This window comes from Bradyrhizobium niftali, assembly GCF_004571025.1.
Lineage (GTDB): Bacteria > Pseudomonadota > Alphaproteobacteria > Rhizobiales > Xanthobacteraceae > Bradyrhizobium > Bradyrhizobium niftali.
Genome location: NZ_SPQT01000023.1, coordinates 56072 through 159221 on the forward strand (window position 1 = coordinate 56072; position 103150 = coordinate 159221).

General features: G+C 65.2%; 98 protein-coding genes and 1 tRNA gene (1 of these 99 only partly in view). 44 read left to right on the forward strand and 55 right to left on the reverse strand.

Annotated elements, in window-relative coordinates; genetic code table 11:
• The 3 genes in view from E4K65_RS32020 to E4K65_RS32030 are tightly spaced (at most 17 nt apart) and all read left to right on the forward strand, a layout consistent with a single transcriptional unit that may run on beyond the window.
• Nucleotides 1-737, forward strand: partial view of an enoyl-CoA hydratase gene (locus E4K65_RS32020; protein ID WP_135177524.1) — the 3' portion only. Its footprint begins 118 nt before the window's first position; the window shows 737 of its 855 coding nt (coding positions 119-855); the start codon falls outside the window, past its left edge; the stop codon is at nt 735-737.
• Nucleotides 738-741: 4 nt separating this feature from the next.
• A complete protein-coding gene (locus E4K65_RS32025) occupies nt 742-1890 on the forward strand; it encodes an acyl-CoA dehydrogenase family protein (RefSeq protein ID WP_135177525.1) in 1149 nt (382 codons plus the stop codon).
• Between the two features lie 17 nt (nt 1891-1907).
• Nucleotides 1908-3104, forward strand: coding sequence for an acyl-CoA dehydrogenase family protein (locus E4K65_RS32030; RefSeq protein ID WP_135177526.1), 1197 nt, complete (start codon nt 1908-1910; stop codon nt 3102-3104).
• 244 nt (nt 3105-3348) lie between these two features.
• On the opposite strand, the gene E4K65_RS32035 is transcribed toward E4K65_RS32030, so the two are convergent.
• From E4K65_RS32035 to E4K65_RS32050, 3 genes are all read right to left on the reverse strand, one after another.
• Nucleotides 3349-5670, reverse strand: a complete 2322-nt coding sequence (locus tag E4K65_RS32035) for a xanthine dehydrogenase family protein molybdopterin-binding subunit (protein WP_135177527.1) — start codon at nt 5668-5670, stop codon at nt 3349-3351.
• Between the two features lie 223 nt (nt 5671-5893).
• The gene (locus tag E4K65_RS32045; protein ID WP_135177529.1) at nt 5894-6772 is read right to left on the reverse strand and encodes a dihydrodipicolinate synthase family protein; all 879 of its coding nucleotides are present in this window, start codon (nt 6770-6772) and stop codon (nt 5894-5896) included.
• Nucleotides 6773-6834: 62 nt separating this feature from the next.
• Complete coding sequence (locus E4K65_RS32050; protein ID WP_135177530.1) at nt 6835-7800, reverse strand: VOC family protein; 966 nt, start codon at nt 7798-7800, stop codon at nt 6835-6837.
• Between the two features lie 183 nt (nt 7801-7983).
• Between E4K65_RS32050 and E4K65_RS32055 the strand changes: the two genes are divergently transcribed.
• Together E4K65_RS32055 and E4K65_RS32060 are read left to right on the forward strand one after the other, a co-directional pair.
• Nucleotides 7984-8850, forward strand: a complete 867-nt coding sequence (locus tag E4K65_RS32055) for a S1C family serine protease (RefSeq protein WP_135177531.1) — start codon at nt 7984-7986, stop codon at nt 8848-8850.
• The gene (locus tag E4K65_RS32060; RefSeq protein WP_135177532.1) at nt 8847-9218 is read left to right on the forward strand and encodes a response regulator transcription factor; all 372 of its coding nucleotides are present in this window, start codon (nt 8847-8849) and stop codon (nt 9216-9218) included. The genes E4K65_RS32055 and E4K65_RS32060 overlap by 4 nt, the downstream gene beginning before the upstream one ends.
• Nucleotides 9219-9231: 13 nt before the next feature.
• Here the strand turns inward: E4K65_RS32060 and E4K65_RS32065 are convergent, their stop codons facing one another.
• The 5 genes from E4K65_RS32065 to E4K65_RS32085 form a co-directional block, all read right to left on the reverse strand.
• Entirely contained in the window at nt 9232-10473 is a 1242-nt protein-coding gene (locus E4K65_RS32065) for an amidohydrolase family protein (protein ID WP_235885802.1), read from the reverse strand.
• A 29-nt stretch (nt 10474-10502) separates the two neighbouring features.
• Nucleotides 10503-11594: a sensor histidine kinase gene (locus E4K65_RS32070; protein ID WP_135177534.1), complete on the reverse strand. Its 1092-nt coding sequence runs from the start codon at nt 11592-11594 to the stop codon at nt 10503-10505.
• Entirely contained in the window at nt 11581-12273 is a 693-nt protein-coding gene (locus tag E4K65_RS32075; RefSeq protein WP_135177535.1) for a response regulator transcription factor, read from the reverse strand. Before E4K65_RS32075 ends, E4K65_RS32070 begins: the two co-directional genes overlap by 14 nt.
• 100 nt (nt 12274-12373) lie before the next feature.
• Nucleotides 12374-12889 carry a hypothetical protein gene (locus tag E4K65_RS32080; protein ID WP_135177536.1) on the reverse strand — a complete coding sequence of 172 codons (516 nt, stop codon included), beginning with the start codon at nt 12887-12889 and terminating at the stop codon, nt 12374-12376.
• A 315-nt stretch (nt 12890-13204) separates the two neighbouring features.
• Nucleotides 13205-15541 carry a Tex family protein gene (locus tag E4K65_RS32085; protein WP_167771310.1) on the reverse strand — a complete coding sequence of 779 codons (2337 nt, stop codon included), beginning with the start codon at nt 15539-15541 and terminating at the stop codon, nt 13205-13207.
• A 440-nt stretch (nt 15542-15981) separates the two neighbouring features.
• Between E4K65_RS32085 and atzD the strand changes: the two genes are divergently transcribed.
• Together atzD and E4K65_RS32095 are read left to right on the forward strand one after the other, a co-directional pair.
• Nucleotides 15982-17094: a cyanuric acid amidohydrolase gene (atzD, locus tag E4K65_RS32090; RefSeq protein ID WP_135177537.1), complete on the forward strand. Its 1113-nt coding sequence runs from the start codon at nt 15982-15984 to the stop codon at nt 17092-17094.
• 126 nt (nt 17095-17220) lie between these two features.
• The gene (locus E4K65_RS32095) at nt 17221-18690 is read left to right on the forward strand and encodes an amidase (RefSeq protein WP_167771311.1); all 1470 of its coding nucleotides are present in this window, start codon (nt 17221-17223) and stop codon (nt 18688-18690) included.
• Nucleotides 18691-18729: 39 nt separating this feature from the next.
• Here E4K65_RS32095 and E4K65_RS47705 read toward each other — a convergent pair whose 3' ends face one another.
• Nucleotides 18730-19047, reverse strand: a complete 318-nt coding sequence (locus tag E4K65_RS47705; protein ID WP_027547125.1) for a hypothetical protein — start codon at nt 19045-19047, stop codon at nt 18730-18732.
• Between the two features lie 147 nt (nt 19048-19194).
• Here E4K65_RS47705 and E4K65_RS32105 point away from each other — a divergent pair, with 147 nt between their 5' ends.
• Both E4K65_RS32105 and E4K65_RS32110 read left to right on the forward strand, forming a co-directional pair.
• On the forward strand, nt 19195-20118 hold the full coding sequence (locus E4K65_RS32105; protein WP_135177538.1) for a PaaI family thioesterase: 924 nt from the start codon (nt 19195-19197) through the stop codon (nt 20116-20118).
• A gap of 68 nt (nt 20119-20186) precedes the next feature.
• A complete protein-coding gene (locus E4K65_RS32110; RefSeq protein WP_167771312.1) occupies nt 20187-20552 on the forward strand; it encodes a hypothetical protein in 366 nt (121 codons plus the stop codon).
• Here the strand turns inward: E4K65_RS32110 and poxB are convergent.
• From poxB to E4K65_RS32125, 3 genes are all read right to left on the reverse strand, one after another.
• Nucleotides 20549-22285 (reverse strand): ubiquinone-dependent pyruvate dehydrogenase, encoded by a 1737-nt coding sequence (gene poxB, locus E4K65_RS32115; RefSeq protein ID WP_135177539.1) that lies wholly within the window; start codon nt 22283-22285, stop codon nt 20549-20551. The two genes, E4K65_RS32110 and poxB, sit on opposite strands and share 4 nt — an antisense overlap.
• An 80-nt stretch (nt 22286-22365) precedes the next feature.
• On the reverse strand, nt 22366-22998 hold the full coding sequence (locus E4K65_RS32120) for a 2-dehydro-3-deoxy-6-phosphogalactonate aldolase (RefSeq protein WP_135177540.1): 633 nt from the start codon (nt 22996-22998) through the stop codon (nt 22366-22368).
• Nucleotides 22999-23012: 14 nt separating this feature from the next.
• Complete coding sequence (locus E4K65_RS32125) at nt 23013-23927, reverse strand: 2-dehydro-3-deoxygalactonokinase (protein WP_135177541.1); 915 nt, start codon at nt 23925-23927, stop codon at nt 23013-23015.
• Between the two features lie 216 nt (nt 23928-24143).
• On the opposite strand from E4K65_RS32125, the gene E4K65_RS32130 reads away from it, so the two are divergent.
• Together E4K65_RS32130 and E4K65_RS32135 are read left to right on the forward strand one after the other, a co-directional pair.
• Nucleotides 24144-25241 carry an LLM class flavin-dependent oxidoreductase gene (locus tag E4K65_RS32130; RefSeq protein ID WP_167771313.1) on the forward strand — a complete coding sequence of 366 codons (1098 nt, stop codon included), beginning with the start codon at nt 24144-24146 and terminating at the stop codon, nt 25239-25241.
• A 57-nt stretch (nt 25242-25298) separates the two neighbouring features.
• On the forward strand, nt 25299-25853 hold the full coding sequence (locus E4K65_RS32135) for a flavin reductase family protein (protein WP_135177543.1): 555 nt from the start codon (nt 25299-25301) through the stop codon (nt 25851-25853).
• 181 nt (nt 25854-26034) lie between these two features.
• Here the strand turns inward: E4K65_RS32135 and E4K65_RS32140 are convergent, their stop codons facing one another.
• From E4K65_RS32140 to E4K65_RS32160, 5 genes are all read right to left on the reverse strand, one after another.
• On the reverse strand, nt 26035-27891 hold the full coding sequence (locus tag E4K65_RS32140) for a sigma-54-dependent Fis family transcriptional regulator (protein WP_167771314.1): 1857 nt from the start codon (nt 27889-27891) through the stop codon (nt 26035-26037).
• Nucleotides 27892-27998: 107 nt separating this feature from the next.
• A complete protein-coding gene (locus E4K65_RS32145; protein WP_167771315.1) occupies nt 27999-31304 on the reverse strand; it encodes an acetyl-CoA carboxylase family protein in 3306 nt (1101 codons plus the stop codon).
• 12 nt (nt 31305-31316) lie between these two features.
• Nucleotides 31317-33038 (reverse strand): AMP-binding protein, encoded by a 1722-nt coding sequence (locus E4K65_RS32150; protein WP_135177546.1) that lies wholly within the window; start codon nt 33036-33038, stop codon nt 31317-31319.
• A gap of 147 nt (nt 33039-33185) precedes the next feature.
• Complete coding sequence (locus E4K65_RS32155; RefSeq protein WP_135177547.1) at nt 33186-33857, reverse strand: aspartate/glutamate racemase family protein; 672 nt, start codon at nt 33855-33857, stop codon at nt 33186-33188.
• Nucleotides 33858-33869: 12 nt separating this feature from the next.
• Nucleotides 33870-35552: a methyl-accepting chemotaxis protein gene (locus tag E4K65_RS32160; protein ID WP_135177548.1), complete on the reverse strand. Its 1683-nt coding sequence runs from the start codon at nt 35550-35552 to the stop codon at nt 33870-33872.
• A gap of 296 nt (nt 35553-35848) precedes the next feature.
• On the opposite strand from E4K65_RS32160, the gene E4K65_RS32165 reads away from it, so the two are divergent.
• Nucleotides 35849-36349, forward strand: a complete 501-nt coding sequence (locus E4K65_RS32165; RefSeq protein WP_167771316.1) for a hypothetical protein — start codon at nt 35849-35851, stop codon at nt 36347-36349.
• An 11-nt stretch (nt 36350-36360) separates the two neighbouring features.
• Nucleotides 36361-36831, forward strand: a complete 471-nt coding sequence (locus tag E4K65_RS32170) for a hypothetical protein (RefSeq protein ID WP_135177549.1) — start codon at nt 36361-36363, stop codon at nt 36829-36831.
• A gap of 3 nt (nt 36832-36834) precedes the next feature.
• Here E4K65_RS32170 and E4K65_RS32175 read toward each other — a convergent pair whose 3' ends face one another.
• The 6 genes from E4K65_RS32175 to E4K65_RS32200 all read right to left on the reverse strand — a co-directional run bounded on the left by E4K65_RS32175 (nt 36835) and on the right by E4K65_RS32200 (nt 44793).
• On the reverse strand, nt 36835-37035 hold the full coding sequence (locus E4K65_RS32175; RefSeq protein ID WP_235885803.1) for a hypothetical protein: 201 nt from the start codon (nt 37033-37035) through the stop codon (nt 36835-36837).
• Nucleotides 37032-37895, reverse strand: a complete 864-nt coding sequence (locus E4K65_RS32180) for an urea carboxylase-associated family protein (protein ID WP_167771317.1) — start codon at nt 37893-37895, stop codon at nt 37032-37034. Before E4K65_RS32180 ends, E4K65_RS32175 begins: the two co-directional genes overlap by 4 nt.
• Nucleotides 37896-37939: 44 nt before the next feature.
• Nucleotides 37940-38869 (reverse strand): CobW family GTP-binding protein, encoded by a 930-nt coding sequence (locus E4K65_RS32185; protein WP_135177551.1) that lies wholly within the window; start codon nt 38867-38869, stop codon nt 37940-37942.
• A 3-nt stretch (nt 38870-38872) separates the two neighbouring features.
• Nucleotides 38873-40465, reverse strand: a complete 1593-nt coding sequence (locus tag E4K65_RS32190) for an amidohydrolase family protein (RefSeq protein ID WP_135177552.1) — start codon at nt 40463-40465, stop codon at nt 38873-38875.
• 820 nt (nt 40466-41285) lie between these two features.
• Nucleotides 41286-41819: a 2'-5' RNA ligase family protein gene (locus E4K65_RS32195; RefSeq protein ID WP_135177553.1), complete on the reverse strand. Its 534-nt coding sequence runs from the start codon at nt 41817-41819 to the stop codon at nt 41286-41288.
• 190 nt (nt 41820-42009) lie between these two features.
• Complete coding sequence (locus tag E4K65_RS32200; RefSeq protein ID WP_135177554.1) at nt 42010-44793, reverse strand: UPF0182 family membrane protein; 2784 nt, start codon at nt 44791-44793, stop codon at nt 42010-42012.
• A gap of 276 nt (nt 44794-45069) precedes the next feature.
• Between E4K65_RS32200 and E4K65_RS32205 the strand changes: the two genes are divergently transcribed.
• Both E4K65_RS32205 and E4K65_RS32210 read left to right on the forward strand, forming a co-directional pair.
• The gene (locus tag E4K65_RS32205; RefSeq protein WP_135177555.1) at nt 45070-45540 is read left to right on the forward strand and encodes an aminoacyl-tRNA deacylase; all 471 of its coding nucleotides are present in this window, start codon (nt 45070-45072) and stop codon (nt 45538-45540) included.
• A 231-nt stretch (nt 45541-45771) separates the two neighbouring features.
• The gene (locus E4K65_RS32210) at nt 45772-46191 is read left to right on the forward strand and encodes a CBS domain-containing protein (RefSeq protein WP_135177556.1); all 420 of its coding nucleotides are present in this window, start codon (nt 45772-45774) and stop codon (nt 46189-46191) included.
• Nucleotides 46192-46387: 196 nt separating this feature from the next.
• Here E4K65_RS32210 and E4K65_RS32215 read toward each other — a convergent pair.
• Nucleotides 46388-46462 (reverse strand) — tRNA-Glu (locus E4K65_RS32215).
• Between the two features lie 57 nt (nt 46463-46519).
• Entirely contained in the window at nt 46520-46864 is a 345-nt protein-coding gene (locus E4K65_RS32220; protein WP_135177557.1) for a hypothetical protein, read from the reverse strand.
• Between E4K65_RS32220 and E4K65_RS32225 the strand changes: the two genes are divergently transcribed.
• The 3 genes from E4K65_RS32225 to E4K65_RS32240 all read left to right on the forward strand — a co-directional run bounded on the left by E4K65_RS32225 (nt 46863) and on the right by E4K65_RS32240 (nt 49757).
• A complete protein-coding gene (locus E4K65_RS32225) occupies nt 46863-47870 on the forward strand; it encodes an RluA family pseudouridine synthase (protein ID WP_135177558.1) in 1008 nt (335 codons plus the stop codon). The two genes, E4K65_RS32220 and E4K65_RS32225, sit on opposite strands and share 2 nt — an antisense overlap.
• 218 nt (nt 47871-48088) lie before the next feature.
• The gene (gene rpoH, locus E4K65_RS32230) at nt 48089-48988 is read left to right on the forward strand and encodes an RNA polymerase sigma factor RpoH (protein WP_027548376.1); all 900 of its coding nucleotides are present in this window, start codon (nt 48089-48091) and stop codon (nt 48986-48988) included.
• A 427-nt stretch (nt 48989-49415) separates the two neighbouring features.
• Entirely contained in the window at nt 49416-49757 is a 342-nt protein-coding gene (locus E4K65_RS32240) for a hypothetical protein (RefSeq protein WP_135177560.1), read from the forward strand.
• Nucleotides 49758-49876: 119 nt separating this feature from the next.
• Here the strand turns inward: E4K65_RS32240 and E4K65_RS32245 are convergent, their stop codons facing one another.
• The 4 genes from E4K65_RS32245 to E4K65_RS32260 form a co-directional block, all read right to left on the reverse strand.
• Nucleotides 49877-50500, reverse strand: coding sequence for a peptidoglycan recognition protein family protein (locus tag E4K65_RS32245; protein ID WP_135177561.1), 624 nt, complete (start codon nt 50498-50500; stop codon nt 49877-49879).
• 35 nt (nt 50501-50535) lie between these two features.
• Nucleotides 50536-51747, reverse strand: coding sequence for a GGDEF domain-containing protein (locus E4K65_RS32250; protein ID WP_167771318.1), 1212 nt, complete (start codon nt 51745-51747; stop codon nt 50536-50538).
• Between the two features lie 756 nt (nt 51748-52503).
• A complete protein-coding gene (locus E4K65_RS32255; protein ID WP_135177563.1) occupies nt 52504-53115 on the reverse strand; it encodes a LysE family translocator in 612 nt (203 codons plus the stop codon).
• Between the two features lie 118 nt (nt 53116-53233).
• Complete coding sequence (locus E4K65_RS32260; protein WP_135177564.1) at nt 53234-53608, reverse strand: response regulator; 375 nt, start codon at nt 53606-53608, stop codon at nt 53234-53236.
• A 128-nt stretch (nt 53609-53736) separates the two neighbouring features.
• Between E4K65_RS32260 and E4K65_RS32265 the strand changes: the two genes are divergently transcribed.
• Nucleotides 53737-54585 (forward strand): SDR family NAD(P)-dependent oxidoreductase, encoded by an 849-nt coding sequence (locus tag E4K65_RS32265; RefSeq protein ID WP_135177565.1) that lies wholly within the window; start codon nt 53737-53739, stop codon nt 54583-54585.
• 200 nt (nt 54586-54785) lie between these two features.
• Here E4K65_RS32265 and E4K65_RS32270 read toward each other — a convergent pair whose 3' ends face one another.
• Nucleotides 54786-55592, reverse strand: a complete 807-nt coding sequence (locus E4K65_RS32270) for a lytic murein transglycosylase (RefSeq protein WP_135177566.1) — start codon at nt 55590-55592, stop codon at nt 54786-54788.
• 158 nt (nt 55593-55750) lie between these two features.
• Here E4K65_RS32270 and E4K65_RS32275 point away from each other — a divergent pair, with 158 nt between their 5' ends.
• The 3 genes from E4K65_RS32275 to E4K65_RS32285 all read left to right on the forward strand — a co-directional run bounded on the left by E4K65_RS32275 (nt 55751) and on the right by E4K65_RS32285 (nt 57983).
• Entirely contained in the window at nt 55751-56686 is a 936-nt protein-coding gene (locus tag E4K65_RS32275) for an OmpA family protein (protein ID WP_430649044.1), read from the forward strand.
• Nucleotides 56687-56880: 194 nt separating this feature from the next.
• A complete protein-coding gene (locus tag E4K65_RS47710) occupies nt 56881-57228 on the forward strand; it encodes a hypothetical protein (RefSeq protein WP_167771319.1) in 348 nt (115 codons plus the stop codon).
• Nucleotides 57229-57746: 518 nt separating this feature from the next.
• Complete coding sequence (locus E4K65_RS32285; protein WP_027548366.1) at nt 57747-57983, forward strand: hypothetical protein; 237 nt, start codon at nt 57747-57749, stop codon at nt 57981-57983.
• 111 nt (nt 57984-58094) lie between these two features.
• Here E4K65_RS32285 and rpoD read toward each other — a convergent pair whose 3' ends face one another.
• On the reverse strand, nt 58095-60254 hold the full coding sequence (rpoD, locus tag E4K65_RS32290; protein ID WP_135177568.1) for an RNA polymerase sigma factor RpoD: 2160 nt from the start codon (nt 60252-60254) through the stop codon (nt 58095-58097).
• Nucleotides 60255-60628: 374 nt separating this feature from the next.
• Nucleotides 60629-62629: a DNA primase gene (dnaG, locus tag E4K65_RS32295; protein WP_135177569.1), complete on the reverse strand. Its 2001-nt coding sequence runs from the start codon at nt 62627-62629 to the stop codon at nt 60629-60631.
• A 245-nt stretch (nt 62630-62874) separates the two neighbouring features.
• Between dnaG and E4K65_RS32300 the strand changes: the two genes are divergently transcribed.
• Nucleotides 62875-63438 (forward strand): chlorite dismutase family protein, encoded by a 564-nt coding sequence (locus E4K65_RS32300; RefSeq protein ID WP_135177570.1) that lies wholly within the window; start codon nt 62875-62877, stop codon nt 63436-63438.
• Nucleotides 63439-63520: 82 nt separating this feature from the next.
• Here E4K65_RS32300 and E4K65_RS32305 read toward each other — a convergent pair whose 3' ends face one another.
• The 3 genes from E4K65_RS32305 to E4K65_RS32315 all read right to left on the reverse strand — a co-directional run bounded on the left by E4K65_RS32305 (nt 63521) and on the right by E4K65_RS32315 (nt 65808).
• Nucleotides 63521-63919, reverse strand: a complete 399-nt coding sequence (locus E4K65_RS32305; protein WP_135177571.1) for a gamma-glutamylcyclotransferase family protein — start codon at nt 63917-63919, stop codon at nt 63521-63523.
• Between the two features lie 150 nt (nt 63920-64069).
• Nucleotides 64070-64882: a transglutaminase-like domain-containing protein gene (locus tag E4K65_RS32310; RefSeq protein ID WP_135177572.1), complete on the reverse strand. Its 813-nt coding sequence runs from the start codon at nt 64880-64882 to the stop codon at nt 64070-64072.
• A gap of 14 nt (nt 64883-64896) precedes the next feature.
• A complete protein-coding gene (locus E4K65_RS32315) occupies nt 64897-65808 on the reverse strand; it encodes a transglutaminase family protein (RefSeq protein ID WP_135177573.1) in 912 nt (303 codons plus the stop codon).
• A 90-nt stretch (nt 65809-65898) separates the two neighbouring features.
• On the opposite strand from E4K65_RS32315, the gene E4K65_RS32320 reads away from it, so the two are divergent.
• The gene (locus E4K65_RS32320; RefSeq protein ID WP_135177574.1) at nt 65899-66705 is read left to right on the forward strand and encodes an N-formylglutamate amidohydrolase; all 807 of its coding nucleotides are present in this window, start codon (nt 65899-65901) and stop codon (nt 66703-66705) included.
• Here E4K65_RS32320 and E4K65_RS32325 read toward each other — a convergent pair.
• The 4 genes from E4K65_RS32325 to E4K65_RS32345 all read right to left on the reverse strand — a co-directional run bounded on the left by E4K65_RS32325 (nt 66702) and on the right by E4K65_RS32345 (nt 70594).
• Entirely contained in the window at nt 66702-67685 is a 984-nt protein-coding gene (locus E4K65_RS32325; RefSeq protein ID WP_135177575.1) for a DUF3592 domain-containing protein, read from the reverse strand. The two genes, E4K65_RS32320 and E4K65_RS32325, sit on opposite strands and share 4 nt — an antisense overlap.
• 80 nt (nt 67686-67765) lie before the next feature.
• The gene (locus tag E4K65_RS32330) at nt 67766-68386 is read right to left on the reverse strand and encodes a LysE family translocator (protein ID WP_209312106.1); all 621 of its coding nucleotides are present in this window, start codon (nt 68384-68386) and stop codon (nt 67766-67768) included.
• Between the two features lie 226 nt (nt 68387-68612).
• Complete coding sequence (locus E4K65_RS32340; protein WP_430649045.1) at nt 68613-69122, reverse strand: hypothetical protein; 510 nt, start codon at nt 69120-69122, stop codon at nt 68613-68615.
• A 26-nt stretch (nt 69123-69148) separates the two neighbouring features.
• Nucleotides 69149-70594, reverse strand: coding sequence for an LVIVD repeat-containing protein (locus E4K65_RS32345; RefSeq protein WP_135177577.1), 1446 nt, complete (start codon nt 70592-70594; stop codon nt 69149-69151).
• A 116-nt stretch (nt 70595-70710) separates the two neighbouring features.
• Between E4K65_RS32345 and E4K65_RS32350 the strand changes: the two genes are divergently transcribed.
• Genes E4K65_RS32350 through E4K65_RS32360 form a run of 3 tightly spaced genes read left to right on the forward strand, consistent with a single transcriptional unit; the run spans nt 70711 to nt 71997 of the window.
• Nucleotides 70711-71025, forward strand: a complete 315-nt coding sequence (locus tag E4K65_RS32350) for an ArsR/SmtB family transcription factor (RefSeq protein ID WP_092189981.1) — start codon at nt 70711-70713, stop codon at nt 71023-71025.
• Nucleotides 71018-71488: an SRPBCC family protein gene (locus E4K65_RS32355; RefSeq protein ID WP_135177578.1), complete on the forward strand. Its 471-nt coding sequence runs from the start codon at nt 71018-71020 to the stop codon at nt 71486-71488. The genes E4K65_RS32350 and E4K65_RS32355 overlap by 8 nt, the downstream gene beginning before the upstream one ends.
• Complete coding sequence (locus E4K65_RS32360; RefSeq protein ID WP_135177579.1) at nt 71485-71997, forward strand: SRPBCC family protein; 513 nt, start codon at nt 71485-71487, stop codon at nt 71995-71997. Before E4K65_RS32355 ends, E4K65_RS32360 begins: the two co-directional genes overlap by 4 nt.
• An 18-nt stretch (nt 71998-72015) precedes the next feature.
• Here the strand turns inward: E4K65_RS32360 and E4K65_RS32365 are convergent, their stop codons facing one another.
• On the reverse strand, nt 72016-72195 hold the full coding sequence (locus E4K65_RS32365) for a hypothetical protein (RefSeq protein ID WP_135177580.1): 180 nt from the start codon (nt 72193-72195) through the stop codon (nt 72016-72018).
• Nucleotides 72196-72498: 303 nt separating this feature from the next.
• The gene (locus E4K65_RS32370; protein WP_167771320.1) at nt 72499-73272 is read right to left on the reverse strand and encodes a DUF2189 domain-containing protein; all 774 of its coding nucleotides are present in this window, start codon (nt 73270-73272) and stop codon (nt 72499-72501) included.
• A 295-nt stretch (nt 73273-73567) separates the two neighbouring features.
• Between E4K65_RS32370 and E4K65_RS32375 the strand changes: the two genes are divergently transcribed.
• Nucleotides 73568-75799 carry an ATP-binding protein gene (locus E4K65_RS32375; protein WP_135177582.1) on the forward strand — a complete coding sequence of 744 codons (2232 nt, stop codon included), beginning with the start codon at nt 73568-73570 and terminating at the stop codon, nt 75797-75799.
• Nucleotides 75800-75801: 2 nt separating this feature from the next.
• Here the strand turns inward: E4K65_RS32375 and E4K65_RS32380 are convergent, their stop codons facing one another.
• From E4K65_RS32380 to E4K65_RS32405, 6 genes are all read right to left on the reverse strand, one after another.
• A complete protein-coding gene (locus E4K65_RS32380) occupies nt 75802-76245 on the reverse strand; it encodes a hypothetical protein (RefSeq protein ID WP_135177583.1) in 444 nt (147 codons plus the stop codon).
• A gap of 2 nt (nt 76246-76247) precedes the next feature.
• Nucleotides 76248-76601, reverse strand: a complete 354-nt coding sequence (locus E4K65_RS32385; RefSeq protein ID WP_235885807.1) for a nuclear transport factor 2 family protein — start codon at nt 76599-76601, stop codon at nt 76248-76250.
• 139 nt (nt 76602-76740) lie between these two features.
• On the reverse strand, nt 76741-77208 hold the full coding sequence (locus E4K65_RS32390) for a MarR family transcriptional regulator (protein WP_135177585.1): 468 nt from the start codon (nt 77206-77208) through the stop codon (nt 76741-76743).
• Between the two features lie 9 nt (nt 77209-77217).
• Complete coding sequence (locus tag E4K65_RS32395) at nt 77218-78828, reverse strand: acyl-CoA synthetase (RefSeq protein ID WP_135177586.1); 1611 nt, start codon at nt 78826-78828, stop codon at nt 77218-77220.
• A gap of 213 nt (nt 78829-79041) precedes the next feature.
• Nucleotides 79042-80178: an epoxide hydrolase family protein gene (locus E4K65_RS32400; protein WP_135177587.1), complete on the reverse strand. Its 1137-nt coding sequence runs from the start codon at nt 80176-80178 to the stop codon at nt 79042-79044.
• A 129-nt stretch (nt 80179-80307) separates the two neighbouring features.
• Complete coding sequence (locus E4K65_RS32405; protein WP_135177588.1) at nt 80308-80763, reverse strand: GatB/YqeY domain-containing protein; 456 nt, start codon at nt 80761-80763, stop codon at nt 80308-80310.
• A gap of 74 nt (nt 80764-80837) precedes the next feature.
• Here E4K65_RS32405 and E4K65_RS32410 point away from each other — a divergent pair, with 74 nt between their 5' ends.
• Complete coding sequence (locus E4K65_RS32410; RefSeq protein ID WP_135177589.1) at nt 80838-81206, forward strand: hypothetical protein; 369 nt, start codon at nt 80838-80840, stop codon at nt 81204-81206.
• Nucleotides 81207-81210: 4 nt separating this feature from the next.
• Here E4K65_RS32410 and E4K65_RS32415 read toward each other — a convergent pair whose 3' ends face one another.
• On the reverse strand, nt 81211-81912 hold the full coding sequence (locus E4K65_RS32415) for an alpha/beta fold hydrolase (RefSeq protein WP_135177590.1): 702 nt from the start codon (nt 81910-81912) through the stop codon (nt 81211-81213).
• 145 nt (nt 81913-82057) lie between these two features.
• Here E4K65_RS32415 and carA point away from each other — a divergent pair, with 145 nt between their 5' ends.
• Both carA and E4K65_RS32425 read left to right on the forward strand, forming a co-directional pair.
• On the forward strand, nt 82058-83248 hold the full coding sequence (carA, locus tag E4K65_RS32420; protein ID WP_135177591.1) for a glutamine-hydrolyzing carbamoyl-phosphate synthase small subunit: 1191 nt from the start codon (nt 82058-82060) through the stop codon (nt 83246-83248).
• A gap of 196 nt (nt 83249-83444) precedes the next feature.
• Nucleotides 83445-83969: a cupin domain-containing protein gene (locus tag E4K65_RS32425; protein ID WP_135177592.1), complete on the forward strand. Its 525-nt coding sequence runs from the start codon at nt 83445-83447 to the stop codon at nt 83967-83969.
• Nucleotides 83970-84160: 191 nt separating this feature from the next.
• Here the strand turns inward: E4K65_RS32425 and E4K65_RS32430 are convergent, their stop codons facing one another.
• Entirely contained in the window at nt 84161-84685 is a 525-nt protein-coding gene (locus E4K65_RS32430; protein WP_092189953.1) for a Dps family protein, read from the reverse strand.
• Between the two features lie 112 nt (nt 84686-84797).
• On the opposite strand from E4K65_RS32430, the gene E4K65_RS32435 reads away from it, so the two are divergent.
• Entirely contained in the window at nt 84798-85499 is a 702-nt protein-coding gene (locus E4K65_RS32435) for a class I SAM-dependent methyltransferase (protein WP_135177611.1), read from the forward strand.
• A gap of 208 nt (nt 85500-85707) precedes the next feature.
• Here the strand turns inward: E4K65_RS32435 and E4K65_RS32440 are convergent, their stop codons facing one another.
• Complete coding sequence (locus E4K65_RS32440; protein ID WP_167771321.1) at nt 85708-86079, reverse strand: ArsR/SmtB family transcription factor; 372 nt, start codon at nt 86077-86079, stop codon at nt 85708-85710.
• Between the two features lie 110 nt (nt 86080-86189).
• On the opposite strand from E4K65_RS32440, the gene E4K65_RS32445 reads away from it, so the two are divergent.
• From E4K65_RS32445 to greA, 3 genes are all read left to right on the forward strand, one after another.
• On the forward strand, nt 86190-87359 hold the full coding sequence (locus E4K65_RS32445; protein ID WP_135177594.1) for an MFS transporter: 1170 nt from the start codon (nt 86190-86192) through the stop codon (nt 87357-87359).
• A gap of 142 nt (nt 87360-87501) precedes the next feature.
• Nucleotides 87502-90966: a carbamoyl-phosphate synthase large subunit gene (carB, locus tag E4K65_RS32450; protein ID WP_135177595.1), complete on the forward strand. Its 3465-nt coding sequence runs from the start codon at nt 87502-87504 to the stop codon at nt 90964-90966.
• A 229-nt stretch (nt 90967-91195) separates the two neighbouring features.
• Nucleotides 91196-91669 carry a transcription elongation factor GreA gene (gene greA, locus E4K65_RS32455; RefSeq protein ID WP_027547666.1) on the forward strand — a complete coding sequence of 158 codons (474 nt, stop codon included), beginning with the start codon at nt 91196-91198 and terminating at the stop codon, nt 91667-91669.
• A 363-nt stretch (nt 91670-92032) separates the two neighbouring features.
• Here greA and E4K65_RS32460 read toward each other — a convergent pair whose 3' ends face one another.
• Entirely contained in the window at nt 92033-92512 is a 480-nt protein-coding gene (locus E4K65_RS32460; RefSeq protein ID WP_027547667.1) for an Lrp/AsnC family transcriptional regulator, read from the reverse strand.
• Nucleotides 92513-92779: 267 nt separating this feature from the next.
• Here E4K65_RS32460 and trxB point away from each other — a divergent pair, with 267 nt between their 5' ends.
• From trxB to E4K65_RS32485, 6 genes are all read left to right on the forward strand, one after another.
• Nucleotides 92780-93745: a thioredoxin-disulfide reductase gene (gene trxB, locus E4K65_RS32465; RefSeq protein ID WP_135177596.1), complete on the forward strand. Its 966-nt coding sequence runs from the start codon at nt 92780-92782 to the stop codon at nt 93743-93745.
• Nucleotides 93746-93750: 5 nt separating this feature from the next.
• On the forward strand, nt 93751-94674 hold the full coding sequence (locus E4K65_RS32470; protein ID WP_167771322.1) for a LysR family transcriptional regulator: 924 nt from the start codon (nt 93751-93753) through the stop codon (nt 94672-94674).
• Between the two features lie 449 nt (nt 94675-95123).
• Nucleotides 95124-96032, forward strand: coding sequence for a 4-hydroxy-tetrahydrodipicolinate synthase family protein (locus E4K65_RS32475; RefSeq protein WP_135177597.1), 909 nt, complete (start codon nt 95124-95126; stop codon nt 96030-96032).
• 107 nt (nt 96033-96139) lie between these two features.
• Nucleotides 96140-96334 carry a hypothetical protein gene (locus tag E4K65_RS32480; protein ID WP_167771323.1) on the forward strand — a complete coding sequence of 65 codons (195 nt, stop codon included), beginning with the start codon at nt 96140-96142 and terminating at the stop codon, nt 96332-96334.
• 364 nt (nt 96335-96698) lie between these two features.
• Nucleotides 96699-96848: a hypothetical protein gene (locus E4K65_RS47715; protein WP_167771324.1), complete on the forward strand. Its 150-nt coding sequence runs from the start codon at nt 96699-96701 to the stop codon at nt 96846-96848.
• 129 nt (nt 96849-96977) lie between these two features.
• Entirely contained in the window at nt 96978-97142 is a 165-nt protein-coding gene (locus tag E4K65_RS32485; RefSeq protein ID WP_167771304.1) for a hypothetical protein, read from the forward strand.
• Nucleotides 97143-97223: 81 nt separating this feature from the next.
• Here E4K65_RS32485 and E4K65_RS32490 read toward each other — a convergent pair whose 3' ends face one another.
• Together E4K65_RS32490 and E4K65_RS32495 are read right to left on the reverse strand one after the other, a co-directional pair.
• A complete protein-coding gene (locus tag E4K65_RS32490; protein ID WP_027547672.1) occupies nt 97224-97901 on the reverse strand; it encodes a ParA family protein in 678 nt (225 codons plus the stop codon).
• Nucleotides 97902-98314: 413 nt separating this feature from the next.
• Complete coding sequence (locus tag E4K65_RS32495) at nt 98315-98665, reverse strand: hypothetical protein (RefSeq protein WP_135177599.1); 351 nt, start codon at nt 98663-98665, stop codon at nt 98315-98317.
• A gap of 501 nt (nt 98666-99166) precedes the next feature.
• On the opposite strand from E4K65_RS32495, the gene E4K65_RS32500 reads away from it, so the two are divergent.
• Nucleotides 99167-100111, forward strand: a complete 945-nt coding sequence (locus tag E4K65_RS32500; protein ID WP_135177600.1) for an AEC family transporter — start codon at nt 99167-99169, stop codon at nt 100109-100111.
• An 11-nt stretch (nt 100112-100122) separates the two neighbouring features.
• On the opposite strand, the gene E4K65_RS47720 is transcribed toward E4K65_RS32500, so the two are convergent.
• The gene (locus tag E4K65_RS47720; RefSeq protein ID WP_167771325.1) at nt 100123-100293 is read right to left on the reverse strand and encodes a hypothetical protein; all 171 of its coding nucleotides are present in this window, start codon (nt 100291-100293) and stop codon (nt 100123-100125) included.
• A 318-nt stretch (nt 100294-100611) separates the two neighbouring features.
• Here E4K65_RS47720 and E4K65_RS32505 point away from each other — a divergent pair, with 318 nt between their 5' ends.
• Nucleotides 100612-101364 carry a DUF5131 family protein gene (locus E4K65_RS32505; protein ID WP_135177601.1) on the forward strand — a complete coding sequence of 251 codons (753 nt, stop codon included), beginning with the start codon at nt 100612-100614 and terminating at the stop codon, nt 101362-101364.
• On the opposite strand, the gene E4K65_RS32510 is transcribed toward E4K65_RS32505, so the two are convergent.
• Nucleotides 101334-102215 (reverse strand): three-Cys-motif partner protein TcmP, encoded by an 882-nt coding sequence (locus tag E4K65_RS32510; RefSeq protein WP_135177602.1) that lies wholly within the window; start codon nt 102213-102215, stop codon nt 101334-101336. The genes E4K65_RS32505 and E4K65_RS32510 overlap by 31 nt on opposite strands.
• 659 nt (nt 102216-102874) lie before the next feature.
• On the opposite strand from E4K65_RS32510, the gene E4K65_RS32515 reads away from it, so the two are divergent.
• Nucleotides 102875-103150, forward strand: a 276-nt coding sequence (locus E4K65_RS32515) for an Arm DNA-binding domain-containing protein (protein WP_135177603.1), incomplete at its 3' end; no start/stop codon positions are given.

Here is a 103150-nt window from a genome sequence, read left to right on the forward strand (position 1 = left end):
CCGCCTTCGATGCCGCGGTGCAGGACGACGCGGTCAAGGTGATCATCCTTGCCGGCAATGGGCCGCACTTCTCCTCGGGCCACGACCTGCGGCCGGGCAGCAAGAATGAAGCGGGCGTCGATTTTCCGCCGATCGGAAATTGGGGCGGCTTCGCCGAAGCCAATGCCCATGGCCGCTTCGCGCGCGAGCAGGAAATATATCTCCAGATCACGCGCCGTTGGCGCAATCTGGCAAAACCTGTAATCGCCGAGGTGCACGGCAAGTGCATCGCCGGCGGCTTGATGCTGGCCTGGGCCTGCGACCTCATCGTCGCCAGCGACGATGCGCAGTTCTGCGATCCCGTGGTCACCATGGGCGTCTGCGGCGTCGAATGGTTCGTGCATCCCTGGGAGCTCGGCCCGCGCAAAGCCAAGGAATTCCTGTTCACGGCCGACAGCTGGAGCGCGCAGGAGGCGCATCAGCTCGGCATGGTCAACCAGGTCGTGCCGCGCGCGGAGCTGTCATCCCGCGTGCTGGAGCTGGCGCGCCGGATCGCATCAAAACCGTCCTTCGCGCTGAAGCTGACCAAGGAGGCGGTGAACCGCTCCGTTGACGTGATGGGCCAGCCGGCTGCAATCGACCAGGCCTTTGCCCTGCATCAGCTCTGTCACGCCCATAACCTTCAGGAGTTCGGCATGATCGTCGATCCATCCGGCCTGCATCCCTTCGTGCGCCAGCCGCCGGCGGCCGCGGAGTAGCGACATGGATCTCAATCTCAGTGACGAGCAACGGCTGCTGCGCGAAAGCGCGGAACGCTTCGTGGCCGAGAGCTACGATGCCGATCATCGCCGCAAGATGGCGAACGACCCGCTCGGCTTCAGCCCTGATGTCTGGACGCAGTTTGCCGAGCTTGGCTGGCTGGCGTTGCCGATCCCGGAGGAGTTTGATGGGCTCGGCGGTGGTGCGGTCGAGATCGGCATCTTGATGGAAGCCTTCGGCCGCGGACTGGTGTCGGAGCCTTATGTCGCGACGGTCGTGCTTGGAGCTGCGCTGATCGAGCGATGCGGCAGCACCGCGCAGAAGCAGGCGAGCCTGCCGAAGATCGCGGACGGATCGTTGAAGCTGGCTCTTGCGCATTCCGAACGCGCAGCGCGGTTCGATCTCGCAAAGGTCGCGACCGCCGCCAACAAGACCGCGCGGGGCTGGCGCCTGGCCGGCAGCAAGATCGCCGTGCTCGACGGCCATGCCGCCGACGAGATCATCGTGTCCGCGCATATTCACGATCATCGCGGGCCGTCGGGGCGGATCGGCCTGTTCCTGGTGCCGGCAACGGCGCCGAGCCTCTCGATCACCGACTATCCGCGGCTCGGTGGCGGGCGCGCCTGCAATATCGAGCTGCCCGACGTGCATGTTCCGGAGGACGCCCTGCTCGGCGACGGCCGCGACGCGCTCCCGGCCATCGAATGGGCGATCGATCGCGCCATGGCCGCGCTCGGCGCGGAAGCCGTCGGCATCATGCAGACGCTGCTGGAGACGACGCTGGAATACACCAAGATCCGGAAACAGTTCGGCCGGCCGCTGTCCGCCAACCAGGTGATCCGCCACCGCCTCGCCGACATGGCGATGCAGGTGGACGAGGCGCGCTCGATGGCGCTGCGCGCAGCGCTGAAGGCAGACAGCACGCCGATCGAGCGCGCGCGGGCCGCATCGGGCGCGAAAGCGAAGATCGGCAAATGCGCGCGCTTTGTCGGCGAGCAGTCGATCCAGCTTCACGGCGGCATGGGCGTCACCGAGGAGCTCGAGGTCGGCGCCTATTTCAAGCGGCTGGTCGCCTTCGACACGCTGTTCGGCGGCAGCGCGCACCACTATGCCCGCCACGCCCGGCTCGGCCGCGCCAGTGTGCCGGCCTGAACCGAAAGGAGCGCATCATGGACCTGTCGTTCAATGCCGAGGAGCGCGCTTTCCAGGACGAGGTGCGCGGCTTCATCGCCAAAAATCTCACCGAGGAGATGAAGCGCGCGACCGCGCTGACGCCGTCGGTGTTCTCCGACCCTGACATCGGCATGGCCTGGCAGCGCGCATTGCACAAGCAGGGCTGGGGCGCGCCGGGCTGGCCGGTCGAATATGGCGGGCCGGACTGGACGCCGGCGCAGCGCTGGATCTTCGAGACTGAGTCCGCTCGGGCCGGGGTGCCGAACGTCAACGTGATGGGCGTCAAGATGGTCGGGCCCGTCATCATCGGCTTCGGCAGCCCTGAGCAGAAGAACTTTTACCTGCCGCGCATTCTCTCCGGCGAGGATTATTGGTGCCAGGGTTACTCCGAGCCGGGCTCCGGCTCCGACCTGTCCTCGCTGAAGACGCGCGCGGTGCGCGACGGCGACGACTACATCATCAACGGCACCAAGATCTGGACCACGCATGCCCACCACGCGAGCCGCATGTTCGCACTCGTGCGCACCAGCGACGGACCGCGGCAGCAGGACGGCATCAGCTTCATCCTGATCGACATGAAGACGCCGGGCATCACGACGCGCCCGATCCTCACCATCGGCGGCGACCACGAGGTCAACCAGGTGTTCTTCGACGACGTGCGCGTGCCCGTCGCCAACCGCGTCGGCGATGAAGACAAGGGCTGGACCTATGGCAAATATCTGCTCGAATTCGAGCGCGGCTCGGGCATCGCGTCGGCCAAGCTGCGCGAGGGGCTGAAGGCGATCGCGGACCTCGCCGAGTCGGACCTGACCGGACGCGCGATCGACAGTCCGGATATCGCCACCCGCATCTCCGAAGTCGAGGTCGACATCGACGCGTTGGAGATGACCGAGCTGCGCGTGCTCTCGGCGCTCCAGACCGGGCAGAATCCCGGCGCGGTGTCGTCGATCCTGAAGCTGCGCAACAGCGAGATCCGCCAGGCCGTGACGCGGCTGGGCGCCGACGTGATCGGCCACGACGCCCTCGCCGTCGAGCCGATGCGCCCGCTCTACAAGCTCAACCGCGAGCCGGCGACGCCTGAGGAGATGCTGACGGTGGTGCCGGAATATCTCAACGGCCGGGCCTACACGATCTTCGGCGGCACGTCCGAGATCCAGCGCGACATCATTGCCAAGATGATGCTGGGGATTTGACTCTTGTAGCCCGGTGTTTGGCGTGCACAAGCGCCGCACACGCCGCTGTCGTCCCGGACAAGCGTAAGCGCAGATCCGGGACCCATAACCACAGGCGGGTGTGGTTGCGGGGACTCGGAGTTACCGGCTTCGCGCCAAACCGCTCCCTGTGGTTATGGGTCCCGGATCGGCGCGCGCTTATTGCGCGCTTGTCCGGGACGACAGTTGAGTTTGTCGCGAAAGCCAGCGCAACAAAGCGTTGCGCTTAACCCGCCTTCGCGTCCCTGATCGCCTGCCAGATCTTCTGCGGCGTCAGGGGCGTGTTGAGCTGGGTGATGCCGAGCTCGGCGAGTGCGTCCATCACGCCGTTGGTGACGCAGGGCGGGCCGCCGATGGCGCCGGATTCGCCGCAACCCTTGGCGCCGAGCGGATTGGTGCGGCACGGCGCGGAATCGTCCAGCGTCACCACGATCGGCGGCACGTCGTCGGCGCGCGGGATGCAGTAGTCCTGGTAGCTCGCGGTGAGGAGCTGGCCGTCGGCATCGTAGGAGACGCCTTCATAGAGCGCCTGGCCGATTCCCTGCGCGACGCCGCCATGGATCTGCCCCGTCACCAGCATCGGGTTCACGGCGACGCCGACATCGTCGACGGTGGTGTAGCGCACGACGCGGGAGACGCCGGTCTCGGGGTCGATCTCGACCTCGCAGATATGCGTGCCGTTCGGCCAGCTCGGCCCGTCAACCTCGCCTTCCGAATCGACGCTGAGTTTTGCGCCGCTCTCCTTCTCGGCAAGGTCGAACAGGCTGATGCGGCGGTCGGTGCCGACCACGGTGAGCATGCCGCCCTGGTATTCGATGTCCTCGATCGAGGTCTCCAGCACGTTTGCCGCCTTCTCGCGCGCCTTCTGGATCAGGTCATTCGACGAGACGGCCACGGCCGTGCCGCCGACGAACAGCGAACGCGAGCCGACGCTGCCAAAACCCATCGCCAGATCGGTGTCGCCTTGCACGACATCGATCTTGTCCATGGCAATGCCCAGCGTGTCGGCGATCATCTGGGTGTAGGTGGTCTGCAGCCCCTGCCCCATCGCCATGGTGCCGGAATGCAGGACGACGCGGCCCTGCGAGGTCGCGTGCAGGCTGACCTTCTCGGTATGGGCGCGGCCGCCGGTCCATTCGATGTAGGAGGTGAGCCCGCGGCCGTAGAGCAGGCCCTTCTTCTTCGCAGCCTTCTTGCGCGCGGCGAAGCCGTCCCAGTCGGCAAGCTTCACGGCGCGATCGAGCATGTGGGCGAACGCGCCGGAATCGTACACCTGCCCCGCCGCGTTGGTGTAGGGCAGCTGCGCCGGCTTGATGTAGTTGGCTTTGCGGATCGCGCGCGGATCCATGCCGATCTTTCGCGCGGCGGCGTCGAACAGGCGCTCGACGATGAAGACCGCCTCGGGCCGGCCCGCACCGCGATAGGCGCCGACCGGCGCGGTATGCGTCATCACCGACTTCACCTCGAAATGCACCAGCGGCAGATCGTAGACGCCGGTCTGCACGAACGGCCCGAGCACCAGCGGGATGATGTTCGCCGCCCCCGAGGAATAGGCGCCGGTGCAGCCGATCGATTTGACGCGGTAGGCCAGCACCTTGCCTTTCTCATCCAGCGCGAAGGACGCGGTCGAGGTGAGGTCGCGCCCATGGGTGCCGCCGACGAACTCGTCGGTGCGGTCGCCGCGCCAGCGGATCTTCTTGTTCAGTTTGGTCGCGGCGTAGGCGACGATGCCGTCCTCGGGATAGAGGTTGGTCTTCTGGCCAAAGCCGCCGCCGATGTCGCCGACCAGCACGCGCACGCTGTCCTTGGGACGCTTGAGCACGGCCTCCGCCAGCACGTCGCGGGTCGAGGCCGGTGTCTGCGACTGCACGTGCAGCAGGAGACGTCCGGTCTTCTTGTCGATCTCGGCAATGGTGGAGCGCGGCTCCATCGCGGAGGGCACGAGGCGCTGGCTGACGATGTCGAGCTCGACCATGTGCGCGGCCTTGGCAAAGGCCTCGTCCACCTTGGCGGCATCGCCGTAAGCCATCGCGCCGACGATGTTGTCGGGCGCCTCCGGCCACACCACGGGCGCGCCGGGCTTCACCGCCTCGACCGGGTCGACCACCGCGGGCTGCACGTCGTATTCGACCACGATCGCCTCGGCCGCGCTCTGCGCTTCCGCGCGGGAGGCCGCCACCACCGCCGCCACCGCCTCGCCGGTGTAACGCACGATCTCATGGGCGAGCAGCCGGCGCGGCGGCACCGTCATCGGCTTGCCGTCGGGGCGCTTGAAGATGCTCAGCGTCGGGATGCTGCCGACGTCGTCCTTGACGAGATCCGCACCGGTGTAGATCGCGGTGACGCCGGGCATCGCGGCCGCCGCGCTGATGTCGATCGAAACGATCCTGGCGTGCGCATGCGGCGAGCGCAGCACGTGCAACCACAGCGCGCCGTCTTGCGGCTTGTCGTCGATGAATTGCCCCTTCCCGGTCAGCAGCCTCAGGTCTTCCAAACGCTTGACGGGCTGGCCCGCTCCGAAACGCAAATTGCCGGGAAGAATGTTCATTCCGTGGGGTCCTCGAGGTCTTTTCGAAACTGCGGGCAGCCTTTTAGCGGATCGACCGGGGGCATACCAGCCGCGGTTTTGGGCGGGATATGCACGGATTCGTCATGCCCGGGCTTGTCCCGGGCATCCACGTTCTTCGTGCAACGGGGCAAGGCGTGGATGGCCGGGCATAGGCGAGCGGAAGCGACGCCGTCCTTCGGACGGCTATGCCCGGCCATGACGACTACGGAGAGACCTCCCGCAGCGCCGCTTCCACCACCTTGCGCGCGTCGGCCGTCAGCGCGGCCTGCGGCGGGATGGGGTCGCCGACGTCGTAGCCCTGGATCGAAAGGCCGGCCTTGATGCAGGCGGCGAGGTTGAAGCGGGCGAAGGCCTCGTTGATGCGCCACAGCCTGCGCTGGAGTGCCATGGCCTCGTCCCAGCGGCCGGCCCGGCAGAGGTCGTAGAGCGCCACGCTCTGGCGCGGGATGATGCAGGCAGGTCCCGCCATCCAGCCGAGCCCGCCGATCAGCATCACCGCGGCCGGAATGTGGGCGGAGGCCGAGAACACACGCAAGGAATCGCCGCAGCGATTCATGATCGAGAGCAGCCGGCCGGTGTTGGTCGAGGCGTCCTTGATGTAGCCGATGCGCGGATGCTCAGCGAGGCGCGCGATGATATCGAGGGTGAGGTCGGAGCGCTGGAATTGCGGGTTGGTATAGATGACGACAGGAATATCGACGGCATCCGCGATGGCGCGGAAGTAGGATTCGACCTGGGCGTCGGCGAGCGGGAAGTACGCCTCCAGGATCGCGAGAATGCCGTCGGCGCCGAGCTTCTGATAGGCCCTCGCCTGTGCCACCGCATCGGCCGTCGAGGTAGAGGCCGCACCGGCCACCACGGGCACGCGGCCCTTCGCGGCCTTGATGGTCGTCTGCACGATTGCCGTCCGCTGCGCGGCGTCGAGATAGGCGAATTCGCCGGTCGAGCCGAGCGGCGTCAGCCCATGAACGCCGGCGCCAATCAGGTCGTCGCAGAGTTTCGCGAGCACGTTCCTGTGCACCGCGCCGTCGGCATCGACGGGCGAGACGAGATACGGGAAGACACCGTGGAAATCGGGCATGTCAGGGGGCCCCCGGAAACTGGTTTGCACCTGACGGGTCTTAGCAATGCCTGCGCAGGCGATCAAACCCTGAGCAGCCGCACCCGCGTGCCCCAGGGGTCGACGGCCTCCACGCCGTCCGCAAGCGCCGTGACTTGCGTGCCGCCCTTGCGCAGGCGCTCCACCTGGGCGGCGAGAATGTCCTGCTTGGCCATCACCAGCGAGAACCAGGCAAGACCCGTGGTCTGATCGTCGCGCTGGCCGGCGCCCTGGCTCTGCCAGACATTCATGCCGAGGTGATGGTGATAGCGGCCCGACGACAGGAACGCGGCACCATTGCGCTTGCGGGTCGGGTCGAGGCCGACCGTGCCGTGGTAGAAGCTTTCCGCCTGCGCGAGATCGCCGACGCGCAGATGCATGTGGCCGATGCGCATTCCGTCCGGTGCCTTGGCGTAGTCGGGAATGCGCGAGTTGGTCAGCGACAGCAGGTCGGGGATGTTGAGCTCGTCGGTCGCCATCTTCACGCTGCCCTCGCTCCACTGCCATTGCGAGGGATCGCGGTCGGCATAGACCTCGATGCCGTTGCCTTCGGGATCGTCGAGATAGACGGATTCACTGACGAGATGATCGGCAAAGCCCGACAGCGGCACGCGATGCGAGGCGGCATGCACCAGCCAGCGCGCGAGGTCCTTGCGGGTCGGCATCAGGAAGGCGGTGTGGTAGAGGCCGGCGGCATTGCGCGGCTCGATCGCGGCATCGGGACGCGACTCGAGCACGAGCAGCGTGATGCCGGCCGTGCCGAGCTTTGCAACTGTCGCCGAGCGCTCCATCACGGCCAGCCCGATCACGTCGCGGTAGTAGTCGGCAACCGTGTCGAGATTCTTCACCCGGAGCGTCACCATGCCGACCCGCATCGGCGTGCGGCTGGCATAGGTCGGCCCGGTGCCTTGCGCAGTGCCCTCGGCGCGTGCAGCAGCCGCGGCAGCCATCGCGAGCGAGGTGGCGCCGGCAAGTTGAAGCAGGGTGCGGCGGGTGAGGTCGATGGTCATCGGTCAGGGCTCGCTGGAAGCGTTTGGGGCCGTGCGGCGCAATGTCGGCCGATTGCTACACGTTCCCGTGAGCGGCTCCCAATCACATGTTCGTCGGCCGGCGCCGGCTCTGTCCTGGCCACCCGGGCAGTTTCGCAATCGCCCGCGACATCCCAGATTGAGGACAACTTACAGGAGACCGCCATGACCGCTCCAACTCCTCTGTCTTCACTGTCGTCCGCGCTCGCGGACGTCGTGGCGCGTACCGCGCCCTCCGTCGTCTCCGTGCATTCGCATCGCTCCCGCGCGGCCGGCTTCGTCTGGAAGCCCGGCCTGATCGTCACTGCCGACGAGGCGCTGGCCGACGAGGGCGAGGTCGAGATCGGCCTCCCCGACGGCAGCCGGGTCGCCGCCACGATCGCCGGCCGCGACCATACGACCGACATCGCGCTGCTGCGTGCCGAGATTGGCGTCGCGCCGGTCAAGCTGGCCGCGACGGTCCCGCCCCTCGGCAGCCTGTCGGTTGTCGTGGCCACCAACCGTGATACGCCGAGCGCCGCGCTCGGCATGGTGTCGGCGTCCGGCAGGAGCTGGCGCTCCTTGCGCGGCGGCGACATCGATGCGCGGATCGAGCTCGACGTTCGCCTGCGTCCCGGCCAGGAAGGCGGCCTCGCGCTCGATGCGACGGGTGAAGCTTTCGGCATGGCTGTGCTCGGACCACGGCGCGTGCTGGTGATTCCGACGGCGACGATCGAGCGCATCGCGCCGCAGCTAGAGGCTCGCGGCCGCATCGCGCGCGGATATCTCGGGCTCGGACTCCAGCCGGTGCGGCTCGACGACGGTATCGGCGCGATGGTGATGAGTGTCGACAAGGCCGGGCCTTCGGCGGCCGCCGGCATTCGCCAGGGCGATGTGATCGTGGCCGTCAACGACCAGAAACTATCCGGTGTGCGCGCGCTGTCGCGGACGCTGGGACCTGCGAGCGTCGGCGCCGTGGTCGACGTCGCGGTGCGCCGCGGCGGCGAGCCGATCAACTTCAAGGTCACGGTCGGCGAGAGGCCGGAGGCGTGAGCGAGGACAAGCTGCCGGAGATCCTGCTGTCCCTGGAGATCGACGATCCCGCTCTCGCCGATCGCCTGGCTGCGCTGCTCGGCAATGTCGCCGGGCTCCGCCTTGCCGCGCCCGGCGAGCGGGCCGCCGCCACGGTCGTTGCCCGCGATCCGCGCGCGAGACCTGAGGACATCGCACTGACGCAGCGCGAGCTCGACGTGCTGGCGTTGATGGCCGAGGGCGCCTCCAACAAGATGATCGCGCGCCAGCTCGGCATCTCCGTGCACACCGTGAAATTCCATGTCGGCTCGCTGCTCGACAAGCTGGACGCCACCGGCCGCACCGATGCGGTGGCGCATGCCGCGCGCCGCGGCGTGATCGAGCTCTGAGCGGCGGCGCGGATCAATCGCCGACGGCGGTCTGCACCAGCGCGCGCATGCGGTCGGTATCGACGACGCGGCCATGGCTGATCACGATGCTAGGCGGGGCGTGGAAGCGCAGGGCCTCGGTGACGTCGGCCTGCTCGAGCACGACCAGATTGGCTGCGCAGCCGAGCCCGAGGCCATAGCGCTCGAGGTTGATCGCCGTGGCGGCGCGCGTGGTGATCATGTCGTAGAGCGTCTCGAACTCGCTTTTCTTCGTCATCCACAACAGGTGCGAGGCGAGGAACGCCACCTCCAGCATGTTGTTGCGGCCGAACGGATAATAGGCGTCGGAAATGTCGTCCTGGCCGAGGCAGACATTGATGTCCGCGCCCAGCAATTCCTTCACCCGCGCGTGCAGCGGACCGTTGTGCGGATTGCTGACGACGCTGACACGGGCCTTTCCGAGCAGCACCATCAGCTCGCGGAGATAGTTCGCGGGATAGAGCGCCATCGCCCGGCAATGATGGGCGAGCGCCCGGCCCTCGACGCCGCGCGCGATCACCGCGCGCGCCATCATGTCGAGCGTGCGCATGTTGGCGTCGCCGACGTCGTCCAGCAGCATCGAGATTTCGGCGCCGTGTTCGGCCGCGAGGTCGAAGCAGAACGCGACATGGCGGCGCATGTCCTCTTCATCGGCTTCGATCCAGGGAATCCCGCCAACGACGTCGGCCCCGAGCGCCATCGCCTTGCGCATCAGACCGTCGGCGCCGGGCTCGCGAAACAGGCCGTCCTGCGGGAAAGCCACGACCTGGATGTCGACGATGCCGCGAAACTCCTCGCGGATCGCAAGCAGCGCCTTGACGCCCTCCAGCCGGGCCTTGGTGTCGACATCGGCGAAGGCGCGGATGTGGAGATTGCCGTGAAGCGCGGCGAGCGCAACCGCGCGCCGTGCGTTCGGGACGATCCAGGACGCGTCGTAATTGCTCTTCACCGCTGCGGCGAGATCGACCGCCTTCGCCGCCTCGCTCATGCCGCCGCCCTGATAGGCCTCGAGCGCCGCCTCCGACATCATCGGCAGGGTCCATACCTTGCAGAGATGCAGGTGCGGATTGACAAATGCCGGCGTCACCAGGCCGCCTTTGGCATCGACAAAGGCCTGTGCACCGAGATCGAGCCGGTTGCCGATCGCGGTGATCACGCCATCGGTGATCGCAATGTCGACGATCTCGCGGCCGCGCGTGCGAGCATTGGTGATGACGAGATCTGGCAGGCGGGACATTGCAGGACTTCCACTCGGTACGCGTGCGATCATGCAAGTTGGGTGCCGGGCTGCGCAGGCGGCGGAAACCGGAGCTGGACCGTCAGGCCCGGCGCATTGTCATGCAGCGCAATCTCGGCGCCATGAAGGCGCGCGACCGCGGCGACGAGGCTGAGACCCAGGCCGTTGCCCGGCGTGTAGCGGCTTTGTTCGAGCCGGTAGAACCGCTTGAAGACGTGGTCGCGCTGGTCGGCCGGAATGCCCGGACCGTCGTCGGCGATCGCGATCACGGCGCCGCCACCGGCGCCGCGGCAGGTCACCGTCACCTGCCCACCTTTGCAGCCGTGCTTGATCGCGTTGTCGACGAGATTGGCGACGGCATCGAACAGCAGGTCGCGGTCGCCCGTGATCGCGACCTCGCGGTCGCCGCCGAGGCTGAGACGCGTCGAAACCTGCTCGGCGGCGGCGTCGTAGAGCTCGACGACCTCGCCGGCGATCTCGGCGAGATCAAGCGCGCGGAAGGCGCTCCTGCGGGCGCGGGTCTCGATCTCCGAGATCCGGGTGATGGAGGCGAACATGCCGAGCACGGCGTCGAGATCGGCGATGGTGTCGCCGATCAGCGCGGCGTCTGCCTCGCTGTTGCGCGGAGTATGATAGGCCTTTTCCAGCCGGCCGCGCATCCGCGTCAGCGGGGTGCGCAGATCGTGGGCGACGTTGTCGCTGACCTGCTTGACCTCGCCCATCAGCGTCTCGATGCGGTCGAGCATCTGGTTGAGGTTTTCGGCGACGCGGTCCCACTCGTCGTGGCTGCCGCGCAAGGGAATGCGGCGGTCGAGACCGGACAGCATGATGGCACGGCTGGTGGCGTTGATCTCCTCGATCCGCCCCACCGTGCGCCGGGTCACCAGCACGGCTGCGAGCCCGGCGAGCACCAGGAGCAGCACCGCGACCGCGACCATGGCGAGTTCGATCGTGCCGGTGAAGCCATCGTGATCGCCGGCGGTGCCGAGCCGGCTCTCGACATAGGCGAGCGTGCCGAAATAGACATAAGCCATGATCGCCGCGACGATCAGCCCGAACGCCGCGATCGCGATCAGCGCCAGGCGGAAGGTCGAGGAATGAAGCGTCTTAGCCAGGAGCACGGAGACAATATCCGATGCCGCGGATGGTATGGATCAGCGGATAGGCCTGGGCATCGTCGACCTTGCGGCGGACGCGCCCGACATAGACGTCGATGATGTTGGTGGAGGGATCGAAATGCAGGTCCCAGACGTGCTGGAGCAGCATCGCGCGCGAGACGACGCGGCCCTCGTTGCGGACGAGATATTCGAGCAGCTGAAACTCGCGCGGCAGCAGCGGAATTTTGCGGCCGCGGCGGCTAGCGTTGCGCGCGATCAGGTCGATGGCGAGGTCGCCGACCCGCAGCAGCGTCTCCTTGGCGATGGTCTCGCTGCGGCGGCCGAGCGCCTCGAGCCGCGCAAGCAGCTCGACGAAGGAGAACGGCTTGACGAGATAGTCGTCCCCGCCGGCGCGCAGGCCGCGCACGCGGTCGTCCACCTCGCCGAGCGCCGAAATAATCAGGAAGGGCGCGGCGATGCCGTCGTCGCGCAATTGGCGCATCACGGCGATGCCGTCGATGTCGGGCAGCATGCGGTCGATCGTGATCACGGCATAGTCGCGCGCGGCGCCCTGGCTCAGGGCTTCGCGCCCCGTGGCGGCGAGATCGACCTCATAGCCGGAGGTCGTCAACTCTTCGACGAGTTGGCCTGCGGTTTCCGGATCGTCCTCGACGACCAGGATGCGGCGGTGACCTCCGGTCATGCAAGACTCCACGCGACGATCGCCACCAGACTATCCCGTTCCGGGGCTGAGCGGAACCGCCTGATGGCGATCGCGACAATGGTGCGGTACGGCGATGCGACTACCAATAGTCTCCGCACACATTGACCCATTGCCACCCATAGGGCGTCCAGCTCCTGCGCCAGCAACCGTCGTAGTAGCCAGCGTAGATGAAAGGTGCTCCGAAGAAGAAGCGATGGTGGTGCCGGAAGAAGGCGTGGCGGCCGATGAAGGGCCTGCCGTGCCAGCCGGCGCCGGCAAAGCGCGGCCCAAAGGCGGCGCGGGTCGCTAGCGGAGCCGCGGCAAAGCGAGGTCCAATGGCGGCGTGGGCGGCCATTGGCGAACCGACGAAGCGGGCACCACCAGCGCCGCCCATCCCGCTAAATCGCATGCCCCCGCCACCCATGCCGCCACCACCGACATGCATGCCGCCACCACCGAAGTGGCCACCGCCGCCAAAGCCGCCATGTCCTCCGCCGCCGAAGCCGCCGTGTCCTCCGCCGCCGAAACCACCACCTCGGGCGAGAACGGGCGAAGCGACCGCCAACGTCGCGGCCATGGCCGCCGCGACGATGCCGGTGAGAAGCCTGCTGTGCATCTGAATATCCTCCTTGTCGCGGCGACGGTCGCGCCGCTCCAGGGGATCAGATGAGGAAAATGCGCCCTAACCTTCAACTTACAAATGCGCCAGATTCTGACGCGGGTGTTAGGGAGGCGGACCGCCGAACTCTCCTCGTCATTGCGAGGAGCCCTTGCGACGAAGCAATCCGGACCGTCCAGGCGGAGGCAGTCTGGATTGCTTCGCTGCGCTCGCAATGACGACGTGGGTAGAATTCGCCGTACGTCGACGAGCTCAACTCGCGGAGGCTTTCCGACCTCTCCCCGCAACGAGCGGGGAGAGGTAAGAGACGTCTCACGCCCGTTTGCCGTTGTTCTTCTCCGCCGCGCGGCGCAGGGCTTCGGCGAGTGCGCCGCCGCCGGAGGATTCCTGCTTGCGCGGCGCCGACGAGGTCATGCGGGATGGATTGCGCGCGCCATTGTCGCGCTGCATGCCGGGGGCGTCCTTCTTGGCACCGACCTCGTCGTCGAGCCGCAGGGTCAGCGAGATACGCTTGCGGGCGACCTCGAAGTCCAGCACCTTCACCTTGACGATGTCGCCGGGCTTCACCACCTCGCGCGGATCCTTGATGAAGGTCTTCGACATCGCCGAGATGTGCACGAGACCGTCCTGGTGCACGCCGATGTCGACGAAGGCGCCGAAGGCGGCGACGTTGGTCACGGTGCCCTCGAGGATCATGCCCTTCTTGAGATCCTTGATCTCCTCGACACCTTCCTTGAACACGGCGGCCTTGAACGCCGGACGGGGGTCGCGGCCGGGCTTTTCGAGCTCGCGCAGGATGTCGGTGACGGTCGGCAGGCCGAAGGTCTCGTCGACGAAATCCTTCGGCTTCAGCGTGCGCACGATCTCGCTGCTGCCGATCAGCGCCTTGATGTCGCTCTTGGTGGCCGCGAGAATCCGGCGCACCACCGGATAGGCTTCCGGATGCACACCGGAGGCATCGAGCGGATCCTCGCCGCCGAGAATGCGCAAGAAGCCCGCGCACTGTTCGAACGCCTTCGGCCCGAGCCGCGGCACGTCCTTGAGCGCCTTGCGCGACTTGAACGGGCCATTGGCGTCACGATGTGCCACGATGCTCTGCGCAAGGCCCGAGCCCACGCCCGACACGCGGGCGAGCAGCGGCGCCGAGGCGGTGTTGACGTCGACGCCGACGGCGTTCACGCAGTCTTCGACCACGGCATCGAGCGACTTGGCGAGCTTGGCTTGGCCGAGGTCGTGCTGATACTGGCCGACGCCGATCGCCTTCGGCTCGATCTTGACGAGCTCGGCGAGCGGATCCTGGAGCCGCCGCGCGATCGAGACCGCACCGCGCAGGGTGACGTCGAGACCGGGCAGCTCCTCCGAGGCAAAGGCCGAGGCCGAATAGACCGACGCGCCGGCTTCCGACACCACGATCTTGTTCATCTTCAGCTCGGCCAGGCCCTTGACGAGATCGCCTGCGAGCTTGTCGGTCTCGCGCGAGGCCGTACCGTTGCCGATCGCGATCAGCTCGACACGGTGCTTCAGCGCGAGCTTGCCGAGGATCGCGAGCGACTCGTTCCACTGCCGCTGCGGCTCGTGCGGATAGATCACGGCGGTATCGACGACCTTGCCGGTCGCGTCGGTGACGGCGACCTTGACGCCGGTGCGGTAGCCGGGATCGAGCCCCATGGTGACGCGGGTGCCGGCGGGCGCGGCCAGCAGCAGGTCGCGCAAATTGGACGCGAACACGCGCACGGCCTCGGTCTCGGCCGCATTCCACAGCCGCATGCGCAGGTCGATGTTGAGATGCACCTGGATCTTGGTGCGCCAGGCCCAGCGCACGGTGTCGATCAGCCAGCGGTCGCCGGCGCGCTTGAGGTCGGCGATGCCGAACCGCTTCATGATCTTCAATTCATAGGCGCTCGGCACGCCCGGTGGCGGCGCTTCCGCCTCGGCCTGAATCTGCAGATCGAGGATTTCTTCCTTCTCGCCGCGGAACATCGCCAGGATGCGGTGCGAGGGCAGCCGGGTCAGCGGCTCGGAGAACTCGAAATAGTCGGCGAATTTCTCGCCCTCGGTCTTCTTGCCGTCGCGCACCTTGGAGGCCATGCGCGCATTGGTCCACATCTCCTCGCGCAAGGCACCGATCAGGTCGGCGTCTTCGTCAAACCGCTCGACCAGGATGGCGCGGGCGCCATCAAGTGCGGCGGCGGCGTCAGCCACACCCTTCTCGGCGTTGATGAAGCCTTCCGCCACGACCTTGGGGTCGTTGCCGGGCTCCGCCATCAGTTGATTGGCGAGCGGCTCGAGACCGGCTTCCTTGGCTATCTCGGCCTTGGTGCGGCGCTTCGGCTTGAACGGCAGATAGATGTCTTCCAGGCGCGCCTTGCTGTCGGCGGCCATGATCGTGGCTTCGAGTGCGGCATCGAGCTTGCCCTGCTCGCGGACCGATTCGAGGATCGCCTTGCGGCGGTCTTCGAGCTCGCGCAGGTAGCCCAGGCGCTCCTCCAGGGTGCGCAATTGCGCGTCGTCGAGCGCACCGGTCGCTTCCTTGCGGTAGCGGGCGATGAAGGGAACCGTGGCGCCGCCGTCGAGCAACGTCACTGTCGCCTCGACCTGCTCCGCCCGTACCCCAAGCTCCTGCGCAATTTTCTGGTTGATATTTGCCACGCGAGAATCCCTCTCTCCAAGCACGCGACGCAAACCGAAATCCGGTCGCGGGACGCCGCTTATGGACCAACCGAGGTTGATTCATCAAGGTGCCGCGCGCAACCGTCGACAGACGATTTTTTTGTCGAACCGATGCGATCTCGCCACAATCGTGGGGATGGCGAAGGCTCCTCTGTTGCGTTGCGCCGGACCAAAATAGCAGCCCCGTCATCCTGAGGTGCGCACGCCGCAGCGCGCATAGCGCTGCGGAGGAAGCCTCGAAGGATGAACGGCCGAGATACAGCCGGGCCGTGCATCCTTCGAGGCTCGCCCAGCGACGCGTTGCGCCGCAGGGCTCGCACCTCAGGATGACGGATGAAAGGTTGCTGCCAGTGGCTTGACATCCGCCTCCGTTCCACGGCTGTTTGCACCGCCGGACCACCGAACTCTGAGGACCAGCAATGCGGACGACATCGGTCGGCGTCATCAGGATCGTCACCAAGGGCCCAGGCGACGTCTCCGGCCTCATGGCCATGATCGGCGCCGGCGCGATCGATCCGAGGGAGATCCTCGCCATCCTCGGCAAGACCGAGGGCAATGGCGGCGTCAACGACTTTACCCGGGAATATGCCGTCGCCGCGCTGTGCACGGCGCTGGCGCCACAGCTCAGCCTGTCCCCGGAGGAGGTCGAGCAGCGCATCGCCTTCGTGATGTCGGGTGGCACCGAAGGCGTGCTCAGCCCGCACATCACCGTGTTCACGCGCCGCGAGGTCGAGCGGCCGCCGGCGGGCTTGTCGGGCAAGCGCCTGAGCATCGGCATGGCGCACACGCGGGACTTCCTGCCCGAGGAGCTCGGACGCGCCGCGCAGATCGCTGAGACGGCCGCGGCCGTGAGGGCCGCGATGGCGGACGCCGGCATCACCGACCCCGCCGACGTCCATTTCGTGCAGATCAAGTGCCCGCTGCTCACCAGCGATCGCGTCGAGGCCGCAAGCGCACGCGGCCACAAGACGGCGACGACCAGCGCCTACGGCTCGATGGCCTATTCGCGCGGCGCCTCCGCGCTCGGCGTTGCGGTCGCGCTCGGCGAGACCGGCTCCGACATCAGCGACGAGGACGTGCTGCGCCGCTACGATCTGTTCTCCAAGGTGGCGTCCACCTCGGCCGGAATCGAGCTGATGCACAACGTCGTCATCGTGCTCGGCAATTCGGCGGCATCGGTCAGCGAATTCGAGATCGGCCACGCCGTGATGAGCGATGCGATCGACGCCGCCGCAGTGACGTCGGCGCTGAAGAGCGTCGGGCTTGGCGTCGCGCCACAAGCGGAAGCCGGCCGCGAGCTCGTCAACATCTTCGCCAAGGCGGAAGCCTCGCCTGATGGCAGCGTGCGCGGCTTTCGCCACACCATGCTGGAGGACACCGACATCAGCTCGACGCGCCACGCCCGCGCCGCGGTCGGCGGCCTGATCGCAGGCCTTGCCGGCACCGGCGCGGTCTACGTTTCCGGTGGCGCCGAGCATCAGGGCCCCGCGGGCGGCGGGCCGGTTGCGGTGATCGCGCGACTATCGGATTGAGACGGCCGGCCTCCCTGGTCGTGCGACCTCTCCGCCCCATGCAACCCTGCCCTTCGCGCCGGCTCAGTTGATTCACGCAGGGTCCATGCGAAAGGAAGGAACGTCGCATCTAGGGAATTGAATTTCATGACTTTGCCGATGAGCTGGAACGAGTGGGCGCAGCACGATGGCGTGGGGCTGGCGGCGCGCGTCCGCAAAGGCGAGCTGACGCCGAAGGACCTGGCCCGCCAGGCCGCTGCTGCCGTCGCCAAGGTCAATCCGGCGCTGTCGGGCGTGGTCGAGCTGTTCGAGGACGTGATCGCCGACCCGGCCAGGGACGGCGCCAACCTCGCCGGCCCGTTCGCCGGCCTGCCCTTCCTGATGAAGGATCTCGGGCCGACCATGAAGGGCCGGCTCCAGGAGATGGGCTCGCTGCTGATGCGCGGCAATCGCGCGAGCGCCGACACGTTCCTGACCGGCAAATTCCGCCAGGCCGGACTGAACCTGATCGGGCGCACCACGACGCCGGAATTCGGCGTGTGCAGCTCGGCCGACAATCCGGCCGTCTACGTCACGCGCAATCCCTGGAATACCGACTACACCACCTGCGGCTCGTCGGCGGGCAGCGCCGCGATGGTTGCCGCCGGCGTGGTGCCGATCGCGCATGCGACCGACGGCGGCGGCTCGATCCGCATTCCCGCCGGCGTCAACGGCAATATCGGGCTGAAGGTCTCGCGCGGCGTGTTCTCGCTCGCCCCGCACATGTCCGACCTCACCGGGCTCGTGTCGATCCAGGGCTGCCAGTCGCGCTCGGTGCGCGACACCGCCGCCTTCGTCGATCACGCCCGCGGGCCTGCGCCCGGCGAGTTCATGCCGTTCTGGACCACGGCGCAGCCCTATTCCGAGATGATCAAGCGCGATCCTGGCAAGCTTCGCATCGCGCTGTCGCACACATGGGGCGACTACACCGCGACGCCTGAGATCGCGGCCGAGCTGGAGAAGACCGGCCGCTTCCTCGAAGGCCTCGGTCATCACGTCGACTATGCGCTGCCCGAGCTCGATTTCCGCGCCGCGTTCGCGGCGCAGACGACCTGCTACATCTCGAATTTCGCGGTGGTGATCTCCAACATGCTCGCCGCGCGCGGACTCGAAAAGCCGCCGGAAGATCTCATCGAGCCCATGAACGTCAGGATCTGGGAAGCCGGCCGGCACACGAGCTTCGCCGAGCGGGCGAAGATGCAGGGCGTGTTCAACACAACGTCACGCGGCTTCGGCGCGTTCTTCGAGCAATGGGACGTGATCCTGACGCCGATCACCGCGCTGCCGACGCCGAAGGTCGGCACCAGGGAATATCTCACCATCTCCGACAATCCCGACGTGCTCGACTGGTTCGGCAATCTCTGGCGCTTCTTCGCCTTCACGCCGCTCGCCAATCTCTGCGGCATGCCGGCGATCTCGATGCCGATGGCAACCCAGGACCACGACCTGCCGCTCGGCATCCAGGCGATCGCCAAGCAGGCCAATGACGGCCTGCTCCTGCAACTCGCCGCCCAGATCGAGCGCGCGCTCGACGGCAAGTGGAACGGCGGCAGGAAACCGAAGGTGCATGTGAGCTGAGGAGCTGCGATCGCGGCGACATGCGACCGCGATGCCGCCTCAGTTCTTCACCGCCGGGATCTCCTCATTCGGCTGCTGCTGCCCCTGCTTGTACATCGCGAGCGCCTTGTCGAGCGCTTCGCGCAAGGCAAGCGCCGCGGCCACGCTGCAACGCAAGTGCGCGGTCTGGATCACGTCGACCCTGACCGCGGCGCCAACCGGCATCAGCAAGTTCGCGGCGAGCTCGATCTGGATCGCGCCGTTGTGATGGCCGAAACAGGACGCACCGTCGAAATAGATGATCGGCGCCCGCTCGGAGCTCGAGCTCGAAATGGTGACCGGCCCCTGATTGGTGCCGGGTGTTTCGGGGTCGGCCATAAGCGCTCCTTGCGGCTAGTCGAACGAACGAAGCGCCCACCATCGGCGCTTCGACCCGCCCTGTCGAGGCCCAACCGCCGGCAGACCTGCCACATGACGCGTATTCGGGGTTTTGCGCGGCGCCCGGCACTGGTCTAGAACATCGCCATGTCCAGCTCATCGACGCCAAGCCTGCCTGCCACGCTCCCGTTCGAGGAACTCGCCGAGGCCATCAAGGGCCGCCGCTCCGACTACGGCCATATCAGCGGGCTCCAGCTCGACCGCTTCGCACCCGGCGAGGCCTGGTCCAGCCTGCCCTACCGTCCCGTCTTCGTCGGCGACACCGAGACCGGGGTGCTGCATGGTGGCGTCGTCACCGCGATGCTGGACGAGAGCTGCGGCATGGCGGTGCAGCTCGCGCTCGACGGCACGCGCGCGATCGCAACCCTCGACCTGCGTATCGACTATCAGAAGCCGGCGACGCCGGGCCTCGACATCAAGGCGCATTCGGTCTGCTACCGCACCACGCGCTCGATCGCCTTCGTGCGCTCCACCGCGTATCAGGAGTCCGAGGACGATCCGGTCGCGACCGCGACCGCCTGCTTCATGATCGGAGCCAATCGCACCAACATGCTCGCCGACCGCAGGATGGATTCGCGCAGCATCCCGACCCTGGAGGCGCCGGAGGATCCGGATGGCCCATTCGCCCGCAGCCCGTTCGCGCGCTGCCTCGGCATCCGCGTCAACGACGACGGCACGCTGACGATGCCGTTCTCGCCGAAGATCATTGGTAACCCGATCCTGCCCGCGATCCACGGCGGCATGACCGGCGCCTTCCTCGAGACCACGGCGATCATCGGGGTGGCGCACGAGCTCGGCGCCGCCGCGCCGCCCAAGCCGATCGGGCTGACCATCAACTACTTGCGCTCCGGCCGCGCGCTCGACAGCTTTGCCAATGTCTCGATCGTGAAGCAGGGCCGACGCATCGTCGCCTTCGAGGCGCGGGCCTGGCAGGACGACGCGGACAAGCCGATCGCCACCGCCTTCGGCCATTTCATGCTGCGGCCAACGCCCGGAAGTGACGAGGAATAGGCGCATTTTCCCTTGACGGCGAGGGACCGGGCCACAACGATAGCGTGGTTCCTGCGAGAGGTATTGGATTGCGGCATCCGCTCGACATCGTCGCCATGTTCGCCGCGCTCTGGCTGCTGGCGTCGATGGTGCTCGACGCGGTGACGCCGAAGGAGCTGACCGCGGTGATGATCGGCATCGCGATCGGGCCTGCCGTGGTCATCACCGCGGTGTTCTACTATCTGCGCTGCCCGCGCACGGATTTCGCGGTGATGTTCGCCGCGCTGTGGCTGATCTCGGACATCGCCATCGCCTTCATCTCGCCGAAGGAGCTGCCGCATTTCCTGATCGTGCTCGGCTTCGTGCCGGCCCTGCTGATCGGCGGCGTCCTGCACTGGCAGCGCTTCCAGCACCGCCACGAGCGGCTGCCCGCGCCTTCGGTGAAGCGGGGCTAGCGCGGCAAGAGGTTGGTCTTCGCGAGATCCAGCACCTCGTCGCCACGGCCGTTCATCACCGCGCGCAGCACCCAGAGGCTGAAACCCTTGATCTGCTCGGGCGTGATGGTCGGCGGCATCGACAGCTCCTGCTTGGCGGTGACGACGTCGAGCAGCGCCGGCCCGTTGTGAGCCAGCATCTCCTTCATCGCGCCCGGGAGCTCGCCGGGGTCCTCGACGCGCTTCGCGAAGATCCCCATTGCGCGCGCCATCGCGGCGAAATCAGGATTTTGCAGGTCGACATTGGTGTCGACGAAGCCGGCGGCTTTCATCTCCAGCGCGACGAAGCCGAGCACGCCGTTGTTGAAGACGACGACCTTCACCGGCAGCTTCATCTGCGTCAGCGTGATCAGATCGCCCATCAGCATGGTGAAGCCGCCGTCGCCCGAGAGCGAGATCACCTGACGGCCGGGCTGCGAGGCCTGCGCCCCGATCGCCTGCGGCATCGCGTTGGCCATCGAGCCGTGCACGAAAGAGCCGATCAGCCGGCGTCGACCGTTCATCTCGAGATAGCGCGCCGCCCACACCGTGGGCGTGCCGACATCGGCGGTGAACACGGCATCCTCGGACGCATGGTCGCTGATGACCTTTGCGAGATATTGCGGATGGATCGGCTTGCTGCCGGGGGTGCCCCTGGCGAGCGAGTCCAACCCTTCGCGCGCCTTCCTGTAATGCGCAGCGGCATCGTCGAGATGCTTGCGCTGCGTCTTCGTCTTCAACAGCGGCAGCAGCGCCTCGATGGTCAGCTTGACGTCACCGACGAGGCCGAGGTCGATCCTGCACCGCCGTCCCAGATTTTCCGGGCGGATGTCGATCTGCGCAATCTGGCAGTCGGTCGGGAAGAACTGCTTGTAGGGGAAATCGGTGCCGAGCATCACCAGCGCGTCGCAGGCATGCATGGCGGCATAGCCGGAGGAGAAGCCGATGAAGCCGGTCATGCCGACATCGTAGGGATTTTCGTATTCGACGTGCTCCTTGCCGCCGAGCGCATGCACGATCGGGCTCTTCAAGGCTTCCGCAAGCTGCATCAACGGGGCATGCGCGCCGGCGCAGCCACGGCCGCAGAACAGCGTGATGCGCTCGGCACCGTTCAGGAGGTCGGCCAGCGCCTTCAGCTCATCGGCCGCAGGCACGACCCTCGGCGCCGACAGCGCGAGCCCCCGCGCCGTCGAGAGCGCGCGCTTCGGCGGGGCGCGGAAAGCGACGTCGCCGGGCATGGCGATGACGGCGACGCCGCGCAGGCCCACGGCCGCGCGGATGGCGTTCTCGATCACGAAAGGAAGCTGGCTCGCATCCGAGACCAGCTCGCAATAATGACTGCATTCCCGGAACAGGTTTTGCGGATGGGTCTCCTGAAAGTAGCCGCCGCCGATTTCGGCCGACGGAATCTGCGCCGCGATCGCCAGCACGGGGACGCGGCTGCGATGCGCGTCGAACAGGCCGTTGATGAGATGCAGATTGCCCGGGCCGCAGGAACCCGCGCAGACGGCAAGGCTTCCGGTCATCTCGGCTTCGCCGGCGGCTGCGAACGCCGCAACCTCCTCGTGCCGGACATGGACCCATTCGATGGTGCCGCGGCGCCGCAGCGCCTCCGTAAAAGCATTCAGGCTGTCGCCGACGATGCCGTAGATCCGCTTGACGCCGGCCTGTTCGAGCGTTGCCACGAACAGATCGGCCACGTTGTTGATCGCCACGTCGGTCTCCTGATCTCGCTGGTACGGCAAGATAGGATAATGCGCGACCGTGACGGGATCACGGCTGGTTTATTGCGAGGTCAGTCTTTCGCAATCGCCCGATCGTAGGCCGCGATCGTCACCTTTGCGCGAGCTGCGACATCCGCCGCATTCATGCCGGGCTTATAGAGGCCGGAGCCGAGCCCGAATGCGGTCACGCCGCCCTTGATATACTCCGCAAAATTCTGGTCGGAGACGCCGCCGACGGCTGCGATCATCACGCCGGCCGGCAGCACCGCGCGAATCGCGGCAATGCCGGATGCGCCGAGCACGCTTGCCGGAAAGAATTTCAGGCCCGATGCGCCCGAGCGCGCGGCAAGCAGCGCCTCGGTCGGCGAGAACACGCCCGGCAAGGTCACCATGGCGTACTGATGGGCACGCGCGAGCACCTGCGTATCCACATTCGGCGAGACCATCAGCTTACCGCCGACGTCATTGAGACGATCGACATCTGCGGTGGTCAGCACCGTGCCGGCGCCGATCAGCACGCCGGCCGGCGCGAGCTTCGCGGCGGTGGCGATCGAGCGGAACGGGTCGGGCGAATTCAGCGGGATCTCGATCGCCGTCATGCCGGCCTCGATCAACACGCTGACGATCGCCTCGGCCTCCTCCGGCTTCACGCCACGGAGGATCGCGACCAGCGGCCGCTGCATCGGGGGAAAGGGAATGCTCATCTCAAGAATCCTTCTTAACTCGTCCAGATGGCCGCGGCTGCCATCGACAGGCCGCGGCGGACGGCTTCATCCGCATCGATCGGCGTCACGATCACCGGCAGCGCGTCGAAGGCGAGCCGGTACAGCATGGCGAGCCGCCCCGAGGCAATCAACGTGACGCCGGCTTTCGGCACGGCGCCGGAGAGACCCGCCGCCAGCTCGACACCGATCAAGGTGCCCGACAGCGTCTCGCGCGCCGCAGCCGGCGTACCGCCGAACAGCAGCTGCCGCGACCGCGCACCGAAGAGGAGATTGGCCGCAAAGGCCGGCGCCTCAAACGCGGCTTTCACCGCCGCCTTGAAGCTCGCGACATCCTCGGCGTCATCGGCACCGGCGACCGCGAGCGACAGGATCGTCTCGCGCGACACGACGCTGAACAGCTCGCCGGTCATGAAGGTGGAGAAATGCGCGACCGTGCCGTCTTTCACCCGCACCCATTTCGAATGCGTTCCGGGCATGCAGACCAGCGCTTCGCCGGCGGCCGCGAGGCCGAGCGCGCCGAGCAATTGCGTCTCCTCGCCGCGCATCACATCCGGTGCCTTGACGTCGCGCTGCGCGATGCCGGGCAGGATGCGGATATCACGCGCCCCGCCCGGCACGCGCACGGCCTGCTTCAGGATGGCGGCGAGCGGCGCCGGCGTGTCGACATAGCCGGCCTCGACCCAGCCGGTCTTGGCGCCGGCCATGCCGCAGACCAGAACGGGCAGATGATCCGGCGCTTCGATCGCCGCAAGATGCGATTGCAGCACGCCGGCAAATCCGATCTTGGCCGCCGCCAGCATGCCTTCATCGCTACGGCGTTCGGCCAGGACCCGGCCGGCCCGATCGATCAGCCACAGGCGGAAGCTGCTGGTGCCCCAGTCCACCGCAACATAGGCGGGTTCGCTCATCTCGGTTCTTGTCCTCGTCTCACCGGCAAGACGCCGTCTCGCGACAATGAGACGACGGCCAGCAAATTCGCCCCGGGATATCGGCTATTGCCACCGCAAACCAGCGTTTTCTCGCAGGCCTGAGACGCTGCCGCGCTGGCACACCGCTTGCTCATGCCTCTCCGCTCACATCCGTGAACCGCGCAGCAAGACGCGTCAACTATGGAGAGGAAACCCATGGAGATCGGCTATTTCACGATGCCTTCGCATCCGCCGGAGTGCGGCCTGAAGGAAGGAAACGACTGGGACCTGCAAGTCATGCGCTGGCTCGACGAGCTCGGCTATCAGGAGGCCTGGGTCGGCGAGCACCACACCGCACCATGGGAACCCAATCCCACGCCGGATCTCCTGATCGCGCAGGCGTTGATGCAGACCAAGCGCCTGCGCATCGGGCCGGGCGGCTTCCTGCTGCCCTATCACCACCCGGCCGAGCTCGCCAACCGCGTCGCCATGCTCGACCACATGTCCGAAGGCCGGCTCAATTTCGGCGTCGCGGCCAGCGGCCTGCCGAGCGACTGGGCGATGTTCAACGTCGACGGCATGAGCGGGCAGAACCGCGACATGACTCGCGAAGCGCTGGAGATCATCCTGAAGATGTGGACCGATCCCGCGCCCTGGACCTACAAGGGCAAATTCTGGACGGTGACCAAGCCGGACACGATGTTCGACTTCCTCAAGCCTCACATCAAGCCGCTGCAGGCACCGCATCCGCCGATCGGCGTCGCCGGGCTGTCGAAGAACTCGGACACGCTGAAGCTCGCCGGCGAGCGCGGCTTCATCCCGATGAGCCTCAACCTCAATCCCGCCTATGTCGGCAGCCATTGGGATTCGGTCGAGATCGGTGCGGCGAAGACCGGCCGCAAGCCGAACCGGCAGGACTGGCGGCTGGTGCGCGAAGTCTTCGTCGCCGACACCGACGCGGAGGCCTGGAAGCTCTCGACCGGCGACATGATGGGCCGGATGATGCACGAGTACTTCCTGCCCCTGCTCGGCCATTTCGGCTTCAAGGACTACCTGAAGCACGCGCCCGACGTGCCCGACAGCGACGTCACCGTCGAATATTGCGCCAAGCGGAACTGGATCGTCGGCTCGCCCGCGACAGTCGCCGAGAAGATCGAGAAGATCTACGACGAGGTCGGCGGCTTCGGCGTGCTGCTGGTGTTCGGCTTCGATTACAAGCACAAGGCCGAGGCCTGGCACCACTCGCTCTCGCTGCTCAGCAACGAGGTGATGCCGCGCCTGAAGCATCTCGGCTCCGCGAAGAAGGCGGCTTGACCCGACGCGGATGCGGCGCGATCGTGCCGCATCCGCACCCGTTTCGGAGATTTCCACGTGAGCGTGGACGCAAAGGATTTCAAGCATGCGATGCGCCAATGCGCCGGCGCCGTCGCGCTGGTCACGGTCAGTGCCGAGCACGGCAAGCGCACCGGGCTCACGGTCACGTCGGCCTGCTCGCTGTCGGACAATCCACCGTCGCTGATCGTCTGCGTCAACCGCAACGCCAGCGCGCATGCGCGCATCCGCGAGGAAGGCGCCTTCGCGATCAACTTCTTGCACGAGGACCACGCGCTGCTGGCGCTCACCTTCAGCGGCCAGAAGGGCGTCAATGGCGACGACCGCTTTGCGTTCGGGCAATGGACGCGCGGGGCCACCGGCGCACCGGTGCTGACGGATGCGGTAGCCGCGTTCGATTGCGAACTGGCGCAGGAGTTCGAGACCAAGACGCATTCGATCTTCGTCGGCGAGGTCCGCGGGGTGTCGCATTCCGACGGGGCTGCACCGCTCGTCTATCTGCGCAGCAGCTTCCACGTTCCTCACGAAATCCGCGGCACCGTGACAGTCGGCGACCTCGATTCACGGCATCTGAGCTGGACGGATTTTTCGTAAGGGCGGCATCGCAGGTGCGCTCCCTCGCCCCGCTTGCGGGGAGAGGGTTGGGGTGAGGGGGAGTCTCCACGGGGACGGCAATAGTTGGACTCGCGGAGAGTCCCCCTCACCCGCCGCGCTTCGCGCGTCGGCCTCTCCCCGCAAGCGGGGAGAGGCGAAGCCTGGGACTCGCTCCTCGACGCTACTGCGCGGTCTCGATCTTCAGCTGCTTGATCTTGCGATACAGCGTGGCGCGGCTGAGCTTCAGCGCACGCGCCGCTTCTGTCACGCGGCCGCCGTGCTTGCGCAGCGCCTCGACGATCGTCGCGCGCTCGGCCGCAGCGAGGTCCGGTTCCGCCGCACGGCCGCCGAACGGCGGCAGATCGAGATCGGCATCGGCGATGACGCCGTTCTCCGCGGTGCAGCCGGCAAGCCGCAGCACGTGTCGGAGCTGGCGCATGTTGCCGGGATAGTGATAGGCCGAGAGCAACGCCCAGGCTTCGTCCGACAGGCGGCAATTGAGCGCTTCCTCGCGTGCGATCTGGCGAATGATGTCGTCGCGGTCGGCGCGCTCGCGCAAGCTCGGCAGCTTCACCTCCATGCCGCGGAGACGAAAATAGAGATCGGCGCGAAAGGCACCCTCCTCCGCCATGCGGCCGAGATCGCGATGGGTGGCGCTGATCAGGCGGATGTCGACCGGCACCGGCTTGAGCGCGCCGAGCGGCCAGACCTCGCGGTTTTCCAGCACGCGCAAGAGGCGCGTCTGCAGCGCGATCGGCATGTCGCCGATCTCGTCGAGGAACAGCGTGCCGCCGTCGGCCTGCACGATCAGGCCCTTCGAGCCCTCGCGCCGCGCGCCGGTGAAGGCCCCGGCCTCGTAGCCGAACAGCTCGGCATCGATCAGGCTCTCCGGCATCGCCGCGCAGTTCAGCGCGACGTAGTGGTTGCGCGCGCGGTTGCTGGCGGCGTGAATGGCGCGCGCGAACACGTCCTTGCCGACGCCGGTCTCGCCATGCAGCAGCACCGGCAGATTGTGATCGCCGATGCTCCTGAGCCGCTTCACGCTTCTGATCAGGCCGGGATCGCGGCCGGCGAGCCGACTCAGAGCATCGAAGCGATCGACAGGCGCATCGCGGCGCGGAGCGTATGATCTCGCGCGCAGCGGTGGGGCGACATGGCCCTGGCCCAACGGACTGCCATCGGCGCGGCGCAGGTCAACAACATCGTCCGCACTGCGCGCGGCGTGATGATCGAACTTGATGTAACGCGACAGGTCGATACCCGATGCGATCATGCCGTCGGTGAGGCCGAGCAGCGCACGCGCGGAACGGCAGGCGCCGACGATGCGGCGGTCGTCGTCATAGGCGAGCAGGCCGCTGCCGCCGTCACCCGGCACCGTCGCGATCCAGGCGTTGCGGAAATGGCCGCGGAAGATCGCGCCCTCCATCCGCCGCGTCGCCTCCATGGTCACCGCGAGCGCGAGCTGATGCGCGGCGCGTTCGAGATCCTCGCGGCAGGAGGTGATGTTGATGGCACCGGCGAGCCGCCCGGCCTGGTCGAACAGCGGCGCCACGGCGCAGGAGAACATGTGCCACTGCGCGCGAAAATGCTCGTCGCGATGCACCAGGATCGGCTTCTGCTCGGCGAGTGCGGTGCCGAGCCCGTTGGTGCCCTCACAAGTCTCGGCGAAGTTCGAGCCGGTGTAGATCTTCCAGTCCAGAAACATCCTGGCATCGGCTTCGCCCGGAAGCCGGCTGAACAGCATGGTCGCGTTCACATCGGCCAGATTCACGCAGTAGCCGGCGTCGCGCAGCACGCGGGCGAGGTCGTCGAGCTCGGGCGTTGCGAGCCGGATCGTCTCCTCCATCGGCTCGGCGACCTGCCGGATCTCTGCCTCGGTAAGCGTCTGCGGCGGGCCCTGGCGGGCGGGATCGAGCTTGTGGCCGATCAGGCAGCGCCGCCAGGAATTGGCAATCCGCGAAGAGGCATCGACGTCGGCCACGTGATTGGCGACGGACAAGACACGGGCGACATGGTTCGAGGCCGAAAGGCTGGCCATCGCGGACGTCTCCACCCTGTATTATTGTGCAAAGTCTGGCAGCACGGGTGGGGATGTCAATCGGGAACCGGAAAGGCTGAGCGCAATCAAAAATTGCTGCACCGCCCTCACCACGTATCGATACAGGGCCGCTTCTTCGTCGTCCTCGGCTCGGGCTTCGGCACTGACCTAAGCCCCGCCATGATCCAACGCCGCGTCTCCGCGGGGTCGATGACGTTGTCGATCTCGAACACGGACGCGATCGAGACCGCCTTGCCGTTGGCGTAGAGCTCGGCGACCTTGTTACGGTAATAGGTCTCGCGCTCTTCGGGATCGGCGATCGCCTCCATCTCCTTGCGGAAGCCGAGGCGGACATAGCCTTCGAGGCCCATGCCGCCGAATTCGCCCGTCGGCCAGGCCGCGGTGAAGAACGAGGCATGGAAGCCGCCGCCGATCATCGACTGCGCGCCCAGCCCATAGCCCTTGCGCAGCACGATGCCGAACAGCGGCACGGTGAGGCTAGCGCCGGTCACGAACATGCGCGAGACGTGGCGCACGATCGCGGTCTTCTCCGCTTCCGGACCGACCATGAAGCCGGGCGTGTCGCAGAGCGAGACGATCGGCAGATCGAAGGCGTCGCACAGCTGGAGGAAGCGCGCGGCCTTGTCGCCGGCATCGGCATCGATGGCGCCGCCGAGATGGCGCGGGTTGTTGGCAATCAGGCCGAACGGCTTGCCTTCGATGCGGATCAGCGCGGTGATCATGCCGACGCCGTAGTCGCGGCGCAGCTCCAGCACGGAATCCTTGTCGGCGACGAGATCGATCACGCTGCGGATGTCGTAGACGCGCAGGCGGTTCTCGGGGATGGCGCGGCGGAGCAGGCGCTGATCGGCGGCTTGCCACTCCGTCACCGCGCCCTGGAAATAGGACAGGTATTTCTGCGCAACGGACGTCGCCTCCTCCTCGTCCTCGACGAGGATGTCGATCACGCCGTTCGGCGACTGGAACGAGACCGGGCCGACCTCGGCCGGGTGGTACACGCCAAGGCCGCCACCCTCGATCATGGCGGGGCCGCCCATGCCGATCGAGGCGTTCTTGGTCGCGATGATCACGTCGCAGCAGCCGAGCATCGCGGCATTGCCGGCAAAGCAATAGCCGGAGACGACGCCGATCACAGGCACAAGGCCGGAGAGCCTTGCGAACTGCACGAAGGACGGGCCGTCGAGACCTGTCATGCCGAGCCGGTCGGTGTCGCCGGGCCGGCCACCGCCGCCCTCGGCGTAGAACACCAGCGGCACGCGCCAATCTTCCGCCAATGTCAGCATGCGGTCGATCTTCTTGTGGTTCATGTGGCCCTGCGTACCCGCGAGCACGGTGTAGTCGTAGGCCACGACGATGCAGCGCGCGCCCTCCGGGCCGAAATGCTCCGCATTGACGGTGGCAACGCCCATCACGAGGCCGTCGGCCGGCGTGTTCTTGATGAGATCATCGAGCTTGCGCCGGCGGCGCTGCGCAGCGATCGCGAGGCTGCCGTACTCCATGAAGGAGCCGTCGTCGACGATCTGCGCGACGTTCTCGCGGGCCGTGCGCTGATTGGTGTTGCGGCGCCGCTCGACCGAGGCCGGCCGGTTCGCATCGAGCGTGTTGGCCTGGCGCGCGATCAGCTCGGCGAGGTCGGGGCGGATATGGTCGAGATCGACATCGGTCTCCGCCGCGGAATGATCGGCCGCGACGTCGAGCGGCTCGATATACATGATCGGTTCGCCATGCATCAGCGTGACGCCGTCGCCGGCGACGAGCTTCATCACGCGGCCGCCCTGCTCGGCCATGACGAGATGTTCCATCTTCATGGACTCGATCACGGCGAGCTGCTGGCCGGGGCGCACGACCTCGCCTTCCTTCACCTGGATAGTGACGATGGTTCCCTGCAAGGGTGCCGCGACCATCACCGTGCCTTCAGGCACGACCTGCACGACTTGCGCCTCGGTGCCGTGAACGCCGCTTCGCTCGGTCGCGGCAAAGTAGAGCGGCTTGGCCGCACCATCGGCCGCCTCGACGAGCTTCGCAATGTTGCGGTCGATGAAATCGGTCGCGATGCGATTGGTCCTGAAATCGGGATGCGCGAGCACGGCCTGGAGAAAGGCGATGTTGGTGACGACGCCGTCGATCCGGAATTCGCGCAAGGCGCGCGAAGCCTTGGCGACCACGTCATGCCAGGCCTCGCCCGGCGTATGCACGATGACCTTTGCGAGCAGCGAGTCGAAGGCCGCGCTGGTCTTGTAGCCCGCATAGCCAAAGCTATCGACACGGACGCCGGGTCCCGACGGTGGCTCGAACACGGCGAGCACGCCGCCGGTCGGATGCGTCGCGCCTGTCTCGTCCAGCGTCTCCATGTTGACGCGGAGCTGCATGGCGTAGCCGCGCGGCTTCGGGATCGATCCTTGCGCAAGGTCGAGCGAGGCCAGCGTGCTGCCCGCGGCGACGGCAAGCTGGGCGCGGACAAGGTCGAGGCCGAGCACCGCTTCCGTCACGGTGTGTTCGACCTGGAGCCGCGGATTGGCCTCGATGAAGGCAAAGCTGTCCTCCGCCGTGCCGTCGACCAGGAACTCGAAGGTACCGAGATTGTCGTAAGCCGCGGCGGTCGCCAGTTGCTTCGCCGCCTCGATGATGCGACCGCGCAAGGGCTCGCTCAGTGACGGGCTCGGCGCCACCTCGATCAGCTTCTGGTGCCGACGCTGGATGGTGCATTCGCGTTCCCAGAGATGAGAGATCGCGCCGTGGCGGTCGCCGATGATCTGCACCTCGATATGGCGCGCCTGGCGGATCAGCCGCTCGGCATAGACGCCGTCGAAGCCGAACGCCGCCTTGGCCTCGGACTGGCAGCGCGCATAGGCTTCCGCGAGGTCGGCCGCGCTCTCGACCACGCGCATGCCGCGGCCGCCGCCGCCGGCCATCGCCTTGATCACGATCGCCGCATTACTGCCAAGCGACGTGAAGAACGCCGTGATCTCCTCCAGCGACGACGGCCCGCTGGTGCCGGCGATGATCGGCACGCCGCAGCGTTTTGCCAATTGCCGCGCCGCGACCTTGTCGCCGAACAGCTCGAGCGCCGCGGCCTTCGGCCCGACGAAAACAATGCCCGCGTCGCCGCAAGCCCTGGCGAACGCCGCGTCCTCGCTGAGGAAGCCATAGCCGGGATGCACCGCATCGCAGCCGGCACCCTTCGCCGCCGTCACCACCGCCTCGATGTCGAGATAGGCCCGCGCGCCGCGGCCGGGGATTTCGACCGCCTCATCGGCGACACGCACATGCAGCGACAGCGCGTCGTCCGCTGGGTGGATCGCAACCGTCGCGATGCCGGCATCGGCCGCCGCGCGCGCGATGCGGATGGCGATCTCGCCGCGATTGGCGATCAGGAGTTTCTTGAACGACATGATGTCTCTCACTCAGACTTCGGCAGGCAGATTTGGATCGAGGTCCTGCTTCTTCACCTTACCCGTCGCCGTCAGGGGCAGGGCTGCAATGATGCGGATCTCCGGGACCTTGTAGACGGCCATGCGCTCGGCGCACCAGGCGCGCAGGCTCTCCGCCGAGATGGTACCCACCGCCTCCGGCTTGAGCTGGATATAGGCCACCGGCACCTGCCCCTTGTCGGGATCGTCGCGTCCGACCACGCCCGAGCCCAGCACCTTCGGATGCTGTCCCAGCAGCGCCTCGATCTCCGGCGGGAAAACGCTCATGCCCTTGACCTTCAGCATCTCCTTGCGGCGGCCAAGGAAGTGCAGGAAGCCGTCCTTGTCGATGCTGCCGATGTCGCCGGTGCGCAGCCAGCCGTCAACGAGCGACTCGGCGGTCGCCTCCGGCTTGTTCCAGTAGCTCTTGAGCAGCGACGGCGTCCGCACCCGGATCTCGCCTTCGGCACCGAGCGGCAGCAGCGCGCCGGTCTCGAAATCGGTGATCTTGAACTCGGCGCCGGGGACGGGCAGGCCGACGAAGATCGGCTGGTTGTTGAGATCGAAATCGTCGTCCTGGAAGCCTGATGTGAAGGTGTTGGAGGTGTGGGTCTCGGTCATGCCCCAGGCCGCCTCCATCAGGATCGTACCGGTGAGATCCTTCCAGCGCCTGCGATAGTCCGCGTTGAGCTTCTTGACGAAGGAGACGACGCGCACCTGCTTCAAGGAGGACAGGTCGAACTCGCTCCAGCGCGGATGGTCCATCAGCTCCACCGCGCCGTCGACCGGCATCGCGGTGATCGTGACCTTGTACTTGTCGATCGCGGCCATCGCGCCGACGGCGTCCCAGCGCGCCAGCAGCACCAGCGTCGAGCCGGAAAACAGCGGGAAGATCAGGCCAAGGTTCTCACCCGCGATCCAGAACTCCGGAAAGAACGACAGGAACACGCTGCTCTCGTCCGACAGGACCGAGATGCCGTAATTGGCGGCGGCGGTGTAGACCATGTCGCGATGGGTGTGGACGCAGCCCTTCGGCATGCCGGTGGTGCCGCCGGTGTAGTTGAGCGCGGCGACCTCATCGAGGCCGGGCGGCGGCAGCGGCGCGGGCGCGGTCAGCGCGGCAAGCGCCGGCAGCAGATCGGTCGCGCCTGCGACTGCGATGCGCGGCGCGCGGATCGAGTCCGGTGCGGGAAATGCGGGCGATGCCGGCACGACATCGGCAAAGCTGGTGACGATGATCTCGCGCAGCCGCACCTCGCCCCGCACCTGCTCGACAACGGGGATGAGCTGGTCCAACGCCACGATCACATCGGCCTCGGTGTCGTTCAGCTCGTAGGACAGCTCGAACGCGCGCGACAGCGGACTGACGGGGACATGGACCGCGCCGAGCTTCAGGATACCGAAGAACACGATGTGGAATTGCGGGCAGTTCGGCAGGAAGACGGCGACGCGATCGCCCTTGCGCACGCCCTTGGCCTGCAACAGCGCCGCGAAGCGGTCGCTCTGCCGGTCGAGGTCGGCGTAGGTGGTGACGTGCCCGTAGAAGATCACCGCGGGACGATCCGGGCTCCGCTTCGCCCAGGCGCGCAGATATTCCGTCAAGGGAACTTCGCCGTGCAGATAGTTCGGCGAACGCGGCATGCCCTTCGGCCAGGCCTTGTCCCACAAGCCGCGCAGGGTGGCGAGGTAGTCCTTTTCGCTGAGGCCCGCGTTCATGACGTCATCCCGGTGCTGTTTTTCTTTTCGCGAGGGCACGCGCGTGCCGTCGCTCGGCATCGTTACACGTCGAGCACCGCACACTTCATGTCAAGGAAAACAGTTTTCCGCATCACGGCCGATGCCGCGGCGCGGAAAAAGCAGACGCTACGCCGTGACGAGGCGAACGATCCGCCTTACGGCCGACGGGATCGGCGCGATGACAGGGACAGTGAACATCGGCTGAAGCTCGCGCGCGGCTTCCCCCAGCGGCCCGCCGCCGATGATGACAGCCTCCGCCCCGTCCTGCGCGATGCAGACCTCGACCGCGCCGGCAAGGGCTGCGCGCAGCCGCGCCGGATCGCGCATCAACTCGCTCGGATCGCCTTCGGCAAAGCGCGTGCCGGTGTAGCACGATCGCAATCCCAGCGTGTCCGGCAACGCGTCGATCTTCGCTTTGAGCAGCGGCGTCGTGGTCGCCACACCGAAGCGGCGGCCACCTTCGGCGGCCTCCAGCATCGACGACTCGCCGATGCCCACCGCAGGCAGCCTGATCGCCGCCCTGATTCCGGCAAGGCCCGGATCGCCGAACGCCGCGACGATGATGCCGTCCGAGGAAGCTTGATGCGCCCGCGCGATCTCCTCGACCTCGGGGGCGGCCGCCTCCAGCGCCTCCGCCGACACGATCATCGACGGCGCGCGCGTTGCCGTGGCGCCGACGATGTCGAAACCGGTCGCGGCGACCGACTTCGCGATGGCGACCATCATCGCCGTGGTCGCCTCAAGACTGTTCGGATTGATCAGGAGGATGCGCGCGAGCCGATCGGAGTTTGGGTCCATCCTGCCGATATACTAGGCCGCCCGCACGCCGGCAACGAAGGCGCTGACCTCGTCCTCCAGCGATTGCAGTTTCTGCGTCAGCCGGCCGCTCGATTGCAGCACCAGGCCGGCGGCCTGACCGGTCTCGGCGGTCGCATCGGTCACGCCGGAGATGTTTTGCGAGACCTGGTCGGTCCCGGAGGCCGCCTCCTGCACGCTGTGCGCGATCGCCTGCGTCGCCGCGCCCTGCTCCTCGACGGCGGCTGCGATCGACGAGGAGATCTCGTTGACCTCCATGATGGTGGCGCGGATGCTCTCGATATTTCCGACGACCTGGTTGGTCTCGGCCTGGATCGCGGTGATCTGCGCACCGATCTCGTCGGTCGCCTTCGCGGTCTGGCTCGCCAGCGACTTCACCTCGCTCGCGACCACCGCAAAGCCCCTGCCGGCCTCGCCCGCGCGCGCCGCCTCGATGGTGGCGTTGAGCGCGAGCAGGTTGGTCTGCGAGGCGATCTGGTTGATGAGGTCGATGACCTCGCCGATCTTGTGCGCGGCGGCGGCAAGCCCCTGCACGGTGTCGTTGGTGCGCTGACCGTCGGCGGCCGCCTTGTCGGCGACCGTCGCGGCCTGCGCGACACGCTGGCTGATCTCGCTGATCGAGGACGACAGCTGGCCGGCGGCGGAGGCCACCGTCTGCACATTGCTCGAGGCTTGCTGGCAGGCGGTGGCGACGAAGCTCGCGCGATCGGTCGCCCTGTTCGCGGTCTCCGACATGCCCTGCGCGGCCTGCTGCATCGCGCGCGCCTCGTCGAACACGTCGCGGACCACGGCCTGGACGCTCGCCTCGAATTTCCCGGCGAGATCGGCCATCGTCTTGCGCTTCTCGCCGTCGGCCCGCTGCTTCGCCTCCTGCTGCTCGGCATGCATCCGGCCCACGGCCGACGCATTGTCCTTGAACACGGCAAGTGCCTTGGCGAGCCCGCCGACTTCGTCGCGGCGATCGGTGTAGGGCACGTCGAACGCACTGTCGCCGGCAGCGAGGCGCTCGGTCAGCGCCGTAATGCTTGCCAGCGGCTTGGTGACGCTGCGGCCGATCACGAAGGAAGCACCGAGCACCAGCACGAGCACGGCAAGACAGACCAGCGCGAACGTCGTCGCGTTCTGGCGGAACACGGCATCGACGTCGTCGAGATAGATGCCAGTGCCGATGATCCAGCCCCAGGGCGCAAAGCCCTTCACATAGGAGATCTTCCCGACCGGCTGGTCGAAGCCGGGCTTCGGCCACAGATAGCTGTAGAAGCCGGCGCCCTGCTTGTTGACGACGTCAACGAAGCCCACGAACAGCGCGTTGCCGGCGGGGTCCTTCATCCCCGAAAGGTCCTTGCCGTCAAGCTCGGGCTTGATCGGGTGCATGACCATTTTGGGGGTCATGTCATTGATCCAGAAATACTCGACCTTGTCGTAGCGCAGGCTCTTGATCTCTGCCATCGCGGCGGCCTGCGCCTGTTCGCGCGGGAGTTTTCCTTCGCTCTCGAGCTTCTGATAGTGCGCCAGGATGCCGTAGCCGACATCCACCATCTGCTGCGTCTTGGCCTGGCGATCGGCGACCATCTGCGTGCGCAGGGTCGAAAGCGCGATCGGCGCCAGCGCAATCATGCCGAGGAGGCTGATGCCGACAATCAGGACCAGCTTGAAACTGATGCGGGAGAAAATCATCGGGGCTCGCAAAATTGGAAGGGCTGATATGCCTGTTTATCCCGTTCCCCTTAGCAAAGCTTTAAGCATTCGGGTTCCCCAAATCCCCTTGAGATCGCGTGGGCAGGCAGCCGGTATGCCGCGTGCGGCCCGGCAGGTTTGCGGGGCCGGCCGCATCCGAAATCCAAACGCTTCAAATCTAGAAGACCTCGATAACGGGCTTCGACGCGTTGACTTGCGACAGGCTCTGGCAGAACGATCGGCGCAAACAGTCAACGCCAGACGCGGCGTGCCCGCAGCGAAAGGCCAGAGGCTCAATGCATCAATCGACATATGCCAAGCCCATCGACCTTCCCGCACTGACCGCGGCCGAGCGGCTCTTCATCTGGGGCTTTCGCGCCAAGGCGCGCAGCGGAAGTGCCGTTCCGACCGCGGCCGACATCCAGCAGGTGTATGACCATTTCCGCGTGGGCGATGCCGTGCCATCACTGGAAGCGATCATCGAGATCTTCGCCTGCACGGCGCATACGGCGATCGAAGTGCATTGTCCCACCTGTCCGCGCATGTCGGAGAGCGAGCACGGAATCCTGCGGGCGATCGCCGCCGCGCAGAGGGAGCGCGACGATGTCGCGCGCGAGCAGTTCGAGCGCTGGCTGCCACCGGTGGGCGCCGATTGGGCGCTGGCGCCGGTGCGGGGACTTGCGACCATCTTCCGCATGGCCGGCCTCATTCTCCCTGACCGGCACGTCGAGCCTTCTGACCAGGACCGGACGATGGTGATGAAGAGCTGGCTTGTCGGCAGTCCCACATTGCATTGACGAGATCGTTCATGATGGAGGCTACGAGCAATCCTGTGCCTGACCCGGCCTGCCAATCGCGACCCTGCCCGCTCCAGGCCGCGCTTGCGGCCCGTCCGAGCATCGAAAACTACGATCCATTCTGCCGCGTCGCGCTCTCGTTGTTCCGCTTCATTGGAGCTGCCTATGCGACCGGCGCCTCCGATTGCTGGGAGGCGGCGTATCGCTTTGCCGATGAAGCGCCCGGCATTGCCGACAGCCCGTTGCTGGTCGCACGGGCTGCGGCGCTCGTCAGGATCCTGCGCAGCGGCCGGCCGTGCGAGCTGTGCTTCATGCCGCCGTCGTGCCGGCGCCTGTCGAAGGACGAGGCGGAATTGATGCGGCTGCTGGCGGTCGCCCGCAGCGAGCAACCGGGTGAACTCGGGTCTGTCGTGTGCCAGTTCGTCGGCTCCGGGAACGAGGATGCGGCAACGCGGGCGGTCAACGCGCTTGCCTGCTGCTGACGCCTAACCGCCTGCCTTGCCGAGCACGAGATCGATCGTGTGGGCAGCGATCTTGCGCAGCTGCGCCTCGTCGCCGAAGGCCCGTTCGAGCACGGCGAGGCCGCGCGTCACCGTGATGATGTGCAGCGCTGCCGAGAAGCCGGCCGAGCCGGAGGGGGAGTGAGATGGCTGCGTTCCGGGGAAGCTGCCTGGATTGAGGCTCAACTTTGCGCATGCCCACCATGGCGACGGTGATACGCACTTGGCGACGGCCAGCTCCAGTCCTTCAGTGTCGTTCGATCCGGCTCGAAGATCTCGATCTTGAGCGCATGGCATGCCGCAGCATCGCTGGAATGGGTTGCGCTACAGTCTCCGCCGGGACAGGCCGACAACGCGCCGAGCAGGTCGATCTCCGCGAGAAACTCGATGAAGTCGCCGGGCCGGACCGGACTTGCCTTCATGAAATATTGGTGCGTGTCCCTCGTGAAGCCGGTGCACATGAAGACGTTGAGCACGTCGTGGACATGATGCTCGATTGCGCGAGGCTCCATCGTGAGCTCGGTGGCAAGCGCGCGGCACAGGTTGGAATGGCAGCAGAAATCGTAAGCCGTGCCGTTCAACAGGAGATTTGTGTAGGGATCGCAGCGCGTGCCGATGACATCATGAATGCCGGCGCCGTCCTCATCGAAGCCGTACCAGCCGAGCGTGTCGTGACTGATGGTCGCCATCGGCCGAAGGTAGGGCATATTGCTCCAGAGCCGGTCCCCGATGCCGACATGCGTGCCGTGGAGCGCCCGCGTCTTGCCGCTGAAGAAGCGCTCGGAGAGATCCTCTGCATTCCAGAGATTGAGGTCGCCGACCTGAGGGCCATCGATGCTGACGATGCGGAAGAACTGGCCGCGCGCCACGCGAAATGTTCTGGCATCGCGTGGCGGCACGGTGAGCTCGTGCGTCTTGACCATCGTGCGGCGAGCTTGCTCGAGCGCGGCCAGGTCGGGCCCTGGCATCGTGCCGGCCGGATAGACGATCGTCGGCTTGGCGGCGCGGCGCGAAGCGGCGTCTGCGGGTGCGATTATAGGCGACATGCCGGGCTGATCCCTGTGACTGCGATCCATCCTACCGCCTCATCTCACTCGCTCGCAACGCACCCCTCCATGATCCCGTCGAGCTCGGCCTTCGAGAGCACCCCGAGCTCGGCGATGAAGACAATACGTGACCGCGGCACGCCTGGGCTTGGCGCCTCACCCGGCGCCAGCGTCGCGCGGCCGCCGGCAAACTGGAACACGGTCAGGCGGCCGGGCTGCTCGACGGTCTCGAACAGGCCCTTGGCGCGGGCGAGCTTTGGCGCGAGCCGGCCGATGGCCTGCTGCAGGCGCGGCAGCGAGATCGGGTGGTCCGAGGTCCAGCTCAGCGTTTCGAAGCGCTCTTCTGCCGGCCGCCGCGGCCCGGGCTCGCGCGGCGCAGGCGCGCGATCGATGGTTGCGGGAAACAGCAGCGCGGACGGAATCTCGCCGTGCTGCGCATCGACCACCACGGCGGGGACGCGCAGCGCGCGGATGGCTTCGCGCATCCGGGCACCCGCGCCCTCGTCCGCCAGATCCAGCTTGCTGAGCGCCACGATATCGGTGACGCGCAGCTGCGCGCGCACCAGCGCGTCATCCAGGGCTGACGGCGGTGTGCCTGCGTCCATCACGCAGAGCACGGTTTCCAGCGGCGCCTCGCGCAGGATCACCGGATCCATCAGGTTGCGCACGATGTCGGAGGGATCGGCGACGCCGCTGGTCTCGATGACGATGGTGTCCGGTTTCGGATCACGCCGCAGCAGAGTCGCGAGCGTGCGCAAGAGATCGCCTTCGAGCGAGCAGCAGATGCAGCCGTTGGCAAGGCTCACCACGCCGTCGCTCGCGCCCGCGATCAGCTCCGCATCGATGTTGATCGCGCCGAAATCGTTGACGACGGCGGCGATCCGCCGTCCCTCCGCATGCGCCAGCAGATGGTTGACGACCGTGGTCTTGCCCGCCCCCAGAAAGCCCGTGACCAGGAGAATGGGGACCGGCATGGGTCAGCTCTCGACGACGGGGCAACGCACGGGTTTGCCCGGCCGCGCCGCCGCGTCCAGCACGCCGTCGCTGATCAGCACCTGGCCGCTGACGACGAGGTGCCGCACGCCCTCGGACGGACGGTTCATCGCCGTGAATGTGGCGCGGTCGCTGAGCTTCTCGTAGTCGAACACGACGATATCGGCATCGGCGTCCTTCGCGAGCCGGCCCTTGGCGCGCATCGCGGGCGTGCTCTGCGACAGGATCTCCGCCGGGATCAGCGCGCATTTGCGCACGCCTTCCAGCAGCGACACCGTCTTGCGTTCGCGTACCCATTCCCGGATGAACTTTGTGAAGCAGCCGGCCGAGCGCGGATGCGACGTCGCATCGTCAGGCAGCGGCCAGGCGTCGCCGGTGTAAGTCTTGCCGTCCGACGTCGTCCACGGCATCGCGTCGGATGCGATGGCGCCGCCGGGATAGAGCACCGACATGTCGAGCAGGTCGCGGTGATGCGAATTGTTCTCGGTGTCGAGGATGTGCCAGAGCACCAGCGAGGACGGCTCTTCAGCCTGCGCCTTGAGCAGCTCCTCGCGGTCGTGGAAGCGATAGCCGTCAGTCACGCGCTGCACGGAGTCATATCCGGTGCCGTTGCGCTCGACGAATTGCGGGTCGCTGAAGAACGCCGCGGCCAGCACGGTCGAGCCGGTGCCGTAAGGATAGGCCTCGACCGTAATGGGCAGGCCCTGCGCCTGGGCCTTCTCGACCAGCACGCGGCAGCGCTCGATATCGGTCTTGCTCGACGAGTTGAAATGGCAGATGTGCATGTGCGCGCCGGTGGCGCCAGCATAGCCGATCAGGCGGATATAGGCCTCCGCCGCGCTTTCAGGATCGATGCGCGACATGTAGGCGACGTGGGTGAAGGTCGGCACGTCCTTGGCGGCTGCAAGCTGGCAGACCGCGGTCAGCTCCTGCACGCCGGCGCCCGGCGCGTAGGCGTTCAAGATGCCGATGCCGATGCCGCCTTCGTTGAGGCCGCGCGCGAGCCGATCGAGGATGCCGGCGACCTCGGCGTCGGTCGCGACGTTGTCCATCCAGCGGCGGTCGCGCATGGCGTTGCCGAACGCCTCCAGCGAGCTTTCCGCATTGGAGCCCGTCATCGCGCCGATGCGCGCAAAGGCCCAGTTGGTGGCGGCGCCGTAGTTCAGCACGCGTCCCTTCCTGGCCTGGCGCTCATACCAGGATGCGACCGGCAGCACGCCGGCCTCGAGATCCAGCGTCGTCGTCACCCCGTCGAACGCCTGCATGCGGTCGGCCGGGATCGACTGGCCGTGCGAGTGCAGATCGATGAAGCCTGGCGCGACCACGAGGCCGGTGGCGTCGATCACCCGCTCAGCGCCGCCGAGCGAGGCGCCGACGGCGGCGATCTTGCCGTCCACCACCGCCACATCGCCGATGGCATCCATCCCGCTCGCCGGATCCACCACCCGGCCGCCAGAGATCACCAAACCGCTCATATCGTCGCTCCGCATGCTATTGCCAAAATCTCCAAAGGCCAGGCAGCAGCTTCGGAGGTACGTCTGGGCCGCATAGAGGCAGATTTTCGGCACGACGACCACCGCCGCGGATGCCGGTGCAGCATGCTCACATGGGAGGTCCGGGCGTGAGGTCCGGGCGCGCGGCCGCGCTCTCGCGGCATGATTTGCCCGAGCTTTGCTTTGCTTCACGCCCCCTCGAAAGAAAGGGCGCAGGGAAGACCGGGCGCCGGCTGGCACCCATTAAGACCCCTGCGCTGAACAGATGCACACGCAATGCCCAGGGGAGACACAGGGCAGCCGAAACCCGGCCTTCCCTGCGCGATGGTTTGACGGCCTATGCCGTGCTCTCCCGGGAGCCGAGTTCGTTCTGGCCTCCCTCGCCTTCGCGAAATGCACGGCACCGCGCCGGTTGACGCGATTGACGCCTTCGCCAAGGCTTGACCGTAGCAACGACGGCCAGGACCACACGGTTTCGCCGTACGCGAGCTGACCCTGCTTCACCAAGAGGCTTCGCAGGGCACGGCCCTGCTCAGTCAAAGGCTCCGCAAAGCTTGGGCGCCGTCCGTCTTCGCGGTCCGTAGCGCGCTCACGAGGTTCATCTCGCCCTGCACGCTACCGACCGCCTTAACGCCGCCCGCGTCCACCGCAACCCAGCCCGCGTTCGTGACGACGTACGACCGCCCCTCTTGCCGGGCTGGGATGGCCGACACATACGACAAATCCGAATTTCGGTAAAGTGGAATCTTTTGCGAGGACGGGGTTGACATCCTGTTTCGGCTGTTTTGCCCGACGGCCGCGCAGTCGCGAGACGGCGCGCCTGCAGCGGATCAGGTCAAAGCGTCGCTTGGTACGCAGGATGGGCTGAGCTCTCGCGAAACACATCGCCCTGATTGACGACCGACTACGATGGCAATCTCTGCTCGGATATAATTCGCACCGGCGGAAAGGCGACGCAATCCACCACATCGAACAGCACTTCGATCCTGCCGTCGTATGACCGTGCAAAGGCAATGGCGTCATCGTGCCGTTCGTCGGCGATGCGCGTGCCGAGCGTGCAGTGTGGCGTCCATGCTCCGGGCCGATAATGAGGGCGACAATGCGCCGGATCAATTGCTGCACTGATGGCGCTGTGGATGCGGGTCAGGGCCCCATTAGACGCTGGGTCGGCCCAGAGGACGAGAGGCGAACCTTCGAACCAACGAATTTGTCTGAATTCGATACGCAGTTGCGCCTCGCCGCTGACGGCCGTCAGCATGGCATCCCATGCAGTCTTCTCGCTGATCGAAGGGGAATCGTAGATCGCAAAAGTAAAATGCGGTCGGTAGCCGAGGGCGCGCATCGACGGCTCGACCTCAAAGGCAGCAACCTGGTCCCACAGCCGTTCGATCTCGGTTGCAGAACTGTTGTCGGCGCGGATGTTGATGGCTAGTGCCACAAGGCTCAATCCTTTGGACGAAACAATCAATCTGTTGAAACCCGGCGGACTCAGAGAAATGGCGCCAGCCAGACTAAAACTGCGAGTTCTCATACTATCCAAATTGCGCGGTAATTCCTAACGGCACACCCTTGAGGCACGCGTCCGCGCACATAGTTGCCTCGGCCAAGGATGCGGAAAGCCCGAGGCATCATCGGTCGACGGGACGCCGGTTCATGTCTTCCAGGAGTTCGCGCATGGCATCGAATTGCGTGCCGAACCCTTTCCAATCTCCTGCCTTCAATCGCTCCACGGCCTGGTTGTAGCGATCAAGTGCCTCCCTGGACTGATTTGCCGTCGGGCCTGCCAGGGGCGCCTCTTCCATCCTGCTCGGGGCGACCGGCGCCGGACCGGATTCCGTGAACAGGGCGGCCAATGCCTCGGCGAGCGTTTCCTTCATCACGACATGCTCACCATAGGCTGCGATCACGCGCTTCAGCTCCGGCAGGTGTCCTTGCTGCGCTCGCAGATAGAGCGGCGATATGTAAAGGATCGAGTTCTCGATCGGAATCGCAAGCAGATTGGCCCCGCGGATCACCCGCGAGCCCATCTGATTCCACAGCGTGAGCTGTTGCGAGATCTCCGTATTCTGATTGATCCGCGCCTCGATCTGGAACGGCCCGTAGACGAGCTTCTCCTTGGGGAATTCGTAGACGATCAATTTGCCGTAGTCGGGTGCGTCGCAGCGCGCGGCGAGCCACGCGATCATGTTGTCGCGGCGGCTCGGCACCATGGGCAGCATGAGGAAGAATTCGGCCTGCGGTTCGCCGGGCAGCCGCATGATGATGTAATAGGGGGTCATCATCGAGATGCCGTCGCCGCCCGGCTGACGCGGGAATTGCCAGAGATCCTCGCGGTTGTAGAAAACGTCGGCCGCCTCCATGTGGTAGGCTTGGTACATCCGGGCCTGAATCAGGAACAGGTCTTCCGGATAGCGAACGTGCTTCCGCAAGTCCGGCGGCATCGTCGTGAACGGCTTGAACAGGCTCGGAAAGATGCGCTGGTAGGTCGCCGCAATCGGGTCGCCGGAATCAACCAGGTAGAAGTCGACAGTCCCGTTATACGCATCAACGACAACCTTCACCGAATTGCGAATGTAGTTGAGATCGAGCCCCTGTGCCGGCTCTGCATACGGGAAATAGGAGTTCGTCGTATAGGCGTCCTGCATCCAGAACATGCGCCCACCGCTGACGACCAGATAAGGATCATGATCGAGCCTGAGGAACGGAGCGATCGTGCTCACCCGCGTCTGGATATTGCGCCGGATCATGATCCGGCTGTCGGTCGTGATGTAGCTTGAAAGAATCAGGTTCGGGTCGTTGAAATAGTAAGCAAACAGCATTCTCGCGGCCATTCCCCCGATCGGAATGCCGCCGGCGCCGCCATAGGCGGCATAGGCGTTCTCTTTCCCCTTTGGATAATCGAACTCCGGCGTGCTGCCCTTGACGATGACGTAGTCGTCGGTCTGCTCGCCGAAGTAGATGCGCGGCTCGTCGATCCTGGGACCGACGTCGGCGACGGGAGGAATATCGCGCAGATAGAACAGCGGCAGTCCTTCGGCACTCTTGCGTGTGACCGGGCTCATCACCGCGCCATTGCCGTGGGTGAAAAGCACGTGGCGATTGACCCAGGTCTGGGCGTTCGGCGGCAACAGGGAGGATCGCAGTTCGCGGGCCGAGAGCATCACGCTCTGGTAGGAGCCATCGAGCCAGTAGCGATCAACGTCGAGGTCATGGAATTTGTAGTAGGTGCGGATTTCCTGCAGTTGCGCGTAGGTATCCGACAGCGGCAGCCAGTCCCACAGCCTGATATTTTCAATTGTCGCCTTGTTGGCTTCGAGCACCTCGGGGGTAAGCTTCTGCTCGGCGGCAAACGGCTTGGCTGCAATCTGATCGAGATTGTATGCCTGCCGGGTGAGCGCGATGTTGTGTTCGATATAGGGCCTCTCCAGCTCCAGCTCGCTCGGCTTGACGAAGAACTGCCGGAAGAGCCCCGGAACGACGCCGGACAGCACGAACATGCCGACGCCGACGAGCACGATCGCCACGGCCGGAAGCCGATAGGTGCGAACCCGGATGTTCGCCCAGGCGGCAAGAGCCGCGATGATCGAAATTCCGATCATCAGCCACAACGCCGGCAGCCCCACATGCACGTCGGTGTAACTTGCGCCGACGACGACGCTATTGTCGCCATAGAGCAGCAGATAGCGGTCGAGAACATAGGACCAGGCTTTTACGGCGAAGACGAAACCAAGCAGAGCGGAGCCGTGAGCGATCGCCGCCGGCGATATTGACCGGTGGTGAACGTCGTATTCGATGTCGCCATGCACCCAGTAGACGGCCGCGGCGAACAGCCCGCCCAGAACGAGCGCGAGCATCATCCAGTTCCTGATGACGATATAGGCGGGCAGCGAGAAGAGGTAGAAGCCGATGTCCTTGTTGTAGAGCGGATCGTTTGCGCCGTAGGGGACCTGATAGACAAATCGCAGGAAGACGCCCCAGTTGCCGGCTTCCTCCGCCGCAACAAGAAGAGCGAGCAAAGCTGCACCGCCTGCGATCAACCGGGGCAACGGCAGTTGATCGCGCACCAGCGCAAGCAGATCCGGTTGCACGTTGCCCGCGGCGCTTTGCGCCGGCGCGGCGACAGGCTGCGGCGGCCGTCGTCGGGCAAAGCGCAGTGCGAGCCATCCGTTCAACCAAAAGATGACGGCGGTTGTCGTCCAGACAGCGAGAAAGACGACGGCCTCGGCGCCGACTGTCGTCCAAAAAACCTGCAGATAGCCGATCGAGGAAAACCACAGCCAGCCGACCAGGAGGTCGCTCGCGAGCGCGAGCAGGATGAGGCAGGTCCCAATGACGATGGCCGCAACGATGAGCCTGGCCACGGCACTTTGCCTTGGTACCTTGCGTCCGGGTCCGGTAATCCCGATCGTCATGGTTTCATTATAGCGGAAATGAGCGACGCCCGCCGCTCGATTTCACGGCCGGGATGAGCGCCTCGGGGCGAGGACGCGGGTCCTCGAACCCGCATCGTCGGGATCGCGGAACGGCGCAAAGTGGCGCGCTATCCCGAATAAGACTGCGAGCTCGCATATAATTGCGGATGGAAGACCCAGTTGGGTCTATAGTCAGGCAGCCGCCCATCGTATGGCGAGAGCCTGCCGGGAAGCGCCTACGGTGGATCGTTTGCATCCAGCATCGGAGGTGATGTCATGGCCATTGCTCCCACGCTCCAGAAATACCTAGCCGCTGAGAACATCCAATACGAGGTGATCCCGCACGAACTCAGCATGACGTCCGCTCGCACGGCCGAGGTATGCCACATCCCCGGCGATCGCCTCGCCAAGGGCATCGTGTTGCGGCGCGACGGCGAATACGTGCTGGCCGTCTTGCCCGCATCGCACCACCTCCACCTGTCGGAACTGAGGACAGAGCTCGGCGACAACGTCCACATGGCCGATGAAACCGAGATCAATCGGCTGTTCAGCGACTGTGCACACGGTGCAGTACCTGCCGTCGGCAAATGCTACGGGCTGGATACGATCGTCGATGACAGTATCAAGGCGCAGCCGGACATCTACATGGAAGCCGGCGATCACGAGACGCTGCTTCATATGGGGAACGCGCAGTTTGCGCGCCTGACGGCCAATGCGCCGCACGGGCGTTTTAGCGCGCACGACTGAGGATTTTGGAGACTGCCCATTGCCTTTGCGATCCTGGGCGGGAACTCGGGTCGCGACGTCGCTGTTAGGTGTTGGGGAGGGTGACGGCGACAACATCTGCGCTCGTCCGGTCGGACGGCCGGGGAATGATGCCTTGTGCTGCGATCTCGTGCCCGATCGGTTGTACAATTCAGAGAATGGGGGCTGCCGCGTTGCATCAATGCACTTCAAACCCACCAACGGAGGCTCGCCATGAAGGTCAAAGACGTGATGCACAAGGGTGTCGACTGGGTCAGCCCCGACACGCCTCTCACCGAGCTTGCCAAATTGATGCGGGCGCATGACATCGGCTGCATTCCGGTTGGCGAGGACGACAAACTGGTCGGGATGGTGACCGACCGCGATATCGTCTGCAAAGGGCTCGCGAGCCACGGCTTCGATCTCGGCCGCGCGACGGCGCGCGATGTGATGACTGAAGGCATCCATTGCTGCCGGGAGGACGATGACCTCGCGAAGGCGATGCATCATATGGAGAAGCTGCAGGTCCGCAGGTTGCCGGTGATCAACAAGAGCAAGCGGATGATCGGCATCATCAGCCTGGGTGACCTCAGCCGTTCCGCGCCAGGTGATATGCTGAGCGAGACCGTCAGGAGTGTTTCGGCGCATCACTGAAACGATGCGGGCGCACGTCGATTTGCCAGTGCCATCCGGCGGTTCAGGTCGCCCGACTGACCGTCTGCGAATTGGCCAATCGGCGTGCGCAGAGCACCAAACCTCGCCGATACGATGCGCGATGGATCAAATATTGCGCGACAAGGCGCTCCCGGGCCGGAGCAGCATCGTACAACGTCGCAAATGATCGGGGACTTGGCGCTCCCTAGGGGAATCGAACCCCTGTTTCAGCCTTGAGAGGGCCGCGTCCTAACCGCTAGACGAAGGGAGCGTGAGGGCTAGCCAATAACCTCGAAATTTGTCCGCCGCAAGGACCCGAATGGGCCTTTTACGGCTCATTGGCAAATTTCAGCTTTCCGGCCGGCCTCAACGTGTGGGCGTCGAAGGTGCGGATCTCGGTGACCCCGCCGATATCGAGGGTGACCACGAGGCGGTCGCCGGCGACCCCGGTCGAGACGATCCTGGCCCCCTTCGGCAGGGTGGCGATGACGTCGCCGGCCGGCTCGGGCGCCCTTCCCTCCGACCTGAAAAGGCGGTAGCCCACCGCGATCAGAACGGCGCAGATCGCCAGCGCCGTGGTCAACCCCGCGATCAGCATCATCCGCCGCACCCGCGCGAACAGCGCGGCCTGCTCGGGGGTCGGTTCGGGAACAGCGGTTTCAGACGTCGTCATGGAAAACTCAGGCTCTGCGCAAAGGTTGGAGGTTGTCGTCGCCGGCGACGAGGGCTCGGCCCGGCTCGACCGCGTGCTGGCGGCGCGCCTGCCGGACCTGTCGCGATCGAGGCTGAAAGCCCTGATCCTGGCGGGCGCGGTGAGCCTGAAGGCCTCCGCCATCCGCGACCCCGCTTATCACGTCAGTCACGGCGATACGATCACAATCGACGTGCCGGAGGCCGCGCCCGCCGAGCCCAAGGGCGAGGAAATCGCCCTCGATATCGTGTTCGAGGACGACGACATCATCGTCATCAACAAGCCCAAGGGCCTGGTCGTGCACCCCGCGGCCGGCCACGAGACCGGCACGCTGGTGAACGCGCTGATCGCCCATTGCGGCTCGACGCTGTCGGGCATCGGCGGGGTGCGCCGGCCCGGCATCGTGCACCGGCTGGACAAGGACACGACGGGACTGATGGTGGTCGCCAAGAACGACCTCGCCCACGCCTCGCTGTCGGCGCAGTTCGCCGACCACGGCCGCACCGGCGCGATGCGGCGCGGCTACATGGCCTTCGCCTGGGGGGTGCCGAACCGGCATCGCGGCACCGTCGATGCGCCGATCGACCGCCATCCGTATGCGCGCGAGAAGATGGCGGTGCGCCAGGACGGCCGCGAGGCGGTGACGCATTGGGAGATCCTGGAGAGTTTTGCCGGGCGCGACGGCAAGCCAATCGCGGCGCTGCTCGCCTGCGAGCTCGAGACCGGGCGCACCCACCAGATCCGCGTCCACCTCGCCCATACCGGCCATCCTCTGATGGGCGATGCCGTCTATGGCCCGCATTTCAAGACCAAGGCCAACCAGCTCGGCCCGGAGTCGCGAGCCGCTTTGACGGCGCTCGGGCGGCAGGCCCTGCACGCTTATCTGCTGGTATTGGAGCACCCCAGGTCCGGAGAATTACTCCACTGGGAGGCGCCTTTGCCGGAGGATTTGCTTCTCCTGGAGGGCACGCTGAAAGCGGCGCTATGACGCAGCCTTGTTAGGAAAAGCGTTACATTACAAAAAGTTATAGCTGCCACACGGGGACGTGACGTCAGCAATCCTTCCCTTTTTGACCCCCCATGGGGTATATTGCGCCTGCGTTGGAAATGACCAACGCGGAACATCGCAGCTACGGCCGGCTTTAACAAAGCGGTCGTCTGCCTGGCCCGCCGCTATCGGGGGCCTGAACCTTGGAGGGCTCAACTATGGCCCGTACCGCTGCTTTGCCGGTGCTCAACGGAGAATCCGGCCTCTCTCGCTACCTCGCCGAGATCCGCAAGTTCCCGATGCTGGAACCCCAGCAGGAATACATGCTCGCCAAGCGTTGGCGCGAGCATGACGATCGCGACGCGGCGCACCAACTCGTCACCAGCCATCTCCGCCTCGTGGCCAAGATCGCCATGGGCTATCGCGGCTACGGCCTGCCGATCTCCGAGGTCGTCTCGGAAGGCAATGTCGGCCTGATGCAGGCGGTGAAGCGTTTCGAACCCGAGAAGGGGTTCCGTCTCGCCACCTACGCGATGTGGTGGATCAAGGCGTCGATTCAAGAGTACATCCTGCGTTCCTGGTCGCTCGTGAAGATGGGCACCACCGCGAACCAGAAGAAGCTGTTCTTCAACCTGCGCAAGGCGAAGAGCAAGATCAACGCGCTGGACGAGGGCGATCTCCGCCCCGACCAGGTTGCGACCATTGCCAAGCGGCTGGGCGTGACGGACCAGGACGTGATCGACATGAACCGCCGCCTCGGTGGCGACGCGTCGCTCAACGCGCCGATCCGCGACGACGGCGAAGCCGGCGAATGGCAGGACTGGCTGGTCGACAATACGCCCAACCAGGAAGCCATGATGGCGGAGCACGAGGAGTATGATCACCGCCGTAACGCGCTGAACGGCGCCATGGGCGTGCTCAACCCGCGCGAACGCCGCATCTTCGAGGCCCGTCGCCTCGCCGATGAGCCGATGACGCTGGAAGACCTTGCCGCCGAGTTCGGCGTGTCGCGCGAGCGCGTCCGCCAGATCGAGGTCCGCGCCTTCGAGAAGGTGCAGTCCGCGGTCAAGGGCACGATCGCAAGGGCGGAACAGGCCGCGCTGGAAGCCGCGCATTAAGCGGGCTTCGCTGGCGCCAGAGATTGGCGGATCGAAAGAGACGGAAAAGCCGGCGGCAACGCCGGCTTTTTTGTTTGGGGCGATGCTCTGTTTGCGTGATCCGACGTGACTTCTCTGCGCGATGCCAAGTGCGCAGCGCCTCCGTACTCGCTGTCATGCCCCGGCTTGACCGGGGCATCCAGTACGCCGCGGCGCCAGTAGCGGCGGCGAGATCTCCAACGCAGGCCTCTGGAATACAGGATCGCCCGGTTGAACCGGGCGATGACAGCGGTGGTTGTGGCTCCAGTTGGCGGAGAGTCTTGCCCAGTGAGACCACCATCACAGTGTCCTCCCCTTGGCCGACGTAGAAGGGCTTGCCTCGAACCCGCGCTGCCGCTCGACCGACCCAAGAAGACCGGACCGACAACATCAAGCGAATGGACGCGCCGTGTCGATCATCCTGCAATCCACCGTCGGCGGCTTCTCCGCCCAGTTCATGCGCAAGCTGCCGCTGGTCGAACAGGCGATGCGGGAGCACGGGCTCGACCCCGCCGGGTTCGTGATCTCCAAGGACTACGCCTCGACCGCGACGATCCCGATCATGGGTCCGTTCTTCTTTAATTACAGCGTGTTCTTCGGCGAGGAGACATTCACCGTCACCGAGCCGAACGACATGGTGTTCCTGGACTACTTCTTCAAACGCGTGCTCGCAGCGGACGAGCCGCCGGAACTGCCGCGGCGGCCGGGACTGATCCGGCGGTTGTTCGGCTGGATGGCGGAGGCGGTGTAACCGCTCCCGTCATTCCGGGGCGCGCGTAGCGCGAACCCGGAATCCATCGCGCGACAGAGTTGGTGGATGAATGGATTCCGGGTTCGCGCCAAGCGGCGCGCCCCGGAATGACACGCGAGCTACTCCCCCCATGTCCTCGCCAGCGTCGCGAGCCAGCAGCCTTCGCAATAGCGCGCGTCCTTGTAGTCGATCCAGTTGTGCGCATAGACGCGGTCGAGCGGGATGTCGTAGCGCGCACGCAGCACCTTGACGAGGATCTTCCACGCCGCGACCTGCGCCTCGGTGGGACCGGCGGCGACATCGGGATAATTGCCGGCGAACTCGACGCCGATCGAATTGTCGCGCACCACCTGGCGATAGGTCGGTCTGTTGTCGATGTACTTGTTGTCGTTGCGGTTGGCGCCGTCGCCATGGGTCGGCACCAGGTTCTCCGCCACCGCCCAATAGACCGTGCCGTCGGTCTCGACCCAGACCGTGACGCCGCGCCGCGTCGGGTTCTTCGACTGCTCCGCCGCGCCGCCGCGGGCCGAGCCGGCCGGCCCCTCGGTCTGGTGCACGATGATGTTGCGCCAGGGTCTTGCGCTGCGGACGTCACCCCATGGCGCCAGCCAGACGACCTTCAGGCCGGGAATGTCGGGCGTGCCGGAGGCGCGCGCGAGCTTTGCGAGTTCGGCGTCGGTTGCGGCGGCGGGTACGATCAGAAGGGCGGCGAGAATGGCCGCGAGCAGGCGAGACATCATCATCAAGGATCCAATGCGGACCCGAGCCTAGCACGCCATCAGGCGAAATTGCGCACGGCTTCGCCCGCGCCGTTCGGCTCGGGCGAGAGCGGCGGTGCGGGATCGTAGACGGCAAAGTCGTTCTTGCCGTTCTTCTTGGCGGCATAGAGGGCGTGATCGGCATGCGCGATCAGGCGCTCCGGGAATTGGCCGATGCCGCGATCCCATTGCGCCACGCCGATCGAGATCGCGATCGGGATGTCTTTGCCGTTGCAGGCCGCGGCGTCCCGACGGCAGACCTCGAGCACGCGGCGGGCGATTGCGGCCGCCTCGCGCATGGAAGAGGACGGTAGCACGATGCAGAACTCGTCGCCGCCGGTGCGGGCGAGCATGTCGCCGGGCCGCAGCCGCGTCTGCGCCATCAGGGTGAAGTGCTGGAGGCAGGCATCGCCGGCGGCATGGCCATGGGTGTCGTTGATGGTCTTGAAGCCGTCGAGATCGATCACCAGCAGCGAGAACGGCTCGCCGCTGCGCTCCGAACGGGCGCATTCCTCGGACAGGCGCTGCAACAGATGGCGCCGGTTGGCGACACCGGTGAGATCGTCGAGCAGCGCGAGGTCGGCGACCTCGCCACGCAGCCGGTCCATCGCCATCAGGAGGAAGCCGAAATTGAGCGTCATCGACAGGAACAGGAGCCCCAGCACCAGGACGGCATGGGTCTGACCGCCGGCGACCGCCGAGAAATCGTGGCCGAGCAGATTGCCCACCGCACGGGCAAGGAAGATCGCAATGATGGTGATGATGACGATGCCGGCCAGACGGGCGCCCGGATTGACGTGCCCTTCGGGCGGCAACAGCAACAGACGCAGCGACAGCACCAGCGGCAGTGCCTGGCCGATCGTGTAGCTGAGCATGCGCAGCTGCATGCTCTCGAAGCCGACCATGAAGAAGACGACACCGCCGAGGCTCAAGGCGCCCGTCACGATCATGAGGCGCCATGACACCGGCCGGTCGTAGAAGCGCTGAATGCCCATGGCGGCGAGGCAGCTCGCCGCGACGACACCGGCAGCGCCGAACAGCAGCGGCAAGGGAGAAGAGACGAACAGTCGGACCAGGGCCGCCATCGCGCCGGCCGCGGCGACGAAGGCCGATGCCATCCAGAACCGTGCGGCCGCGAATTTCGGATAGGAGCGCGTCACATAGGCCCAGATCAGGCCGAGCGCCAGGAAGTTGACGGCGAAGACCGTCCAGAGTGTCGGTACGTTCAGCATGGCCACTGCAGCGCGCGTAGCGCCCCGCCCCCCATCCCTGGCAGCCGTCCGTCCATGACCCATCCCCGTCTTCTTGCGGGGAACAATGCGCGGGTTGCACTTAACGGAGTCTCACTGCGATCCTCCAATGCGCGCCTTTGGTTTTGGATTCATGAACGGCGCGCGGGTTGTCGGATCGTTAGGCATGTTGCCGTCGACCTCGTGCGGTCGCATCGCGATCCGCGCGGAGCGGATTCGCGGGCAAAAAGCACCCGAAAACGCATCTGAGCTGTGGATAACGTGATGACACAGATATGACGGCGCGGGGCAGAGACCTGCGAATCTGCTGAGTTTGTCGTCGAGGATGTTGCGAGGCTGGCCCTCCGCCGAGCATCCCTCGTGTCGCGTTCCACCATTAACCCTTGAGAGGATACTATGGCTAAGAAAGCGAAGAAGGCGAAGAAGGCGACGAAGAAGAAGGCCAAGAAGGCCGCGAAGAAGAAGTAGCCAGCATGTTCTTTGCCCGGGTGGAGCCTCGCTCTGCCCGGGCGTCGGGTAAGGTTGAGAGAGTAGAGATGGCGGGCCCAAGGCCCGCTTTTTTATTGGGTGGCCCCGCTCTCTCGCTCCCTCGCCCCGCTCTTCGCGGGGAGAGGGTGGGGGTGAGGGGCGCTTCCGCAAGTGAGGTTGTCGAGAGACCTGTCCCCCCCTCACCCGCATCCCATCTTCGATGGAATGCGACCTCTCCCCGCAGGCGGGGAGAGGTAAAGAAGAAAGCGCCTACCTTTCCGCAAACGCCAGCTTGGCACCAAGTGCGGCAAATCCCGCGGCAAAGCTGCGGCGCAGCCAGGTCATCACCGCGGGGCGGGAGATGACGCGCTCGCGCACGGATGCGGCGCAGAGGCCGTAGACAACGAACACCGCAAAGGTCATCGCCATGAAGGCGCCGCTCAATTCCAGCATCCGCGCCAGCACATGGGCCTCGTCCGCCGCGATGAACTGCGGCAGGAAGGCGAGGAAGAAGATCGACAGTTTTGGATTGAGGATGTTGATCAGGAAGCCGGTGACGATGACCCGGCCGCTCGACCGCTCCCTGATCTCGCCCTCCACCGCCAGCGCACCTCGCTCGCGCAGCGCCTGCCAAGACATGTAGAGCAGATAGAGAACGCCGCACCATTTCAGCGCGGCGAAGGCGAGCGCGCTGGTGTGGAGCACGGCGGCAAGTCCCAGCATGGCTGCAATCATGTGCGGCACGATCCCGAGCGTGCAGCCGAACGCGGCTGCGACGCTGGCTCGCGGGCCGCGAGTGAGCGCTGCGGCCAGCGTGTAGAGCACGCCGGTGCCGGGCGAGGCGACGACGATCAGCGAGGTGAGCAGGAAGGACCAGGTCATGAGCAGACCCTATCACCCCGCCTCACGGCAAGAAAGCGGCGCCCCGGGATCAGCCGTCAGGATGACCGGTTGAGAACAGGCCAGCCCTGCAAGCAAAACACTTCTGACACCGTCACCGTCAGGCCAGCTGCGCGATCTCGGCCTCGCGCAGCACGTCGAGGGGCGCCCAGGGCTTGGCCCAGAATTTGGCACCGTCGGGCAAGGGCTGCTTCAAGGGGCGGCCGGAGGTGACGACGATGTCGAGCTTGGGATTGCGTCCCTTGGCGACATGGGCGAGCTCGACGCCGTTCATGCGGCCGGCAAGCTGCACGTCGGTCAGCATCAGGCAAATTGCGCCTGCGCTCTTCTCGAGCACGCGCTCGGCCGCTTCGGCGCTTTCGCACTGGATGACCTGATAGCCGCTCTCTTCCAGCAGGAGACTGAGCATCTCTCTCTGCATGGGGTCGTCTTCAACGATGAGTGCCGTTGCAGTGAATGGTCTTGATTGTCCCATCGGCGGCTCCCAATGCTGCCTGTCTGCGTCCGAGTAACTTACGTTAAGGAGCCAACTCGAATACGGTTCGGTTCCATTCTGAAAAAATGTAAATCATAGTTCCAAAATCGGAGATTGAGGGGGGATCCATGACTGCGATTCGCTGCGCCGCCGCCATCACGGGGGCTGCGAGCGGCATTGGCCGCGCACTCGCCATCGAACTCGCCCGGCGCGGCTGCGACCTTGCGCTCGCCGATCGCGACGAGGTCGGGCTGAAGGCGCTCGCCGCCGAGATCGGCGGAGGAAGCGACAAGGCACGCAAGGTCAGCGTGCATCGCGTCGACGTCAGCGAGCCCGGCGACATCGCGCAGTTCGCCAGCGAAGCGACCGCGGCGCATCCGTCACTCGGCATCGTCGTCAACAATGCCGGCGTGGCGCTGCTGGGCACCTTCGAGGAAATCGACCAGGCGCAGTTGGAGTGGCTGTTCGACATCAATTTCTGGGGCGTGGTGCGCGGCACCCGCGCCTTCCTGCCGCACCTGAAGACGAGGGACGAGGCGCATATCGTCAACGTCTCGTCGATCTTCGGCATCATCGCGCCGCCGGGACAATCGGCCTACGCCGCGGCCAAGTTCGCCGTGCGCGGCTTTTCCGAGAGCGTGCGGCACGAGCTCGCCGTGGCGGAAAGTCCCGTTAGACTGTCGGTCGTGCATCCCGGCGGCGTCGCCACCTCGATCGCGCGCAGCTCGCGCACCGGGGTCGGCGTCACCGACAATGCCCGCCGCTCGCAGATGATCGAGCGGTTCGAGAACGCAGCAAAGACCACGCCGAAGGACGCCGCGCTGCGCATCATCAAGGGCATCGAGAAGAACGAGCCGCGCATCCTGATCGGCAACGATGCCCGCTTCATGGACCTGTTGCAGCGCTTCCGCCCGGGGACCTACTGGGCGCCGTTGCAGCGGAGGCTGGAGAAGATGGCGAAGGGGGCGGCGAAGTAGTCAGGTGCGCAATAGCGCGGCCTCACCCTCCGCTGTCATTCCCCGCGAAAGCGGGGAATCCAGTACGCCGCGGCCTCTCGGCTCAATCACTGCCATCTCTGGAATACTGGATCGCCCGCCCCAGTGCGCAATTGCGCACAAGGCGGGCGATGACACCGTGTGTGTGTGGCGCATGCGCTCCGCCTCTCAACAGCGCACCCTCACTGCCCCGCCAGCCGATCGGCAAAATACCCGATGGTCTTGCGATAGATCACCGCCCTGTTCCACTCCCGCATCGCTTCGAAATTGGCGGTGCCTTCGCCGTAGGGCTGGCCCATCTTGAAGCCACTGGTGTGGAGCAGGTTCGCGGTCGAGGCGAGCACGTCGGGCACGCTGTGGCGGAGGTCGACGTGGCCGTCGCCGTCGAAATCGACGCCGTACTTGATGTAGGACGACGGCAGGAACTGGGTCTGGCCGATCTCGCCGGCGTAGGCGCCGATCAGGTCGCGCAGCGGCAGGTCGCCGCGCTGCACGATCTTGAGGGCGGCGAGCAGCTCGCCCTGGAACAAATCGGTACGGCGGCAGTCATGGGCGAGCGTCGCCAGCGTGCGGATCACCGGCAGCTTGCCGATGTCGCCCTTGCCGAAATCGCTCTCCAGCCCCCAGATCGCAACCAGGATGTAGCGGGGCACGCCGAACTGCTGCTCGATGCGCGAGAGCAGCGCGGCGTGACGCTGCAACAGCGCCTTGCCGCCATTGATGCGGCCCGGCCCGACGCGGGTCGAAACATACTGCTCGAAGCTCTTGTTGAAGGTGTAGCGCTGGCGCCGGTCGAAGGCGAGCACGGCGCCGTCCTGGGTGATGCCGCTGAACGCCGCACTGGTCACGTTTCCCGAGACGCCGGCTCCTTGCGCTTCCGCGGCCATGCTGGCGACGAAGCTGTTGAAGTCGCCGCCGCAGCGCGCGGCCTGCGCCGATCCACCGGCCAGACAGACGATGAAGGCGGTGGCCAGGGCGTGTCTCAACATGCGGGAAAATCCTCTGAGGAATGAGCGCGAAAGCGGCGCGCGATCATGCCCGGGAACCGGATTCGCGTCAAAGCGGCAAATCCTCGCCAGAACCGATCGCCCCGTGGGCGCGACAAATGAATTGCGCTCGCCCTCCTCCCCAACCGATCGAGATGACCATGCCCATTCCGCACCGGATGCTCGCTGCCATCGCCCTGCTTTCCCTCGTTGCCGTCACCGCCGCCTCCGCGCAGACGCGCGATGTGGCAGGCGGGCGCGACTATCCCGGCATCGGCCGGTTCGCCGGCAGCGTCATCACCGGCTATGTGGTGAAGGATTTTGACGCCGCGCGGATGCAGGCGGCGCCGTTCAAGGACGGCCAGCCGACTGATGCGCGGCGGCTCGAGGGGCGCATCTTCCGCATCGCCTATCGCACCAATCCGGGTCCCTCGATCCTGGAAGTGTCGCGCAATTTCGAGACGCAGCTCGCCAAGGCCGGCTTCGAGACCCTGCTTGCCTGCGACACCGAGGCCTGCGGCGCCATTCCCTTCACGGAAAGCGTCGACGCGCTGCCGATCCCGCAAATGTGGGTCGACGGCTTCAACTACCGCTACTTTGCCGGCCGCAAGAGCGAGGGCGGGCGCGAGACCTATGCCAGCGTCATCGTCAGTCAGAACAACCAGGAGATCTATGCGCAGGTCACCGTCGCCGAGCTCGGCGCCATCGCGAACAAGATGGTCGATGCCGCCGCGATGGCCAAGGGTCTTGGCGAGACCGGCCACATCGCGCTCTACGGCATCTATTTCGACACCGACAAGGCCGTGCTGAAACCCGAGAGCCGCCCGACGCTGGAGCAGATCGCAAAGCTCTTGACGAGCCAGCCGCAGCTCAGCGTCTTCATCGTCGGCCACACCGACAGCCAGGGCGCCTATGAGTACAATCTCGACCTGTCGAAGCGCCGCGCCGAAGCAGTCGCCGCCGAGCTCGTGAAGAGTTTTCGCATCGCGCAGGCGCGGCTGCGCACCGCCGGCGTCGGCCTGCTGGCTCCGGTCGGCCCGAACGCAACGGACGCCGGCCGCGCGCTGAACCGGCGGGTGGAGCTGGTGGCGCCGTGACGCCCAACGCTCGTCATTCCGGGGGCCCGAAGGGCGAACCCGGAATCCATCGAGCGACAGAGTTGGCGGGTAAATGGATTCCGGGCTCGCGCTAACGCGCGCCCCGGAATGACGGATGAGAGAGTTACCGCTATAGTATCGATGCTCGCGCGGCGCCGTCAGTGGTGCGTTGAGTCAGCATAAGGCGAACCGCCATGGCCGAACATCAGCAGCCTCGACCAACCCGCCCCGCCCTCCTCCGCCTCCCCCTCTTCCGCCTGCTCGCCATCAACCTTGCGATTGGCGCCTGCGCCGCGACGCTTCTCGTCGGCGGCCTGCTCTGGCTCAACCCCGGGCATCTGCGCGAGCTGATCCTCGCCGACCGCGCAGGCGGCGTTGCGCTTCTCCTGCTGCTCGCCTCGTTCCTCATCACCTTCGGTTCCGCCGCGATGGGCAGCGCGATCATGGCGCAGGGGCGCAAGGACGAGGATAGCGGGCGCGGCGGCGGACACCACGCGCGGCTCGCCGTCCAGGAACTGGCGCAGCGCAAACGCTTGCGTTGAGGTGCGCACAGAGAAGATGGAACTCGTCCGACGGATCACATTGTCCGCACGCAAACCGGAAGACGTGCAGCCGAACGCGAGTTCCTACAAGCATGCAACTCTCGCTGCATCGCGAGTGCAGCAAGATGAACAAAGTGCTTCGATGGTCCACGCAATTGTTTCGGCACACATCGGAACTGCGGTCGCAACCGACGCAGATCTGCTGCGCTCGCCGCGACACCAACGCTACCGCGATTTATCTTGCCACGGCATGGCGCAGGTTATAATATTCTATCCTAGGTTGTCGCCCCGCCAGCCCCGGGCGACGCTGAAGACCCAAAATAAGCGGCGGGCTTTTCGGCCCGCCGTTTATTGAGGGAGGGGTCGCTGCAGATCGCTGGCGAGCGCGTCCCGCCTCCACCCCGACAAGCAAATTTCACCGATTGGTGCAGCCGTAAGCTCCCGGCGCCAGATTGATGCGGATGTCGACAACCGCCAAAGCCATTTGACTGCTGCGCCCTTATCGACGACAAGCGGCCATGGCCAAGAAACCCGGAACCAATCCCAAAGGCGAATTCGCCTTTTTCAACGTCGTCTATGAGGACGGCTCCCAACGCTCCAACCGGCGCGTCCCTGCGGAATTGCTCGGAGGCCTCGAGGGCGACGAGCCCGCCCGCGGCTTCATCATGGAGCAGGACCGCGAGATCGCCGAAAAATCCGGCCGCCCGCCGCTGGCGATCAAGAACCTCGACCGGGTGGGGGTGAAGAAGAAATAGGACTTCGAGCGCGACACGCGACGCTTCAGCACAAACGAAAAACGGCGGGCTTTTGGCCCGCCGTTTTCGTTGGATGGATGCCCGGGTCAGGCCCGGGCATGACGATCCGATTTAATTGTCCAGGAAGCTCCGCAGCTTCCGCGACCTTGACGGATGCTTCAGCTTGCGCAGCGCCTTGGCTTCGATCTGACGGATGCGCTCGCGCGTCACCGAGAACTGCTGGCCGACTTCTTCCAGCGTGTGGTCGGTGTTCATGCCGATGCCGAAGCGCATGCGCAGCACGCGCTCTTCGCGCGGGGTGAGCGAGGCGAGCACGCGCGTGGTGGTCTCGCGCAGGTTCGACTGGATCGCGGCGTCGATCGGCAGGATCGCGTTCTTGTCCTCGATGAAGTCGCCGAGGTGTGAATCCTCTTCGTCACCGACGGGCGTCTCGAGCGACAACGGCTCCTTGGCGATCTTGAGGACCTTGCGGACCTTCTCCAAGGGCATGCCGAGCTTCTCGGCGAGCTCTTCCGGGGTCGGCTCGCGGCCGATCTCGTTGAGCATCTGGCGGCTCGTGCGCACGATCTTGTTGATCGTCTCGATCATGTGCACGGGGATGCGGATGGTGCGGGCCTGGTCGGCGATCGAGCGGGTGATCGCCTGCCGGATCCACCACGTGGCGTAGGTCGAGAACTTGTAGCCGCGGCGGTACTCGAACTTGTCGACCGCCTTCATCAGGCCGATGTTGCCTTCCTGGATCAGGTCGAGGAACTGCAGGCCGCGGTTGGTGTACTTCTTGGCGATCGAGATCACGAGACGGAGGTTGGCTTCCACCATCTCCTTCTTGGCCTGGCGAGCTTCGCGCTCGCCCTTCTGCACGGAGTGCACGATCTTGCGGAACTCGACGATCTCGAGGCCGGTCAGCGCGGCGAGCTGATGCACCTCGTGACGAAGGTCCTTGATGCGGTCCTTCTCGTGGTGGACGAAGTTCTTCCAGCCCTTGGCCGACAGCTTCGAGACGCGGTTGAGCCAGCGCGGATCGAGCTCCGAGCCGGTGTAGTTGCGCAGGAAATCCTCGCGCGCGACGCCGTGGCTGTCGGCGAGGCGCATCAGGCGTCCCTCATGCGAGACGAGGCGCTTGTTGATGTCGTAGAGCTGCTCGACGAGCGAGTCGATACGCGCCTGGTTGAGGCGCAGCGACTTCACCTCGACGATGATCTCGTCCTTGAGCTTGCGGTACTTGCGTTCCTGGTGCGGCGAGAGCGAGGGACCGTGCGAGGTGCTCTCGAGCTGGTTCTGGATGTCCTGCTCCTGAAGCTTGCGCAGCTTCTTGTAGCTCTCGGCGATCTTGTCGAAGATCTCGACGACCTTGGGCTTGAGCTCGGCCTCGATCGCCGCAAGCGACATCTGGTTCTCGAACTCGTCGTCCTCGTCCATGTCGGCTTCGGCGGCGGCCTCGCCCGGATCCTTCTCGGCCTCGGCGCCGTTGCCGGGGGCAGGCGCGGCGCGGAACGGGGTCGGCGCCGGCGGTGCCGCGGGCGGGGCGACATGCGCGGGCGCGCCGCCGGTCACTGCCACCGCTTCGCCGCCCTCGGCCGTGGCCTCGCCGTTCTCTCCAGCGGGACCGCCGATCATCGCGGTGTTCATGCCGCCCTTGGCTTCGGGGCCGGCATAGGTCGCTTCGAGATCGATGATGTCGCGGAGGAAGATCTTGCCTTCGTTGAGCTCGTCGCGCCAGATGATGATGGCCTGGAAGCTCAGCGGGCTTTCGCACAGGCCTGCGATCATCGCCTCGCGGCCGGCCTCGATGCGCTTGGCGATCGCGATTTCGCCTTCGCGGGACAGCAGCTCGACGGTGCCCATCTCGCGCAGATACATGCGCACGGGATCGTCGGTGCGCTCGCCCGGCTCGCTCTTCTTGACCTCGGTGACGGCCTTCTGGGTGACCTCGACGAGCTCGTTGTCGGTCTCGTCCTCGCCGCCCTCGTCCTTGTCTTCCTCGCCTTCGCTATCGTCGGCTTCGGTGACGTTGATGCCCATGTCCGAGAGCATGGACATGATGTCCTCGATCTGCTCGGGCGAGGTCTGGTCGGACGGCAGGACTTCGTTGAGCTGATCGAAGGTCACGAAGCCGCGCTTCTTGGCCTGCTTGATCATCTTCTTCACGGCCGCGTCGGACAGATCGAGCAACGGCGAGGGCGCGTCCTGGGAATCCTTCTCGGGAGCATCCGCTGCCTTGTCGTCTTTTTCCTTGTCCTTCGCCTGCAGCGTCTTTGCCTTGGTGGCCATCCATTGCTCCTAAACGCGTTTCACACAGACGTTCGCCGCGCCTGCCTGAAATCACTTGAACCTGTTGCTCGACGCTCTCGCTTCGTCAGCTCTCGACACGGAAAGGGCGGCGCGCACTTCTCTCGCCACCCCCAACTTTCTCTCGCCGGAATTGCCTAACGCTTCGTGAGCCTCTTTGTCACAGCGGATGCAGGTGTAGTGCCAACAGTGTTCGCGCGGATTCATTCCTGACGCGTCTGTTCTGCCTGCGGCCGCCTCTGGGCCAAAGTGCTACAAGACCGTTAAGCCTCGATTAACCCTGTTTTTGCCGCCAAACCATGGATTTGGCGAGTCTTTTAGCGGTTCCGGCCCCGGCCGTCCGCATGATTCTTTCATCACACGCTCTTCTGGAGCCGACCCGACAGCTCGCCAAAACCCTCGATCAGGGCCTCGGTGCCGTCGACTTCGCCTATCCGAGCCTTGACGTCACGCAGCCACGCCAAATTGGCCTCGCTGGGGTCCTCCCCCAAGGCCAGCTCGGCGTCCTTCAACTCCCTAAGTAGTGAATGCCATTGCCGATGCAAGGCAACCAGCTGGTGCCAAGTGGAGAGAACGTCGTCCCTCGCCGCGCCTTCGCGCGCGCCCCATACCGCCTGGGTCGTGATGCCATTCTCAACCCTTTGAAGAAGCTGAGAAAATCCTCCCTTTTCAATGTCGGCCCGCATCTTCTCGGCCTGCTCGCCGGGGTCCGGTGAGTGATGATGGTCGTTGGCGAAGGCGGCGATGATGCCGGCCCGCAGCTTGTGGGCCTCGGGATGGGCCAGCTCCAGTGCGGCGACCTCCTCGAGGTGCTCATGCAGCAGCCAGGGGTGGTTGATCAGGCATTGCAGGATCAGCGCCTCCCGGCGGGAGATGGCGCTGCGCTGTCCCTTCATGATCGGGCTTGTCGCGAGCTGGGGGCTCGCCGCCTGGTAGGGGCCGGAGGGTAGCGGGGTGGGGCCGGACGCGCCGCGGAACCCCTGACCGCCGAATCGATTCGCCTGCCCGCCGCCCCGCGGCTGGAACGGCCGGCCGCCCTGACCGGGACGGAAATTGCCACGGCCGGCATAGCCGCCGCGCCCGGTCTCGGGTGCAAACGTGCGCTGAAGCCGCTCGGCGAGGTCCTGGCGATAATAGCGCCGCACCACCTCGTCGCGGATGCCATTGGAGAGCTCCTTGATGCGCGCCTCCAGCGCGGCGCGGCGCTCGGGGGTGGCGAAGTTGCCGCCTTCGAGCTCGCGCGACCAGAGCACGTCGGCGAGCGGACGCGCCGCCGCGATCACCTCTTCCATCGCGCCGCGGCCGCCGGAGCGCACGAGATCGTCGGGATCCTGCCCTTCCGGCAGCAGCGCAAAGCGCAGGCTTTTTCCAGGCGCGAGGAACGGCAGCGCGAGGTCGGCCGCACGATACGCCGCCTTCTGCCCGGCCCGGTCGCCGTCGAAGCAGAGGATCGGCTCGTCCGCCATCTTCCAGAGCAGCGCGAGCTGGTTTTCGGTGAGCGCGGTGCCGAGCGGCGCGACGCTGCCTGCAAAGCCCGCGGTGACCATGGCGATGACGTCGACATAGCCTTCGACCACAATCAGGGCGCTGCCGTTATGCGCGGCGGCGCGCGCGGTCTGGTGGTTGTAGAGATTGTCGCCCTTGTGGAAGAGCGGCGTCTCCGGCGAGTTCAGATATTTGGCCGGAACGTCCTTCTCCAGCGCGCGCCCGCCGAAGGCGATGACGCGGCCGCGCAAATCGGTGATCGGAAACATCACGCGATCGCGGAAGCGGTCATAGGGCACGGGGATGTCGTTGCCGCCGACGAGCAGGCCGGTCTCGACCATGTCGTCAACGGACACGCCGAGCTTGCCGAGATGCTCCTTCAGCGCGAAGCGATCCGGCGAGGCGTAGCCGAGGCGGAACTGCAATTGCGTCGCCGGCGAGATCGCGCGGTCGGCGAGATAGCCGCGCGCCTTGGCGCCGACGCGCGAGGCCAGCGTCTCGGCGAAAAACTTGGCGGCGAGATCCATGACGTCATGCAACGAGCGGCGGCGCTGCTCCTGGCGTGCCGCGTCGGGCGTCACCGCCGGCAGCGGCAGGCCCGCCATGCTCGCGAGCCGCTCGACCGCTTCGGCGAACGGCAGGCCGTCGGTCTCCATCACGAAGGCGATGATGTCGCCGTGCTTGCCGGAGGAGAAGTCGTGGTAAAAACCCTTCTGGTCGTTGACGTAGAAGGACGGCGTCTTCTCCTGCTGGAACGGCGACAGCCCCTTCCACTCCCGCCCGGCCTTCTTCAGCTTCACGCGCTTGCCCACGACTTCGGAAACCGAAAGCCGGGCACGAAGCTCGTCGAGGAATTGGGGCGTGAAGCGCATGGGGTGTGTCTAGCGCGAAACCGTGTGAGTCGGGCGAAGGATCAGGGATATAGGTGCAGCCCGCCCAAAAGTCAGGTTTGTCAGGATTATACGCGCTGTTCACAGCCCCTCCGTCATTCCTGGGGCGCCCGTCCCGTCACCCTGAGGTGCTCGCCTCGTCGGCGAGCCTCGAAGGATGACGGAACGAGCGTCCCGGAATGACGGGAAAAGCTTGAACCCGGACCGGTTCCACGCTTCCATAGGCCATGTTCAGGACCTTTCGAGGCGGCCACAGCGGGGGCTGGCGCGTGACCTCGATTTCGCCCGTGACGGGCGAGCCCCTGCCCTTCATGCCGGCGCTGTCGGTCACCGACAGCGAGGCCGTCTCATTGCCGCTGGTGCCCTCGCGCAATGCTTGGCGGCTGGTCGGCGTTGCCAGCACGCTGCGCTACACCGAGCGCGCCGAGAAGCAGCAGCTCGTGGCCGTGCAGGCCGGGCTCGGCCGGCTCGAGGCAACCAGCGCGGCGTTGATCCCGATCCGCAAGTCGCAGGCCTGGTGGGAGCTGACGCAGGAAGAGCGCCGCAAGATCTTCGAGGACAGGTCGCGCCACATCGCCAGCAGCCTGCGCTTCCTGCCCGCCATCGCGCGGCAGCTCTATCACTGCCGCGATCTCGGCGGCCCCTTCGACTTCCTGACCTGGTTCGAGTTCGCCCCCACGCACGCCTCGTTGTTCGAGGAGCTGGTGGCGATGCTCAGGCGCACCGAGGAATGGACTTACGTCGAGCACGAGGTGGACGTGCGCGTGGTGAAGGAAGTGCTGTCGGCCTAAAGCGCGAGGAGATCGCGCTTTAGGTTATTTTCTTGAGCATGATCTTGTCGGAAGACCGCTGCTCACTTTTCCGGATCATGCTCTAGTGATCCAGGAATCGCCCCGACTCGATGCGGGGCAGATCGGCGACGGGCCAGTTGTAGACATAGGTCCACGCCTTGCCGGCGGTGCCGTCCGGCAGCGTCACGTCGATCAGCTTGCGCAGATATTCGGTCGGCTCCGGAAAGCCCTCGCCGCAGGCCTCGTACATGTCGAGCTCGCGCAGCAGCTCGTCGGGCAGGTGCATGTGGAACAGCTCGCCATGGACAAGGTCGGACGGCGCATCCGACAGCAGCAATCCTGGATAATGCTTCACCAGGACGAGCCGGCCGCGGCAGGTCGCTTCACCCAGAAATTCTGCATGGCCGGCAAGCAGCCGCGCCATCGGATGGTCGAAGCCGCGCATCAGGGTGCCATAAACGAAGAGACGATCGGAGGTCATGGGGGCTCTATAGCCTCTGGACTTCGTCATTGCGAGGAGCTCTTGCGACGAAGCAATCCAGACTGTCACTGCGGAAAAGATTCTGGATTGCTTCGCTGCGCTCGCAATGACGAACCTGGAGCAACAGAATCACCCACCTTCACCATCTCATCACCTCACCCCACCCTCATCGCTCACCACCTCGAACTTCTTCAATTCCATCCGTCCAAAGCTCGTCGAGAGCGCGACATCGGCGGCGTCGCGGCCTGTCGCCATCAGGATGCGGCCGATGCGGGGGACGTTATGGCGGGCGTCGAAGGTGAACCATTTGCCGGAGAGCCAGACCTGAAACCAGCCGGAAAAATCCATCGGCGCCGGATCCGGCGGAATGCCGATGTCGCCCATATAACCGGTGCAGTAGCGCGCCGGGATGCCCATGCAGCGGCAGAGCGCGACGGCCAGATGCGCGAAGTCGCGGCAGACGCCGGTCTTCTGCTCGTAGACGTCGTGCGCCGACTTCATGTGATGGGCGTGCTCGTAGCCGAAGGTGACGTGCTGGTGCACGAATTCGGTGATGGCAGCGACGCGATCCCAACCAGGGTTCGTCTTGGCGAACAGCGACCAGGCGATGTCGGTGAGCTTATCGGTCTCGCAATAGCGGCTCGGCATCAAGTAGAGCATCAGCTCGTTCGGCAGTTGCTCGATCGGGATCTGCCGCGCGTCCGGCATCACCTCGTCGGGCAGGCCGGTGTCGCGCACCAGCGCGCGGCCCTTCAGCGTCACGCCGCCGGCGGGCGCGACGAGGCGGCCGCACACATTGCCAAAACTGTCGTGATAGAAGCGGATCGGAACGTCGGGCTCCGCAACCACCGTCTCCGTGCCGATGATGTCGGCCTGCCGCGAGGGGTGGATGTTGAGCATGATCACCATCGGTGTCGGCTGTGCTGCCGCGTAGGCGATCTCGAAGCCGACCCTGATGTCCATCTATAAGACCTCCGCTATAAGACCTCTGCCTCCAGCTCCTGGTCGTTGTCCTGGTCGTCCGAAACCACCTTGATGTTCACGTCCATGGCGTCGAAGGCGTCCCCGGAGCCGATATAGACGCCGTGCAGCGGGATCGCCTGGCGCGGATCGCGGGCAACCGCGACCCGGATCAGGTCACGGGTGCCGACGATGCCGTTGGTCGGATCGAACTCGATCCAGCCCGCGCTCGGCAAATAGACCTGCACCCAGGCGTGGGTCGAGCCGCCGCCGACGTGCCGCTGCTCGATATCCTCCGGCACGAAGATGTAGCCGGAGACGAACCGCGCGGCGATGCCGAGCTGGCGCAGCGCCTCGATCATGAACAGCGCATAGTCCCGACAAGTTCCCGTGCCCGACTGCAAACTATCGAGCGGATGCTGCGTGCCCAACTCGTGGCGCTTGCGGTATTTGAACCGCTTGCGGATGCCGTGCGTCATGCCGCTCAGGATCTTGAAGGTCGGCGTCGGCGCGTCCTCGTCGAGGAAGCCGCGCGCCCACTCCGCGATCTCGCCGTCGGGATCGGTGTATTGCGGCGTGATGTACTGGACGAGATCGGGGAACTCCTCGTCGTCATAGACGAAGGGATAGAAATAGGCCGGATCGTCCGGCGTCAGCGCGAACTCCTCCACCGGATTGTGCTCAACGGTGACATGCCAGTCGAAGATCAGCGTGTCCGCGCGCTCGTCGAAATTGGCGATCGCGACCGAATTGCCGAACACGTCGTGGATCCAGTGCAGCGACATCGGCTCCGGCGAGATTTCGAGCCTGGAATCGAGCACGCGCAGATCGTGCCCGTCGCGCGGACGGAGCATGATCCGGTGTTCGCCGAACGCCACGGGGCGATTATAGCGATATTCGGTCTTGTGATGAATCGTGAGCAGCGGCATCGTGAGGCGATCATGGTGACTTTGGGCGGATCAATCTATAGCGATTGTGCCCGATTCTTGGGGTGACTGCATTTTCCATAGGCAATCAGGATGGCTTTAGACACAGCCGACGCGGCCGATCAACTGCTCGGCGAGGGCGACATTCCGCCAGTGCATGAGGTGAATGCGGCAGGGGCATCGCCCTTCCTGCTCACCTCGGATCATTACGGGCGGGTGCTGCCGCGCGCGCTCGGCGATCTCGGCGTCGCCGAGAACGAGCTGACGCGGCACATCGCCTGGGACATCGGCATTGCCGGCGTCGCCGACCGGCTGGCAGAAATGCTCGACACCCACCTGATCGCGCAGCGTTATTCGCGGCTCGTGATCGACTGCAACCGCCCGCCGGGCGCCGTGAGCTCGATTCCCGTGATGTCCGAGGCAACGGCAATCCCGGGCAATGAGGCAATCTCCGCGGGCGAGCGCGCGGCAAGGCGGCGCGAGATTTTCGAGCCCTACCATCATCGCATCGATGCCACGATCGGCCGCCGCCTGCACGACAAGCGGCCGACCGTGCTGGTGTCGCTGCACAGCTTCACGCCGGTCTATGCCGGTGTCGAGCGACCCTGGCATATCGGCGCACTCTACAACCGCGACACCGTGCTGCCGCAGCTCCTGCTGAAACATCTCCACGCCGAGAGCGATCTCGTCGTCGGCGACAACGAGCCCTATGCCGTCAACGACCTCACCGACTACACCATCCCCGTGCATGGCGAAGCCCGCGGCCTCGTCAACACCGGCATCGAGATCCGCCAGGATCTGATCGCGGACCAGTCCGGCCAGCGGCAATGGGCCGAGCGGTTGGCAAGGATCTTTGCGGAGATCGAGATGGAGCTGCGGGCGGAGAGGTTGGTCGATTAGCCGCCACGCGTCGCCACGAACACCGCCAGCGCGGCAAAGATCGCGGCGATGCCCCACAGCACGTAGGCGATGCGGCCGTCGCCGCGCGCGTCGAGCGTGGCCTCGGCCGGGTTGTCGGGGTTGACGCGAACCTCGACGGTCGCGCCGTCCTGATAGCGCGACATCAGCTTTCGCAACATCTCGTCGGAAGCCGACGGCGTTCCTGCCGCGACGCGCGCGCATTCATTGGTGTAGCTGACGTTCTGGTAGAGGTAGGTGTAGGTCACGCGCTTGCCGAACATCTCTGTGCCGCGGCGCTCGCCCGGCTCGCTGGCCTGGTGATATTCCTCCATTCCCGACAGCTTGATCGTGCCCGGCACGGTCGGCCACCGCGTCGCCATCGAGGCCTGCCGCTGCACGGCCCACGCCATCAGCGCGATGACGAGGCCGAACGCGCCGAAGGCAACGACCAGGCCCGCGAGATCGGGCCGCGCGACGTGATGGGCGAGATATTGGTAACTCTGGTTGAGACCGAACGCCGAGCCGAACACGATGGCGAGCACGATCACCGTGCCGATGCCGAGACAGCCCCACAGGCCCTTGGGCAGATCGCGCTCCAGCACGGCCTGATCGGGATGGCGCGGATTGTAGTAGACGGTGACGATGCTGCCGGCGGGATATTTCGCGAGCTTCTCGGCGACCTGGAAATTGCCGAGGTCTTCGCCGATCGAGATGCGGTTGTTGCGCAGCTTGCGGCCGCCGACCGAATATTCGTAGGTCACGTTGGCGAAGTTGCGATTCTCCGTCCGATAGCCGTCCTCGCGCTCGTCGTCGGACACCCTGACCTCGCGCACCTCGGCAACCGATGTGACCACCTTGCCGGGGGCCTGCGGCCAGCTCCGCGCCTCGCGCGCCTGCCAGGTCTTCACAACAGCGGCAATCAGGATCAGCGCGAGCGGCGCAAGCAGCATCGCGTAAACGAGCGGGGGCAGATCAGGCACGGCAAAATCCTTCGTCAGCGGCAATGCCCGATTGGACGCATTGCCGCCGCGAAGGGTTCAAACCAAACCCCGTCAGGAGGTTATTTCGCTCGCGTCAGCGCCAGCCAGATACCGCCGCCGATCATGAAGCCGCCGGAGATACGCGACATCATTCGCGTGCGGCGGGCCGAGAAGAATTTTCGGGCGCGCCCGGCTGCAATCGCATAGAGCGCGTCCGTCATCGCCGCGGTGACCATGAAAGTTGCGCCCAGCAGCGCGACTTGCGGGAAGTGGTCGCGGTTCATGTCCATGAACTGCGGGATGAAGGCGCCGAAGAACACCAGCACCTTCGGGTTCGACAGCAGCACCAGGAAACCTTGCAGGAAGAAGCCGCCGCGCGGCGGCGGAGGCGGCTGGTCGACATTGACGCCCTCGACCGGTGCCCAGATCAGCTTGATGCCGAGCCAGACCAGATAGGCGGCGCCGGCAAAGCGCACCCAGTCGAACCAGTAGCCCATGGTCGCCATCAGCGAGGTCAGGCCGACCGCAACAATGCCGATGACGATGGCAAGGCCGGCCTGCGCGCCAAGGACATTGGTGAGCGCCGCACGCGTGCCGTGGCGCAGGCCGTTGGCGATGACGAGGGTGACGATCGGACCCGGCAGCAGCGCCAGCGCAATGCAGGCGGCGACGAAGGCGAGATAGGCTTGCATGGACATCATGGGAGGAACTCGCTGAGGGCGGCGGTTGGGGACATTAATGCATGGCGGAGGCGGGAACGGAAGACTGATGAGCGCGGTGTGCCCGCCCAACCACCGGTGTCATACCCCGCGGATGCGGGGTATCCAGTACGCCGCGGCTTCTCCGTATCCCACCAGCGCCTCGGAATACTGGATCACCCGCTTTCGCGGGTGATGACAGCGGAGAACGTGGCGCGGTTCGCCCCCCTCACCGCCCATCCAGCGCGGCGGCGATCCATTCCTTCATCTCCTGTGTTTCCAGGAACACGAGCGCCGCGCGCTGCACGGCGTTCGCCTCGCCCGCGCCTTGCGCCACCGCGACGAGCAGGTCGCAGCGGCGCGACAACGCGAGGCCGGCGGCGGCATGGCGCGCACCGTCGGGCATGTCGAAATCATAATGCCTGATGCGGCCCCGCATGGCGGCGATGCTCACGGCCTCGCCCGCCGCGACGGGCGTGAAGCGCGGACTGATCAGGTCGATATCGGTGACGCGGTCGACCTCGTCGTCATCGGCAACGCCGGTATCGCAATTGCAGAAGCCGCGCTTGGCGCGGACGTAGAGCTCGGCACCGTCGCAGCCGCCCGCGGTACAACGGAACGCGCGGCCGGCGGGCCAGCCGTCGCGGGGAAACGGCCAGCTCATCTCCTGCCATTGCCCGGCGTGTTCCGTCGCATGGGTACGCACGCCGGACAGCGCACCGAGAGCGATCATGGCCATCAGCATCCTCACCCCGCGCCGCATCGTCAGTTCTTCGGCAGGCCGGCGACGGCGCGCGCGGGACCGGTCAGCTCGAGGATATGCAGGCCCGTATTGGCGCGGTCGACGATGTAGATGTAGCCGCGATCGTCCGTCTCCACGTTGTTGGTCTGGATCGCGACCTTGCAGCGCTCGCCGCCCTCGATCGGGATACAGCGCTTGTCGGTCGCGCTCGTGATCGACGGAATGAAATAGCCGACCTCCTTCGGGTGATAGGGGTCGCGGATGTCGAGCGCGCGCACGCCGGCATTGAAGAAGGCGATGAAGGCCAGCTTCTTGTAGTAGACCGGCGCCATGCTCTCGTTCGAGGAATGCGAGCCGAAGCGGCCGCCGCGCTGGCAGAACTGTCCGCTCGCCTCCGGAACGGTGTAGCTCGAGATCATCATCGGCCGCGTCTCGGTGGTGACGTCGGCGAACCACACCATCTGCCGCGCCTCGCCGCATTCGTTGAGGATCGCCTCGTCCACGATCATCACGATGTCGCGGGTCCTGCCGTCCTTGTCCTCGGCAAATTCCGCAACGGGCATGTCGAGCATCGGGAACGTCGTGTGCGCGCCGTTGAAGGCGGACATCGGCATCCGCGCAATCTCGGGATAGCGCAGATTGTCCGGCGTCGGCTCCTTCGGCCCGTTCAACAGCTTGTCGCGATCGACGATCTGGAGGATACCGCCCTTGTTGGTGCCGTACCCGAAAAAGACGCGATTGCCGTCGGGCCCGGTCGAGATCGGCCCGTGCAGTTCGGTCGGCACCGCGCCGGTGGCGCCGGGCTCCTGGCCCGGCAGGCCGAAGTCACGGATCTTCTGCGGATGCGCGGGATCGGAGAGATCATAGACCTGCGTCATGCGCCGCGTGCGCCAGTCCGGCGCGCCCGAGACGAGAAAGGCGATACCGGTGTCGCATTCCCACCAGCTCTTGTGCGTGTCCTTCAAGCCGCCAATGCGCGCGATCAGCACGGGGCTGGCGGGATCGGTGACGTTCCAGATCTCGTGCGCCTCGCTGCCGAAGGTGCGCAGCATGTAGACCGCATTCGGATCGCCCTTCGGCAACGACTTGCCGTCGCAGACCCGCACCATCTGCGCGCCGCCGGATTCGTATTTGCCGTCCTGCCCCGGCAGGTGACGCAGATATTTGGGATGCGCGGGATCGGTGACGTCGACGATCGAGGTTCCGTTCGGCTCCGCCTTCCCCGTCATCGGATTGACGGGAGCGGGCACGTCGTCGGTGCCGCCATGATGGCCGATATAGGCGATCCAGCGATCGCCCTGATGATGGATGGTCGGCTGATACGCGCTGCGCGCCTGGAGGTCGTTGGTCCCGACCTGCTTCATGTTGGAGGCTTCCGGCGGCGCGCCGACAGTCTGCTTCTGCGCATGTACCGTGCTGCCGCAAGCGAAAAGGACGAGGCTTGCAGCAGTCAAGACGCAACGGAACATGAATGTCCTCCCGGAACCAATCTGCGTTGGCTGAACGTCGAGGCTAGCACAGCCGTTTGCGGGCGCCAAAGACACCATCTTGACATGCAACCATTTGGTTGCCTATGATCGTGATCATGGATGAGGTCTTCAAAGCGCTCGCCGACGCGTCACGACGATCGCTGCTCGACAGGCTTCACGCCAGGAACGGCCAGACGCTGAACGAACTCTGCGAAGGCCTTTCGATGACGCGGCAGGCCGTGACCAAGCACCTTGTGATTCTGGAAGAGGCCAACCTGGTGACAACCATCAGGCATGGCCGCGAGAAGCTGCATTACCTCAATCCGGTGCCGATCCATCAGATCGGCGAGCGCTGGATCAGGAAATTCGAGCGCGGCAAGCTCGCTGCGCTCGGCGAGTTGAAACGCCAGTTGGAGAAGCGCGATGAGTAAGCCGCAATTCGTCTATGTGAGCTATATCGAGACCTCGCCGGAAAAGCTGTTGGAGGCGCTGACGTCGAGCGAGTTCACCAGGCAATACTGGTTCGGCGCCGAGATCCGTTCCGACTGGAACGTCGGCTCGCCCTTCGCGCTCCTGCTGGACGGCGAAATCACCGATTCCGGCGAGATTCTCGAGGCCGATCCGCCGCGGCGCCTGTCCTACAGCTTCAAGCACCAGAAATACGAGGAGCTCCGCGGCGAGCCGATCTCGCGCGTCGTCTTCACCATCGAACCGTTCGGCTCGCTCGTGCGTTTGACCGTGCTGCATGACGGCTTCGTCGAGGGCGGCAAATATCTCGGCGCCGTCTCCAATGGCTGGCCGGCGATCCTGTCCGGGCTCAAGAGCCTGCTGGAGAGAGGCAAGGTGCTCGCCATCCCCCGCGCAGCCCTCAACAAGGGATTCGACGCAAAATGAACCTCGATCAATTCAAGCCGCTCACCGTCTACACCATCTACATCGCCTCCACACCGGAGAAGGTGTGGGAGGCGCTGACCTCGGCCGAGTTCAGTCGGCAGTATTTCTTCGGCAATGCCGTGGAGGTCGAGCCGCGGCTCTGCGGTGCCTTCGTCGTGCGCACGCCCGACGGCGCCCTGCACATCAGCGGCGAGGTCCTCGCTTACGATCCGCCGCGAAAGCTCTCGGTCACCTTCAACGTCAACTGGCCCGATCTGATCGAGAAGCTCGGCCCAACCCTCGTCACCTACGAGATCGAAGAGGTCGGCGACGCAGTCCGTCTCACCATGAGCGAAGGCCATGACCGGCCGCTCAGCGACGACATCCTCTCCGGCGGACGGCAGGGCTGGCCCGCGATCCTCTCCGGCCTCAAGAGCGTGCTCGAGACCGGCAAGCCGCTGGTAGTGAAGATGGGCCCGCCGCAGCGGATGCTGGATGCGCTGAAGGCGTTGGGGATCAAGACGCCGTAGCGGTCGGAATCGGCGCCCTCATCGCTTCTTCTTCGCCGGCGGCGGATGAATCTCGTCGATCTTGCGACGGCATTCCCCTTCCGAATCGTGCGGGCCCGAGACAAAGGTCCCACTGACCTTGATCGCGTACCAGCCCGACTCCACGCCGAGCCGGAGTGCTTCGTCTGTCTTGACGTGTCGTGGGGAGAGAATTTGCATCAGGTGCTTTCGGTTGGCGCTCGATCTCATATCGAACCGCGATCGCCGTTACGACGGCGTGATGAGTCGGCTCCGCCGGTGCGAGGAATGCGCCCTTTCACGTCGCGCGCATAGTCACGGCGCCGCGTGTGCGCAGGGACGACCGGACTTTCCGACATTGGCACGCACCGTGCGCGCAATCCCTGCAATTAGCTATCGTTTTCTCGCCCGCGCCGCGCCTTTGAAGGGCCAAATGCCGTTCTCGACCGAATAAGGCCGCCGAAGCCTCGTTTTCGACCGCTTGGAGTGCGTCGGGCTCCCCTCTCACGGCACCGGTGCCACCAGACGCCGATAGAGATGCCATGTCGCATGGCCGAGCACCGGCAGCGTCACGATCAGCCCGAGGAAGTAGGGCAGCGCCGAGACGATCAGCAGCATCACGATCACGGCCGCCCAGCCGATCATCGGCAGCGGGCTGGTCACGACAGCACGCACGCTCGTCACCATGGCCGTGACGAAATCGACCTCGCGGTCGAGCAGCAACGGAAACGACACCACGGTGAGCGAGAACAGGATCAGCGACAGCACGGCGCCGACCGCGTTGCCGATGGCGAGGAACAGCAGACCCTCATTGGTCGTCAGCACCACCGTCATGAACTCCTGAAGGCTCGAGAACGAGGCGTGCAGGCCGAGCAGCAGCGCGATCAGGAGCCGCACCTGGTACATCCAGATCACGAACATGAACAGCGTGACGAACGCCATCCAGCCGATCTCACTGCGCGAGCGTATCGCCGACCAGATCGCGCCGAAGGAGACGGGCTCGCCGCGCTCGCGGCGGCGGCTGACCTCGTAGAGACCGATCGCGACGAACGGTCCGATCAGCGCGAAACCGGCGGCCAGGGGATAGACCAGATAGACCATGCCGAAGGCGGTGAGGCAGAGCATGATCGCGATGCCGCCGGCGGCATAGAGCGCGCCGAAGCAAAGCCCGTAGAGCGGCAGCGCCTGGAAATCGCGGAGCCCCTCGACCAGCGCCTCGGCAATGTCGGTCGCCATAATGGGACGCACCACCGGATCGACCTTGCCCGAGATGGACATCGGCTTCCTCCTCATCTGTCGGTGCGATCTTCGTCGCACGCGGATCGACCGCGATATTAGCGCCGTCGGGCGCCGCGCGCACGCGCAAGTTGGTTCCGGATGACGGTATCCTGGGAGCCCGGCATAGCCTCGCCGGCGAACCCTGTCGGGGGCTCACCCGTGCTGCGCGCGACTTCAGAATCTTTCCCCCATCGCAGGCTTTTGGGCACGATGCCTATGGACGGAACGGACGGTGGTGCCGCAAATTGCATCTTCGAACCAGCACACGCGATGACCAGAGCGGACCACCCGACCGATGAGCTTGCGTACCCGGCTACTGATACTCGTCATCGCGGCCATGCTGGTGCCGGCAGGCCTCGTCGGGCTGCGTTTCATGCAGAATCGAAGCAGCGACATCAACGCGGCGCTGGCCAATCTGGCTGCGACGGCCGGCGAGATTGCCAGCGATCTGGACGAGAAGATTCAGGGCACCGCCCAGCTTCACTATGGTCTCGCCCGTGCGCGCGATCTCGACACGCGCGACAAGGCGGCGTGCTCGGCGTTTCTGTCGGAAGTGCGCGAGGAATACCCACAGTTCACGGGGATATTGACCATCGATCCGGACGGCAGCCTGTTCTGCGACTCGCTGCGGACCAACCGCACCCTCGACCTCCGGGATCGCGCCTATTTCAAGCAGGCCCTGGTCTCGCGCGGCGTCGTGATCGAGCCCGTCTTCGGCCGGTTGACCGGACTGTCGGTGCTCCAGATCGCATATCCGGTGCGATCGGAAGCGGGCGCGCTGAAGCTGATCCTGCTCGCTTCGTTCAACCTGCGCAAATTCGCGGAGTTTCACCACAAGCGGCTGCTCGCTGAGAAGGACATCCTGCTCGTCGACGCCAAGGGCACGGTTCTGGTCGCCCCCTCCGGCGGAGGCTGGACCGAGCCCGTCGGCGGGTCGATCGCAGGATCCGAACTATTCCGCTTCGCGGCGACGCCCGACCGGGAGTCCTTTCATGAGGTCACCGATCGCGAGGGCCGCGCCCATGTCTGGAGCGTCGCCGCCCGCTCACCGTCGACCCGGGATGCCGGTCTCTACATCCTGGTCGGACGGTCCAAGGACGGGCTGGTCGCGGCAGCGAACCGCCGGCTCTACGAGGACATGGCGATCCTGGCCGTGGCCTCGCTGCTGCTGCTGGCAGCGGTCTGGATCCTCGCGACCGTGAGCGTCGGGCGCCAGGTCGGACGGCTCGCCGCGATGGCGAAGAAGCTCGGGCGCGGCGACCTCGGCGCGCGCATTCCACCGCCCCATCCGGGCGGCGAGCTCGGCGGACTGATGAGCCTGCTCAACGACACCGCCGAGTCGCTCCAGCAGCAACGCGCCGCCATCGCGGACCTCAACCAGAAGCTCAGCCAGTCCCAGAAGATGGAGGCCATGGGCCAGCTCACCGGCGGCGTGGCGCACGATTTCAACAATCTGCTGACCGTCATTCTCGGCAATGCGGAGCATCTTGCCGACAGTCTGGTGGGAAACAAGGAATTGCACCGGATCGCCGGCGACATCGCGACCGCCGCCGAGCGCGGCTCCGACCTGACGCAGAGCCTGCTCGCCTTCGCGCGCAAGCAGCCCTTGAGGCCGCGAGAGATCGACATCGCTAGCAAGGTTCGCGACATGGAGCCGTTGCTGCGCCGGACCCTGGGCGGGCACATCGAGTGCGCTTTCGCACTCGAGGCGAACGCGTGGTTGACCAGCGTCGATCCCGGCCAACTGACGACTGCGCTGCTCAACCTCGTGCTCAACGCGCGCGACGCCTTGCCTGACGGCGGCAAGCTGACGGTCGAGGTGCGCAACGCTTCGCTCGGAGAAACCGACGTCGACGTCAACGGCGAGCCGCGCCCCGGCGACTACGTCATGGTCGCGGTGACGGACACCGGCAGCGGCATGACCGCCGAGGTGGCGAGCCGCGCGTTCGAGCCGTTCTTCACCACCAAGGAGGTTGGCAAGGGAACCGGGCTTGGCCTCAGCATGGTCTACGGATTTGCGCGGCAGTCCGGCGGCCTGGTGCAGATGCAGTCCGAACCGGGACACGGCAGTGTCGTCAGGCTGTTCTTTCCCCGCCTCGCAACGCCGCCGACCGAGGATCCATCACCGCGGGAGCGGATCGCCGCACCCGACGGCAGCGAGACCATTCTCTTCGTCGAGGACGACGACATGGTGCGGGCCTATGTCGTGAACGAGCTGAAGACGCTCGGCTACCGCGTCATCGAGGCGCCGAACGGTCCCGCGGCGCTCGACCTGTTGCGCCAGCCGGGGGACATCCACCTGCTGTTCACCGACGTCGTGATGCCCGGCGGCATGTTCGGGCCGGAACTTGCCAGACAGGCTGCCCAGCTGCGGCCCGGGCTCAAGGTGCTCTTCACCTCCGGCTACACCCAAAATCCCGTCAAGGCGCCCGACGGGCTCGGCGATGCCCGCATTCTGACAAAACCGTTCCGGCGGCACGACCTCGCCGCGATGCTGCGGTCCGCGCTGTCGGCGCCGCCGCGATGACGTCAGGACGACGACGCGAGCTGAACCGCGACACCAAGATTGGCCGCGAACAGGGCCGCGTCGATGACGAAGATCCTGAGCATCGGGCCCTTCAACACCGGCCAGTAGGCGACCCCGACGCGCCCGCCGCGCATCAGGACCGGCAGGTTATAGGCGAACTGGCTGAAGTGGCAGCCGGCAAAGAACAGGAACAGCGCAAGCTGCGCTTCGACCGGCTGGAAGAAGAACGGACGCGCCACCAGAAGATAGAACGACAAGAGCCCGATCGGCAGATTGATCCCGCCCAGGAACGCCACGCTGGCCGCCAAGGTCGGCGCGATCGGGTTGCCGCGCTCTTCCCGCGGCAGCAATATCTTCAGCGTGTTGCGCTGGGCGACGCTGAACTGGATGAATGCGCCGACGAACCAGAGCGCATTGAGAAGCAGAACGATATCCGAAAGGCGCATGTCTATTTTCCGTAAAAGGCTTCGCTGCGCACCACGCGGCCGGCAGCGTCGAAATCCATGAACTCGCTGGCGCGCGTGTCGCCGAGCTGCCACCACACCGTCAGTCGCGCGATCGTGTCGTCCCAGCTCCAGTTCAGGATCTTCAGGTCGGCGCTTTCGATGTGGCCATAGGCTTTCCGCCAGTAGGCGCGGATGTTCTCCGCCCCGGTGACGACGGGGGAACCGGTCAGCGTCAATGCCAGAGGACTGCGCATCTGCGCGTTGTCGGCAAAATGCGCGACGACCGCGTCGATATCGACCCTGCACCAGTTCGCGCACCATGCCGCGACGAAGCGTTCGGCGGCTGCGCGATCCATCTTTGCACTCGTGTCTTGAGCGCTCATCTCTTGAGCGCTCATGGCTTCCGTCCGCCCATGACGCGGCCCTCCCCTGGCTCGTTGCCGAGAAAGTGGCAAAGCTCGCCCGTCATGTCAACTACGTTGACTTGAGACGCCGTCAATTGTTGTCGGCGATCGCCCCCATGACGGCCATCCACGCCGCCGCCCCCGGCGCCCCGGCGCGATCGAACGCCGCGCGCAGGACCTTGCGCTCGTGGTCCGATGCCCTTTGCTCGATACGTTTCCCGGCGTCCGTCAGGCGCAGCAGCTTGGAGCGATGCTGCTCGGGCGAACGCTTCGACGTCAGGAGCTTGCGCTCCAGCAGCAGGTTGAGCGGCCGGTTCAACGCCTGCTTGGAAATGCCGAGGATCTCGATCAGCGCGCCGATCGCGATGTCGGGCCGGCGCGCCACCACGTAGAGGATGCGATGGTGGGGGCGCGACAGGCCCTGCTTTGCAAGATAGTCGTCGGCCTCCAGCGTCATCCCGCGCCAGCCGTAGTACATGAGCTCCAGCGCCGCATCCAGATCGTGCAGCTTCGCAAGTGAGGCGCGGTGAAGCCCCGCGGCTTGAGACGTCTTTGCCATTGTAAGAATCTAACCCTTCGCCCGCAGTTCGCGCCGCAGCACCTTGCCGGTCGCCGTCATCGGCAGCGTCTCGGCGAATTCCACAAAGCGCGGATATTCGTGCGCGGCGAGCTGCACCTTCACGAACTCCTGGATCTCGCGCGCGAGCGCGTCGCTGCCGGCAAAACCCGGACGCAGCACGATCCAGGCCTTGATCGACTCGGTGCGGATCGGATCGGGAATGCCGACCACCGCGGCCATCGCCACCGACGGATGCTTCATCAGCGTGTGCTCGATCTCGGACGGGCCGACGCGATAGCCGGCGGTGGTGATGACGTCGTCCTCGCGGCTGACATACCAGAAATAGCCGTCCTCATCCTGCACGCCGAGATCGCCGGTGAGCAGGAATTCGCCGGCATATTTCTTCGCGGTCGCCTCCGGATTGCACCAGTATTCGAGCATGGTGACGGGGCACGGCTGGCGCACGCCGATGATGCCGCGCTGCCCCGTGGGCAGCTCCTCGCCCTTGTCGTTGACGATACGGACGTCGAAGCCCGGCGTCGCCTTGCCCATCGCCCCGGGCCGGATCGGAAACAGGTTGGAGTTGCTGCCGATCACGAGATTGCACTCGGTCTGGCCGAACACTTCATGCGCGTCGATGCCGAAGGTCTCGCGCACCCAGCCGAGCAGCTCGCCGCCGAGCGATTCACCGCCGGTGAAAATGCTGCGCAGCTTGACGCCGGAATGTTTCACGCCGGCCTGCCGCATCAGCTTCAGCGCGGTCGGCGGCAGGAAGACGTTGCGAACGGAAAGATCGGCCATCATCTGCATCGCCGCCTGCGGCTCGAATTTTCGCGCGCGATGGCCGACGAGCGGGATGCCGTGGTACCAGAATGCGAGCAGGCCGTTGACGAGGCCGCCGATCCAGGCCCAGTCCGCCGGCGTCCACATCAGATCGCCGGGGCGCGGCAGGAAGTTGTGGCACATCTCGACGTTCGGCAGATGACCGAGCACGACGCGATGCGCATGCAGCGCGCCCTTCGGATTGCCCGTCGTGCCCGAGGTGTAGATGATCAGCGCGGGATCGTCGGCCGAGGTGTCGACGGTCGCAAAGTCCTCGGACGCGGTTTCGATCGCCGACCAGAACGGTTTTGCGCCGGCGTGGACGGCGCTGCTCGTGACATAGATGTCCTGCAAATAGGGCAGCCGATCGCGGACCTTCGTGAGCTTCTCCCAGCCCGCCTCATCAGTGATGATCGCCTTCGCTTGCGAATTCGACAGGCGGAATTCCAGCGCGTCCTCGCCGAACAGCGCGAACAGCGGGATCGAGATCAGCCCGGAGCGGAACGCCGCCATATGTGCGATCGGCAGCTCCAGCGATTGCGACAGGAACACCGCGACGCGGTCGCCGCGCGTGAGCCCATCCGCCTTCAGCACGTTGGCGAAGCGGCGCGACATGTCCGCGACCTCGTCGAAGGAGGTGCGCGTGGTGGCGCCGTTCTCGTCGACATAGATCAGCGCAAGGCGGCCGGTGCCGTCGGCATGGCGATCGCAGCACGCCTCCGCCATGTTGAAGCGCGCCGGAACGTCCCAGCGGAAGTTGCGATAGAGCTCGTCGTAGGATTTGGCTTCGGTGAGCATGGCTCGACGTTTCCTGACGGCGTCGTCATGGCCGGGCTTGTTCCGGCCATCCACGCACTTGCTTCTTGAGCCTAGTCTAAGCTCGTGGATGCCCGGGACAAGCCCGGGCATGACGTCTCCATTCGATGTCATTCCGGGGCGCCCAAAGGGCGAACCCGGAATCTCGAGATTCCGGGTTCGCCCTTTGCGCGCCCCGGAATGACCGTGAGAGAGTTACCGCACGGTCGCGAAGAACTTCCTGACGTCGCGCACGAACAGCTCCGGCTGCTCGAAAGCGGCGAAATGGCCGCCCTTCTCCATCTCGCTCCAATGCGTGATGTTGTGAAAATTGGGCTCCATCCAGCGCCGCACCGGCGTGATGATCTCCTTCGGGAACACGGCGACACCGGTCGGCACGCCGACCCTGGGCGTCGTGCGGCGCTTGCCAAAGCTTTCCCAATAGAGCCGCGCGGACGAGGTCGCCGTCTCCGTCGCCCAATACAGCATGACGTTGTCGAGCAGTTCGTCCCTGGTGAAGATGTTCTCGGGATGGCCGTTGCAATCGGTCCAGGCCCAGAACTTTTCCAGGATCCAGGCCGCCTGCCCGCTCGGCGAATCCGTCAAGCCGTAGCCGAGCGTCTGCGGCCGCGTCGATTGCTGCCTGGAATAACCGGAGTCGAGATCGACATAATGCTTGAGGCCGGCGAGTGCGCGCTTCTCCTCCGGCGTCGGCTCACCCTCGACCTTCGGCGCCGCGTTGAAGGCGAGCGTGATGTGGATGCCGGCGCAATGCCCGGCGTCCTGCGCACCGAGCGAGGTCGTCACCGCCGAGCCCCAGTCGCCGCCTTGCGCGCCGTAGCGCGCGTAGCCGAGCCGGTCCATCAGCTTGGCCCAGGTCGCGGCGATGCGGTCGACGCCCCAGCCGGTGGTCTTCGGCTTGGCGGAGAAGCCGAAGCCCGGCAGCGAAGGGCAGATCACGTGGAACGCATCCGCGGGATTGCCGCCATGTGCGGCGGGATCGACCAGCGGCGCGATCACCTTCTGGAATTCCACGATCGAGCCGGGCCAGCCATGGGTGATGATCAGCGGCAGCGCGGCCGGCTGCTGCGAACGCACATGCAGGAAGTGGATATCGAGCCCGTCGATCTCGGTCGTGTATTGATCGAAGCGGTTGAGCTTGGCTTCGCGGGCGCGCCAGTCGTAGCCATCAGCCCAATAGGTGCAGATCTCGCGGATCCATTTCAGCGGCGCGCCCTGGCTCCAGTCGTCGACGAGTTCAGGCTCCGGCCAGCGCGTGCGGGCGAGGCGCGATTTGAGATCGGTGAGGATGTCGTCGCTAATGGCGATGCGGAACGGTTTGACGGCGCTCATCGGCGGCCTCCCCATCTTTTCTCGTCATTCCAGGGCGTGCGAAGCACGAGCCCGGAATCCATTTCGCAACAGAGCTGGCGGCCTGATGGATTCCGGGCTCGACGCTTCGCGTCGCCCCGGAATGACAGCTCAACCAGACAGCGCGGCCTTCACCAATCCGCTCGCCTTGCCGAAATCCATCTGGCCGGCGTACTTCGCCCGCAGGATCGCGATCACCTTGCCCATGTCCTTCATGCCGGCGGCGCCGGTTTCGGCGATCGCGTCCGCGATCGCCTTCTTCACCTCGTCCTCGGACATCTGCTTCGGCAGGTAGGCCGAGATCACCGCGATCTCCTCGCGCTCCTGCTGGGCGAGCTCGGCGCGGCCGCCCTTGTCGTAGAGCTCGACTGATTCCTGGCGCTGCTTGATCATCTTCTGCAGCACGGCGAGCAGGTCGGCGTCCGACAGCGGCGGCTTGCCGTTGCCTCGGGCCTCGATGTCGGCGTTCTTGAAGGTCGAGTTGACCATGCGCAGCGTGGACAGCTTGCGCTCGTCCTTGGCCTTCATGGCCTCCTTGACCGCATTGTTGATGTCATCGCGCAGCATGATCGCCTCGTTTGGAAACAGTCCGGAAAGACTCATGGTCTACAACAAGATTTGGAGTCTATATAGGTGCTTGCATGAAGACCGGAAAGCATCTCGCCATGTTGGCGGTCTGCCTTGTGGTGCTCTGGGCAAGCCGTTTCGGCCCCTATACCTGCGGCAGGCTCCCGGCCTTCACGGGAGAGGCTGGCTCGTCCTGGCTTGCCATCGCCGTGAACGGCATCTTTCTGATCCTTCTGCTGTACCTGCCAGTCTACGACTTCATGTCCCTGCTGACGTACAAGCTCGGCTGGGAGACGAAGTTCGATCCGCTCGTGGTCTACGAGGGTGAGCATTCGGTGCAACCAGTCTCGCCGAAGGCCCGGCGCGTCCTTTACGTGGTCGATGTTGCCATGGTGAGCTTCTTCCTCCTGCCGCTATGGACCAAGGCCGCTTATTGCGGATGAGCGCCTAGCTCGCGAGCCATTCGGCGAGCGCCCGCGCCGTGGCTTCCGGCTGTTCCGGTTGCGGCAGATGCCCGCAGCGTTCGAGGATCACGAGCCTTGCACCAGCGATGCTCTCAGCCATCTCCTTCGAAAACGCATTCGGGATCGTGTTATCTGCGTCGCCCGTCATCACCAATGTCGGACACTTGATGGCTGAAAGCGTCGGCCGCGAGTCGACCCGCGCGATGATCGCGGTCTGCTGCCGCAGATAGCCTTCGACGCCGACGTCATCGCCCTGCTCGTGCACGAGCCGGCGAATGTCGGAATCGTCGCGGCGCGAGGGATGCACCAGCTCCGGAAACATCTCCTCGCGCGCGGCACGGAGCTCGCCGCGCTTCGCCCGCTCCATCAGGACGCGGCGGCGCTGGGTCGCCTCCGGCGTATCGGGCCGGGCCTGGGTGTTGATCAACGCGAGCCTCAAGACCCGCTCGGGCGCCTGGCGCATGATCTCCAGCGCGATGTAGCCGCCCATGGAATGGCCGGCGAGCGCAAAGCGCGGCGGGGCCTCGCTCAGCACCCGGCGGGCGATCGCCGCCATGCTGTCATCGCGGATATGGTTGGCGACCATCACCGGGCCGAACCGCCACAGCGCCGGGAGCACAGGGGCATAGATCCGGGCCGAGGAGGCCAGCCCCGGAACCAGCAGAAGCGGGGTGGTCTGGTCCATTATTGCCTCGAAAGCCCCTGGATTTGCCGGAAATTGTGCGGCCAAGCTTAAGAACCCGGGACGGGCTGTCAAATATGCAAAACGCATGTGAATCGGGCCTCTCCCGCTTTGACGGAGGCGCGTGGGCAGACTATGAAACGCGCTCATGACACAACATGACAACGATCCCGCCTGGCCGGACCATAAACCGACCGCGCTCCTCGTGCTCGCCGATGGCACGGTGCTCGAAGGCTTCGGTCTCGGCGCCGAAGGCCACGCCGTCGGTGAAGTCTGCTTCAACACCGCGATGACCGGCTATGAGGAGATCCTCACCGATCCCTCCTATGCCGGCCAGCTCATCACCTTCACCTTCCCGCATATCGGCAATGTCGGTACGAACGAGGAAGACATCGAGACGGTGAACATGGCCGCGACGCCAGGCGCGCGCGGCGTGATCCTGCGCACCGCCATCACCGATCCCTCGAACTACCGCGCCACCAAGCATCTCGACGCCTGGCTCAAGGCGCGCGGCATCATCGGCCTCTCCGGCATCGACACCCGCGCGCTGACCGCGCTGATCCGCAGCAAGGGCATGCCCAATGCCGTGATCGCGCACGCCAGGAACGGCGAGTTCGACCTGCACGGCCTGAAGGAAGAAGCGCGCGAATGGCCGGGGCTCGAGGGCATGGACCTCGTGCCGATGGTCACCTCCGGCCAGCGCTTCACCTGGGACGAGACGCCGTGGCTCTGGGACAAGGGTTTTGGCCGCCAGGACAAGACCGAGTTCAACGTCGTCGCCATCGACTACGGCATCAAGCGCAACATTTTGCGCCTGCTCGCCGGCGTCGGCTGCAAGGTGACGGTGGTGCCGGCGACGACGTCTGCCGAAGACATCCTGGCGATGAAGCCGGACGGCGTGTTCCTGTCGAACGGTCCGGGCGATCCGGCCGCGACCGGCAAATATGCCGTGCCTGTCATCCGGGACGTCATCAAGTCGGGCACGCCGACCTTCGGGATTTGTCTTGGCCACCAGATGCTCGGCCTCGCCGTCGGCGCCAAGACCAAGAAGATGCATCAGGGCCATCACGGCGCCAATCATCCCGTGAAGGACGAGACCACCGGCAAGGTCGAGATCACCTCGATGAATCACGGCTTCGCCGTGGACGAGACGACGCTGCCGAAGGGCGCGACGCAGACCCACATTTCTTTGTTTGATGGGTCCAACTGCGGCATCCAGCTCGACGGCAAGCCGGTGTTCTCGGTGCAGTACCATCCCGAGGCTTCACCCGGCCCGCGCGACTCGCACTACCTGTTCCAGCGCTTTGCCGATCTGATGCGGCAGAAGAGGAGCGCGTAGGCTCGGCTGCGGCTCTCGTGCCCCGGGCGCAGTGCAGCGCGGCGCTCTTCGCGGCGTGATGCACTGCTGAACCGGGGCCCATAACTCGGCACTCTAGGTCCCGGCTCTGCGATGCGCCGCATCGCGTCCGGGACACGAGAGGAACGCAATCCGGGCGACGCCAGTTGAGGCGTACGGTCTTTTCCGGAGCCCAGCCATGTCCGTCGTCCGCGACAATGCCGAGCCGCTCGCCATCGTGTTTGAGGATGACGGGCTCGTGCCGAACAACGTCCTCCCCTTCCTGGTCTACCAGGGGGCGGTGAAACTCGACCCGGAGCATCCGGAGGAGACGATCGAAAACCTGTTCGAGGAGAACGGCTGGGGCGGCACGTGGCGCAACGGCGTCTACGACTATCTGCACTATCACGCGACGGTGCATGAGGTGCTTGGCGTTGCGCGTGGGAGCGCACGCGTTCGCTTCGGCGGCGACCATGGCCAGGAGCTTCAGATCAGCGCCGGCGACGTCGCGATCCTGCCCGCCGGCACCGGGCATCAATGCATCAACACCAGCCGCGACTTCTGCGTGATCGGCGCCTATCCGCCGGGCGCGACGATGGAAATCACGCGGGCGACGCCGGAGAACCATGGCAAGGCGCTGAAGACGATCCCGAAGGTCGCGCTGCCGCCGGCCGATCCTGTGACGGGCAAGGATGGGGCGCTGATGCGGTTGTGGCGGAGCTAGCGCGCGCCAAAAACTCCGATGTCGTCCCGGCGAAGGCCGGGACCGATAACCACAAAAGCTAGTTTGGCGAAGATCGGCCAACGCGCATCTCGTGCCACAACTTCTCCCTGGGGTTATGGGTCCCGGCCCCCCGTGCGCAATTGCGCACTAGGCCGGGACGACATCGTGGATAGATCGCGGCATTTGCGCCCCTAAGCCTCGTTCGCGCCTTCCTGGCGGGTGGCTTCGAACAGGAACCAGGTGCGCCGCTCGGTCTCGTCGATGAAGACCTCGAGGATGCTGGCGCTGGCGACATCGCCGGCGTCGTCGCAGACGTCGTGGGCCTTGCGCATCGCGCTCGCGACATGCTTGTTGTCCTGCATCAGTTCGCGCAGCATCTCGCGCGGCGGGACGTAATCCTCGTTGTTGTCCTTGATGGTCTGGAGTTTTGCGACCTGGCCGATCGACTTCAGCGTCGCGCCGCCGATCTTGCGGACGCGCTCGGCGAGCTGATCGGTGGTGGCGAAGATCTGGTCCGAGTGCTCGTCGAGCAGCAGATGGTAATCGCGGAAATGCCGGCCGCTGATGTGCCAGTGGAAGTTCTTGGTCTTCAGATACAACGCGAATGCGTCGGCCAGAAGCACGTTGAGCGCCTCCGAAACCTTGTTGACGGCCTGGGGCGACAGATCGGTGGGGGTGTCGAGGTCGGGCGAGACCTTGTTGGGGGCTTTGCTCACGGGAAACCTTCCTGTTAGGACGCGGACATTGACGGCGCGCCGTCGCACCCCTAACGCAAGGCGGCAGCACCGGTTCCTGCGCAGGAACTGTCTGGTGGGGCCCTCGAATACCATGGACGATTGGATCGATTATTACGACTCCACGCACACGATCTATGTCAGCAAGCTGCATCGCGATTTGCACTTCCAGATCATCGCGCGGGACATCATCGGCTACATCTCCTCGCCCGAGGCGACGGTGCTGGACTATGCCTGCGGCGAGGCGCTGTCGGCGAGCCAGGTGGCGTCCGCCTGCGGCAAGCTGATCCTGGCCGAGCCTGCGCCGGGCGTGCGCGGCCGGCTGATCGCGCGGTTTGCCCCGAACACAAAGATCCGCGTCCGCTCGCTCGACGACGTGCGCAAGATGCAGGACCAGTCCATCGACCTCGTGGTGATGAACTCGGTCGCGCAATACATGACGCCGGAGGAGCTCGATGCCGCGCTGCTCACCATCCGGCGGTTATTGACCCCGTCCGGCAAGCTGGTGCTCGGCGACATCCTCCAGCCCAATGTCGGCATGTTCAGGGACGTGACAGCGCTGCTCAGCTTCGGCCTGCGTCACGGCTTCCTGAAGGACGCGCTGATCGGGCTGATCAGCACCGCGCTGTCCGATTACCGTCAGCTGCGCTCGCGCATCGGGCTGCAGCGCTACAGCGAGGACGAGATCACGGCGAGGCTTAAGGCGGCCGGGTTCGCGGTCCAGCGCGCCCACACCAATATCGGCCACAATCGCTGGCGCATGACCTTCATCGCGCGGCCGCCAATGATCCGTTAAGCATAACGTTTGGCTGAGGTGGCTTGGCGCACCCCGTTCCGCCATGATCGGTGCGGCCCGGTGGCGGAAGTGTCTACGCGAGGGCGGTGCATCGCTCTTCATCCTGGTTCAAATCCAGGCCGGGTCTCCACGCTTCGCCCCTGCGAGGCTACGCGTGGCGCAGCCACGCTTGACCGAAGCGAAAGCGTAGACGGACTGTATCCGCGGCTCAATCTGCCTTGACGACTTCACACTCCGACAGCAGCTGAAGCCGGTCCGCATCCTTGGCTGCGGAGCTGAGCACGGCATCGAGCAGGCCGGGAAAGCGCGCCTCCATATCCTCGCGGCGCAGCCGCATGAAGCGGTTGGTGCCCGCCACGCGTGTCAGCATGAGGCCGCATTCGCGCAGCTTGGCGAAATGGTAGGCGAGGTTGGATTTGCCGGCGAGACCATTGAAGTCGCCACAGCACAGCTCGCTGCTGACACGTTCCTGCTGGGCGAGCTGGTAGACGATCGCCAACCGGATCGGATCGCTCAGGCAATCCAGGACCATCGGCAGCTCGATCTGCTCGCGGGTGGGGTGGAGGGGCGTGCGGCTCATGGTCCGAATCATAGCGATGCGCTCGCAATGTTCAATAGTTCTTGAACTGATTGACACTGAAACCGTCGCGTTCGATAGTTCAATAAACATTGAACATAGGAAATCTTCCCATGAGCGTATTCTGGCTGGCCCTGGCGGCCTTCGCGATCGGCACAGAAGGCTTTGTTATTGCAGGGCTTTTGCCTGCGATCGCCACCGACCTGTCGATTTCGGTCTCCGCCGCCGGCCAATTGGTTACCGCCTATGCCCTCACTTATGCGGTGGGCTCGCCGATCCTGGCGGTGGCGCTGAACAATATCGACCGCCGTACCGTGCTGGCTCTGGCGCTGACGACCTTCATCGCCGGAAATCTCGTGGCGATGGTGGCTTCCAGCTACGCCCTGCTTTTGGCTTCCCGGATGCTGATGGCCCTGGGCTCCGGACTGTGCATGCCGACGGCGCTCGCGGTGTCGGTCGCCGTCGCCTCGCCTGAGCGGCGGGGCCGCGCGGTGGCGCTGGTCACCTCGGGACTGACGGTTGCGACCGTGATCGGCGTCCCGCTCGGCAATCTCGTCGGGAGCCTGCTCGGCTGGCGCGCGACCTTTGCCATGGTCGCCCTGATCGGTGCCGTTGCCCTCGCCGGCCTCTTGCTGGGCCTGCCCCGCGGCCTGCCGCGCAACACCGCTTCGCTCGGCGAACGGCTGGCGGTGGCGCGTCACAGCAGTGTCCTGGTCGCGCTTCTAATCACAATTCTATGGGGGCTCGGCGGCTTCACCGTGTTCACCTATTTCGCGGTGCCGTTGCGCGGCCTCGGCTTCGATGCCTCGACGATCAGCCTTGCGCTGCTGGTGTTCGGTGGCGCGGCCGCGATCGGGAACATGCTCGGCGGCGTCCTGGCCGACCGGCTCGGCACGCTCGCCACCGCAGCGCTCGGGCTCGCGGGCATGGCGACCGCGCTGATCCTGCATTCGCTGGTCCTCAAATTGATGCCCGGACAGGCGCATTATGCCGTGCTGGGCACGATCTTCCTGTGGGGCATTTCGGGCTGGGCGTTCTATCCGGCCCAGATCGCCAGCATCATCCGGATCGAGCCGCAGGCCTCGATGATCGCGCTCTCGCTCAACGCCTCTTCGATGTATCTGGGCTTCGCCATCGGCGGCGCCTTGGGAGGCGCGGTGCTGGCCACCCTCTCGCCAAACGACCTCGGCTGGATCGGCGGAACGAGCGTTGCGGCCTCGCTTCTGGTGCACCTCGCCCGTGGCTGGCAGGCACGGCCAAAACCGGTCAAAATTGCCGGTTGATGGGTGTTTTTCGGGGTTTCGCCGCCCCGAAAACTGGTCTAAGACCCACCCGCGCGCGAGGGAGACCACCGCGCTCTCGGCCACAGGGACGCGCAGCCGCGCGCCCTTTTTTTGTGCCCAAATCCGACTTCGGCGAGAGTTGATGCCCAAACGTACAGACATCACCACCATCCTGATCATCGGCGCCGGCCCCATCGTGATCGGCCAGGCCTGCGAGTTCGACTATTCGGGCACGCAGGCGGTGAAGACGCTGAAGGAAGAGGGCTATCGCATCGTCCTCGTGAATTCCAACCCGGCCACGATCATGACCGATCCGGAATTGGCGGATGCGACCTATATCGAGCCGATCACGCCCGAGATCGTCGCCAAGATCATCGAGAAGGAACGTCACGTCATCCCCGGAGGCTTCGCGCTGCTGCCGACCATGGGCGGCCAGACTGCGCTGAACTGCGCGCTGTCGCTGCGCCGGCAGGGCACGCTGGAAAAGTTCGATGTCGAGATGATCGGCGCCACGGCCGATGCGATCGACAAGGCGGAGGATCGCCAGCTCTTCCGCGAGGCCATGACCAAGATCGGGCTCGAGACGCCGAAGTCACGGCTTGCCAATGCGTCGGCGCTGAAAAAGTCGTTCCGCGACAAATATCTCGCCGAGCGCGAAAAGCTCTCCGGCGCCGCCCTCGAAGAGCTCGAGCGGCAGTGGACGCTGGGCGAAAGCGATCGCCGCAAGCGCTACCAGGAATACGCGTTCGGCCAAGCCATGATGGCGCTGTCCGAGATCGGCCTGCCCGCGATCATCCGCCCCTCCTTCACCATGGGCGGCACCGGCGGCGGCATCGCCTACAACAAGGAAGAGTTCCTCGACATCATCGAGCGCGGCCTGGACGCCTCTCCCACCAACGAAGTGCTGATCGAAGAATCCGTGCTCGGCTGGAAGGAGTACGAGATGGAGGTGGTGCGCGACAAGAAGGACAATTGCATCATCGTCTGCTCGATCGAGAACCTCGATCCGATGGGCGTGCACACCGGCGATTCCATCACGGTGGCGCCGGCGCTGACGCTGACCGACAAGGAATACCAGATCATGCGCGACGCCTCGCTGGCGGTGCTGCGCGAGATCGGGGTGGAGACCGGCGGCTCCAACGTGCAGTTCGGCGTCAATCCGGAAGACGGCCGCATGGTCGTCATCGAGATGAATCCGCGCGTGTCGCGCTCCTCTGCCCTTGCTTCAAAGGCCACCGGCTTCCCGATCGCAAAAGTCGCGGCCAAGCTCGCGGTCGGCTACACGCTCGACGAGATCGCCAACGACATCACCGGCGGCGCGACGCCTGCCTCGTTCGAGCCGACGATCGACTACGTCGTTACCAAGGTGCCGCGCTTTGCCTTCGAGAAATTCCCCGGCGCCTCCCACACGCTGACGACGTCGATGAAGTCGGTCGGCGAAGTCATGGCGATCGGCCGCACCTTCCAGGAAAGCCTGCAGAAGGCGCTGCGCGGGCTCGAGACCGGCCTCACCGGCCTCGACGAGATCGAGATCGAGGGGCTGGGCCAGCACGACGACAAGAACGCGATCCGCGCCGCTTTGGGCACGCCGACGCCGAACCGGCTGCTCCAGGTCGCGCAAGCGATGCGGCTGGGCTGGACCAATGAGGAGATCTTCAACTCCTGCAAGATCGATCCGTGGTTCCTCGGCGAGATGCGCGGCATCGTCGACATGGAGGAGAAGGTTCGCAAGCACGGCCTGCCTACCAACGCCTTCGGCATGCGCACGCTCAAGAGCATGGGTTTTTCGGACGCGCGGCTTGCAGTGCTGGCGCAGACTACGGAAGCCGAGGTGACGGCGAAGCGCCACGTGCTCGGCGTTCGCCCGGTCTACAAGCGCATCGACACCTGCGCGGCCGAATTCGCCTCGCCAACCGCCTACATGTACTCGACCTACGAGGCGCCGTTTGCGGGCGCCCCGGCGGACGAAAGCACGCCGTCGGACAAGAAGAAGGTCATCATTCTCGGCGGCGGGCCCAACCGCATCGGCCAGGGCATTGAGTTCGACTATTGCTGCTGTCATGCCTGCTTCGCGCTGCATGACGCCGGCTACGAATCCATCATGGTCAACTGCAACCCGGAAACGGTGTCGACCGACTACGACACCGCCGACCGGCTCTATTTCGAGCCGCTCACCGCCGAGGACGTGCTGGAGATCATCGCGAAGGAGCGCAGCAACGGCACGCTGCACGGCGTGATCGTGCAGTTCGGCGGCCAGACGCCGCTGAAGCTGGCGCGCGCGCTGGAGGCCGCCGAAGTGCCGATCCTGGGCACCTCGCCCGACGCCATCGACCTTGCCGAGGACCGCGACCGCTTCAAGCGCGTGCTCGACAAGCTGCGGCTGAAGCAGCCGAAGAACGGTATCGCCTATTCGGTCGAGCAGGCGAGGCTCGTCTCCGCCGATCTCGGCCTGCCCTTGGTGGTGCGCCCGTCCTACGTGCTCGGCGGCCGCGCCATGCAGATCATCCGCGAGGAGAACCAGCTCAACGACTACCTGCTCGGCACGCTGCCCGAGCTGGTGCCGGCCGACGTCAAGGCGCGCTATCCGAACGACAAGACCGGGCAGATCAACACCGTGCTCGGCAAGAACCCGCTGCTGTTCGACCGCTACCTGTCGGACGCGACCGAAATCGACGTCGACTGCCTCTGCGACGGCAAGGACACTTTCATCGTCGGCATCATGGAGCACATCGAGGAAGCCGGCATCCATTCCGGCGACAGCGCCTGCTCGCTGCCGCCGCACTCGCTCGATGCGAAGATGATCGAGGAGCTGGAGCGGCAGACGCGCGAGCTCGCGCTCGGCCTCGACGTCGTCGGCCTGATGAACGTGCAATACGCCATCAAGGACGGCGAGATCTACGTGCTCGAAGTCAATCCGCGCGCCTCGCGCACGGTGCCCTTCGTCGCCAAGGTGGTCGGCACGCCGGTCGCCAAGATCGCCGCGCGCATCATGGCCGGCGAGAAGCTCGCCGATTTCAAGCTGACGAAGGCGCAGCTCAAGCATGTCGGCGTCAAGGAATCGGTATTCCCGTTCGCGCGCTTCCCCGGCGTCGACACGGTGCTCGGCCCCGAGATGCGCTCGACCGGCGAGGTCATGGGCATCGACAGCTCGTTTGCGGTGGCCTTCGCCAAGAGCCAGCTCGGCGGCGGCACGCGGGTGCCGCGCAAGGGCACGGTGTTCGTCTCGGTGCGCGAGAGCGACAAGACGCGCATCGCCGAGGCTGTTCGCGAATTGCATTCTCTCGGCTTCAAGGTTCTGGCGACGTCGGGCACGCAGCGCTTCCTGACCGACCAGGGCATCCCGACCGAGAAGGTGAACAAGGTGCTGGAAGGGCGGCCGCATATCGTCGACGCCATCACCAATGGCGACGTCCAGCTCGTCTTCAACACCACCGAAGGCCCGCAGGCGCTCGCCGACAGCCGTTCACTGCGGCGCGCGGCCCTCTTGCATAAAGTGCCGTATTACACCACTCTTTCCGGGGCCGTGGCGGCCGCGCAGGGCATCCGCGCCTATCTGGATGGGGACCTTGAGGTTCGTACCCTGCAGAGCTACTTTTCGGAAACCTGATCGCGAGTGGAAGGCAAGGCCTTGAGAGGTTAAGCCTTCCGCTAAGTGATTGGCAGTCAAGCCACAATGGCCGCAGGAACTGTCCGGCCATATGGTTGTTCTGTTCCGGCGCCAAGCCCATATCTGTCGACGTCCGGCGGCTCATGTACCGAGCCCCGGAAATACCGACGAATCAAGGTTGGGCGCCCATTCGCGTTCTGGGGCGCACGATCGAAGGACGAGAGAGAAGATGGAAAAGGTTCCGATGACTTCGGCCGGGTTTGCCGCGCTCGGGGAAGAATTGAAGAAGCGCCAGTCCGAGGACCGTCCGCGCATCATCGAGCATATCGCGGAGGCGCGCTCGCACGGAGACCTGTCGGAAAACGCGGAATATCACGCCGCGAAGGAAGAGCAGTCCCACAATGAGGGCCGCATCGCGGAGCTCGAGGACAAGCTCGCGCGCGCCGACATCATCGACATCTCGAAACTGTCTGGCGACACCATCAAGTTCGGCGCCACCGTGACCCTGGTCGACGAGGACACCGAGAAGAAGACGGTGTGGCAGATCGTCGGCGAGGTCGAGGCCGACGCCAAGAAGGGCCGCATCTCCATCACCTCGCCGCTCGCGCGCGCGCTGATCGGCAAGAAGAAGGGTTCGACCGTCGAGGTCAACGCACCCGGCGGCGCCAAGGCGTACGAGATCACCAAGGTGGAGTGGCGGTAAGGATTTGCCGCTGCGCGTCATGATGTTTTGAAAAGGCCGCGCTTGGCGCGGCCTTTTTGTTTCTGCGTATTGCTCGGAATGTGAGGGACTTGCGGCCTCACCCGTCGTCATTGCGAGCGCAGCGAAGCAATCCAGAATCTTTCCGCGGAGACAGTCTGGATTGCTTCGCTACGCTCGCAATGACGGAGCGTGGCAACAGCATCCGTCTCTCTCGTGTCCCGGACGCGCTGCAACGCCCTTAGCGTTGCTGCGCAGAGCCGGGACCCAGAAAGCAACTCGGTCAATCGCGGTGAGATGGGCCCCGGCTCTGCAGCGCACCGCTAAAGGAGCGCTGCGCTGCGTCCGGGGCACGAGAGCGGCGCCCTACCGCCGCCCCTTCACGTCCAGCGGCACGGCCGCCTCGTATTTCGAATTGTGCAGCACCAGCGACGTCCGCACGTTGCGGACATGGGGCGCGGCGGTCAGGTGCGTGACGAAATCCTGGAAGGTCGCCATGTCAGGCGCGACGCATTTCAGGATGAAATCGACCTCGCCGGACAGCATCCAGCATTCCCGCACCAGCGGCTCGGCGCGGACGAACTCCTCGAAGGCGCGCAAATCCGCCTCGGCCTGGCTGGACAGGTGCACGGCGGCAAACACCGTGACGTCGAAACCGAGCTTTCGCGCATCCAGCAGCCCGCGATAGCCGTGGATATAGCCCTCCTCCTCGAGCGCCCGGACCCGGCGCAGGCAGGGCGGTGGCGAAATGCCCACCCGCTTGGCGAGCTCAACATTCGTGATTCGACCGTCGGCCTGAATCTCGGTGAGAATTTTCAGGTCGATCTCGTCTAGGTTCCGCGACACGTGATTGGAACTCCTGGCCTTTGCGGCGGTATCGGGTGGGTCTGTCGCAATCCTCATAGCCCAGTCCGCACCCATTGCGCAATTTTATTGCGCGTGCAGCGCAATCGACTTTTGTTCCTTGTTGGAAAAATCCGCCGACAGGGAATGCAATTCTTGCATAGCTCACCAGAACGCTTAGATTAGCTCTGATATTTCAGCGCTTCCGCGAGGCCTCCTGGCTCCTTCCGCGCCCGCGCTGCAAATCCCCCGTGAAAGGCGTCCATCGAAATGTCCGCTCCTGTTCATGCAAAGGTCGTGATTGTTGGCTCTGGCCCCGCGGGCTACACGGCGGCGATCTACGCCGCGCGCGCGATGCTCGAGCCGATCCTGATCCAGGGCATCCAGCCGGGCGGCCAGCTCACCATCACCACCGACGTCGAGAATTATCCGGGCTTCGCCGACGTGATCCAGGGCCCCTGGCTGATGGAGCAGATGGAGAAGCAGGCAGTCCAGGTCGGCACCAAGATCGTCACCGACCTCGTGATCAAGCTGGAGACCGGGCGACGTCCGTTCCGCCTCACCTGCGACAGCGGCGACGTCTATCTCGCCGAAACCGTGATCCTCGCCACGGGCGCGCAAGCGCGCTGGCTCGGGCTTCCGTCCGAAGGGAAATTCCAGGGCGGCGGCGTCTCGGCCTGCGCCACCTGCGACGGCTTCTTCTACCGCGGCAAGGAAGTGATCGTGGTCGGCGGCGGCAATACCGCGGTCGAGGAAGCGCTGTTCCTCACCAACCATGCCTCGCAGGTCACCATCGTGCATCGTCGCGACCACTTCCGCGCCGAGCGCATCCTGCAGGAGCGTCTGTTCAAGCACCCGAAGATCAAGGTGGTCTGGGACTCAGCCGTCGACGAGATCTGCGGCACCGAGAACCCGAACAAGGTCACCCATGTCCGCCTCAAGAACGTCAGGACCGGCGCGCTCACCGAGCTGAAGGCCGACGGCATCTTCGTCGCCATCGGCCACGCCCCGGCGACCGAGCTCGTGAAGGACCAGGTCAAGCTCAAACCGTCGGGCTATGTCGAGGTCGCCCCGAACTCGACCGCCACCTCGGTGCCCGGACTGTTCGCCGCCGGCGACGTCGCCGACGAGACTTATCGCCAGGCCGTGACGGCCGCAGGCCTCGGCTGCATGGCAGCGCTCGAGGCCGAACGTTTCTTGGCCCTGCGCGCCAGCGAGCGCGCTGCAGCGGAATAAAGATCATGCCTCGATCACGCGACGGATTTACGGATATGGACTGGGACAAGCTGAAGGTGTTTCACGCGGCGGCTGAAGCGGGCAGCTTCACGCATGCGGGCGAGCAGCTCGGCCTGTCGCAATCGGCGGTCTCGCGCCAGGTCTCGGCGCTGGAGCAGGAGCTCTCGGTCTCGCTGTTCCACCGCCACGCCCGCGGCCTGATCCTCACCGAGCAGGGCGACCTCCTGTTCCGCACCGCGCATGACGTGTTCATGCAGCTCCAGGCGGCACGCGCCAAACTGACCGACAGCCGCGAGCGGCCGAGCGGCGATCTCAAGATCACCACCACGCCCGGCGTCGGCATCAACTGGCTGATCCCGCGGCTCGGCGAATTCACCGCGCTCTATCCGGAGATCCGGATCTCGCTGATCGTCACCGACGAGGAGCTCGACCTGTCGATGCGCGAGGCGGACGTCGCGATCCGCACCCGCAAGCCGACGCAGCCGGATCTCATCCAGCGCAAGCTGTTCGCGATGGGCTTCCACGCCTATTGCTCGCCTGACTACATCAAGCGGTTCGGCACACCGCGCACGCTGGAGGAGCTCGACTCCCACCGCATCATCACGCTCTCGGACGGCAACTTCGCGCCGCATCTTCAGAACCGCAACTGGCTGGTCGAAGCCGGCCGCAACGGCTCGGGTCCGCGCGAGGCCTATTTCAGGGTGAACAACATCCTCGGCCTGGTGCGCGCCTGTCAGCAGGGCCTCGGCATCGCCGCGCTGCCGGACTATCTGATCGAAGAGCAGAGCCGTCTCGTGCAACTGTTCGGCGAATCGGATTCGATCCAGCTCGATACGTATTTCGTCTATCCCGAGGAGTTGAAGACGGTCGCGCGCGTGCAGGTGTTCCGCGACTTCGTGGTGAGCAAGGCGCAGCGCTGGCCGTCCTGATTTCCGCATGTCTGACATGCGGCCTCGGCTGTTGCTGCATGGCGTTGGGCAAGCTCATAATGTTTGCACGCTGAGCCTTCGCGTTGCGCATTTGTCCCCCTCCTCCAGTGGCGCGGGAGTTCAGTAATCCCTCTTGGAAGGTGATTGTGTCGGCCTCACGTGGCCAATACCTTAAGCCGGGCTCGTTCGAGCCCGGCTTTTTTTCTGTCCAATTCGGTATTCGCCTTCCGCGTGTATTGACAGTTCCACGTATCGCCCGCATCATTTGCAAATGATCACGAAGTCGTGCGCAATCGTCTCGAAAAAAGGCCCCCGCCCGGGGACCTCGGATTTTTGCGCGCGCTAACTACGCTTCGTCATTGCAGCAAATCCCGAAAACCCCGCCACCTGGACGGGGTTTTTTCATGTGCCCTCCGTCTCAGGATTTTTCCCGAGAAGGAGAACTGGACATGACCGACCTGCGAACGCATCTGCACGGACTCTGGCTGCCGCTGGTGACGCCGTTTCAGGGCGGCAAGCTCGACGAGACGTCGCTGCGGCGGCTGACGCGGCATTACAGCGGACAGGCCGTCGACGGCTTCATTCTGGGGGCGACCTCGGGCGAAGGCATGACGCTGCGGGACGCCGAGCTCGAACGCCTCGTCGCCATCGTGCGCGACGAGATGGCGGCCGGCGGCCGCACCATCCCAATCTGTCTGGGCTTATCGGGCGCGGACACCTCGCGGCTGAAGGAGCGCCTCGATGAAACCGCGGACTGGCCGATCGAGGGATATTTGATCGCGAGCCCCTATTACGTGCGGCCGTCGCAACGCGGGCTCCTGGCGCATTTCGAAGCACTCGCCGATCACGCCGCCTGGCCGCTCGCGCTCTACAACATCCCCTATCGCTGCGCGGTCAACATCACCAACCAGACCATGCTGCGGCTCGCCGAGCATCCCAACATCGTCGGCCTGAAGGATTGCGGCGCCAGCCGCGAGCAGTCGATCGCGCTGCTGCGCGACCGGCCCGAGGGATTTCGCGTGCTCACCGGCGAGGACGCGAACTACCTCGAAGCGCTCGTCGACGGTGCCGACGGCGGCATCGTGCTCTCGGCCCATGTCGAGACCGCGACGTTCGCGGCCGTGTATGCCGAGCTGAAGCGCGGCAACCATGACGCGGCGCAGGCGCGCTGGCAGGAGGTCGCCGAGCTGACGCGCCTGTTGTTCACCGAGCCGAGCCCCGCGCCGGCCAAGCACTGGCTGTGGCGCAGCGGCCTGATCGACAGCCCCGAAGTGCGCCTGCCGATGGTGGAAGTGAGCAGCGAGCTCGCCGCCACGATCGACCGCGAGATCGAGCGACGGATGAAAGTCGCGGCGTAGCACCACCCTCTTCACCTCACCCGCATGTGGCCTTGCGAACGAACCGGTTGGCTCCGGTTCGAACGGCCGCGTGCTGCCCGACGAAAGCCTCCTCCGGACATCAACCGATGCGAATTCACCGATCGCTGTGCGCCCTCAAGGCCCTGTGGCAACACCTGACATCCGTAAAGGGTTACAGATGGGCCGGCAAATATCCGGCGTCGCCCTGGCTGCGCCGCGACATCGGCCTGTGCGAGGAGGTCGTGATGTGGGAGTGGAATTGGAGCGACGAGATCAGGCGCAAATATAGCGGATGGGTTTAGCGCGGCTCTCCTCCCGTCCCCTGGAGGGCGGGGCGATCGCATTTGATTGCTTGGCGGGGGCCTGAGCGCGCGCCTCGTCCTTCGAGACGACCGCTTCCAGCGGTCTCCTCAGGATGAGGCTAAGCGGCATCTTCGAAATTGCGGCCGCACACTCCGTCCTCATCCTGAGGGCCCGCCGAAGGCGGGCGTCTCGAAGGATGGGCCGCGGAGCAGCGGCCTTAAATGCGATTGCCCTGCCCTGGTAAGAACCTCGTGGTTAACCGCGCCCCAATCGCCTTCGCATCCGCCGCATGGCGCATCCACGTCTCGTTTACGCTCTCGCACCTATCGTTTTTCTCCAAAGCCTTCCAAAGGGGGAATGACCATGGGACATCGCAGCCGGCCTACGGCCGCACAGCAATTCGCACCCGCCGATCTTTTGCGGGGAATCCTGGTGGTTTCGTCGTTCGGGTTCTGGGCGGTGATGCTCGGCCTGATGCCGGTGCTGCTGTTTCGGGTCTGGCTCGTCGGCTGACGCGGGCCCGCGCGGATGGTTAAACGGAGGTCACAAATGCGCTCAAAATGCGAGCGGCGCTGCAAGCCGGAATATTAAAACATCTCGCTTAGCGTGACGTCCATAAGCGAAGAAATCGCGGGGGCGTTTGTGAATAGTCAGAATGAAATGGCGTCGCATTACGGCGCCGGACAGCAGAGCTTTACCACCGAGCAGAGCTTTACCACCGGGGACATTCTCTGGGCCGTCGGCATCTGGTCGGTGATCCTGACGCTGTCGCCGGTCATCGTGTTCTACATGCTGATGGTGGCGTAGAGCGCAGAGCATCGTCATCCCCAAAACGCAAAACGCGCGGACATCCACGCGTTTTCCGTCCGGGGAATGATTTATGAAAAATTACGCCGCCTGCTTGTGCATTGCGCCGGACGCCGACGCCGTGCCGCGAATGGCCTTGACCGAACGCTCGATCGCCGCCCACAGCCTTGCAATCTCCTGAGCCGCACGGCTCTCGGCCTGATACTCCCGCGCGCCTTCGCCGTGGCTGAGGGCCATCAACAAATCCGAACGATTGGTGATCTGGCCGCCCCACACCGGCGCACGGAATTTCGCCAGCGCTTCGCGGGCGATGGTGACGATCGGGCTTTCGGCTTCGTCGCGCTTGGCCGGCGCACCGTTGAGCACGACCGCATAGGGCTTGCGCGCGGCGCGGCACATCTGGATGGTCTCCTGCACCGCGTTGACGTCGAACACGCCGGGACGGGCGGGAATCACCACCATGGTGGCGTTCTTGATCGCGTCGTCGACGACGGCCGAGAGGTTCGGCGGCGTGTCGATCAACACCCATTCATAACCGTCGCGCTTGGCAGCGGAGACGATGCCGCTGACGGAGTTGACGGCGGACTTGATCGGCGGTTCGTTGGTGCCCCGCAGCTTGTGCCACAGCGTGAGCGACCCTTGCGGATCCGCGTCCACGAGCATGACCTGTTTGCTCGCCTTGATCTGCGCGGCGAGATGTGCGGCCAGGGTACTCTTGCCCGAGCCGCCTTTACGCGATGCAAAAACAATAACGTTCATACCTTCGGCCTCCAGATTGACCCCAGGCTCCGAAAATGAATCAGCGCGCTGATTCGGGAAAGAAAAATTTACCGGGAGTTGCTCTGCCGCCACGAAATAACAAGGCGTGTTGGCTTTTGAGTCACACTGCCGCGCGCGACAAGGACACGAACTGCAATGGAGCGCCTCCGCTGCGCGCAATCGTGCGTTTTCTGAGCAGCGGCGCGGGAAAAACCGGAATGCAACCTTGCCGCGCAAACCGTGGCGCGACTCTTTTCGACCGCGCGTGGCGGTAATTGCCGCAAGCGGGCGCGCAAGGAGCGCGAACAAAAGGAGTCCGGTAGCTGTCGCGGAGCCGATGCCATCGCGCGCGAAGCCGCGCTTCGCATGCTCGCCGGGGCCCGGGTTTCAGGGAAGGAACGCGCTTGTCGCGCTCAGCCTTCGGATTTCTTCTTCTTGGTCGCCTTCGGCGCCGGCTTGGCGCTCTTCTTCGCGGTCTTGGGCGCGATGCGGGTCGGCTTGCCGGCGCGGGCTTCGCCCGGCTCGGGCCCCCGGCGGAAGAACACCTTGCACTGCGGCGAGAGCTGCGCCTTCTTCTGGATCATGCAGGCGGTGATGGCATCGACGTTCGGAACGAACTCGCCGCACAGCCGCATCGCATCCGGCGTGCAGGCCTGCTGCTCTTCCTGCGAGTAGGCGAAGCCGGCGCCGGGGTGGACCAGGACGGCCAGGGCAAGCCCCGACATGGCCGCAAGAACGGACTTCCTGAAGTGAAACGCCGGCATCGATCCCCCCACATGTCTGGTCGGGCGGAGTGTGGGTGAACCGCCGTTCGTTGGCAACGAGGGCGGGAGCGAAAGGTCGGAACGTGTGCGCTCTCGGCAACAGGGCGGGCCTTCTCCTCCGCTGTCGTCACCCGGCTTGTGCGCAATTGCGCACTGGAACGGGTGACCCGGTATTCCAGAGACGCCTGAGGTTCCTCGATAAGCCGCGGCGTACTGGATCCCCCGCCTGCGCGGAGGATGACAGCTGTGAGCGGGGAAGGACTCCGGCTAACCCTCTGGCGAGACTGGCGAGATCGGTTTCCACCGCTGGCTCCGACGCCCTCAAAACAAAAACTGCGAAAACAACCCCATGCACAGTAGCCGGGGCCTTGATATCCCTCTTGAAATCGCCTCTACGGATTTTACGAATCACTTTTGACACGTCGGGCAAAACAGGGGCATGATGGCATCATCGAGAGTGCGTGGGGTGGTCGGCTGATATCCCCGTGAGGAGAGGGGCGCATGGCCACCGTGTTGATCGTCGCGCCGGTGTTTGCCCTGATCGCATCAGGCTATGCCGCGGTGCTGTTTCGCTTCGTCTCGGAGACCGCGCACAAGGGCATCTCCGAATTCGCCTTCAGCATCGCGATCCCTGCCCTCTTGTTCCGCACCATCGTCGTGTCGGAATTCCCCGACGTCAGCCCCTACCGGATGTGGGGCGCCTATTACGGCGCCCTCGCGCTCACCTGGATCGCGGCGCTGGCGCTGTCGGCGCTGCTGCGCGCGCGGCGCGAGGACCGCGAAGACGGCGTCGTGTTCGCGATCGGCTCGGTCTACGGCAACATCGTGATGCTCGGCATTCCCCTGACGCTCTCGGCGCTGGGCAACGAGGCCGCGGGGCCGATGGCGCTGATCCTGTCGGTGAACACGCCGCTGCTCTGGCTCTGCGGCATCCTGCAGATGGAGCTTGTCAGCCGCAAGCAGACCGGCTCGCCTCTGGCGGTGATCCGCCCCGTGCTCGCCGATCTCGCCCGCAATCCGCTGATGCTGGGAATCGGCTTCGGCGTCGTCTGGCGCTTCACCGGCCTCGGCCTCCATCCCGTCGTCGACAAGACCATCGAGCTGCTGGCGCAGGCGGGATCGCCGGCGGCGCTGATCGCGCTCGGCATCAACCTGTTCCGCTTCGAGGTGAAGGGCGAGAAGCTCAGCATCCTCGTGATGTGCGCGCTCAAGCTGCTGGCGATGCCGGCGGCAGCGTTCGTGCTGGCCAAGCTGCTGAACCTGCCGCCGGTCGCAGCCGGCGTGATCGTGCTGTTCGCGGCGATGCCGACCGGCGCGAACGCGTACATCTTTGCGGTTCAGTACAAGCGGCTGGTGAACCCGGTGTCGGGCGCGGTGGCGCTGGGGACGTTGCTGGCTGCGGTGACGTTGCCGGTGATGGTGGTGATCGTGGCGGGGGTGAGGTAGGGCCGCGCCGCTCAGGCAGCCCAGTCCATAATCGCGTCGATGAAAGTCCGAGCCTGACGGATCGCGTCCTGCCTCGTCGCGCAAACACCGACCGACACGGTTCGGCCCTTTCCGACCGTCCACTGCCAACCGGATAAATAGCTGATTTCAACAATCGAAAAGCTGACGCCGCGATGTTCCACGGAGGACCTCCGCTGACATGTTGCTGTGTCTAAGAGACTACTCTAAATGCCGAATTTGGTCCAGCCAAACGCAGCCAGCAGACATAATGTGGGCTGGCGCTCTCAGAAAGCGCAGAACAACCCCAACGAGATCAGGCATAGACGCTAACTTCGTTCACTGACCGTCGTTGTGACGTGCGCGCTTAAACTGCTGGCGATGCCGGCGGCTGCGTTCGTGCTCGCAAAGCTATCGAAGGGTGCCCGGTCGTCGTTGAGCGATCTCCGGCGATTGCGAATTTTTTGATTCACAGCTCCGCGCTCTTCTGATTCAATGCCGACATGGCCGACACCTCCATCGAGTGGACTGATGCGACTTGGAATCCGGTTGCCGGGTGCACCGTACTGAGTGCGGGTTGCACGAACTGTTACGCCATGCGCATGGCAGCTCGGTTAGACATGATGGGCCTCAAGAAGTACGAGGGGCTCACACGCAAAAGCGGTGGCAGAGCCGTCTGGACTGGCACAATTCGCCTCGATGAGAAGTCGCTCGATGTACCCCGAGCCTGGTCGAAGCCGCGAAGAGTGTTCGTGAACTCAATGTCGGACCTGTTTCATCCCGACGTCTCAACGGACTTCATTCGTCGCGTGTGGGAGGTAATGCAGGACACTCCTCGTCATACATATCAAATCTTGACGAAGCGCCCTGAGCACATGGCGAAAGTCCTCTCTGACCCTCAGTTCAGGGTTCTGCCCAACGTTTGGCTCGGCACGAGCGTCGAAGACGCAAGAGTTTTGGGACGCCTCGACTCTCTCAGAGCCGTGCCCGCAGCGATCCGTTTTGTCTCCCTTGAGCCGTTGATTGGCTCCGTTGCGGCAGCCGATCTGACTGGCGTCCACTGGGCCATCGTCGGAGGAGAGAGCGGGCCGCGTGCTCGCGAAATGAAACCGGAGTGGGTTGACGAAATCGAAGTCATGTGCCGGCGCTTTGGTACAGCCTTCTTTTTCAAACAGTGGGGAGGCAAAAACAAAAAGGCCGCCGGCCGATTGCTCCACGGACGCACCTACGACGCCATGCCGGCCTTGAGTATGTGATTGGCGACGTCGCTCGCGAGGCGTATCGCGCGCGGATTCGAGATGCAAAAGAACAGCGAAAAGCGCTGAGGCCTCTCATTTGGCGGGAGCGGCAGCGGCTTTAAAACAGCTGCAAAGATTGTCTCGAGCCTGGATTTTGCATAGGCCTCCAGTCCAGCCACATTTGCTGTGCGCTGCCTTGGCTCTTCAATCAGACCGTCGAACAGATCCTCTCGCACCGTTTTCGGGTACAATTCCTCTTCCCACGCATCAGAGCCAAACATGCGCGTAAGCGCAGCGCGTTTGTGCTCGTCCACATCCGCCAGATCGCGAGTCGCCTGACGATACAAGCCTGACAACGGGAACAGAAACCAAACGTCGATTGCCTTCGTGGCCGCCACTTTTTCGAGGGTCGCCCACTCCAACTGCATCCCATAGGGATCGAGGAATAGAACCGCTCGAGTCGAACGCCAATTGTTCGTTGCGACCAACGATTTTAGAGCCTCGTTCGCGTCGTTCTTTATGACGACGATCCGTCGATTGGGATATTTGGCCTTCAGCTCTTCCAATGCGGCAAAATAGGAGGGCTTGTTTTCAACAAAGACAATGAAGTCAAATGACGGCTTTACGTCGATAGCGATGCGAGCAGAACCTCGGCGACGCTCGACGCGCTCAGGTTCTCCAGCATCTAGCAGGCCTGCAGGACGGTGCTCGTGACGGACAGTTCGTGAACCTGTCCCGGCGAACGCATCAATGTACCAAAGTTCACCAAACTTCCCCCGGAGGGCTGTCGTAAAGAACCTCAAATATTTCTCGACTATCGATAGCTTTAGTTCGGTGTGCTGGTCCCCAAATTCGTGGTCGACTGGCATCTGCCTCGCCCTCTCAACGACATCCCTACCACTTTCAACCACGAGTCGTTCTCTTGCCGCAATGCGTCCTTGGCGGCATAGCGCTTGGCATCCGCCGTGAGCATGCCTCTAATTGCTACTGGAGGACTTTCTCCCGACTCGCCCGCCGACTGAGACCGAGACGAGGAGCAGGCCGATGAGAACGAGAAAGACGCAGCCTCCCACTTCGAGGACGTACGAAAATGGCGTCTGGTCATACGACAACAGCCACGGCTCACCTCTTCTCGGTTTGCTCCAAACCGTCCCCGTATCAAGCCAGAGCTGGAGCTCGGCGCCCGCACTGATTGCGACCACCAGTCCGATGATGCCTAAGAAGATCCTGTTCCAGAGCATAGCCCGCCATTGCAGAGCCTTCTTAAGCCTCTGTTAAACGGGACTGCTGGTCTGGCTACCACTCAGTGATGTCTGCTTAAATCATTGCCAGCGCTGGTACAGTTGGGTGGGCTCGAACCACCGACCCTGTTCCACAGACACGGCGACGGCGCCGCCGTTGCTACGCCATTCCCGCCTTTCGCACGAAAATTGTTGTAATATCAATAAATAAGGTCGCCGCGCGCCGCCTTACCTGCGCTGTAATTGGCGCTATGGTGGTAGCTAAGTGGTAGCTACAGAGGCGATCAATGGCCGTTTCGAGTATAACGATCCGCGCAGTGCAAGCGCTCAAGCCGGGCGAAACTATCTGGGACGCAGACCACCGTGAGGCGGTGCGGGGCTTTGGTGTACGGCGTCAACGCGACCAGGCGACCTATGTCCTCAAATATCGCGTGTTCGGTCGGCAGCGCTTCGTCACCATCGGTCCTCACGGTGCTCCCTGGACACCAGAGCTGGCACGCAAGGAGGCCAAGCGGCTTTTGGGCCTCGTTGCCAATGGCAAAGACCCGGCGGATGAGAAAGCC

What these genes read in the sequence shown, in the direction of transcription:
- E4K65_RS32025 (WP_135177525.1), top strand. Translation starts at nt 742, where the DNA reads ATGGATCTCAATCTCAGTGACGAGCAACGGCTGCTGCGCGAAAGCGCG.
- E4K65_RS32030 (WP_135177526.1), top strand. Translation starts at nt 1,908, where the DNA reads ATGGACCTGTCGTTCAATGCCGAGGAGCGCGCTTTCCAGGACGAGGTG.
- E4K65_RS32035 (WP_135177527.1), bottom strand. Translation starts at nt 5,670, where the DNA reads ATGAACATTCTTCCCGGCAATTTGCGTTTCGGAGCGGGCCAGCCCGTC.
- E4K65_RS32045 (WP_135177529.1), bottom strand. Translation starts at nt 6,772, where the DNA reads ATGCCCGATTTCCACGGTGTCTTCCCGTATCTCGTCTCGCCCGTCGAT.
- E4K65_RS32050 (WP_135177530.1), bottom strand. Translation starts at nt 7,800, where the DNA reads ATGACCATCGACCTCACCCGCCGCACCCTGCTTCAACTTGCCGGCGCC.
- E4K65_RS32055 (WP_135177531.1), top strand. Translation starts at nt 7,984, where the DNA reads ATGACCGCTCCAACTCCTCTGTCTTCACTGTCGTCCGCGCTCGCGGAC.
- E4K65_RS32065 (WP_235885802.1), bottom strand. Translation starts at nt 10,473, where the DNA reads ATGTCCCGCCTGCCAGATCTCGTCATCACCAATGCTCGCACGCGCGGC.
- E4K65_RS32075 (WP_135177535.1), bottom strand. Translation starts at nt 12,273, where the DNA reads ATGACCGGAGGTCACCGCCGCATCCTGGTCGTCGAGGACGATCCGGAA.
- E4K65_RS32080 (WP_135177536.1), bottom strand. Translation starts at nt 12,889, where the DNA reads ATGCACAGCAGGCTTCTCACCGGCATCGTCGCGGCGGCCATGGCCGCG.
- atzD (WP_135177537.1), top strand. Translation starts at nt 15,982, where the DNA reads ATGCGGACGACATCGGTCGGCGTCATCAGGATCGTCACCAAGGGCCCA.
- E4K65_RS32095 (WP_167771311.1), top strand. Translation starts at nt 17,221, where the DNA reads ATGACTTTGCCGATGAGCTGGAACGAGTGGGCGCAGCACGATGGCGTG.
- E4K65_RS47705 (WP_027547125.1), bottom strand. Translation starts at nt 19,047, where the DNA reads ATGGCCGACCCCGAAACACCCGGCACCAATCAGGGGCCGGTCACCATT.
- E4K65_RS32105 (WP_135177538.1), top strand. Translation starts at nt 19,195, where the DNA reads ATGTCCAGCTCATCGACGCCAAGCCTGCCTGCCACGCTCCCGTTCGAG.
- E4K65_RS32120 (WP_135177540.1), bottom strand. Translation starts at nt 22,998, where the DNA reads ATGAGCATTCCCTTTCCCCCGATGCAGCGGCCGCTGGTCGCGATCCTC.
- E4K65_RS32125 (WP_135177541.1), bottom strand. Translation starts at nt 23,927, where the DNA reads ATGAGCGAACCCGCCTATGTTGCGGTGGACTGGGGCACCAGCAGCTTC.
- E4K65_RS32130 (WP_167771313.1), top strand. Translation starts at nt 24,144, where the DNA reads ATGGAGATCGGCTATTTCACGATGCCTTCGCATCCGCCGGAGTGCGGC.
- E4K65_RS32140 (WP_167771314.1), bottom strand. Translation starts at nt 27,891, where the DNA reads ATGGCCAGCCTTTCGGCCTCGAACCATGTCGCCCGTGTCTTGTCCGTC.
- E4K65_RS32145 (WP_167771315.1), bottom strand. Translation starts at nt 31,304, where the DNA reads ATGTCGTTCAAGAAACTCCTGATCGCCAATCGCGGCGAGATCGCCATC.
- E4K65_RS32150 (WP_135177546.1), bottom strand. Translation starts at nt 33,038, where the DNA reads ATGAACGCGGGCCTCAGCGAAAAGGACTACCTCGCCACCCTGCGCGGC.
- E4K65_RS32155 (WP_135177547.1), bottom strand. Translation starts at nt 33,857, where the DNA reads ATGGACCCAAACTCCGATCGGCTCGCGCGCATCCTCCTGATCAATCCG.
- E4K65_RS32160 (WP_135177548.1), bottom strand. Translation starts at nt 35,552, where the DNA reads ATGATTTTCTCCCGCATCAGTTTCAAGCTGGTCCTGATTGTCGGCATC.
- E4K65_RS32165 (WP_167771316.1), top strand. Translation starts at nt 35,849, where the DNA reads ATGCATCAATCGACATATGCCAAGCCCATCGACCTTCCCGCACTGACC.
- E4K65_RS32170 (WP_135177549.1), top strand. Translation starts at nt 36,361, where the DNA reads ATGATGGAGGCTACGAGCAATCCTGTGCCTGACCCGGCCTGCCAATCG.
- E4K65_RS32180 (WP_167771317.1), bottom strand. Translation starts at nt 37,895, where the DNA reads ATGTCGCCTATAATCGCACCCGCAGACGCCGCTTCGCGCCGCGCCGCC.
- E4K65_RS32185 (WP_135177551.1), bottom strand. Translation starts at nt 38,869, where the DNA reads ATGCCGGTCCCCATTCTCCTGGTCACGGGCTTTCTGGGGGCGGGCAAG.
- E4K65_RS32200 (WP_135177554.1), bottom strand. Translation starts at nt 44,793, where the DNA reads ATGACGATCGGGATTACCGGACCCGGACGCAAGGTACCAAGGCAAAGT.
- E4K65_RS32205 (WP_135177555.1), top strand. Translation starts at nt 45,070, where the DNA reads ATGGCCATTGCTCCCACGCTCCAGAAATACCTAGCCGCTGAGAACATC.
- E4K65_RS32210 (WP_135177556.1), top strand. Translation starts at nt 45,772, where the DNA reads ATGAAGGTCAAAGACGTGATGCACAAGGGTGTCGACTGGGTCAGCCCC.
- E4K65_RS32225 (WP_135177558.1), top strand. Translation starts at nt 46,863, where the DNA reads ATGGAAAACTCAGGCTCTGCGCAAAGGTTGGAGGTTGTCGTCGCCGGC.
- E4K65_RS32220 (WP_135177557.1), bottom strand. Translation starts at nt 46,864, where the DNA reads ATGACGACGTCTGAAACCGCTGTTCCCGAACCGACCCCCGAGCAGGCC.
- rpoH (WP_027548376.1), top strand. Translation starts at nt 48,089, where the DNA reads ATGGCCCGTACCGCTGCTTTGCCGGTGCTCAACGGAGAATCCGGCCTC.
- E4K65_RS32245 (WP_135177561.1), bottom strand. Translation starts at nt 50,500, where the DNA reads ATGATGATGTCTCGCCTGCTCGCGGCCATTCTCGCCGCCCTTCTGATC.
- E4K65_RS32250 (WP_167771318.1), bottom strand. Translation starts at nt 51,747, where the DNA reads ATGCTGAACGTACCGACACTCTGGACGGTCTTCGCCGTCAACTTCCTG.
- E4K65_RS32255 (WP_135177563.1), bottom strand. Translation starts at nt 53,115, where the DNA reads ATGACCTGGTCCTTCCTGCTCACCTCGCTGATCGTCGTCGCCTCGCCC.
- E4K65_RS32260 (WP_135177564.1), bottom strand. Translation starts at nt 53,608, where the DNA reads ATGGGACAATCAAGACCATTCACTGCAACGGCACTCATCGTTGAAGAC.
- E4K65_RS32265 (WP_135177565.1), top strand. Translation starts at nt 53,737, where the DNA reads ATGACTGCGATTCGCTGCGCCGCCGCCATCACGGGGGCTGCGAGCGGC.
- E4K65_RS32270 (WP_135177566.1), bottom strand. Translation starts at nt 55,592, where the DNA reads ATGTTGAGACACGCCCTGGCCACCGCCTTCATCGTCTGTCTGGCCGGT.
- E4K65_RS32275 (WP_430649044.1), top strand. Translation starts at nt 55,751, where the DNA reads ATGCCCATTCCGCACCGGATGCTCGCTGCCATCGCCCTGCTTTCCCTC.
- E4K65_RS47710 (WP_167771319.1), top strand. Translation starts at nt 56,881, where the DNA reads ATGGCCGAACATCAGCAGCCTCGACCAACCCGCCCCGCCCTCCTCCGC.
- E4K65_RS32285 (WP_027548366.1), top strand. Translation starts at nt 57,747, where the DNA reads ATGGCCAAGAAACCCGGAACCAATCCCAAAGGCGAATTCGCCTTTTTC.
- rpoD (WP_135177568.1), bottom strand. Translation starts at nt 60,254, where the DNA reads ATGGCCACCAAGGCAAAGACGCTGCAGGCGAAGGACAAGGAAAAAGAC.
- dnaG (WP_135177569.1), bottom strand. Translation starts at nt 62,629, where the DNA reads ATGCGCTTCACGCCCCAATTCCTCGACGAGCTTCGTGCCCGGCTTTCG.
- E4K65_RS32300 (WP_135177570.1), top strand. Translation starts at nt 62,875, where the DNA reads ATGTTCAGGACCTTTCGAGGCGGCCACAGCGGGGGCTGGCGCGTGACC.
- E4K65_RS32305 (WP_135177571.1), bottom strand. Translation starts at nt 63,919, where the DNA reads ATGACCTCCGATCGTCTCTTCGTTTATGGCACCCTGATGCGCGGCTTC.
- E4K65_RS32310 (WP_135177572.1), bottom strand. Translation starts at nt 64,882, where the DNA reads ATGGACATCAGGGTCGGCTTCGAGATCGCCTACGCGGCAGCACAGCCG.
- E4K65_RS32315 (WP_135177573.1), bottom strand. Translation starts at nt 65,808, where the DNA reads ATGCCGCTGCTCACGATTCATCACAAGACCGAATATCGCTATAATCGC.
- E4K65_RS32320 (WP_135177574.1), top strand. Translation starts at nt 65,899, where the DNA reads ATGGCTTTAGACACAGCCGACGCGGCCGATCAACTGCTCGGCGAGGGC.
- E4K65_RS32330 (WP_209312106.1), bottom strand. Translation starts at nt 68,386, where the DNA reads ATGATGTCCATGCAAGCCTATCTCGCCTTCGTCGCCGCCTGCATTGCG.
- E4K65_RS32340 (WP_430649045.1), bottom strand. Translation starts at nt 69,122, where the DNA reads ATGGCCATGATCGCTCTCGGTGCGCTGTCCGGCGTGCGTACCCATGCG.
- E4K65_RS32345 (WP_135177577.1), bottom strand. Translation starts at nt 70,594, where the DNA reads ATGTTCCGTTGCGTCTTGACTGCTGCAAGCCTCGTCCTTTTCGCTTGC.
- E4K65_RS32350 (WP_092189981.1), top strand. Translation starts at nt 70,711, where the DNA reads ATGGATGAGGTCTTCAAAGCGCTCGCCGACGCGTCACGACGATCGCTG.
- E4K65_RS32355 (WP_135177578.1), top strand. Translation starts at nt 71,018, where the DNA reads ATGAGTAAGCCGCAATTCGTCTATGTGAGCTATATCGAGACCTCGCCG.
- E4K65_RS32360 (WP_135177579.1), top strand. Translation starts at nt 71,485, where the DNA reads ATGAACCTCGATCAATTCAAGCCGCTCACCGTCTACACCATCTACATC.
- E4K65_RS32365 (WP_135177580.1), bottom strand. Translation starts at nt 72,195, where the DNA reads ATGCAAATTCTCTCCCCACGACACGTCAAGACAGACGAAGCACTCCGG.
- E4K65_RS32370 (WP_167771320.1), bottom strand. Translation starts at nt 73,272, where the DNA reads ATGTCCATCTCGGGCAAGGTCGATCCGGTGGTGCGTCCCATTATGGCG.
- E4K65_RS32375 (WP_135177582.1), top strand. Translation starts at nt 73,568, where the DNA reads ATGAGCTTGCGTACCCGGCTACTGATACTCGTCATCGCGGCCATGCTG.
- E4K65_RS32380 (WP_135177583.1), bottom strand. Translation starts at nt 76,245, where the DNA reads ATGCGCCTTTCGGATATCGTTCTGCTTCTCAATGCGCTCTGGTTCGTC.
- E4K65_RS32385 (WP_235885807.1), bottom strand. Translation starts at nt 76,601, where the DNA reads ATGGATCGCGCAGCCGCCGAACGCTTCGTCGCGGCATGGTGCGCGAAC.
- E4K65_RS32390 (WP_135177585.1), bottom strand. Translation starts at nt 77,208, where the DNA reads ATGGCAAAGACGTCTCAAGCCGCGGGGCTTCACCGCGCCTCACTTGCG.
- E4K65_RS32395 (WP_135177586.1), bottom strand. Translation starts at nt 78,828, where the DNA reads ATGCTCACCGAAGCCAAATCCTACGACGAGCTCTATCGCAACTTCCGC.
- E4K65_RS32400 (WP_135177587.1), bottom strand. Translation starts at nt 80,178, where the DNA reads ATGAGCGCCGTCAAACCGTTCCGCATCGCCATTAGCGACGACATCCTC.
- E4K65_RS32405 (WP_135177588.1), bottom strand. Translation starts at nt 80,763, where the DNA reads ATGCTGCGCGATGACATCAACAATGCGGTCAAGGAGGCCATGAAGGCC.
- E4K65_RS32410 (WP_135177589.1), top strand. Translation starts at nt 80,838, where the DNA reads ATGAAGACCGGAAAGCATCTCGCCATGTTGGCGGTCTGCCTTGTGGTG.
- E4K65_RS32415 (WP_135177590.1), bottom strand. Translation starts at nt 81,912, where the DNA reads ATGGACCAGACCACCCCGCTTCTGCTGGTTCCGGGGCTGGCCTCCTCG.
- carA (WP_135177591.1), top strand. Translation starts at nt 82,058, where the DNA reads ATGACACAACATGACAACGATCCCGCCTGGCCGGACCATAAACCGACC.
- E4K65_RS32425 (WP_135177592.1), top strand. Translation starts at nt 83,445, where the DNA reads ATGTCCGTCGTCCGCGACAATGCCGAGCCGCTCGCCATCGTGTTTGAG.
- E4K65_RS32435 (WP_135177611.1), top strand. Translation starts at nt 84,798, where the DNA reads ATGGACGATTGGATCGATTATTACGACTCCACGCACACGATCTATGTC.
- E4K65_RS32440 (WP_167771321.1), bottom strand. Translation starts at nt 86,079, where the DNA reads ATGAGCCGCACGCCCCTCCACCCCACCCGCGAGCAGATCGAGCTGCCG.
- E4K65_RS32445 (WP_135177594.1), top strand. Translation starts at nt 86,190, where the DNA reads ATGAGCGTATTCTGGCTGGCCCTGGCGGCCTTCGCGATCGGCACAGAA.
- carB (WP_135177595.1), top strand. Translation starts at nt 87,502, where the DNA reads ATGCCCAAACGTACAGACATCACCACCATCCTGATCATCGGCGCCGGC.
- greA (WP_027547666.1), top strand. Translation starts at nt 91,196, where the DNA reads ATGGAAAAGGTTCCGATGACTTCGGCCGGGTTTGCCGCGCTCGGGGAA.
- trxB (WP_135177596.1), top strand. Translation starts at nt 92,780, where the DNA reads ATGTCCGCTCCTGTTCATGCAAAGGTCGTGATTGTTGGCTCTGGCCCC.
- E4K65_RS32470 (WP_167771322.1), top strand. Translation starts at nt 93,751, where the DNA reads ATGCCTCGATCACGCGACGGATTTACGGATATGGACTGGGACAAGCTG.
- E4K65_RS32475 (WP_135177597.1), top strand. Translation starts at nt 95,124, where the DNA reads ATGACCGACCTGCGAACGCATCTGCACGGACTCTGGCTGCCGCTGGTG.
- E4K65_RS32480 (WP_167771323.1), top strand. Translation starts at nt 96,140, where the DNA reads ATGCGAATTCACCGATCGCTGTGCGCCCTCAAGGCCCTGTGGCAACAC.
- E4K65_RS47715 (WP_167771324.1), top strand. Translation starts at nt 96,699, where the DNA reads ATGGGACATCGCAGCCGGCCTACGGCCGCACAGCAATTCGCACCCGCC.
- E4K65_RS32490 (WP_027547672.1), bottom strand. Translation starts at nt 97,901, where the DNA reads ATGAACGTTATTGTTTTTGCATCGCGTAAAGGCGGCTCGGGCAAGAGT.
- E4K65_RS32495 (WP_135177599.1), bottom strand. Translation starts at nt 98,665, where the DNA reads ATGCCGGCGTTTCACTTCAGGAAGTCCGTTCTTGCGGCCATGTCGGGG.
- E4K65_RS32500 (WP_135177600.1), top strand. Translation starts at nt 99,167, where the DNA reads ATGGCCACCGTGTTGATCGTCGCGCCGGTGTTTGCCCTGATCGCATCA.
- E4K65_RS32505 (WP_135177601.1), top strand. Translation starts at nt 100,612, where the DNA reads ATGGCCGACACCTCCATCGAGTGGACTGATGCGACTTGGAATCCGGTT.
- E4K65_RS32510 (WP_135177602.1), bottom strand. Translation starts at nt 102,215, where the DNA reads ATGCCAGTCGACCACGAATTTGGGGACCAGCACACCGAACTAAAGCTA.